The sequence below is a fragment of the Rhodomicrobium vannielii ATCC 17100 genome (assembly GCF_000166055.1).
Classification (GTDB): Bacteria; Pseudomonadota; Alphaproteobacteria; order Rhizobiales; family Rhodomicrobiaceae; genus Rhodomicrobium; species Rhodomicrobium vannielii.
Genome location: NC_014664.1, coordinates 3,242,935 through 3,356,556 on the forward strand (window position 1 = coordinate 3,242,935; position 113,622 = coordinate 3,356,556).

The following is a 113,622-nucleotide window of genomic DNA, read 5'->3' on the forward strand; positions in this document are numbered from 1 at the left end:
TCCGACACGCTGGTCAAATCGCACGCGCTCCGCCGCCTTGTCACATTGCACGCCGTGGTGTCATTTTTCTTCAACACGGCCGTATTAGCCCTGACCGTCAATATATCGGCGAGCCTGGCAGGATAAGGAGTGCAGCGCATGGACGCGATGACGGTTGAGCTTCAGGCAAGGCGGAAGGCGTGCCTTATCCGCTTCGTTGCGGGCCTCGGCGTGGTGGCGGCAATCGTCGTCTTCGGCTTTTTCTTCGTCGACCGGCAAATCGCGGGGCTGCTCCGGCCACAATACTACGGCGATCCGTTCTTCGTGGCGCTGACCTTTATCGCGAAGCCGCTCGCGCCCGCCGCCGCCCTGATTCTCGCCCTTATCGCCACGCGAAATTACCTGCGCGGCGGTTCGCTGACCGCGCGCGAAGATGAGATGCTGCGCCTCTCGCTCGCTATCGTGGTGTCGGCGGCGCTCGCCGTTCAACTGAAGATCCTGTTCGGCCGCGCGTGGCCGGAGACGTGGGTGAACAACAACCCGTCCTGGTTCGCAAATGGCGTCTATGGCTTCTTCCCGTTGACCGACAGCCGGGGTTACGCTTCCTTCCCGTCGGGGCACACCACTGTGGTTGCGGCCCTTGCCGGGGCGGTCTGGCGCCTCTGGCCGAAGCTACGGTTTGTGGGGGTGATCGCGACGGTGCTTGTCGGCATCGGCCTTCTCGGCGCGACATATCACTGGTTTTCGGATATCGTCGCGGGGGCGGTGCTCGGCTTCGTGACGGGACTCGCCGCCGCCAGCATCGGCAAGACTCAGCCGGACGCTTTATAGAGATACGGAATCAGGATGAACCCCGCGAGCGCGACAAGCGAAAGCGCGGTGCCGATCACCACGAGCGCGTGCGGCCTGCCAAATCCGCGCCTCTTGCGGAGCGGTGGCTCGCCGGGGAAATCGCCGCTCTCGAAGCGCGCGGCTTTTTCCTCGTTATGCCGCGTTTCGTGATGCGCGTGATGGTGGGGTCGATGTGTCGTATGAGGCGTCGGGTCGGTCATGGCGGAGCTTCCTTTCCGATGCACACGGAATGCGCTCGCTCGCCCGGTGTTCCAAAAAGGGATTTGCCGAAGCTTGGCTTTTTACGAATGGCATTAACGCGGGTGCGAAATTCGTTCTTCGCGGCAACACGAAACGAAAGATGAGCAAACGGCCGAAAATAAACCAAATTTGAGCTTGACGGCCCAAGCCCACGCCCCTATTTTGCGCACACTCTGGTGGCAGGTCGTAAGCAGTTTTCGCGCGCTGAAGCGTGCTTTCGCTTAAACACTGCCGCGAAGACACCGGACAACCTTATTCCCGAGACCCAAGAGGCAATGCCTCCGAAGTCTTTTCGTCTTCATCGGACTGGAAGGCGGAAATTTCCGTCCCTGGTCCCTACGCCGTTTGATTTGGAAGCGTTGATGCCAACGATACAGCAATTGATCCGCAAGCCGCGCGTCGCGCCGGTCAAGCGAAACAAAGTGCCGGCGATGACGGAGTGCCCGCAGAAGCGTGGCGTCTGCACGCGCGTCTATACGACGACGCCGAAGAAGCCAAACTCCGCTCTGCGTAAAGTGGCGCGTGTCCGTCTGACGAACGGCTTCGAAGTGACGAGCTATATTCCGGGCGAAGGCCATAACCTTCAGGAGCACTCGGTGGTGCTGATCCGCGGCGGTCGCGTCAAGGACTTGCCGGGTGTGCGCTATCACATTATCCGTGGCGTGCTCGACACGCAGGGCGTGGCGAAGCGCAGGCAGCGCCGTTCGAAGTATGGCGCGAAGCGGCCGAAGTAAGACTGAGGATTTTAAGCAATGTCACGTCGGCACAGAGCTGATAAGCGCGAGATCATCCCGGACCCGAAATATGGGGACGTGGTCGTCACGAAATTCATGAACAGCCTCATGTTCGAGGGCAAGAAGTCGGCAGCCGAGACGATTGTCTATGGCGCGCTGGGCCGCATCGAACAAAAGGCGAAGCGCGATGGAATTGAAATGTTCCACGAGGCGCTTAACAACGTGAAGCCGGCCATCGAGGTTCGCTCCCGCCGTGTTGGTGGCGCGACCTATCAGGTGCCGGTGGAAGTGCGAAACGAACGCCGTCAGGCGCTGGCGATCCGCTGGATCATCACCGCTGCACGCGGACGCAATGAAAATACGATGGAAGAGCGGCTTTCCGGCGAATTGCTGGATGCCGCCAACAACCGCGGCACCGCAGTAAAAAAACGCGAAGACACGCACAAGATGGCTGAAGCCAATCGCGCGTTCTCGCATTACCGTTGGTAAAGAATTAGAGACGGCAAAGGCTTGGTCATGGCGCGTCAAACTCCCATCGAAGACTATCGCAATATCGGCATCATGGCTCACATCGATGCCGGTAAGACGACCACGACTGAGCGCATCCTGTATTACACGGGAAAGAGCCACAAAATCGGCGAGGTGCACGATGGCGCCGCGACGATGGACTGGATGGAGCAGGAGCAGGAGCGCGGCATCACGATCACGTCGGCTGCGACGACCGCTTACTGGAAGGGCCATCGTATCAACATCATCGACACGCCCGGCCACGTGGACTTCACTATCGAAGTCGAGCGCAGCCTTCGCGTGCTCGACGGTGCCGTGGCGCTTCTCGACGCCAACCAGGGTGTAGAACCGCAGACGGAAACCGTTTGGCGTCAGGGCGACAAATATAACGTGCCGCGCATGATCTTCGTCAACAAGATGGACAAGATCGGTGCCGACTTTTTCGCCTGCGTCGACTCGGTCATCGACCGCCTCGGTGCGAAGCCGCTCGTGTTGCAGCTTCCGATTGGTTCGGAAAGCGACTTCAAGGGTATCGTCGACATCATTCGCATGAAGGCCGTGATCTGGGACGATGACGTTCTCGGTGCGAGCTTCCGCGATGACGAAGTCCCTGCCGATTTGCTCGACAAGGCGAAGGACTATCGTCACAAGCTCGTCGAGACGGTTGTCGAACTCGACGACGAAGCCATGGAAGCCTACCTCGACGGCGTTGAGCCGGAAGAGGCGAAGCTGAAAGAATTGATCCGCCGCGGCACGATTGCCAGCGCGTTCTATCCGGTTTTCTGCGGCTCGGCGTTCAAGAACAAGGGCGTGCAGCCGCTGCTCGACGGCGTGCTCGACTACCTCCCGTCGCCGGTGGACATCCCGCCGATCAAGGCGATTGATGTGAAGACCGGCGAGGAGACTGTTCGCAGGTCGGCTGACGATGAGCCGCTTTCGATGCTCGCGTTCAAGATCATGAACGACCCGTTTGTCGGCTCGCTCACGTTCTGCCGCATTTATTCTGGCCGCGTCGAGACGGGCATGCAGCTCATCAATACGGTCAAAGAGAAGAAAGAGCGTATCGGCCGCATGCTTCTGATGCATGCGAACAGCCGCGAAGACATCAAGGAAGCCTATGCGGGCGACATCGTCGCGATCGCGTCGCTGAAGGATGTCATCACCGGTGACACGCTTAGCGATCCGCTGAAGCCGGCGATCCTCGAACGCATGGAGTTCCCGGAACCCGTGATCGAGGTCGCGGTGGAGCCGAAGACGAAGGCCGACCAGGAAAAGATGGGCATGGCGTTGAACCGCCTCGCTCAGGAAGATCCGTCTTTCCGTGTCACAAGCGACGTCGAGAGCGGTCAGACGATCATCAAGGGCATGGGCGAACTTCACCTCGAAATCATCGTCGACCGCATGCGTCGCGAGTTCAAGGTCGAAGCGACCGTCGGCGCGCCGCAGGTGGCTTATCGCGAGACGATCACGCGGAAGCAGGAAGTCGACTACACCCATAAGAAGCAGACGGGCGGTACAGGTCAGTTCGCCCGCGTCAAGATTATTTTGGAGCCTCAGGAACAGGGCGCTGGCTTTCTGTTCGAGTCCAAGATTGTCGGCGGTTCGGTTCCGAAAGAATATATTCCAGGCGTCGAAAAGGGCGTTCGCAGCGTGCTCGATAACGGCATTCTCGCCGGCTTCCCGATGCTCGACCTCAAGGTGTCGTTGATCGACGGTGCGTATCACGAAGTGGACTCGAGCGTTCTCGCGTTCGAAATCGCCTCCCGCGCGGCCTTCCGTGAAGGCGCCCAGAAGGCCGGCCCGAAGTTGCTAGAGCCGATCATGAAGGTTGAAGTCGTTTCGCCGGAAGATTACGTCGGCGGCGTCATCGGCGACCTGACAGGCCGTCGCGGCCAGATCCTCGGTCAGGAAATGCGCGGCAACGCCACGGTGATCAATGCCATGGTTCCGCTCGCGAACATGTTCGGTTATGTGAACACTCTTCGCTCGATGAGCCAGGGGCGCGCGCAGTTTACCATGCAGTTTGACCACTATGCGCAGGTTCCGCAAAACGTGGCAGAGGAAGTGCAGGCGAAATTCGCCTGATAGGGCAACAAAGTCAGGAGCTTTAGACCGACCTAGTCTCTAGTTCGGGATGAAAGAGGAAGAACGGAGAGCCACATGGCCAAGGCAAAATTCTCGCGCAGCAAGCCGCATCTGAACATCGGCACCATCGGTCACGTGGACCATGGCAAGACGTCGCTGACGGCCGCGATCACGAAGGTGCTGGCTGAGACCGGCGGCGCGACGTTTACGGCTTACGACCAGATCGACAAGGCGCCTGAAGAGAAGGCACGCGGCATCACGATCTCGACCAGTCACGTCGAATACGAGACCGCCAACCGTCACTATGCGCACGTCGACTGCCCCGGCCACGCCGACTACGTGAAGAACATGATCACCGGCGCTGCCCAGATGGACGGAGCGATTCTCGTCGTGTCCGCCGCCGACGGCCCGATGCCGCAGACCCGCGAGCATATCCTGCTCGCCCGTCAGGTCGGCGTGCCGGCGCTCGTCGTGTTCATGAACAAGGTCGACCTGCTGGACGATCCGGAGCTGCTTGAACTCGTTGAACTCGAAATCCGCGAGTTGCTTTCGAAATACGACTTCCCGGGTGACGACATCCCGATCGTGAAGGGCTCGGCCAAGGCCGCGCTTGATGGCGATGCTGGCGAAATCGGCCGCGAAGCGATCATCAAGCTGATGGAAGAAGTCGACGCTCATATTCCGCTGCCCGAACGTCCGCGCGACCAGCCGTTCCTGATGCCGATCGAAGACGTGTTCTCGATCTCGGGACGCGGCACGGTGGTGACGGGCCGTATCGAACGCGGTGTGATCAAGGTCGGCGAAGAAATCGAGATCGTCGGCATCAAGCCGACCGTCAAGTCGATCGTCACGGGCGTTGAAATGTTCCGCAAGCTGCTCGATCAGGGCGAAGCTGGCGACAACGTGGGCTGTCTGCTCCGTGGTATCGACCGCGAAGCGGTTGAGCGCGGCCAGGTGCTTTGCAAGCCCGGCTCGGTCACGCCGCACACCAAGTTCACGGCGGAAGCCTACATTCTCACGAAGGAAGAAGGCGGTCGTCACACGCCGTTCTTCACGAACTATCGCCCGCAGTTCTACTTCCGTACAACGGACGTGACGGGTGTGGTTCAGCTGCCGGAAGGCACCGAAATGGTGATGCCGGGCGATAACGTCTCGATGGAAGTCGAGCTGATCGTGCCGATCGCCATGGAAGAAAAGCTGCGCTTTGCTATCCGCGAAGGTGGCCGTACTGTCGGCGCCGGCGTGGTTGCCAGCATCATTAAGTAATTATTAAAGGGACGACGGAGCGGGCGCTCCAAGAACGGAGCGCCTCTTCTATTGGGAGTTTGATATGGCAGGCCAAACCATTCGCATCCGGCTGAAGGCGTTCGACCACCGCGTGCTCGACGCCTCCACGAAGGAGATTGTCAATACCGCGAAGCGGACGGGTGCGGATGTGCACGGGCCGATCCCGCTCCCGACACGCATCGAGCGGTACACCGTGAACCGCTCGCCGCACATCGACAAGAAGAGCCGCGAGCAGTTCGAAATGCGCACCCACAAGCGCCTGATCGATATCGTCGATCCGACTCCGCAGACGGTTGATGCGCTCATGAAGCTCGACCTCGCGGCGGGCGTGGATGTTGAGATCAAGCTTTAGCGCCTGTCGCTGAAGGTTTTATGACGCTGCACCCCCGATAGCGGGAAATTGGGCCGAGCCCGCGCAGCACGTTGGATACGCCGACCGCAGGAGCGGATGGCGGGAGTTGAACAAAGGATTCAGCCGCTTTCGATGGCGGCGAAGGAAACTGAGGCAGACCGATGCGATCGGGATTGTTGGCACAGAAGGTTGGCATGACGCGAATCTTCACCGAGGCGGGCGAACATGTGCCCGTTACGGTGTTGAAACTCGATCAATGCCAGGTGATCGCGCACCGGACGCAGGAAGCGAACGGATACACGGCGATTCAGGTCGGCGCGGGGTCGCGGAAGGTCAAGAACGTGACGCGCGCCGAGCGTGGCCATTTTGCGAAGGCTCAGGTTGAGCCGAAGGCGAAAGTGGTCGAGTTCCGCGTGACGCCGGAAAATGTCATCGAGGTCGGCGCGGAGCTGACTGCGGATCATTTTCTGGCCGGTCAGTTCGTCGATGTGATCGGCACGAGCATCGGCAAAGGCTTCGCTGGCGCGATGAAGCGCTGGAATTTCGGCGGCTTGCGCGCTACTCACGGTGTTTCGATCTCGCACCGCTCTCATGGTTCGACCGGTAACCGTCAGGATCCGGGCAAGACCTTCAAGGGCAAGAAGATGGCCGGTCATATGGGCGTCGATCGCGTCACCACGCAGAACCTGCAGGTGGTGAGGACGGACGTCGAACGCGGCCTCCTTCTTATCCGCGGCGCCGTTCCCGGCGCAAAAGGCGGCTGGGTCATGGTCAAGGACGCCGTGAAGAAGCCTCTTCCGAAGGACGTCCCGGTTCCGGGCGCGTTCCGCAAAGTCAACAACGACACCGCGACTGCGGGAGCGGGGGCATAAATGAAGGCGGAAGTCATCACCCTTGACGCTTCCAATGCAGGAAGCGTGGAATTGGACGATGCAGTGTTCGCGCTCGAGCCGCGCACGGACATTCTGCAACGTATGGTCCGTTATCAGCTGTCGAAGCGCCAGGCTGGCACGCATAAGGCCAAGGCACGCAGCGAAGTGAACGGTCCTAACAAGAAGATCTACAAGCAGAAGGGCACCGGCCAGGCTCGCCACGGCAACGACAAGCCGCCGCAGTTTCGCGGTGGTGGTCGCACCGCCGGTCCGGTCCCGCGCAGCCACGCGCATGACTTGCCTAAAAAGGTGCGCGCATTGGCGCTGAAGCATGCGCTTTCGGTTAAGGCTAAGTCGGATGCGCTCGTCGTGCTCGACAAGGCGGAAGTCACCGAGGCCAAGACCGCGCAGCTTCGCGGCAAGTTCGCGGGCCTCGGCCTGTCGAATGCGTTGATCATCGACGGCGCCGTGTTGCAGGATAATTTCGCACTTGCCGCGCGCAACATTCCGAACGTGGATGTGCTGCCGGTGCAGGGCATCAACGTATATGACATTCTGCGCCGGGAGAAGCTCGTGCTGACCCGCGCGGCGCTCGAAGCGCTGGAGGAGCGGTTCAAATGAGGGAAGAAGAACTCTACGACGTGATCCGCTCGCCGATCATCACCGAGAAGTCCACGCTGGTCTCCGAGAACAACCAGGTGGTGTTCAAGGTGGCGATCGACGCAACGAAGCCAGACATCAAGGAGGCCATCGAGCGTCTCTTCAGTGTCAACGTCCTGGCCGTCAACACCCTTATCCGCAAGGGCAAGGTCAAGCGGTTCAAGGGCGTCAAAGGCCAGCAGAGCGATTTCAAGAAAGCGATCGTGACCCTGAAAGAGGGCCAAACGATTGATATAACGACAACGCTGTAAGGCAGACTTCGGTAAGGGCGCATTCGCCATGGCATTAAAGAAATTCAACCCCATAACGCCGGGTCTTCGCCAGCTCGTGCTGGTCGACCGTTCCCAGCTGTGGAAGGGCAAGCCGGTGAAGGCGCTGACCGAGGGGCGCGCCGAAAGCGCCGGTCGGAACGTGCACGGTCGCATCACTTCGCGGCGTCGCGGCGGCGGTCACAAGCGCAACTACCGCCTCGTGGACTTCAAGCGGCGCAAGTTCGATATCGCGGCGACGGTCGAAAGGCTGGAATACGATCCCAACCGGACGGCCTTCATCGCGCTGATCAAGTACGAAGACGGCGAGTTGTCCTACATCCTCGCGCCGCAGCGCCTGAATGTTGGCGACAAGGTCGTCTCTGGCAACAAGGTCGACGTGAAGCCCGGCAACGCGATGCCGCTGGCCAACATGCCGATCGGCACCATCATCCACAATGTCGAGATGAAGCTCGGCAAGGGTGGTCAGATTGCGCGTTCCGCAGGCTGCTACGCGCAGCTCGTCGGTCGCGACCAGGGCATGGCAATTCTTCGCCTTAACTCCGGCGAGATGCGCATGGTTCAGGCGGAATGCATGGCTACCGTTGGCGCTGTGTCAAACCCCGACAATTCGAACCAGAGTTTGGGCAAGGCGGGCCGCAACCGCTGGCTCGGCAAGCGTCCGAGCGTTCGCGGCGTCGCCATGAACCCGATCGACCATCCGCACGGCGGTGGTGAAGGGCGCACTTCGGGTGGCCGTCATCCCGTCACCCCGTGGGGCAAGGGCACTAAGGGTAATCGTACCCGTAAGAACATTCGCACGGATAAGTTTATCGTCCGCGCCCGCCACGTGAAGAAGAAGTAGAGGCCGCGATGACACGCTCAGTCTGGAAAGGGCCGTTTGTCGACGGCTACGTGATCGCCAAGGCGGATTCCGCCCGCGATAAGAAATCCAACGCGCCGATCAAGATCTGGAGCCGGCGTTCGACGATCCTGCCGCAGTTCGTCGGCTTGACCTTCGCCGTTCACAATGGCCAGAAGCATATCCCGGTGCTCGTCTCCGAGGATATGGTGGGCCACAAGTTCGGCGAGTTCTCGCCCACGCGCACTTATTACGGCCACTCCGCCGATAAGAAGGCGAAGAAGAGGTAGCCATGTCGAAACCGAAAACAGAGCGGCGGATCAAGGACAACGAGGCTCAGGCTGTGGCGCGCTCGCTTCGTGTGAGCCCGCAGAAGCTGAACCTCGTCGCCCAGCTCATTCGCGGCAAGAAGGTGGACAAGGCTCTCGCAGACCTCACCTTCTCTCGCAAGCGCATCGCGCAGGACGTGAAGAAGACGCTTCAATCGGCCATCGCGAATGCCGAGAACAACCACAATCTCGACGTCGATCAGCTCATCGTCGCCGAAGCCTATGTGGGCAAGAACCTCGTGCTGAAGCGCTTTCATGCCCGCGCCCGCGGTCGCATGGGTCGCATCGAGAAGCCGTTTTCGCAACTCACCGTGGTTGTGAGAGAAGTTCAGGAGCAGGCCTAATGGGTCAGAAAGTCAACCCGATCGGGCTGCGGCTCGGCATTAACCGCACCTGGGATAGCCGCTGGTACGCGGACAAGGGGGAATACGGGAGGCTTCTGCACGAAGACTTCCGCATCCGCGAGTTCATTATGAAGCAGCGCCGTCAGGCGGGCATCTCAAAGGTTGTCATCGAGCGCCCGCACCGCAAGTGCCGCGTGACGGTGCACACGGCTCGCCCGGGCATTCTGATCGGCAAGAAGGGCGCGGATATCGAGAAGCTTCGTGGCCAGCTTGCGAAGTTCACGACGTCTGAAGTGTACCTGAATATCGTCGAAGTTCGGAAGCCCGAGCTTGACGCGACGCTCGCTGCTGAAGGCATCGCCCAGCAGCTCGAACGCCGCGTTGCGTTCCGCCGCGCCATGAAGCGCGCGACGCAGTCGGCGCTCCGTCTCGGCGCTCAGGGCGTGCGCATCTACGTTGCGGGCCGTCTCGGCGGCGCGGAAATCGCGCGCATGGAATGGTATCTCGATGGCCGCGTGCCGCTTCATACGCTGCGCGCCGACATCGACTACGGAACGGCCGTAGCTGAGACCGCTTATGGCGTGATCGGCGTGAAGGTCTGGATCTTCAAGGGCGAAATCCTTGAGCACGATCCGATGGCTCAGGAGCGTCGGTCTCTGGAAAGCCAGGAGAGCGGCGGTCCGGGCGGTGGTCGTCCGGAAGGACGCGGCCCGCGTCGTGATCGTGGTGATCGAGATCGCGGCGGACGCGATCGCGACCGCTAAACGAAAAGGCTTAAGACCCGCAGCCTTGTTTGGCGCGGCTTTGGATCATGGTGTGAGCGATGCTGCAACCGAAGAAAACAAAGTTCAGGAAGGCCTTCAAAGGCCGGATGAATGGCAATGCCAAAGGCGGCACTTCGCTTAACTTTGGCAGTTACGGCCTGAAGGCTCTGGAACCGGAACGCGTGACGGCGCGGCAGATCGAGGCGGCTCGCCGCGCGATCACCCGCCAGATGAAGCGCGCGGGACGCGTCTGGATCCGCATATTCCCGGACCTGCCGGTTTCAAAGAAGCCGACTGAAGTCCGTATGGGTAAGGGCAAGGGCTCGCCGGAATTCTGGGCGGCGCGCGTCAAGCCGGGCAAGATCATGTTCGAGATCGATGGTGTCGGCGAGGAAACCGCTCGCGAGGCTCTGCGTCTCGGCGCGGCGAAGCTGCCGATCCGCACCCGCGTGGTTGTGCGTCTCGGCGAAATCGCGGCTGTGAAGGAATAAGGCGGCCATGAAACTCGAAGACATTCGCAAATTCACGCTGGATCAGCTTGAGGACGAACTTATCAAGCTGAAGCGCGAGCAGTTCAACCTTCGCTTTCAGAAGGCGTCGTCGCAGTTGAACAACACGGCGCGCGTCAGAGACGTCCGGCGCACCATTGCGCGTATCAAGACGGTCGAGCGCGAGAAGCGCGTCGCCGAAGCGCAAAGTTAAGGAAGAAGAAAATGCCGAAGCGCGTTTTGCAGGGTGTGGTAGTCTCGGACAAGAACGACAAGACCGTTGTCGTGCAGGTCGAACGCCGTCTGACGCACCCGGTTCTGAAAAAGACAGTGCGCCTGACGAAGAAGTATCATGCGCACGATGAGAACAACACCTTCCATGAGGGCGACATGGTTCGCATTCAGGAGAGTGCTCCGATTTCGAAAAACAAGCGGTGGGTCGTCCTCGATCCGGCGACATCCGGACCATCGTCTGAGTGATTGAACGCGGGGCGGGCCAAGAGCTTCCTCGTCTGAAAGGTGAACTGCAATGATACAGATGCAAACTAATCTGGATGTCGCCGACAACAGCGGCGCGCGCCGGGTCATGTGCATCAAGGTGCTCGGCGGCTCGATGCGTCGGACGGCCACGATTGGCGATATCATCGTCGTCAGCGTGAAGGAAGCCATCCCGAAGGGCCGCGTGAAAAAGGGCCAGGTGATGAAGGCGGTGATCGTGCGCACGTCATTTCCGGTGCGCCGTCCCGATGGCAGCGTGATCCGCTTCGATTCGAACGCCGCCGTACTCATCAACAACCAGCGCGAGCCGATCGGTACGCGCATTTTCGGACCGGTGCCGCGCGAACTCCGCGCGAAGCAGCATATGAAAATCATCTCGCTTGCGCCTGAGGTGCTGTAATGACGCAGCCTAAGCTGAAAATCAAAAAAGGCGACAAGGTCGTCGTCCTGACGGGGCGCGACAAGGGCAAGCACGGCGAAGTCGTGAAGGTGTTCCCGACCGAAAATCGCGCAGTGGTGCAGGGCGTTAACGTCGTCCAGCGTCACCAGAAGCAGTCGGCTGCGCAGGAAGGCGGCATCGTCGCCAAGGAAGCGCCGATTCACATTTCGAATATCGCGCTGGAAGATCCGAAGGACGGATCGGCTACGCGCGTCGGTTTTAAAATCCTGGATGACGGGCGCAAGGTGCGGGTTGCCAAGCGCTCGGGCGAGACGATCGATGACTAAGCAAGCGGAAGCCACGAACGGGTACGTGCCCCGGCTCAAGACACGCTACATCGAGGTCGCGCGTCCGGCCCTGATGGAAGAGTTCAAGTACTCGAACCCCATGCGGGTTCCTGAGATCACGAAGGTCGTGCTCAATATGGGCATCGGCGAGGCGACGGCAGACCGCAAGAAGGTCGAGCAGGCGACGCGCGATATGACTCTCATCGCTGGCCAGAAGCCGGTCATGACCAAGTCGCGCAAGTCCATTGCAGGCTTCAAGCTGCGCGAAAACATGGCGATCGGCTGCAAGGTCACGCTTCGCAAGGCGCGCATGTACGAGTTCCTTGACAGGCTCGTTACGATTGCCCTGCCGCGCGTCAAGGACTTTCGCGGTCTGAATGCAAAGAGCTTCGACGGGCGCGGCAACTACGCGCTGGGCGTCAAGGAGCACATCATTTTCCCGGAAATCGACTACGACAAGGTCGAGCAGATCTGGGGCATGGACATCATCGTGTGCACCACGGCCGAGACGGACGACGAGGCTCGCGCACTTCTGAAACAATTCAACTTCCCCTTCCGGCAGTAGGGCGAGGGAGGAGCACCATGGCTAAGACAGGCATGATCGAGCGCAACAACAAGCGTCGGCGCATAGCGGCGCGTGATGCGGAAAAGCGCTCGGAGCTGAAAGCGATCGCGACCGACAAGGATTTGCCGATGGAGGAGCGCTTTGCGGCGCGCCTCAAGCTCGCGCAGCTTCCCCGGAATGGCTCGCCAACGCGCATCCGCAACCGCTGCGAAGTAACGGGACGTCCGCGCGGTTTCTACCGCAAGCTGAGGATGTCGCGTATCGCGCTGCGTGAATTGGGTAATCAGGGACTTATCCCCGGTTTGGTGAAGTCGAGCTGGTAGGGATCACAGAACAATGACGGTTTCCGATCCACTGGGCGATATGCTGACGCGGATTCGCAATGCGCAGATGCGTAGCAGGCCCAAGGTCTCGACCCCTGCGTCGAAGCTGCGCGCGCGCGTCCTCGACGTTCTCCGGGAAGAAGGCTATATCCGCGGCTATGCTGAAATCGAGTATGGCGGTGGCAAGACCGAATTCGAGATCGAGCTGAAATATTATGATGGCGCTCCCGTCATTCGTGATATCAAGCGCGTTTCGACCCCCGGCCGCCGCGTCTATTCGAGCGTGCAAGATCTGCCGACCATCGCGAATGGTCTCGGCGTCGCGATCCTCTCCACGCCGAAGGGCGTGATGTCGGATACGCGGGCCCGGGCCGAGAATGTCGGCGGCGAGATTTTGTGCAGCGTGTTCTAAGCCAAGGCTGGAGCACGACAGCGTAAGTTTCTGAACGGCCGGCGAGACCCTGATAGGTGGTCTTGGCCGGAGCAGCAGGAAGAAGAAGAAGGTTTTGGACGATGTCCCGAATTGGCAAGAAGCCGGTCCCCGTCCCGAAGAACGTGACGGCGACGGTTGAAGGACAGACAGTGACGGTGAAGGGGCCGAAAGGTCAGCTTTCGCTCACGCTCGTCGACGACGTCGAGGTGAAGCTGGAAGACGGTGCTATTTCCGTCAAGCCCAGAACCGACTCCAAGCGCGCCCGCTCGATGTGGGGCATGTCGCGCTCCCTGGTGGAAAACCTCGTGGTCGGCACGACGAATGGTTTCAGCCGCACGCTCGAAATCACCGGCGTCGGTTATCGCGCCGCGATGGACGGCAAAGCGCTGAAGCTCCAGCTTGGCTATAGCCACGACGTGCTGTATGCCATTCCGGAGGGCATCAACGTTGTCGTCCCGAAGCCGACCGAGATTACGATCTCCGGCATCGAGAAGGACAAGGTCGGCCAGGTAGCGGCTGAAATTCGCGGTTTCCGCGGTCCCGAGCCTTACAAGGGCAAGGGCGTTCGCTATCAGGGCGAGTACATTCAGCGCAAAGAAGGCAAGAAGAAGTAGGGACGAACGATGGCCTCTCCGCTCTCCAGTTACGATCGCCGCAAGGCTCGCGTTCGTCGCAGCCTGCGCCGGGCGCAGGGCGACCGTCCTCGCCTGTCCGTGTTCCGTTCGTCGAAGAATATCTACGCTCAGATTATCGACGACACGAAGGGATACACGCTCGCTTCGGCTTCGAGCCTCGACGCCGATTTCAAGAGCAACCTGTCGAAGGGCACCGATGTCGCCGCAGCTGCGGCGGTTGGCAAGCTTCTCGCAGAACGCGCAATCAAGGCCGGCATCAAGGATGTCGTCTTCGATCGCGGTGGCTACATGTATCACGGCCGCGTTAAGGCGCTCGCAGACGCCGCTCGCGAAGCTGGGTTGAACTTCTAATATACGCCTCGGGCTTTGGCCTGAGACAAATGAAAGGGTACGCTCGTGGCTCGTGATCCACGTGATAGAGGCAGAGAACGGGACCGCGATGATCGCGACAGCGAATTCGTGGACAAGCTCGTTCATATCAACCGCGTCGCCAAAGTGGTGAAGGGCGGTCGTCGCTTCGGTTTTGCGGCTCTCGTCGTCGTAGGTGACCAGAAGGGTCGCGTCGGCTTTGGCCACGGCAAGGCGCGTGAAGTGCCGGACGCCATCAAGAAGGCGACCGACTCCGCGAAGCGCAATCTTATCCGCGTTCCGCTGCGTGAAGGCCGTACGTTACATCATGACGTGCATGGCCATCACGGTGCGGGCAAGGTGTTCCTCCGCGCGGCGCCTCCCGGCACCGGTATCATCGCGGGCGGGCCGATGCGCGCCGTCTTCGAGACACTGGGCGTTCAGGATGTCGTGGCGAAGTCGATCGGAACGTCGAACCCCTACAACATGGTTCGCGCAACATTCGACGCGCTGAAGCATGAAGACAGCCCGCGCGGAGTCGCGGCGCGTCGCGGCAAGAAGGTGAGCGAGATCGTCACCCGTCGTCGTGATGGCGCGGAAGGCCAAGTCTCCGCTCAGGCCGAGGCGTAAGGGAGGCGATCATGGCGGAAGCGAAGAAGACGCTCACCATCGAGCAGATCGGCAGCCCGATCCGCAGGCCGTTCGACCAGCGTGAGACGCTGATCGGGCTTGGCCTGAACAAGATGCACCGCCGCAAGGTCGTGGTCGATAATCCGGCCATCCGCGGCATGATCAACAAGGTTTCGCATCTCGTGCGCATCGTTGAAGAAAACGGTGTGCCGGTGGACGCAAAAAAGCGATAAGGGAAGCGCGACGCGCCGCCCGGAGACGGAATAATGAAGCTGAACGAGTTGAGAGATAATCCCGGTGCCACGAAGGACCGCATCCGCGTCGGACGCGGCATCGGCTCCGGCAAGGGCAAGACGGGCGGCCGCGGCGTCAAGGGTCAGAAGGCTCGCTCGGGCGTGGCCATCAAGGGCTTCGAAGGTGGGCAGATGCCCATCCACATGCGTCTGCCGAAGCGGGGCTTCAACAATATATTCCGCTTGGAGTTCGCGCACATCAACCTCGACAGGGTTCAGGAAGCCATCGACGCTGGCAAGCTCGACGCCTCCAAGGTGATCGATGCCGAGGCTCTCGTCGAGAGCGGCGCGGTCCGGCGCGAGCGCGACGGCGTGCGGCTTCTCGCTCGCGGTGAAGTGAAGTCGAAGCTGACCTTCAAGGTCGCGAAGGCGTCCGAGGCTGCGGTCAAGGCGGTCGAAGCTGCTGGCGGATCGGTGGAGATCACCATGCCGCGCGAGGACCGTCTCGCCGGTGATGGCAAGCGCGCTGTGCGTCGCAGGGCGGCGCAGGCGAAGCGCGAAGCCCGCGCTCCCAAGGCAGACTGATTTGGCCGCGCTACGTTCCACGACACCGGATCGTTCGCACGGCTCTGTGAGCTATAACAGTGACGAATTAACGAGCTAAACTCGCGCAGACGCTCCGGGCGCACCCGCGCCCCAAGCGCCGCAACCGGAGTCGCAGTCATGGTTTCCGCAGCGGAACAACTCGCCGCTAACCTAAAATTTTCGACGTTTGCAAAAGCCGGCGAACTCAAGCAGCGGCTCTTGTTTACGCTCGGCGCCTTGCTGATCTATCGGCTCGGCACGTTCATACCGCTGCCCGGGATCGACACCGCGCTGCTTGCGAAGCTGTTCGAAAGCGCTCCGAACACCGTGTTCGGGATGCTGAACGTATTCTCGGGTGGTGCTCTTTCCCGTTCGGCGATCTTCCTTCTGAACATCATGCCGTACATCACGGCGTCGATCATCATTCAGTTGCTGACGTCGGTTATTCCGACGCTTGAAACGCTGAAAAAAGAAGGTGAGTCCGGCCGCAAGCAGATCAACCAGTACACGCGATACCTCACTGTGGTGATCGCGACCGTACAGGCGACGCTGACCGCGCAGGGGTTGAACAGCTCTGCGCTCGAACCGGGCTGGTTCTTCCAGCTCACGACGGTCGTTTCGCTCGTGGGCGGCACGATGTTCCTCGTGTGGCTTGGCGAACAGATCACGGCGCGCGGCATCGGCAACGGCGCATCGCTCATCATCTTCGCGGGTATCGTGGCGGAAATGCCGACCGCGCTCTATCGCATCCTCGAACAAGGCCGTAGCGGCGTGCTTTCTCCCGCCGTCATCCTCGGGCTGTTCGTGATGATGGTCGCAGTGGTGACGGTCGTTGTCTTCTTCGAGCGTGCGCAGCGCAAGCTGACGATCCAGTATCCGAAGCGCCAGGTCGGCAACCGTATGTTCCAGGGCGACAGCTCGCATCTTCCGCTAAAGCTGAACGCCTCGGGCGTTATCCCGCCGATCTTCGCCTCCACGCTTCTCTACCTGCCCGCCACCATCGAGCAGATCGTCGGCAAGTCGTCCGAGACGCTGAATCAGGTACTGACGTTGTTCGGGCCGGGGCAGCCGCTCCATATCCTGTTTTATATCGCTCTGATCGTTTTCTTCTGCTTCTTCTATACGCCTATCGTGATCAGCCCGAAGGACACGGCCGAGAACCTCAAGAAGTATGGCGGGTTCATCCCCGGCATTCGTCCAGGGCAGCGGACGGCGGAATACATCGAATATGTGATGACCCGCATCACGCTCGTGGGCGCGGCTTATGTCTCGGCGGTGTGTATCCTGCCTGAAGTCCTGTCTTACCAGATGCAGGCGCCGTTCTACTTTGGCGGCACTTCGCTTCTGATCGTGGTCAGTGTTACGATGGATACGGTCGCCCAGGTGCAGAGCCATCTTCTGGCACACCAGTATGAGGGCCTCATCAAGAAGGCGAAGCTTAGGGGAGCGAAACGTCGATGAACATTATTCTGCTTGGGCCTCCCGGCTCCGGCAAGGGCACGCAGTCGAAATATCTCGAAGATAATTTCGACCTCAAGCAGCTTTCGTCGGGAGACATGCTGCGAGCGGCTGTTACGAACGGCACCGAGGTCGGCAAGTTGGCGAAATCCTATATGGAAAGCGGCCAGCTTGTCCCGGACGAGGTCGTCATGGGCGTTGTCTTCGAGACGCTGGAAAACTTCCCCGCGGACAAGCCGGGTTTCATTCTCGACGGGTTTCCGCGGACAAATCAGCAGGCTGAGGAACTCGACGTATTTCTCACGAAGCACGGCAAGACGATTGGGGCGGTGATTCTTGTGGATGTGCCGGACGATCTTCTCGTCAAGCGGATCGCAGGTCGTTTTACGTGCGGGAGCTGCGGTGAGGTTTACAACGACTTCTTCCGCCTTCCGAAGGCTGAGAACACCTGTGACCGTTGCGGCGGCACAGCGTTCAAGCGGCGCTCGGACGACAAGCCGGAAACGGTGAAGGAGCGCCTTGAGGTCTACCACACGCAGACGAAGCCGCTGGTCGACTTCTACAAGGCGCAGGGCAAGCTGAAGACGGTTAATGGCGACGCGCCCATTGAAACGGTAACGCGTCAGATGAACGACATCCTGGGCGCGGCGGGCTGAGGCCCGCGCAGCGCAAGATCGTTCGCAGACGTTCTTGCGCATTCGCGGCTGGACTTATTGGCAAAGGGTGACTATATTGGCGCCCTTGGCTCATGATCTGCGGTCGCCTGGAGGTTTTCGCCTCGCAGGAGCCGTTGTCTTATTTATAGTATGAGCGGACACCCGCTCGAACTTAGCAACACGACGAGGACCACGTGGCACGTATCGCGGGTGTGAACATCCCTTCCAATAAGCGCGTTGAAATCGGCCTTCGCTACATCCATGGCATCGGCGCGAAATACGCGAAGGAAATCTGTGACAAGGTAAGCATCCCGGTGGAACGCCGGGTTAATGAGCTGAGCGACGCAGAGATCCTGCAAATCCGCGAAGTCATCGACCGCGACTATGTTGTCGAGGGCGATCTTCGTCGCGAAGTTGCGATGAACATCAAGCGGCTGATGGATTTGGGCTGCTATCGCGGCCTTCGGCATCGCCGTGGGCTGCCTGTGCGCGGCCAGCGGACGCATACAAACGCGCGCACGCGGAAAGGTCCGGCCAAGCCTATCGCCGGTAAAAAGAAGTAAGGGCTGGCTTTTGAAGGTGGCGCGGTCTTCTTCCGGCATCACGTCGGATTTGAAGATCGCGTTGTAGCTTCGATTTTTTGGGACTGGGACGATGGCGAAGGAAAAAGCGCGCGTCAAACGCCGCGAGAAGAAAAATATTGCATCGGGCGTTGCGCACGTGAATGCGAGCTTCAACAACACGATGATCACGATCACCGACGCGCAGGGAAATGCGATTTCCTGGTCGTCTTCTGGCGCTATGGGCTTCAAGGGTTCGCGTAAATCGACGCCCTATGCAGCGCAGGTCGCCGCCGAAGACGCAGGCCGCAAGGCACAGGAGCATGGCATGCGCACGATCGAGATCGAGGTGAGCGGCCCGGGTTCGGGACGTGAGTCGGCTTTGCGTGCGCTTCAGGCTTGCGGTTTTCAGGTGACGTCGATCCGTGACGTGACTCCGATCCCGCACAATGGCTGCCGCCCGCGCAAGCGCCGTCGCGTTTAGGGTTGCGATGTCGGGCCTTCCCGGCGGAGAGACTTTTTGCATTTCCGGCGTGCCGCCGTTTTGACGGGTGGCGCGAGTCGAGGCTAGGGCAAGCTTCGTATGAATTAACGAGCGCGGGGAACCTCGCGTTCGATGCCGCCGTATAAGGAAAGAAACGTGCTTAACAAGAATTGGCAGGATCTCATCAAGCCGGGTAAGATCAATGTGGTCCCCGGGGCGAATCCGAAATACGTGGCTTCAATTGTCGCGGAGCCGCTTGAGCGCGGTTTCGGGCTGACGCTCGGCAACGCGCTGCGCCGCGTGCTGCTTTCGTCTCTTCAAGGCGGCGCTGTCACGACTATTCATATCGACGGCGTGCTGCACGAGTTCTCGTCCATCCCGGGCGTTCGCGAAGACGTCACCGACATCGTGCTGAACGTCAAGGAAGTCGCCCTCCGCATTCACTCCGAGGGTGTGAAGCGCATGGTTCTGCGCAAGGAAGGCCCCGGCGTGGCCCGCGCGCGCGACATCGAGGCCGGTCCGGATGTTGAAATCCTCAATCCCGACCATGTCCTCTGCACGCTCGACGAAGGCGCGACTGTCCGTATGGAGCTGACAGCGGCCATCGGCAAGGGGTATGTGCCCGCCGAGCGCAATCGCCCGGATGACGCGCCAATTGGCCTCATCCCCGTAGATAGCCTTTACAGCCCGGTCAAGAAGGTCTCGTACCGCATCGCGAACACGCGCGAAGGGCAGATCCTTGATTACGACAAGCTGACGCTCGATGTCGAGACGAACGGCGCGGTGTCTCCGGAAGACGCTGTGGCACTCGCGGCTCGCATCATTCAGGATCAGCTGTCGATCTTTGTGAACTTCGAAGAGCCGCGCAAGGAAGTTGCCGAGGAGCGCATCCCGCAACTCGAGTTCAACGCGGCGTTGCTGAAGAAGGTGGACGAACTCGAGCTTTCGGTGCGTTCGGCGAACTGCCTGAAGAACGACAATATCGTCTACATCGGCGATCTGATCCAGAAGACCGAAGCGGAGATGTTGCGCACGCCGAATTTCGGGCGTAAGTCTCTGAACGAAATCAAAGAGGTGCTGGCCGGCATGGGGCTGCATCTCGGCATGGAAGTCCCGAACTGGCCGCCGGAGAACATCGAAGAACTGGCGAAGCGCTTCGAGGACCATTACTAACAGACCAATCAGACCGCGGGGCGCAGTCCGGCGCGGCGAAGTTTTGAGGACGAGACAATGCGTCACCGTAGATCCGGTCGTAAATTCAATCGTACGGCGAGCCACCGTCAGGCCATGTTCGCCAATATGGCGGCTGCTCTTATCAAGCATGAGCAGATCGTGACCACCCTGCCGAAGGCGAAGGATCTGCGCGGCGTCGTCGAGGCGCTGATCACGCTTGCGAAGCGCGGTGATCTTCATGCGCGTCGCGTCGCGGCGTCCCGTCTTCGCGACGAGACCCAGTTAGCAAAGCTGTTCGCCACGCTTGCGCCGCGCTATGCGGACCGTCCGGGCGGCTATACGCGCGTTCTCAAGGCGGGCTTCCGGTATGGCGACAACGCGCCGCTCGCGGTGATCGAGCTTGTCGACCGCGACGCCAGCGCAAAGGGGCTCGACTCCGGTCCCGTTCAGGACGTTGAGGACGACGAGGCTGAAGCCGCGTAAGCGGGCCAGCGTCTCCGCGAAAAGCGCCCGCAGCATTTACCAACCGCGCGGCGGGTGCCTCGACGAAACAGATTTCGGGCTGCGCCGTCAAGCGCGGCCCTTTTCTTTGCCGCCCTACCGATCACGCGAGCCCAGCCGCGAAACGTGCAAGCGCGTCGCGAAGCTGAGTGAGGGCGGAGTCGCTTGTCACGCGTCCTCAGGCTTTTGTTTGTTATTCGCGAGCCGGCGTCCTCTTTCGCGAACCCGCGTGCAGAACTTGAAGAAGAAACCGTATACCGATCGAATGCGACGCAATCTGATAGGAACGGGGTCTGGAGCGCTCGCGGCGGAGTTCAAAGGGCAAGACATGAGAAAGCGCGTTCGAGATCCTCGGCGCGGGAGATGACGAGCGGCCTGTGGAAGCCGTGGAACAATACATTTGGGGACACAGAACCGACGATCTTTCATCACGGATCGGTTATCTTGGCCGCGACCATTGGCGCGGTGAGCGGCTCCATAGCGTTGTGCCGAGGCATGACGCTGTAAAGTTGTCGATCACTTTCCGCGTCAAATCGAGTTCGATTTGCGCAGACTGATCTAGTCGCCAATCATTTTCATTTGAAGCGAACGCGGACCGAAAGTACCCCGCGCAGGAGGGAGAACTCCGAGTGGAGCACATCGAAGCCGATATTCTGATCCTTGGTGCGGGCGGAGCGGGTCTGCGCGCCGCGATCGCGGCCGCCGAAGCCGCACCCGGCTTGTCGATCGCGCTGGTGTCGAAGGTCTACCCGATGCGAAGCCACACGGTTGCGGCGGAGGGCGGCTCAGCCGCCGTGTTGAAGGACACCGACAGCCTTCAGGCGCATTTCGACGACACCGTTTCGGGTGGCGACTGGCTCTGCGAACAGGATGTGGTGGAATTTTTCGTCGAGCATTGCACGCCGGAAATGATCCAGCTCGAACACTGGGGTTGCCCTTGGAGCCGCAAGCCGGATGGCGACATCGCCGTGCGTCGGTTCGGCGGCATGAAAATCGCGCGCACCTGGTTCGCGGCGGATCGCACCGGTTTCCATATTCTGCATACGCTGTTCCAGACAGCCATGAAGTACCCGGCCATCCGGCGGCTGGATGAGTTCTTCTGTACCGACCTCCTTGTGGACGATGGCCGCGCGCAAGGCGCGGTGCTGCTCAGCCTCTCGACCGGCGAATTCACCGCCGTCACCGCACGGGCGGTCATCATCGCGACGGGCGGCGCGGGCCGCGTCTACCCGCAGAATACCAACGGCGGCATAGTCACCGGCGACGGCATGGCGCTAGCCTTCCGTCACGGCGTGCCCCTGCGCGACATGGAATTCATGCAGTATCACCCGACCTGTATGCCGGGGAGCGGCGTGCTCTTCACGGAAGGTGCGCGCGGCGAAGGCGGATTCCTGCGCAACAAGGACGGCTATCGCTATTTGCAGGACTACGGCCTCGGCCCCGCGCTGGCCGAGCCGCGCAACAAATTCATGGAGCTTGGCCCGCGCGACCGGCTCAGCCAGGCATTCTGGCACGAGGAGCGCAAAGGGCGCACTGTCGAGACGCCGCATGGCGCAGCGGTGCTGCTCGACCTCACGCATCTCGGCCGCGACAAGATCCTCGAACGTCTGCCGCAAATCTATGACCTCGCGAAGGATTACATGGGCGTCGATGCGGCGGAGCAGCCGATCCCGGTGCGCCCGGCGGTGCACTACACGATGGGCGGCATTCTCGTGGATGGCCGCACCGCCGCGCCGCTGCCCGGCCTCTATGCTGCGGGCGAATGCTCCAGCGTCGGCATTCACGGCGCGAACCGGCTCGGCTCAAATTCGCTCGCGGAGCTTTCGGTGTTCGGGCGCGTGGCGGGCGAGCAGGCGGCGGCGTTCGCGCAAGGCTCTTCGGATGGCGACACCGGCCGTCTTCTCGATCAGGCGCGCGCGGCGGAAAGCCGGGCGCTGGCGCTTCTGAACCGGCAGGGCAAAGGCGAACGACACACGGCGTTGCGCGACGAAATGACCGCCGCGATGGAACGCGGTTGCGGCATCTACCGACTCGGCGACGAGACACAGCAAACCTGCGATACGCTCGCCGACCTCAAGAAGCGTTATGCGGATGTCACGCTCGACGATCATACCCGCGTGTGGAACACCGACTGGACCACAGCCATCGAACTCGGCTTTCAGCTCGACGTCGCGGAGGCCATCGCGTACTCGGCGCTGGAGCGCAAGGAGTCGCGCGGGGCGCATCAGCGGCTCGACGGCTACGAAAACCGCGACGACGAACGTTACCTGGCGCACAGCCTCGCGCATTATCGCGACGGCGCGGCGCCTGAAATCACCTATGCGCCCGTGACCATCACCAAATCCACGCCCGGCCAGCGCGCTTATGGCGAAGCAGGCGTCAAACTCGAAGAAGCGAAGCACAAGCATGACTGAGCGCGCGGATAAGACCATCGAATTGCGCGTGTTGCGCTACAATCCGGAGACGGACGAGAGGCCGCACCATCAGAGCTTCACCGTGCCGTACACGAGCGACATGTCGGTCTTGCAGGGGCTTCAGTGGATCAAGGACACCGTTGACGGTAGCCTGACCTATCGCTGGTCGTGCCGCATGGCGATCTGCGGAAGCTGCGGCATGATGATAAATGCCGAGCCGAAACTGGCCTGCCATACGCTGCTGCGCGATCTCGCGCCGGGCCCCGTCACGGTCGAGCCGCTGAACCATTTCCCCATCGAGCGCGATCTCGTGGTGACGGTGGACGACTTCGTGAAGAAGATCGAGAGCGTCACGCCCTGGCTCATCCCCAAGCATCCGAAGCCGGTTTCGGAAGGGCCATATAATCAGACGCCCGCGCAGTTGGCCGCCTATGAAAACTTCAGCGCCTGCATCAACTGCATGCTGTGCTACGCCGCCTGCCCGCAATATGGCGAGAACCCGAAGTTCATCGGCCCGGCCGCAATGGCGATCCTCCAGCGCTACGATGGCGATTCGCGCGATGGCGGCAGCGCGCTGCGCATCGACGCGGTGCATGGCGAGGACGGCGTGTGGGGTTGCACGGCGGTCGGCGCATGCAGCGATGTTTGCCCCAAGGCCGTAGACCCGATGCACGCCGTCAACCAGAACAAGATGAACACAGCGCTCGACTATTTCCTGCGCTTCCTGAAGAAGAGGGACGCGAAATGAGCGAACGTCGCCCTTATATGCGCCCCATGCCCCGCGACTGGTGGGCGCACCGGCCCTTCCGGCATTACACGATCCGCGAGCTTTCGGGCGTGACCATCGCGGTATACGCCGCCGTGCTGCTGTCCGGTCTCGTTGCGCTGTTGCGTGGCCTGGAGGCATGGGACGCCTGGCGCGGCTGGCTCGCTTCGCCCGCCTCGCTGGTGCTACATGGCGCGCTGCTGATCGCCATGCTCTGGCACGTCCGCACGTGGTTCCAGATCCTGCCGAAGACGATGCCGAAGCTTATTCTCGGAGGCACGCCGGTGCCTCAACGGACCATCACGCTGGTGGGCACATCAGTCGCGGTGGTCTGCTCGACGGCGCTTGTCGTATTCGTTCTGTGGAGGCCGTTCTGATGCCGCACGCACCCGAAAAGCGCAGCAACGCGCCGATTTTCTGGCTTCTGTTCGGCGCGGGCGGCACGCTGTCGGCGCTGTTCGGCGCCGGGCTGATCCTCGTGACCGGTTTTCTTGCACCGCAAGGCATCGGCATCGCGCCCGACGCGCTGAGTTACGAAAACGCGCTTGCGTTCACGCAAAACTGGCTCGGCAAGGCGGTAATCTGGGCCGTGATCTCGCTGTTCTTCTGGCACGCGGCCGAGCGATTTTACCTCACGCTGAAGGACATGCATGTGTTCAGCGATACTGGGCGGCGGCTTCTGACTTATGGGGTTGCCGCGTTGGTGACGGTTGCGACGGCGGGGCTTCTTCTGGCCATCGGGTTTTAGAAGGTCTTTTGCCGCTTCGGGATGCATGCGGCGACTGGTCCGCTGGCGGTCTGCTCAAGATTCGATCAGAGCTGCTATGCGCCCGATCGCACCCAAACGGGCGCATCGCGCTCCGCCGCTACTCGACTCGCGAACGATCGGGAAGACGGCGGGGCGGCTCCACGTCGCTACCGGGCAGTGCCGAGGGTTCGTTGTTCTCGGGAAGCGCCTTCTGCTCGGCGCCGGATGCGACTTCGGAAGGCAGGCGCCGAAGCGAAAGCGGAAGGCCGCGTCGTTCCTCTGCCCGCGCCGAGACGCTGCCAACAGTCTGGATCAGCAGTTCCGCCCATTTGCCGGGACGGAAGCGGTAAATGCGGAAGGCGTCGGCCTGCGCATACATGCTGCCCTGCCGGTCGAGCTTCCGGCGCACAGCCTCCTCATCGAGCCCGTCCACCTCGTCGCGGCGGAAACGACTGCGCCGCTCGACACCCAACAGGCGCACCAGCTTTTCGCCTTCGAGGATCGCAAAGACGGCCGCGAGATAGCGCGAGCGCTCCAGCGCGCGCGAGGACTCGTAACTTGGGGCGTTGGTTCGCGCGCGTGCCCACAGGTCGTAGTTTTCCTCGCGGAAATCGAGCGGCACGGCCGCGTAATATTGGCCACCGTGATCGAATACGACATCCTGAAGCGGCGCGATTAGCTCGGCGGGCGTCGGCGGAGTCTGCGCGTCGAACTGATCCTGAAACACGCGATAGAACGTGTTGAGGACGCCACGCATCGGCCCGCGCGCCTGCGCCCGCGCCAGATCCTGACCGAGGTTGAAGAACGGGCCGAACGGTCGATTGATCGAAACGAGCAGGATGCACACGTCCACGAAGATCGCGATCAGAAGCGGGATGTAATCGCGGTCGCTGAGGCCAGCCTCGTCCTGAGTTACGGTTGCCGATGGGTTGGCGGCCTGTTCGGCGCGGATGCGCTCGGGCGACGGCGGTGCCTTGCCGTGGAATACGAGCCCCGTTGCGGTGTTCGACAGCCTGCGAAACGCCTCGGTTACGGCTTCGGAGCCCTCCACCGAGCGAAGCTCCGGCTTTTGCAACTGCGGAAGCTCGTCGATAGAGCGCACGACGCCGTTAAGCGCGGTCTGAAGCTGGCCGTCCGGGCAAGGGAAGATGCCGCCGCGCTCGTCCGGGAATGATGTTTGCCTGCCGCGCGCCTGAAGCTCGTCGCGAAGCTGCCGGAATTGCGGATCGGTCTTGAGCGCGTTGAAGCGTTCGGTCACGAGGCCGAGCTTGCGGTCGAGGCCCTCGATAAAAGCAGTGCGCGTGCCGGTTTCGGGATCGATGGTGGCCGGATCTTTCTTCAGGATGCGCTGAAGATCGGTATTGAGATCGGCGACGTCAGTTTTCACGGCGCCGGTGCGCGACGCGATCAGATCGTTGGCGAACTGGAAGCGCTGGGCATCGCTCTCGCGCAAGCGGCGGCGTGGACCGTCACCCGCGCGGCTCGCCGGGCAGGTGCCGCCCGCCGTCCGCTCGATCTGCGCCTTCTGCGAGGATACGGTGGCGAGCGTCGACAGCGCCGTTTGCAGCAGTTCGAGGCGGCTCTGGCCGTTCTGAAGCGATCGCTGCACCTGATAGACGGAAGAACCGGCCGCCTGCGCCGTCTGCGCGCCTGCTTCGAGGAAGCGCCAGTAGAAGCCGAAGGCGAAGGCCACCGATATCAGGAACAGGACGACATAGCCGAGGATGTAGAGCGGGTAGAGCGAAAAGCGGAGTTGGCCGGAGAAAAGCGCGTCGAGGATATAGATTATCATGCCCTGCAACATGAGGACCGCGAACGCGATGGCGATCTTCGCGCCCAGCCCGATGTCGCCCGACCCCGCCTCGATCAGATAGAGCATGCCGGAATAGGTCGATATCCACGCAAGGATCGAAAGCCCCACGAGGAGCAGGATCATCAGGGGTGAATAGGAGCCGTCACGCTGAGCCGGAAGCGCCATCGATTTCCCCGCCAGAACCTGAGCAACGCGCCGATCTTATATGAGGAGTACGTCAAACAATTTAAATCGAACGCGGACTTTGTGTGAGTGAACGTTTGGTGAAGGCGGTTCTGGCGGCTTGCGGCTGCTGGCACCGCCTCCCAAGGAGAGCTTCGCGGCGTTTTCTGCGCGGCGATTCAAGGAAGGCGCTTTCGTGTCGCTGCCGCGCACCCTAGATTAAGAAAAAATCCATCCACAAACAGCCGGCGGTTCCCATGCCCGACACTCCGACAAAAGAAACTGTACTCGCAGCCCTCAAGAGCGTCCGAACGCCTGGAGGCGTGGACCTCGTCTCGGCGGGCATCCTGTCCGAGATCGCCATCGTGAAGGGCAAGGTGTATTTTGCGCTGAGCGTCCCGCCGAGAGACGCGCGCGCCTATGAAGCGGTCAGGCGCGAGGCGGAAGAGACGGTGCGGGCGCTGCCGGGGGTTGCTGGCGCGACCTTGGTTCTGACGGCCGATGCGAAGGAAGGCGAGGCGGCGAAGCAGGCTGACGCTGCCATCGGGCGCGGGATCAGCGGTGTTCGCCACATCATTGCGGTGGCTTCGGGCAAGGGCGGTGTCGGCAAATCGACGACGGCGGTCAACATCGCGCTTGGCCTTCTCGCGAACGGCCTGAAGGTTGGCCTCCTGGACGCGGATGTGTACGGCCCATCGGTGCCGCGCCTTCTCGCGATTTCGGAAAAGCCGGACCTGATCGGCGACAATATCCTCGCCCCCATCGAAAAATTCGGGCTGAAGACGATGTCCATCGGCTTCCTCGTCGAGGAGGAGACGCCGATGATCTGGCGTGGCCCGATGGTCATATCGGCGCTGACCCAGATGCTGAACGATGTGGCGTGGGGCGAACTCGACGTGCTCGTGGTCGACATGCCGCCCGGCACCGGCGACGCGCAGCTCACCATGGCGCAGAAGGCTTCGCTTGCCGGCGCGGTTGTCGTGTCCACGCCGCAGGATCTGGCGCTGATCGATGCGCGCAAGGGCCTTGAGATGTTCAAGCGGGTCAACGTGCCCGTGCTCGGCATCGTCGAGAACATGAGCTATTTCATCTGCCCGAAATGCGGCGAGCAGTCCGACATCTTCGGCCATGGCGGGGCGAAGAACGAGGCCAGGAAGCTCGGCGTGCCGTTCCTCGGCGCGCTTCCGCTGCACATGGCCGTGCGTGAAACATCCGACGCCGGGCGGCCCATCGTCGTCTCGGACCCCGGATCGATGCATGCGAAGCTTTACCGGGAGATCGCCGCTTCGATCTGGAGCGGCCTGTCCGGCGCCGCCACGGTCAAGGGACCAAAGATCGTGATCGAATAACACGCCCCCGCTCGCGTGCCGGGCGCGCGATTTTTCGCGCCAAGCGTGACATACATGCTGCGTATGTCGACATTCTTGCGCCGCCGTCTTTCCAACGGGCTGGAGACGTTCTATATTACTCTTTGCTGGTTCGCCAGCTATGGCGATAAATGGATATCGTAATAAGCCTATCGGACCCGGGGGCGGTACCCGGCGCCTCCACCACAAGCCGTCTAACGGCGATGCCTGCGCCGCAATGGCGACGGCTTTTGATGGGGGCGAAATAGGATCGACGAGGGTGTAAAAGGTGGTCTTTCGCTCGGCATGGTACCGCCGTTTTGGGCCAAAATGATAGTTGCGAATGACAACTATGCTGGTGCTCGTCCCGTCGCGATTGCGGCGTAACTGCACCGAACTAAAGTCCTGATGGCGTAGCTGCTATTAGGCGCGGCTGGCGGGCGCCGGGCAACAGAAGCCCGCCACTTCCTTCACGGCCCATGGCCTATCTTGTAGAAGCAGACATGCCCGAAGACACCATCCCGTACGACGATCTCGTGCTCGAAGCCCTGCGCGGGGTCGTCCGGTCCGTTCTTCTGCGTGTTCTGAAGCGCGGCATTCCGGGCGATCACCACTTCTACATCACGTTCGACACGCGCTCTCCGGGCGTCGGTCTTTCGAAGCGTCTCAAGGATCAATATCCGACCGAGATGACCATCGTCCTCCAGCACCAGTTCTGGGATCTGGCGGTGACGGAGGATCGCTTCGAGGTGCGGCTGTCCTTCAACAATATTCCCGAGCGGCTTGTCATTCCGTTCAGCGCGGTGCGCATCTTCCAGGATCCGAGCGTCCACTTCGCGCTCGGCCTGCGTGCGTCCGAGGGTGAACTGGCCAAGGCCGACGAGGGGCTCTCTCTCGTTCCTTCTCCGCTCGCGGAGCAGGAGGTTCAGGCCATTCCCCATCACGACAATTCTCAACCTGAGATTGCCATCGAGGCGACTGAGGATGAGGACGATGCGGCCGAGAAGCATCGGAAGACCGCTGAAGTTGTCAGTCTGGACAAGTTCCGGAAAAAGTGATCAGCGGCAGTTGAAATATTTGTTTGACTGGCTGCTCATATTAATTGGCCAGTCATCCGTACGTGTCATCTTCGCAACATCGCTCGCGCAAAGCGGCAAGAAGGCGGCGGTTTAGGGGCTGACGTACAGCCTCCCGTTGGTTATGTTCTCACAAACGAAAGTTGTGGCCTTCGAAAAGCCGTTTGCGATGAGGAACCGCGGCTGAGCTACTCCGTTGAGAGAGCAAGCTGAGGCTTCTTCGTTGAAGGTTGAGATTGGTGAGACGCCGGAGGGATTTGAATGTCACGCCTCATTATGAAAATCGCGGTTGCGGGCCTTGCCCTGACAATCGCTACCACGAATGCGAGTGCTGCGTTTCTCGACAGTTTCTTCAATGACCTTTTCGGTCCGATGAGCCCGCAGGGGCGCCAGGTCGTCAGGATCAATGGCAACCATAATGTGGGCGATATCATCGTCAGCTTCGGCGATCGCCGTCTCTACTACGTCGAGTCCAAGACTGTGGCCTATAGCTATCCGATCGCGATCCCGAAGGCGGAAGCCAAGTGGTCCGGCGTGAGCTATGTCAGCCAGAAGCGCGAAAACCCGGCCTGGACGCCAACTGCCGACATGCGCAGGGAAAATCCCAAGCTTCCGGCTTACGTGCCCGGCGGCGATCCGCGCAATCCGCTCGGCACGCGCGCCTTGTATCTCGGCGACTCCCTGTACCGCATCCACGGCACGGACGCGCCTTGGCTGATCGGCCAGCAGGTTTCCCACGGCTGTATCCGTATGTACAACGAGGACGCTGCTGATCTCTATCGCCGTGCGAAAGTTGGCGCGAAGGTCGTGGTGACCTGGGACCGCATGAGGACGATGTAGTTCAAGCTGATCATGGCGAGATGAAAGGCCGGTCCGCCGGCCTTTTTCATTTTCGTTACCCTGCGAGAATTGCATGGCCCGTATTCACCGTCGACTTAGGCAAATTTTCGCCTTTGTTCAGTGAATGAACATTACTCTGGGTGGGTTTGTCCGGCGAGGGGCGTGGAGTTTAGACTTTAAATACGGCGGATCCGGCATAATCACTGCAACAGTTATCAGCGGGTGCGCCTGTTAGGTAACACATCTTGGCGCGGTAGATGCAGATCAAGGTGCTTGTGGTGCTGGAAAATCACAGTATTCAGGGGCGTCCTGACTGAAAGGGGCGTTTGATCTTGATTGCTGGAAAGGCACTCCCCAAAAGTGTCATTCGAACGACTGTTTATTGGGCCAGCTTCGGAACGGTGGGTGCGAGCGGCTTGTTGGCGAGAGGCAATTATAGTGGTTTGCGTGGAAAATGGGCCACGTCATCGATACGAGGTGACCGGGATGCAGAAACTCGCTCGCGCTAATGGCAGCATACAAGTCGTTCTGGTTCAGCCGCGTGGTTTTTGTGCCGGGGTTGTCCGCGCAATATCGATCGTCGAGCGCGCGCTCGAAAAATACGACGCCCCCGTTTTCGTCCGGCATGAGATCGTGCATAACAAGCACGTCGTCGACGACCTTAAGGCCAAGGGCGCCCGCTTCGTGGATGAGATCGATGAGATCCCCGAAGGTGCCGTGACCATTTTCAGCGCGCACGGCGTCGCCAAGGATGTCGAGATTTCGGCCGAGGAGCGCGGCCTTCCCGTCATCGACGCGACTTGCCCGCTCGTTACCAAGGTTCACCTGCAAGGCAAGCGATACCTCGGTCAGGGGCGCACGCTCATTCTTGTCGGCCATGCCGGACATCCGGAGGTCGAGGGCACAATGGGCCAGATTCCCGGCACGGTTTATCTGGTGCAGACGGAAGACGATGTCGCGGCGCTGCCTGTCTCGCGCGATACGCCGGTCGCCTACATCACCCAGACGACGCTCAGCATTGACGACACTCGCGGGATCATTCTTGCGATCAAGGACCGCTTCAAGGACGTCATAGGGCCCGGCACGAACGACATCTGCTACGCCACCCAGAACCGCCAGATGGCCGTGCGCGAGTTGTCCAAGATCGCGGACGTTATTCTCGTCGTCGGCGCGAAGAACAGTTCGAATTCGAACCGTCTGCGCGAGATCGGCGAAGAGGCGGGTGTGCCGAGCTATCTGCTGGCGGATGGCAGCGAATTGAAACCCGATTGGGTGCGCGGTGCGCAAATCGTCGGCCTGACCGCCGGAGCTTCCGCACCCGAGGGGATGGTTCAAGACGTGATCGAAGCCCTGCGAAAGCTTGGCCCGGTCGACGTGACAAATTTACCAGGCGTTGAAGAAAACGTGGAGTTTCGTCTCCCCGTCCAGCTACACGCCCTTTGAGATCGAGTTTATCGGGGCTAAGTCCCTCTCTCGATCATAACGAAATGCCGAGACGCGCATTCGCGCGACATTAGTGGGAGCAGCGTGCAATGGTGTTGCCGTTTTTCAAGGAAAGACGGATTGGGGCTTATCTTCTGAAGCAGACGCTCAAGGGGCGGAAACATTACCCCCTCGTGCTTATGCTGGAGCCTCTTTTTCGCTGCAACCTTGCCTGCGCGGGCTGCGGTAAGATCGATTATCCCGATCAGATCCTGAACCGTCGGCTGTCGGTGCAGGAATGCCTCGACGCGGCGGAAGAATGCGGCGCGCCCATGGTGGCGATCCCCGGCGGCGAGCCGCTCATCCATCGCGAGATCGACCAGATCGTGAAGGGTCTCATCGCGCAGAAGCGTTTCGTTTCGCTCTGCACAAACGCGATGCTGCTTGAGAAGAAGCTGCATCTGTTCGAGCCGTCGCCTTATTTCTTCTTTTCGGTGCACCTCGACGGCCTGCGCGAGCATCATGATGCGTCCGTGTGCCAGAAGGGCGTGTTCGACCGCGCATTCAATGCGATCCGCCTGGCGAAGGCGAAGGGCTTCGAGGTCAACGTCAACTCGACCGTTTTCGACGGTTACGACCCGAAGGAACTCGCGCGGTTCCTGGACTTCTGCAAGGAGCTCGGCGTCGGCGTCTCGATCTCGCCCGGCTATGCCTATGAGCGCGCGCCCGATCAGGAGCACTTCCTGAACCGTCGCAAGACCAAGGAACTGTTCCGCAAGGTCTTCGAGCTCGGCAAGGGCAAGCGCTGGACGTTCACGCACTCGCCGTTGTTCCTCGACTTCCTCGCGGGCAACCAGGAATTCCATTGCTCGCCTTGGGGCATGCCGACGCGCAGCATCTTCGGCTGGCAGAAGCCGTGCTATCTGATCGGCGAGGGTTACGCGCGCACCTACAAGGAACTGATGGAGACCACGAACTGGGACTCCTACGGCACAGGCCGCTACGAGAAGTGCGCGAACTGCATGGCGCATTGCGGCTACGAGCCGACGGCGGCGCATGCCAGCATCGCCAACCCGCTGAGCATGCTCAAGCTCATGTGGACCGGTATCCGCACGGATGGCCCATTCGCGCCGGAAATCTCGATGGCGGATCAGCGTCCCGCGACCTATGTGCATTCGCTTCATGTCGAGCAGGAAATGAAGCGGATCGCGGATGAGGAAGAGAAGCCCCAGCGTCTTTCGGCGGCCGAATAACGTCGGACGCTTCGCGGCTAGCCCGCGAGGCGAAACTGTTTGCCTTCTCCGGGTCTCCAGCGTCGCCCGGTGACGCTGGCTTACTCGGTGTGTAGCGGTACTTCCACCGGCTCCGGCAGACCGAAAAGCGGTCCCAGCGTCTTCCGGCAGTCGGCGAGCGCTTGCTTGGCCTTCTGGCTGTCGCCCGCGAGGCGGATGATGCCGGGAATGTCGCGCGGGTGGCGTAGGAGCGAGCGTAGCACCGCGACGGCGTCTGTGGTGCCGTCTTCACGCACGCCGGCGATGGCGCTTAGCGGCACGGCGCGGTCGGCGGGATCGATCACCACACGAAGAACCGCGAAGGGCAGCGCATAATGAGCGGCGACTGCGGCCGCGACCTGCGATTCCATGTCCACCGCCGCCGCGCCTGTGTTCGATGCGAGCGCTTCCTTCTCGAACGCCGAGATGATGGGCGTTTCCGAGCCGTAAACCGGCATGGCATAGGCGTGCGGCAGAGCGTTCAGGAGCGATTGCGTCCAGCGCGCGTCCGTCTCGAACGCGCCGTCCACCGTCAACACGGCCGTTGCGACGACGATGTCGCCAGGCTTCAGCGCGGGCAGCAGGCCGCCAGCCGTGCCGAAGCTCAGGAGGCCACGCACACCGGCCCGCGCATGCGTGTGCAAACCGTCGAGCAATTTCGGTCGGTTTTGCCCGTAAACGGCGAGCGCGCCGCCGTGCTTCTCGGCGAGACGCGCCTCGAAGTCCATGCCCGTGGCCACGAGGACGGGTTTTTCGGCGAGCATTGTCATTGAGAGCACCTCAGAGCGAAGTCGCCGCGTTACCTTTTGCAAAGCCGCTCAGACTCAGACCGGGCTTTGTTGTTCACCCGCGGTTATTGGCATAACCAGCGTCCCCTTGCCGAACGGACTATCTTCTCAGGGGACACATCATTCACCGCAAGCGCAGAACGCTTTCGGTGCGAGCGAGGCTAGCCGACAGTTTGCGCGAGGGCAAGAAGCCTTGAAGATGAGGTTAAGATCGCGCGCGAATTCGTGCGTTCGCGTTTATCGGATTGGTAGCAACGGCGACGCCGCAAGGCGAGCGCCATGCCCAGCACTCCGCGCAGACTCACCCCATCGCGGGCGACTCCCGCTGTTTGTTTGGGCAGCCAGGGTACAAATTCGGCGCGCCCGCAGATGGACGCGCCCCGCTTGAAGCGAAAGCGAGCGCGGCTGAGCGGCCGCGCCGCTGCTACATACCGTGCATCACGGGCGCGCGGTTGCCGCTCGTGAGGTTGCGATAGCGCGCCAACGCCCACAACGGGAAGTATTTCGAGTAGCCGTGATAGATGAGATAGAACACGCGCGGGAAGCCGGGCGCGTTGTGCCGTTCTTCCTTCCAGGTGCCCGCCTCATTCTGATTCGCGACGAGCCACGCGATACCGCGCTTGACCGCCGGATTATCGACCTCGCCCGCCGCCATCAGGCCGAGCAGTGCCCACGATGTCTGTGATGCGGTGCTGGGCGACTTCTCATAGCCCTTGTAGTCGAGCTTGTAGCTGGATCCGTCCTCGCCCCAGCCGCCATCTTCGTTCTGGATCGAAACGAGCCAAGCCACCGCGCGGCGCATCGCTGCGGACTCATGCGCAACGCCCGCCGCGTTCAGGGCGCACAACGCTGACCACGTGCCGTAGATATAGTTCGAGCCCCAGCGGCCGAACCACGAGCCGTCCTTTTCCTGCTCGGACAGGATATAATCGATGCCGCGCTTCATGGTCGCGTTGGTGTCGGGCTTCTCGCCGAGCTGCGCGAGCATGGACACGCAGCGCGCGCTGACGTCCACCGTTGGCGGGTCGAGCAGCGCGCCGTGATCCGAGAACGGGATGTTGTTCAGGTAATAGCAGGTGTTGTCCGCGTCGAAGGCACCCCAGCCACCGTTCTTGCTTTGAAGGCCGGAAACCCATTCCTTGGCGCGCGCGACGGACTGTTCGGAGTCGGCGTGGCTGCCGGGCAGGTGCGCGGCCCGGTCGAGAGCCAGCGCCACCACGGCGGTGTCATCGACGTCGGGATAATGCGGGTTGGCATACTGGAACGCCCAGCCGCCAGGGCGCACGTCGGGCTTCTGGTCCGCCCAGTCGCCCTTCACATCGAGCACCTGAAGCGGCTTCAGCCATTCGAGCCCGCGCTGCGCAGCTTCGCGTTCGGCCTCGCCGCCCGTCTCAAGCAGGGCATGCGCGGCGAGCCCGGTGTCCCACACCGGCGAGACGCAGGGCTGGCAGTAGACTTCGTTTTCCGTCTCGAACAGCAGCTTCTCGATGGAATAGCGGGCTATGGCGCGGTCCGGGTCGTTCTCCGGCACGCCGAGCGCCTCATACATCATCACGCTGTTCGCCATGGCCGGGAAGATCGCGCCGAGGCCGTCCTCGCCGTTGAGCCGCTCCTTCACGAAGGTGACGGCCTTGCCGATAGCGCTCTTGCGCGACCGCTTCGGCAGCATCGGATCGACCACGCGCAGGCAGGCGTCTACGCCCGCGAAGAATGTGTACCACGCGCGGCTCTGGCCTTCGGCGCGAGGGCGCGGCCCGACCTTCTTCGGGTTCGTATGGAACAGCTCGTCAACGGAGACGCGGCGCGGGTTCTTTGCCACCGGCTTCAGCGCGCCGAGCACGAACAGCGGCACCATAACCGTGCGCGCCCAGTAGGACACCTTCGACATGTGGAAGGGGAACCAGCGCGGCAGGTGCATGATCTCGACCGGCATCACCGGCACCGCGCGCCACGTGACCACGCCGAACAGCGCGAGCAGGATGCGTGTGAACACATTCGCCATCTCCGCGCCGCCGCGCGACAGGATCGCTTCGCGGGCGCGTACCATGTGCGGCGCGTCGATGTCGTCGCCGATCATCTTCAGCGCGAAGTAGGCCTTCACGCTGGCGCTCATGTCGAACTCGCCCTTGTGGAACAGCGGCCAGCCGCCGTGCTCGCCCTGAATGCGGCGCAGATAGGTGGCGATCTTCGCCTCGCGCTCAAGGTTCGGCTCTTCCCCGAGGTAATGCACGAGCAGCGCGTATTCAGCCGGGATCGTGGCGTCCGCCTCGAACTCGAAGCACCAGTGGCCGTCTTCGCGCTGGTGGGAGAGCAGGGCCGACGACGCGGCATTGATGCGTTCTTGGAGGAAGGCGCGATCTGCGAGGCTGCCATGGCTGCGATCGAAATGGGCGTGATCGAAATCGAAGCGCTCGGCGCTGCCTTCGGCGAAATCGGCGCCGTTGCGGCCGGTCATATCCATCATTACTCTAAACCCTCATCGTCAACAGGGCGGCGCGCTCGCCGGAGCGGATCGCCCCCTCAATTGTCGCGGGAAGGCCGGTCTGCGTCCAATCGCCCGCGAGGAAAAGATTACGCCACTGCGTTGTCGCATCCGGGCGCACGGCATCCTGAGCGGGGGTAGCGGCGAACGTAGCACGCTTTTCCTTGACGATTTGCCACGGAGGCAGTTCGGCGGGAAGCCCCGTAATTGTAACAACCTCGCGCCAGAGATCGGCGGCGAGTGTTTCGCGTGGACGGTCGACCAGTCGATCCGCGCCGCTGATCGTAATAGACAATCTGTTTTCGAATGCAAAGAGCCATTCGATCGTGCCGCCCACGACGCCCATCAGCGGCGGGAATCCATCCGGCGGCGCGATGCGGAAATGCGCGTTGAGGATGGAACGGACCTCGGTCGGCGCGGAAAGGCCGGGGACGAGCGTTGGCGCGATCCACTGGGGCACAGCGAGGATGACCGTTTCGCCGTCTGCCACCGGAATTTCGCCGTCGCCGAAGTCGAGGCCGGTCACGCGGCCATCTGCAAAGGCGATGCGCTTCAGTCGCCGCCCGAAGGTGACGCTGTGGCCCCGCGCGCGCAGATAGTCGAGCGCCGGATCGATGAACGCCGCAGACAACCCCTCCGCCACGAGCGGGCGGCAGGCTTCGCCGCCCTTCGCCAGCGTCTCGCGCATGATCGTGCCCGCGAGCTTCGCCGATGCCTCGGCGGGGTCCGTGTTGAGCGCCGCGATCATCAGTGGCAGCCAGAGCCGCTCATAGAGCGTGCCTTTGGGCGCGATAACATCAGTTACAGTTTTGTCTGCGCCGGCCCACATCAGACGCGCCGCGCCGAGATAGTCGAGCGGCTTCGTGCCCGGCACGCGGCGTTTGGCGTCGAACAGCCAGAGCGGCAGGCGACCGTCATTGATGCTGAGCGTCCAGCGCTCGCCGGTGATGAGATCCGCGAACGGAAATTCGGCCTTCGCCGGGGCGTGCATCTTCGCCGCGCCGCCGATCAGCGCGAGATAACGAAAGGCGCAGTCATTGCCGGACAGCAACAGGTGGTTGCCGTTGTCAATCACCTGATCGAGCGTCGCGTCGTAGTAGGAGCGGCAGCGGCCGCCCGCGTGGATGCTCGCTTCGTAGACTGCGACGGGGTGGCCCCGCTCGGCGAGGCGAACGGCGGCGGACAGGCCAGCCAGCCCCGCGCCGATGACATGCGTGAGCGGCGCGCCACTGCTCGCGGCTGCGGGCGCTTCGGGCAAACCTTGCGCGGTCCCGCCTTCGTCGCGGGTCTGTGTCGAGTCGGCCTGATCCATTGTTAGACGATGCAGTGGCGCAGGACGATGTAGACGATGCGCGGCTTCGAAAGCTTGACGCGCGTGCGCGGCGGTTTGAAGCCGCGCTTGATGAGGCCGGAGAGGATGGCCTTGTAGGCTTCCGACATCACGCGCGGCGTACGCACCATGCGACGCGGGTGCGCCTTCATGATCCGGTCGGCTTCGGCGAAGTGCCAGCGCGCGAGCTTGACGATGCGATTGCAAACCTCGCCAAGCGCCGGGTGCGCGAGCACGGTGTCGGGGGCGGTGCTTTCGATGCCCTCGTCGGCCAGGAATTCGCGCGGGAGGTAGAGCCGGTTGATGGCGGCGTCGTCGTCGAGGTCGCGCAGGATGTTGGTGAGTTGCAGCGCACGGCCGAGATGTTCGGAAAGCTCGCGGCCAGCGTGGTCCGGCATGCGGAACACCTTCACCGACAGGCGGCCGACAGCGCTCGCCACGCGATCGCAGTAAAGGTCGAGGTCGTTGAAGGTTGGTGCCTGCACGGGGCCGTGCACGTCGGTTTCCATGCCGTCGATCACGGCGCGGAAGTCCTCGCGCTCTAGTCCGAAGTCGCGCACGGCGACGGCGAGCCCGGTAAGCCCGCGCACAGGTTCGCCACGATATACGGCGTCGATGTCGCGCCGCCACAGATCGAGCTTGCGAAGTCGGCCCTCCGCGTCTCCCTCGATGTCGTCGGCGATGTCGTCCACCGCGCGACAGAAGGAGTAGATCTCGAACATCGCCTCGCGCTGGCCGGGCGGCATGATGCGCATCGCGGCATAGAACGAGCTGCCGAGCGCGCGCTTCGACGCCTCATCCTCTGGATGCCGGAGGTCGTCCAGAACTTCGGTCGCGGTCATTTGCCACCCCGCAATGCAGGCTGAGCGGTAACCGGCGCGAACAGCCGCCGACCGAGTTCGAGGCCCGCCGCCGCAATCAGGTTCGAAGCGGACGCAGTTTTCGATAGATGCACGCGCTCGCTCAACGGGTCGCGCTCCTTCAAGAGATGCACGATCTTTCGCGCGAGCCGCTCGATACCGGCGACTTCAAGGCTGAGCCGTGTATCGCGGATGCCATGCGAAAGCTGCGCCGAGCCGAGGAGGGCTTCCGTTTTCGCGGCAAGATGGTGGATCACTTCGAGCAGCGCGGGCGAGGCTTTCCGCGCGGCGAGCGCTTCCACGGCGATGCCGCGCCCCTCAAGCTGATCGAGCGGGATGTAAACGCGGTCGAGGCGGCGATAATCCGCGCCGCAATCCTGAAGGTGGTTGTTGATCTGAAGCGCGGCACAGAGCGCGTCGTTCGCGGGCCACGTGTCGCGGCTTTCGCCGTGGACGTCGAGCACGAAGCGCCCGACCGGCATGGCGGAATAGCGGCAATAATCCATGATGTCGTCCCAGTCGGTATAGCGCGTCTGGCGCGCGTCACGGCGGAACGCGATCAGCAGGTCTTGCGCGTGCTGCGGCGATAACCCGCGCTCGGCGAGGGCAGCACGCAGCGGCACGGCATGTGCGATGGCGTCGGTCTGGCCCAGCAGCGTCGCCTCGAACGCGTCGAGCGTGAAAACCTTCTCGTCTTCGGAAAGGTTTGGATCGTCGGCGACGTCGTCGGCGGCGCGCGCAAAGCGGTAGAACGCCATGATCGGCGCTCGATGCCGCTTCGACACGAGAAACGACGCGACCGGGAAATTCTCGTCACGATGCGTCTTCTCGCCTGCTTCCCAGACCGGACCCGCCGTCATGATGCCTCCGCGCGCTGCGCCTGAACGCGCCCCTTCCAAAGGCCGCCCTTGCCGCGCCATTGCTGGAGCGCGGAGTCGACCGTGAACGTCATGTAGAGAACCGCGATGGCGGGCAGCGCTGCCGACCACAACGGCGAAAGCTTGTAGAAGCGGACAATCGGCCAGAAAGCCGCCACCATCAAGACAAAGCTTATCGCGCCTACGGCTTGCGCAAGACCGGTGCCGAAAACCGCGAGCCAGAGCGGAATAAGATAGGTTAACGTCATTCCGATGACGGTGCCCGCGAGCAACAGCGGCGAATAGTTGAGCTGATCGTAGGCCGAGCGCGCCACCATCTTGCGGATGTCTTCAAAATGAGGGTAGGGCCGCAGGCTGTGGACGCTGTTCGTGAGCCCGAGCCAGATCGGCCCCTTGCGTTTCATGGCGCGGCCAAGCGCGCAGTCGTCGATCAGCGCCGAGCGGATGGCGCGGATGCCGCCCGCCGCTTCGAGTACGTCGCGCCGCGCGAGCATGCAGCCGCCAGCGGCCGCCGCCATCGGGTGGTCGCGGCGGTTCACCCACGCAAACGGGTAGAGCATCTGGAAGAAGAAGACGAAGGCCGGGATCAGCATACGCTCGGCGAAGCTCTCGCAACGGAGCTTGACCATCAGCGAGTTGAGGACGAGGCCGCGCCCTTCCGAACGGGCTACGAGGCGACGAACCACGCCCTGATCATAGGCGATGTCGGCGTCGGTTAGGAGCATGTAGCGCGAGGGAAGCGGCCGCGATGAAGCTTCCGCGACGCCCTGGTTGACGGCCCAAAGCTTGCCCGTCCAGCCGCGCGGCAGCGGTTGGCCCGAAATGATGGTGAGGCGGTCGCTTGCGCCGAGCGCTTCGGCGGCCTTGCGCGCGACTTTCGATGTGCCATCGTCGCTCTGATCGTCAACGAGAACCACGTCCAGCCGCGCGGGATAATCCTGCGACAGCAGCGACGAAATGCATCGATCGATGACGTCGGCCTCGTTCCGCGCTGGAATGACGGCCGTCACCGAAGGCCACGTCGCGGGCGCGAATGCGCGCTCTTTCTCTTCCTGAACTTTCGCTCGCCAGAATCCCCCGCGAGCGGCCAATAGAAATACCCACGCCGCAAGCGCGACGCTACCCAAAGTCAACTCGACCGTCATGCCCAGACTCTTGTTTTATCATGCCGCTCGCGGTGCCCCACTGCAACCGGCATGCGCCCTAAGTACCCATCGCTTCGAATAGAAGAGAAAGGAGCTTGGAGTCTATTGTTTTTGTTCGTCTTCTCGGCAGGACAAGTCCCCGGTCCACCGGTTGGTCTTCTAGACCCATTTTCATTCTGCGCGCCGGAGATGCTGTAATTCTTTATTCGCGCACGGAAATTATACGGATACCCGCCGCTTGTGCACGGCCGCCGCTAGTTCGCGTCCATCTTCAGCGCGGCGATGAAGGCCTCTTGCGGGATTTCGACGCGACCGAATTGCCGCATCTTCTTCTTGCCCTCCTTCTGCTTGTCGAGCAGCTTGCGCTTGCGGCTGACGTCGCCGCCATAGCATTTCGCGGTGACGTCTTTTCGGAGTGCAGACAGCGTTTCGCGCGCTATGATCTTCCCGCCGATGGCCGCCTGGATCGGGATCTGGAAGAGGTGGCGGGGGATCAACTCCTTCAGCTTCTCGCACATCATGCGCCCGCGCGTCTCGGCGCGCCCGCGATTCACGATGATCGAAAGCGCGTCGACCGGCTCGGCGTTGACAAGGATGGTCATTTTCACGAGGTCGCCCTCGCGGTACTCGATGAGCTGGTAATCGAAGCTGGCATAGCCGCGCGAAACAGACTTCAGCCGGTCGTAGAAGTCGAACACCACCTCGTTCAGCGGCAGTTCGTAGACCACCATGGCGCGATTGCCGGCATAGGACAGATCGATCTGCCGTCCGCGCCGATCCTCGCACAGCTTGAGCACCGCGCCGAGATAGTCGTCGGGAACGAGGATGGTGGCCTTGATCCACGGTTCTTCGATGTGGTCGATCTTCACGATGTCCGGCATGTCGGCAGGGTTGTGCATCTCCTCCATCTGCCCATCGATCATGTAGAGGCGATAGATCACCGAAGGAGCGGTGGTGATGAGATCGATATTGAATTCGCGTTCGAGGCGCTCGCGGACGATTTCGAGGTGGAGCAGGCCGAGAAAGCCGCAGCGGAAGCCGAAGCCGAGCGCCGCGCTCGTCTCCATCTCGTATTGGAAACTTGCGTCGTTAAGGCGCAGCTTACCCATCGCGTCGCGCAAATCCTCGAATTGCGAGGCGTCCACTGGAAACAGGCCGCAGAACACGACCGGCTGCACCGGCTTGAAGCCCGGAAGGGCCTTCGCCGTGGGCCGCTTTTCTTCGGTGATCGTATCGCCGACGCGCGTATCTGCCACTTCCTTGATCGCGCCGGTGAAAAAGCCGACTTCGCCCGGGCGGAGCGCATCAAGCATCTCCTGCTTCGGACGGAAAATGCCGACGCGATCCACCGGGTAGACGCCGCCGGTCTCCATCAGCTTGATGCGCATGCCCTTCTTAAGCACGCCGTCGATCATGCGGACGAGCACCACCACCCCGAGATAGGGGTCGTACCAACTGTCGATCAGCATTGCCTTGAGCGGTGCCTTGACGTCGCCCTCGCGCGGAGGCGGCAGGCGGTGCACGATGGCTTCGAGCACCGCTTGGATGTTGAGGCCGGTCTTGGCCGAAATCTCCACCGCGTTGGATGCGTCGAGGCCGATCACGTCCTCGATCTGCTGCTTCACGCGGTCCGGCTCTGCGGCTGGCAGGTCGATCTTGTTCAGGACGGGGATGATTTCGTGATTGTTGTCGAGCGCCTGATAGACGTTCGCGAGTGTCTGCGCTTCTACGCCTTGGCTCGCATCGACGACGAGGAGCGAGCCTTCGCACGCGGCGAGACTGCGGCTCACCTCATAGGCGAAGTCGACGTGCCCCGGCGTATCCATCAGATTGAGCTGATAAAGCTCGCCGTCCTCGGCCTTGTAGTCGAGCCGCACGGTCTGCGCCTTGATGGTGATGCCGCGCTCCTTCTCGATATCCATGTTATCGAGAACCTGCGCCTGACCCGCCATTTCGCGGTCGGTCATTCCACCGCAATACTGAATGAGCCGGTCGGCGAGCGTGGATTTGCCGTGATCGATGTGCGCCACGATCGAAAAATTGCGGATGCGCGAAAGTGGCGTCACGGTTTTGGGCGCTCCTTTGGCGGCCTCCGCCGTTGGCGCGGCTGTGGCGGCAACGGTATTTGAAGGCTCGGTGTTCATCGGCTCGGGCGATTTCGGCTCGGTCATGGCGCCTTACATAATGGAAAAGACAAAAAGCTGAAAGGGCGGCGGCGAAGGTTCGAGGACTCACCGCAGGTGCTGAATGGTCGCGCGGAATGAGCGTCAGCGCTTTTGACCAATCATAAGCGCTCTAAGTCATGTTGGCGCATGATTCTATCGCAAAAACCGCCATGCCATTGCGGAGCCTGCCCACGCATCAGGCGAAGGTTGCGGAAGACGCCCCGCTAACGTTGCACCGCCTTTACGGTGGGCCTTTAGGTCGCCGACGCTTATTTTTCTTACCAGACCTTCCAATCAAATTCGCATCATAATCTGATCGGTAAACGGTCTCCGCTTTTAAGTTAGACAGATTCACCGATCAAGTTGCTTCATCCGGATTATATTCCGACGCTAACGGCAGGCCCAGCACCGCTCTGTGATTATGCGCGATCAGACAATTACTCGTCAGAGCTGTGGTCCCGGATCGCAAAAGCCGCCCTGCACCCTCCATCTTTCCGCTAGTCGGTCATGCGGCGGCAGTCGCGCTCGCGAGGCATTCAGCGATGGCGTTCAGGGCAGCTTCAGCGTTCGCTCCGTTCGGACCGCCGGCCTGCGCCAGATCCGGCCTGCCACCGCCGCCTTGTCCGCCGACCGCCGCCGCGCCGGCCTTGACGAGATCGACTGCGCTATAGTGTTTCGTAAGATCGCCTGTTACGCCGACCACAATGCCCGCCTTGCCGTCGTCCGTGACACCGACGATGGCGACGATCCCAGACCCGATCTGGCGTTTGCCGTCATCCACCAGGCTGCGCAGATCCTTCGGCTGGATGCCCTGAACCGTGCGCGCGAACATGGTCACGTCGCCAACCTGGCGCACCGGATTTTCAGCTCCGGCCTGATCGCCGCCAGTGCCGAGCGCGATCTTCTTCTTTGCGTCGGCCAATTCGCGCTCGAGCTTCTTGCGCTCATCGATCAGATTCTGCAGACGCGCCGGGACTTCCGATGGCGCAACGCGGAGGAGTTCGGCGGCTTGCCGGAGAGCCGCTTCCTGATGCGAAAGATGCAGGCGTGCAGCATTTGCGGTCAGCGCCTCGATGCGTCGAACACCGGCCGCGACCGCAGTCTCTTGCACGACCTTGACGAGGCCGATTTCACCCGTCGCCCGCACATGCGTGCCGCCGCATAGTTCCACCGAGAAGGCGCGGCTTCCGCGTTCGTCATGGTTGGCCTCACCCATCGACACGACGCGCACTTCTTCCCCGTACTTCTCGCCGAAAAGCGCCATGGCGCCTGCAGCGACGGCATCATCCACCGCCATAAGGCGGGTCACCACAGGACTATCGCGCAGCACGACCGCATTGGCCAATTCTTCAACGGCTGCGAGTTCTTCCTTGGAAAGCGGCTTCGGGTGCGAGAAGTCGAAGCGCAGCTTGTCCGGATCGACGAGCGAGCCTTTTTGAGTGACATGCGTCCCAAGAGTCTCGCGCAGCGCCTCGTGAAGCAGGTGTGTCGCAGAATGGTTCGCGCGGATCGCGGTACGGCGCGCATGATCGACCTGCATTTCGACGGCATCGCCGACCTTGAGCGGCCCCTTTTTGACCGTGCCGACATGGGCGAAGAGCTTCCCGAGCTTCTTCTGCGTCTCGGAAACGTCGAAGTGGGCGCTTTTCGGCGCGATAATAACACCCCTGTCGCCGACCTGGCCGCCAGATTCGCCATAAAAGGGTGTCTGGTTGAGAATAAGGATACCTTCTTCGCCAGTTTTCAATTGTTTGACCGGCTTGCCATCTTTCACGATCGCGACAATCTGGCCTTCTGCGGCTTCGGTTTCATAACCCAGAAACTCAGTCGCTCCGGCCTGATCCAGCACATCGAACCAGACCTTGTCCGTAGCCGCCTCTCCGGAACCCGCCCAAGCCTTGCGCGCTTCGGCCTTTTGTTGCGCCATCGCGGCGTTGAACTGTTTGATATCGACACTGATGCTGCGGGCTTTCAGCGCGTCCTGCGTCAGATCAAGCGGAAAGCCGTAAGTGTCATACAGCTTGAACGCGACGTCGCCGGAAAAGGTGTCGCCCGCGCCCAGCGAACCCGAGGCATCATCGAGAAGGCTCAGGCCGCGAGCAAGCGTCCTCCGGAAGCGGACCTCCTCGATCTTGAGCGTTTCGCCGATCAGCGCCTGCCCGCGCACAAGTTCCGGATAGGCCTGCCCCATCTCCCGAACCAGAACGGGAAGCAGACGGTAGAGCAACGGTTCTTCAGCGCCCAGCAGATGGGAGTGGCGCATTGCGCGTCGCATGATGCGACGGAGAACGTAGCCACGCCCCTCATTTGAGGGTAAGACGCCGTCCGCGATAAGAAACGCCGAAGCGCGGAGATGGTCGGCGATGACGCGATGGCTCGGAAGCGCGGCGCCTTCGGCCGGCACTCCGGTGGCATCGACCGAAGCGCGGATTAGCGCCTGAAAGAGGTCGGTATCGTAATTATTGTGAACGCCTTGCAGCACCGCCGCAACCCGTTCAAGTCCCATCCCGGTATCGATCGAGGGCCGCGGCAGGTCGAGCCGCTCTGTCTTCGAAACCTGCTCGTATTGCATGAAAACGAGGTTCCAGATTTCAATGAAACGGTCGCCGTCCGCGTCCTCGCTTCCGGGAGGGCCTCCTGGAACCTTCGGACCATGGTCGAAGAAAATTTCAGAGCAAGGACCACAGGGGCCTGTTTCCCCCATCGACCAGAAATTATCAGAAGTCGGAATACGGATGATGCGGTCATCGGGCAGCCCGGCGATTTTCTTCCAAAGGGCGTGCGCGTCATCGTCCTCGGAGAAGACCGTTACGAGAAGCCGCTTCTTGTCGAGGCCGTATTCCTTAGTGACGAGCGTCCACGCCAACTCGATGGCGCGCTCCTTGAAATAGTCGCCGAAGGAGAAATTGCCCAGCATCTCGAAAAAGGTATGGTGCCGCGCGGTATAGCCGACATTGTCGAGATCATTGTGCTTGCCGCCGGCGCGCACGCACTTCTGCGCGGTAACTGCGCGCTTGTAAGGCAACGTCTCCATGCCTGTGAAGACGTTCTTGAACTGCACCATGCCCGCGTTCGTGAACATCAGCGTCGGATCGTTCCGAGGCACGAGCGGACTCGAGGGAACGTGCTCGTGCCCATTCTTGCGAAAGAAATCGATGAAGGTTCCGCGGATCTCGTTAAGGGTGCTCATAACCAAATTCGTTTCCAATGGACAAGCGCGGCTTTACCGGTGACCAACCCGCGCCAGAGATAAAGCATATCGGCACTCGACAGCGATACCGCAATTTCCCTTTATAGGGCAAGCCGCCCACAGCAATCCCGCCACATCAGACCGATTTGACACACCAACCCGCAGCCTAACGGCTGGCTCCCTTCCGGCTCGGGGGCGGTGCCTCAGCCTCGCTTGGAATCTCACCGTCGCCGCTATCGTCGTCGCCATCCGTGCCGTCGAGGATTTTTGTCGCGATCAGTCCGGCATTGGCCCGGATTTCCCGTTCTATTGCTTCAGCCACCAGAGGGTTGCCGCGCAAAAAGGCCTTTGCATTTTCTCGACCCTGTCCAATTCGCTGGCTGTCATGCGAATACCAGGAGCCTGACTTCTCCACGATGTTCGCCTTCACCCCGAGGTCGACCAGTTCCCCTGTCTTCGAGATGCCTTCGCCATACATGATGTCGAACTCGACCTGCTTGAATGGAGGGGCCACCTTGTTCTTCACAACCTTGACGCGAGTTTGATTGCCGACAACCTCGTCCCGCTCCTTGATCTGTCCGATGCGCCGGATGTCGAGGCGCACGGATGAGTAGAATTTGAGTGCGTTGCCGCCCGTGGTGGTTTCTGGATTGCCAAACATCACGCCGATCTTCATGCGAATCTGATTGATGAAGATAACAAGGCAATTCGATTTCGAGATCGATCCAGTTAACTTTCGAAGCGCCTGGCTCATGAGGCGAGCTTGCATGCCCGGCAGTACATCGCCCATTTCGCCTTCAATTTCGGCCTTTGGTGTCAATGCGGCAACCGAATCCACCACGATCACGTCGATCGCGCCGGAGCGCACCAGCGTATCGGTGATTTCGAGCGCCTGTTCGCCCGCGTCGGGCTGCGAGATGATCAACTCTTCAAGATTGACGCCCAGCTTTCGCGCATAGCCGGGATCGAGCGCGTGCTCGGCGTCCACAAACCCGCAGGAGCCGCCTTTTTTTTGGGCTTCAGCAATGACGTGCAGCGCGAGCGTCGTTTTGCCAGACGATTCAGGTCCGAAAATCTCGACGACACGGCCACGCGGTAACCCGCCTATCCCGAGCGCGATATCAAGGCCCAGCGATCCAGTGGAAATCGCTTCGACCTCGACGAGCTTGTCGTTCTTGCCCAGCCGCATGACGGATCCCTTACCGAAATTCCGCTCAATCTGACTCAAGGCGGCTTCGAGGGCTTTCTGCTTGTCCATGCTGTCCCAATTCCCTTCGATCACGCGGAACGGCGTCTCGCTCATGAATCGTTATCCTTGTTTATTTCATAGCGGCCATGGACTTGCAAACGACACCGAATGTACTTCATTTGTTCTTGTGTGCAAGTGTTTTAATGCAACCTTCGGTCAATTGTCCAGTCCGTTGCAATTGCGTCACCCCGAAGCCGATAACTGTGGAAAAGGCAAGAGGCGAGCTTGAGTTCATCATTTGTTCCGCGATAAAGTTGAACTCAACCTGAGATAGAAGTCTGGCAATCTCAGTATGAGTTCGTGCATGAACGAGAGCAGCGCACCTTTCGGAATCTGGCGAGGAGTGCAAGCGCGTCGACTAGGCAGCGGCGGCCTTGACGGTTTCGGCGAGCTTCTTGAGCGTGAAGGGCTTCGGAAGAAAAACAAAATTTTCGTCGGCACTCAGGTTCTTGCGAAAAGCTTCCTCCGCATATCCAGACATAAATATAATGCGAATGTCTGGGTTTCTCTGCCGCAGGTGGCGCAAAAGGGTAGGGCCATCCATCTCGGGCATCACGACGTCACTCACCACGAGGTCAACCTGGCCTTCGTGCCGATCCATGATTTCGAGCGCCTCGACGCCGCTCGCGGCTTCGAGCACGGTGTAGCCGCGCGTGGCAAGCGCGCGCGATGCGAAAGAGCGCACGGCGTCTTCGTCCTCAACCAGCAGGACGGTTGCCTTGCCGGTGAGATCGATGGTCTGCTCCGGCGCCTCACCGCGAGTTTCGAGGGCTTTCAGGTCGAGCTCGGTTTCGACATACCGTGGCAGGAAAATTCGAAAGGACGACCCTTTTCCCATCTCGCTGTCGACGAGAATAGTGCCGCCCGTCTGCTTTACGATGCCGTAGACGGTGGACAGCCCAAGTCCCGTTCCCTTGCCGACCTCTTTCGTCGAGAAAAAGGGATCGAAAATCTTCTCCAGATGCTCGGGCTTGATGCCGGTCCCAGAGTCTCGCACCTCCACGGTGACATACTCGCCTCGCTCGACGCCACGCTCCTTGAGAAGAAGGGACTCGCGCTCGCTAACATTAGCTGTGGAGATTGTGATGTCGCCCCCTTCCGGCATCGCATCCCGCGCGTTGACCGCGAGGTTCATGATGACCTGGAAAATCTGGCCTTCATCGGCCTTCACGAACCAAAGATCGCGGCCGTGCTGTACCTTGGCCTTTACCTTCTCCCCAAGCGTTCGACCCATCGTCGCCTGGAATTCCTCGATGACGTCCGTCAGCCGAAGTATGGCCGGGCGCAAAGTCTGCCGACGCGAATAGGCCAGAATCTGTTTGACAAGTTCAGCCGCGCGGGTCGCATTATTCTTGATATTCATCAAGTCTTTGAACGCCGGATCGGACGCGCGGAAGCGGCGCAGAAGCAGGTCGGAGAAGCCGATGATAGCGGTGAGCAGGTTGTTGAAATCGTGCGCGATACCCCCGGCGAGTTCGCCCACGGCCTGAAGTTTTTGCCCTTGCGCCGCTTTCTCATCGGTGAGCGCGCTCGCCACGGGCTCTGCGGCGGTTACGACCAGATGATTTCCATCCGCCGCCGGAAAGATCATAATCCGAATGCGGCGGTTGATTGCGTCCTTTGGAACGGCATGAAGCTCGACCGGAGCGGGGTTCGCATCCGGGGTGGAGAGCAAAGCGGCGATCTTTTCCTTCACCGTCTGGGCGGAGGATTCGGCAAGCAGCGAGGTCAGCGCTTTGCCATGAATGTCAGCCACCTGCGAGCCGTCTACGCCTTCGGCCCCGAAAATCTGACGGAAAACCCCATTGGCGCCGAGGATCACGCCTTTCGTGTTCAGGATTGCCATCGCGTCGGGGGCCGAGGCGACGATGGTCTCGAATGCCTCATCCAGTCGCCCGGCTGCGGCATCCGCAGGCGTCACGAGCCACACCCCGCCGCCGTTGAGCGTATCGGCCAAATGCAGACAGGCCTGCCGGGTGAAACCGTTGGCGCTCACCACCTGAACCTGGATATTGCCTCCAGCTTTCGCGATGACGTCGCGAAGCCTTGCCCGCGTGAGCGGATTGCCACGCCGCGTTCTGAAAAGCGACCAAGCCTCCCTGCCGATGGGCGAACCTCCCGCCAGCTTCTCGAAGGCCTTGTTTGCGCTTTGTACGCTGAGATCCTTATTCACCGTCAGGGCGGCTACGGGGAGCATCTCGAGCAGATCAGGGGTGCGACGCTCGCCCGATACATCCTTTCTGAATTGCTCGATATGCCAGAGAAAAAGCTGCGTCCGGTTTCCCCGCTCGCCCAGGGGAGCTATCCCCAGCACCGCAGTTTCGCCGCCGCCCAAATTCGGCAAAACAATTGTTTCCGTATGCTTTCTGCCTTCGCGCCCGGCAGAGAGAAGCCGGAAAACGGCTGCCGCGGTTTCGCGGTCGCGATCACCAAGCCGCGAGAGGTTTTGATCAACGCCCAAACCACCAACAATCGCGATGAAATTGTCGCTACCGCCCTGAATGATGCCCTTCCTGTTGGTGACAGCGATAGCGCCGGGAAGCGCCCGGACGACATCGAGGCCCGGATCGCCCGTCGTTCCCTCAGGCTGCTTGAACTGGATCTGGCCCGTCGCAAAAAGCACTCCGGCGGCGGCGCCAACAAACGCGAAAATCGCGAGCGCTATCTCGCCTTGGCCCGCAAGCGAGAGCGTCACGGCGGCTGTAACGCCTGCGCCGACAGCTATGCTGCCCCAGTGGGGAGTTTTCTGCGCCAACGCCATCGACCGAGTTCCCATTCCGTTACCTCATCATGGGCCCACTATGGAATGATTCGGCTTGCCTCAAGATTCACACACGGAATGTCAACGTCGCGCGCGAAGTGTTAAGAAAAGCTTACTACGGTCTGAGCACGGCCCATCGTTTTCGAGGGAGCCATCCGGGGATATAAAGTTGCCGCATGCGCCCAAAATAGCCGGTCACTTGCTCAAAAGGTCGCCGCTACCCGACGCCCACCGACAGGAGATCTGGATCGCTCGCCCCTCCCACGATCAACTCGCCTCGCGGAACCGCTCCGCCGCCTGCAAATCCACGCTGACGAGCTGGCTTATGCCCTTTTCCTGCATGGTGACGCCGAAAAGCCGGTTCATGCGCGCCATGGTCATCGGGTGGTGGGTGATGACGAGGAAGCGTGTCTCGGTGGAGCGCGCCATCTCCTCCATCATGGTGCAGAAACGGTCGACGTTGGCGTCGTCGAGCGGCGCATCCACCTCGTCGAGCACGCAAATCGGCGACGGGTTCGTGAGGAACACCGCGAAGATAAGCGCGAGCGCGGTCAGCGCCTTCTCGCCGCCAGAAAGCAGCGTGAGCACCTGCGGCTTCTTGCCGGGCGGGCGGCAGAAGATTTCAAGGCCGCTTTCGAGCGGATCGTCGCTCTCGATCAGTTGAAGCTCGGCTTCGCCACCGCCGAACAGGATCTGAAACAGCCGCACGAAATGCGCTTGCACCGTGTCGAACGCTTCGAGCAGGCGCTTGCGGCCTTCCTTGTTGAGGCTCGCGATGCCTGTGCGCAGCTTGCCGATGGCTTCTTGAAGGTCGGAGCGCTCCTTCTCCATGCCGTCGAACTCGCCGCCGAGCGCAGCCGCCTCTTCCTCAGCGCGCAAGTTCACGCCGCCGAGACGCTCGCGCTCCGCCTTGAGCTTCACGATCTGCTGTTCGATCTCCTGCGGCGACGGAAGCGTCGCGTCATCCTCAAGGCCAACCGCGCTCAAGATCTCCGGCGGCTGACACTCGAACGTGTCGCGGATCGCGTTCGCATATTCGGCGCGGCGCTCACGGGCGGCCTCAAGGCGCGCCTCGATGCGGGCGCGGGTTTCGCGCGCGGTGGAAAGCCCCGATTGCGCGTCGCGAAGCGAGCGGTCGGCTTCGCGAAGGCCGTTCGTTGCGGCGGCGAGCTGATCGGCGGCGGCCTTCCGCGCGGTTTCGGCCTGCCCGATTTCCATGAGAATCTTGTTACGCCGATCCGCAATCTTCGCCGGAAGCTCCTCGGCCTCGGCCAGTTCCGCTCGGATGCCGTCGAGCCGTTCGGCGAGACTGTTGATTTGCGCGTTCGCGCTCTTGGTGCGCTGAAGCCAGCGAAGCCGCTCCTCGCCGATCTGCTTGAGGCGGAAGGCGCGGGCGCGGATGTCGCGGTCGATGTCGTCGAGCGCGGCCTTGGCCTGAGTATAGACATCACGTGCGGCGGCCGCGCGCTCCTTGAGCCGTGCCAACTCGGCTTCGGCCTGATCGACGGGGCGCGCCTCTTCAAGCGCGGCCTGTGCGTCCTCGCGGGCGGCCTCGGCCTCTTCGCGCGCATAGGCCGCGCGCTCGCGGGCTTCCTCAATATTACGAAGCTTGTTCGCCTCTTCCATCGCAGCCCGCTCGGCCTGCGAGAAGGTTGCGCGTTTCTGCGCCAACTGCGCCTGCGACGCACGGACTGCCTCGCGAAGACGCTTCTCCGACGCCTGCGCCTCGGTCGCGGCGTTCTGTGCGGCAAGCCGCTCCGCTTCGGCGCGGTCGGCGGCTTCGCGCACCTCGTCGAGCTGCTCCTCAAGCCCGGCAAGGCGGTTGCGCTCGGCGAGACGGCGCGCGGCGGCGGATGGCGCATTCGCGGCGGATACGAACCCGTCCCACCGCCAGAGGTCGCCTTCGCGTGTCACAAGACGCTGTCCGACGGCCAAACTCGCCTTCAGCCGCTCGCCCTCGTCGCGGCTCGCCACAACGCCAATCTGCGCGAGGCGGCGCGAAAGCTCCAGCGGTCCGCGCACGAAGTTCGACAGCCGCTCCGCGCCGTAGGGCAGTGCCGGATCGCCGCCTGCGTCGCTGACAAGCGTCCACCGCGTTGGCGATGTCTGATCGGCGGTCACGTCGAGGTCGTCGCCGAGCGCCGCGCCAAGCGCCACCTCATAGCCCGCCGAGACGGAAATCTGGTCCACGATGGGCTTGAAGCGACCCGCGTCGGACGGCTTTAACAGCTTGATGAGCGTGGCCACCTCGGTTTCGAGGCTCTTCGCGCGGAGCCTCGCAGCGCCCGCCGCGTCGCGCGTGTCCTTCTCGCGCAGCCGCGCCGCCGCGACGGCTTCCTCCGCCGCGATGATATCGCCTTCGATGGTCTCGATCTGCGCTTCGAGCATGGCGACGTCTTCGCGCAAATCTTCTACCGGCGAAGCAGCTTCGGCCCGCGCGCGAAGATCGGCCAACTGCCGTGAAAGCTCCGCCTCCTGCTGCGCGAAGCGGCCCGCGCGGCCACCATGTTCGGCGATTTGGGCTTCAAGCTGGCGGCGCTCGGCGCGAAGCTCGGCCACCTTCGAGGTCAGGACGTTGAGCGCGTCCTCGGCCTCATTCAGCCCCTCCATCGCGTTTTCGGCCCGCGCTTCGGTTTCGGCGCGCGCCTCCGACCCGTCGCCAAGCGCGCGAAGGGCCTCCTCGTCGCGGTCGAACTTTTCGAGAAGCTCGCGCGCCTCCGCTATGGCGGCATCCTCGCGCTCGGCGTCCGCCTGCACCTGCACGAGGCGCGCGCGAAGCTCGGCCTCGCGCTCCTTCGCGCGGGCTTCCTCGCGGTCGAGCGTGTTGCGTTCCACCTCGATGCGATGGAGCACGGCGGCGCGCGTCGCTTCCTCGTCACGCAAAGGCTGGAGCGCGTCCGCCGCCTCGGCCTGCAAGCGCAACGCCGCCGCTTCGGCCTGCGTGAACTGGCCGACCGCGCGCAGGGCTTCGAGAAGCTGCGCCTCTTCGCTCTGCACGGCCACGTTCGCCGCCGAATAATGCAGGTGATGCTGCATCGCTTCGAGCTTGCGAAGCTCCGTCGTCAACTCGCGATATTTCTGCGCCTGCCGGGCCTGCCGCCGGAGGCTCGAAAGCTGGTTGCCGAGTTGGCCGAGCACGTCCTTCAGGCGTTCAAGATTTGCCTCGGCGGCCTTCAGGCGCAGCTCCGCTTCATGGCGGCGCGTATAAAGGCCCGCGATGCCCGCCGCGTCTTCGAGAATGCGGCGGCGGTCCTGCGGCTTTGCGTTGATGAGCTGGCCGATGGTGCCTTGCTGCACCATCGCCTGACTGCGCGCGCCCGTCGCTGCATCGGCAAACAGGATCTGCACGTCCTTCGCGCGGACTTCCTTGCCGTTGACCTTGTAGACGGAACCCGCCTCGCGCTGGATGCGGCGCGAGATTTCGAGCACGTCGGCATCGTTGAAGGCGGCGGGGGCAGTGCGTTTCGTGTTGTCCACGGCAACCATCACCTCGGCCATATTGCGGGCCGGGCGCTTGTCGGTGCCTGCGAAAATGACGTCGTCCATCGCCGACGCGCGCATGGTCTTGTAGGACGTTTCGCCCATCACCCAGCGCAGCGCTTCGAGCAGGTTCGACTTGCCGCAGCCGTTCGGCCCGACGACGCCCGTCAGGCCGGGACCGATGAGAAGTTCGGTCGGCTCCACGAAGGATTTAAAGCCAAGAAGCCTTAGCCGTGTGATCTGCACAAGTCTCGCCCTTCCGTTTCACCGCCCGTCACGCCGCCCGGCCGCAGACGCGAGCGGATCGCGTCAGGCCGGATTGGCGGAAACGTGCTGCTGGGACTGTGGCTGCTGCGCCGCCGGTGCGGACGCGGCGGGATTCGCCAGCGCAGCCTCGATAATCGGCTGCATTTCCTCGAACGACACGGCACCCGCCAATTTCTTGCCGTTCACGAAGAATGTCGGCGTGCCCGATACGCCAAAGCCCCGGCCCCGCTGTTTTACCAGGACCAACGCATCATTAATGCTTTGATTCGTGAGGCACTCGTCAAACTTGTCCCGCTTTATTCCTGTGAACTTCACAGCATTGTAAATGTCGTCGGGCTTAACCTCCTGCGCAACCCATGTCTGTTGCGTCGAAAGAAGCTTCTCCACGACCTTGAAATAGTCCTTCTGCGGCAGGCAGCGGCTTAGAACGGCAGTGGCGGCGGCAGCCTTCCCGATCGGATATTCGCGCAGGACGAGCTTCACCTTGCCCTTGTCGATATAGGCCTTCTTCAGCTTCGGCAGCGTCTCCGCCTGAAACTTCGCACTGTTCGCGCAGGTGAGCGACAGATATTCGACAACCGTCACGGGCGCGTTCCCCTTGCCGATCACCTGATCGCCGAGCGGGCCGGGTTCTGCGAGGTCCGCCGCCGAGATCACCCTCTCCGACTTCGGCTTGTCAGCGTCAGCCTGCGCGGCTTCGTCGGCGCCAAGCGACAGCGACGGAAGCGAAGGCATTGAAGGCATGGCGGGCAACGAAACGCCGCTGGTGCAACCGGCCAGCAGAGCCGCGAATGATGCCGCGCCAACAAGACGTGCAACGCTTGAAAGTGTCATCGGTCCCACCCGTTCTTGACCCTCGAAGACGAGGTCACGCCTCCCTCGGCGCGCTTCGGCCTCTATAAAAGGAAAGCGCCGCTTTCGCGGCGCTGACTTGCTTATTGCGTGCCGAGATACGGCTTCATCGCCTCGGCGAAAGCCTCAATCGTGGGCGCGCCGTCGAATTTCTTTCCGTTGATGAAGAACGTCGGCGTCCCGCGCACGCCCTGTTTCTCGCCGAGACCGCGAACGGCCAGAATCTTTTTCTGAAGGTCTTCATCTGCGAGGCACTTGTTGAACTCGGCATCGTTCAAACCCGCCTGCTTCGCATAGAGCTTGAGCGGCGTCAGCGCGTCCTGCTTGAAAGCCCAATCGTCCATCTTCTTGAACAGGAGATCGTTGAACGCGAAGAAGCGGCTCGAATCGAGGCAGCGCGCCAGCACGGAGCCCGCGAAGCCCGCATCGTTCAGCGGAAACTCGCGCTGGACATAACGAACCTTGCCGGTATCGATGAACTGCTTCTTGAGTTCCGGCAGCACGTCGCTGTGGAAGTGCGCGCAGTGCGGACAGGAGAGCGACGAATATTCGATGATCGTGACGGGCGCATCGGCCTTGCCGAGTGCCATGTCTGGAAGCGCAGGCTGCGCCGCCGCGTCCTGCGCCACGGCCGGCGAAACAAAGCGACCGTCGATCAGGATAGAAAAGCCCAGAGCAAGGGCCAGGGCGGCCACCGGGGCGAAGACTGATAACTTCAGTTTCGAGGACACAAGCGCTCTCCAAATCAAATTCGATTTGCGATGTTTTGGAGCGCGCGACAATAAATTTCAAGCGCGACTGTTGAAGAGGCTGGGGAGAGCGCGATCAAAGACCGCGCGCTTTTCGACCTTCGGCCATGCGGGCGAGGGCGGCGGCGAGGCGATCCTGTGGCTGCGGAATGGCAGCTTGGGGCTCGGGTGTTGCGAAGGGCGTGCCGCTTGTCGAGGCGGTGGCACCCGCTGGGGCAGCACCTGTCGACGCGATCGCCGCCTGCGAGACCGTCGCGGCAGGCGCGGACCGGGTCGGCGCGCGGCGAACAGGCTTTGCGGGCTTTGCCGAAATCGGCCCCTGCACGATCCGAAGCGCGCTGACCGCACGGAAGCCGAGCGTTCGGTTGATCCGCTCCACGAGTTGCGGCGCGATATATTGCACGTCGAGCGCCTTTGCCGGCTCGACCTTGAGAAGCAGCACCGATGGCGGCGTGCGTCCCTCGAAGCCAGGTTCCGGCGCACCCTTTGTCAGGCGCTCGGGCTTCGTGTGCGATGAAAGCCCGGCGCCCGCGATGGCGGGCCATTCCGCCAGAAGCTCGGCCATGACCGTGCCGCCCCGCGCGAGCGTCTTGCCCGCGACCGGCGCGATGAACCGCCCGACCGAAACCGGACCCTTGTATGGAACCGCCGACGCGTTTGCGCCGCTGCTCTTGCCGTGTTGGTTGAAGATCGCCATAGCTTGGGCGATGGCTGATTCGAGGCATGACATGAAGGCGCGTAACGCCGGGTGCCGCTGTTTGGTGTGCGCCTGATGCAGAAGAGGCACAGCGCGCGGCCCGCATTCGCCGCCGAGAGCTTTCAGCGGGCGCTGCTTCGCTGGTACGACGTCGCGCGGCGGGATCTGCCGTGGCGCGCGAAGCCGGGCGAACTCGCCGATCCTTACCGCGTGTGGCTGTCGGAGATCATGCTTCAGCAGACGACCGTGAAGGCGGTCATCCCCTATTTCGAGGCGTTCACGCGGCGCTGGCCGACCGTTGACGCGCTGGCCGATGCGTCACGCGACGAGGTGCTCGCGGCGTGGGCGGGGCTCGGCTACTACTCCCGGGCGCGGAACCTGCACGCCTGCGCGCAAGCGCTGGCCCAGGGCGGCTTTCCGGCGGATGAGGTGGGCCTTCGCGCTCTGCCGGGCGTCGGTGCATATACGTCGGCGGCGATTGCGGCCATCGCCTTCGATCTGCCCGCCGCAGTTGTTGACGGCAATGTGGAACGCGTGCTCGCGCGGGTTTTCGCGCTCGAGACGCCGCTTCCCGCCGCGAAGGGCGAGCTTCGCAAACTAGCCGCCGAGTTGACGCCCGCGTCGCGTCCCGGCGATTACGCGCAAGCCATGATGGATCTCGGCGCGGGGATTTGCAGCCCGCGCTCGCCTTCGTGTCTGGTGTGTCCGGTGCGGGCGTTCTGTGCCGCCGCTGCGAAGGGCGATGCGGAGCGCTTTCCGCTGCGCGCGGCGAAAGCGGCGAGGCCGACGCGGCGCGGCGAAGCCTTCGTGATCGTGCGGGACGGCTGCATCCTGCTGCGGCGGCGCGCGGACAAGGGGCTGCTCGGCGGCATGATGGAGGTGCCGACATCGGACTGGGTCGCCGATGGCGCGGTTGCTGCGCGCTCGACGCGCGGGCGGCCGAAGGTCGGTGCGGACGCGGCGGCTATTGCATCACCGCGAGCCGACACATCGCCTGCGGGGGCAGCATGGCTACCGGGGCGCACCGTTCAGCACACTTTCACGCATTTCCATTTGGAGCTTCGCGTGTTCGCAGCCGACGCGGACACCGCCCCTTCAGCCGCTGCGGCATTTTCCGGCGAATGGGCCGCGCTCGACAACCTCGCCGCCTTTGCGCTTCCCTCCGTCATGAAGAAGGCTGTCGCGTCCGGCCTCGAAACTCTTGGTTTCGGCCGAGCGCCTTAGCCCCTATGAGCTGTGCTTGTACTTCACCGAGCAGCCATAAGGTCGCGTGACCGGCGTCGCTACCGGCTTGCCCGCCGCGAGGTCGTCGAGCGCCGCGCGCACGTAGTTTTTCGCGGCCTTGACATCCGACGGGACGGCGGTCGGCTTGTCGTCGATGCCGCCCTGATAGACGAGCGTGCCGTCGCCGTTGACGATGAACATGTGCGGCGTGGTTCGCGCGTCGTAGGCGCGGCCGACCTTGCCTTCCGGGTCGAGAAGCACGGCGGCGGGCGCGGCTCCGCGCTTTTCGCTGAGCTTGTTTGCTTCCGCGCCCGACACTGCGCCCTGCTCGCCCGGCGCGGACGAGATGACCGAAAGCCAGACGACGCCCTTCGCCGCCGCGTCCTTCTGGAGCGACTGGATGTTGTTCGTCGAATAGTGCTTCTGCACGTAGGGACAGCCGTCATTCGTCCATTCGAGCACGACCGTCTTGCCGCGATAGTCGGAGAGCTTCACCGTCTTGCCGTTCGAGTCGGTGGCCGAGAAGTCGGGTGCGGGCTTGCCGACTTCAGGCGCGGCGTAAGCAGCGGCGGTCATCGCGACGCTCGCAAGAAGCACGGCCAGCTGTTTCAGGAAAGACATCGTCAGGCTCCCTTGTTGGAGGATGGACCGGCGAGTTTCGCCTTCGTTTTCGTCTCGTCGAGCACAAGACCGACCGTCAGAAGTTGAGGCAGCACGCGCGGCTCCTGCCCGCCACCTGGATAGAACAGGTAGAGCGGCACGCCAGCGCGCCCGAATGTTTGCAACAGGTCGGTGATCTCGGGGTTCCGGCTCGTCCAGTCACCGACGAGATAGGTGATGCCGCGCTTCGCAAAGGCGTCGGCCACGGCATCGGACTTCAGCGCCACGCGCTCATTCACCTTGCAGGTGATGCACCATGCGGCGGTCAGGTTCACGAACACGGGCTTGCCCTCGGCGATAAGCCCTTCGAGCCGCGCCTTGGTGAACGTCTCGCCCGAGAGCGCCGTCTTCTCCGCGCTCGTCGCCATGTTGACGCTGCCCGCCGTTTCCGCGAGCGAGAGCGAAACCGCGAACGCCGCGACGCCGAGCATTGGCGCGATGAGCTTCAGTCGAAGTGGCGCGTAGGTCGTCTTGCCCGCGAGCCACGCCGCGAAGCCGACGCCGACGAATGCCAGCGCCGCCGCCATCACGCCATCGCTGCCGGTCTGGATCGACAGCACCCAGACGAGCCACGCGGCGGTTGCGTAAAGCGGGAAAGCGAGCACCTGCTTCAGCGTTTCCATCCACGCGCCGGGCTTCGGCAGGATGCGCTGCAAGCCGGGGCTGAGGCTCAGAAGCATGACGGGGGCCGCGAAGCCGAGGCCGAGGCCGAGCATGACGGCGGCAAGGACTGCGGTCGGCTGCGTCAGCGCGTAACCGATGGCCGCGCCCATGAATGGAGCTGTGCAGGGCGTCGCCGCAACGGCTGCGAGCACGCCGGTGAAGAAATAGCCCGCATTGCCGGGTTTTCGCGCGAGGCTGTCGCCCGCATTCATCAAACCGCCGCCGAAAGATACGACGCCCGAGAGACTGAGCCCCATCACGAAGAACAGGATCGCGAGCGCCAGCACGAAGGCGGGGGACTGGAACTGGAAGCCCCAGCCGAAGGCGGCGCTTCCCTCGCGCAGCACGGCGAGGAGCGCGGCGAGCGCGGCGAAGCACACGAGCACGCCGCCAAGATAGGCGAAGCCCTGCTGCACATGCCCGCCTTCGGACTTCTTCGCGAAGCCGAGTGCCTTGATCGCGAGTACCGGGAAAACGCAAGGCATGAGGTTCAGGATTGCGCCGCCGAGGAACGCGAAGAGTATGGCGAGGCCGACGCTCGTTACCGCGCCTTCGTCCGAAGCGGGACCGTTGCCGACGACCGCGCCACTGGCGGAGGGGGCGGCTTTATGGGCGGCCTCGGTGATGCCGCCGCCACCCGACGCGCCGCCTTCAGCAAGCTTCGCGGGCGCGCCGAGCGCTGCGCTGTCCGGTCCGCGCGTCGCCGTAATCACATAGCCCTTGCGTTCGCCGCCCTTGGTGAGCGCCAACACGCCTTCGAGCCTGTCGGGCGTCTCTTTCGTCTCGCCCTGCTGCATGTCGAGCGTGAGCTTGCCGCCCTCGATCGCCATGGTCTGCGGTGCCGAGTTGGAAACCGCGCCCCAGCCGAGGGGGAAGAAGCGCGCATCCGTCGCACCGTTGAGAATGGAAGCGTCGGCGCTGACGGTCAGCCGAAGCTCGCCCTTGGCGGCGTTGACCGAATAGGCCGCCGAACCCGGAAGCGGCACCGGCACCGTCGAGCGCGCCTTCTCGATGGCCGCCGCATGGTCCGATGGCGTGCCTCCGCCCGCCGCCGCGACGGGCAACGTCAGCCGCGCCTCGCTTTCTTCCGGGACGCAGATGTCCTTGCAGACGAGATAATTGACCTTCGCGGCCAGCGTTACGCTGTCGCCCGCGATGTCCTTCGGCACGGCGATGTCGGTGAGAAGCAGGAGGTCGCCGCTATAACCATAATCCACGAGCGGCGGGATAGGGATGATATCGGGCAGCGGCCACTGGATCGGACCGGCCTCGAAGCCCTGCGGCAGCGACCACGCGATGGAGGTCGGCTCGCCGGAATCGCCCGGATTAAGCCAGTAGGTGTGCCACTCCGGCTCGATCCGCTCGCGCACGGCGATAGTAATCGTCTCGCCCGGAACCACAGCGGTCTTCTCGGCCAGAAGATCGACCTCGACGTGCTTTATCGGCGCGGCTTCTGCCGACGCGATACCTGCAAGAAGGATGCAGGCCAGAAGAAGCCCGAGCACGGATTTCGATTTCCAGTGTATCATTCGCACCCGCTTGCGGTTGGGGGCTCACAGCATGAGAGGCCGCGACGCCTATCGGTCAGATAGTCTTCCATAACACGCAAGATCAAGGGGCGCGACGCCGGAAGGCTTGGGCGGAGCGGCTGAAACAGCGCGCTTTCACGCTTTTCTGAAGCTTGCGGACGCTGCCCGTCGCTTCCTGCCGGAAACCCCGGAAAGCGCCTCAAATTCGCCCCAAAAAACCCCAAACCGTCTCTTGCTTAGGCGGGGTAGAAATATTTGTATCCGGTCTTGAACGGACACCTTGTCGTGGCGCCGTCTGGTCGCATCTGACCTGATCGAGAGATCCTTTCGCGCTGCAACGGCAGATTACTTTCGGGAGTTGGGGAATGGACCGTCGCACGTGGCTCAAGCTTGCCGCATCCACAGCCGCCGCGGCTGCGTTCCCGCTGCCGTCTTTTGCGCAAATCAATCTCTCGCCCGACAGCCCGGATTCCTATCCCTTTTCGGAAGAGTTGCTCGATGCCTTCGCGCGCCGCCGCGCCGACGAGCCGTTCAAGGCCCCGGAAAAGAAGGTGGACGAGGCGCTCGCCAACCTGACCTACGAGCAGCACAACCGCGCCATCGTCTACAAGGACGATCAGGCGATCTGGCGCAACGATAACGTGCCTTTCCGTCTCGAACCTTACCACACAGCCGGCGCGATCTTCGCGTTCCCGGTCGAGCTGTTTCAGGTCGATGCGGGCCGCGCGACGAAGATTCAGTATGCTGCGGATGCCTTCGAGTTCAATGCGCCCGCGAAGGCACCCGCTACGCCCGCGCAATCCGACTTCGCCGGTTTCCATGCGCAGGCACAGATCGATCGCCTCGGCGTTTTCCGCGACTTCCTGAGGTTCCTCGGCGCGACAAATTTCCGCGCCATCGCGAGCGGACAGGTCTTCGGCGTGTCGGCGCGCGCGCTTGCGATCAACACCGGGCAGACAGGCGGCGAAGACTTCCCGCTGTTCCGCTCGTTCTGGATCGAGCGGCCGCGCCCGGTCGATCAGTCGCTCGTCGTGCATGGGCTGTTCGACAGCGTGAGCGCGGTCGGGCGCTACAAATTCACCGTGACGCCGGGCTTCGACACGATCATCGACACCGAGGCCACGATCTACCCGCGTCGCCGCATCGCCTATGCAGGCATCGCGCCCATCGCGAGTCGCTTCTTCTTCGGCCCGTCCGCCGCGCCGAAGCGGCGCGACTTCCGCCCGCGCGTGCATGACTCCGAGGCGCTGGCGATCCTCAACGGCCAGGGCGAGCAGATCTGGCGGCCGCTCCTCAATCCCGAGCGGCTGCAGTTTTCGGTCTTCGTCGACAAGGGGCCGAGGGGTTTCGGCCTCATCCAGAAAGAGCGCTCGTTCGCCGCCTATCAGGACACCGATGCGCAGTTCGAGAAGCGCCCGTCGCTCTGGATCGAACCGGTTGGCGACTGGGGCGAGGGCTCCATCGATCTGATCGAGCTTCCCGCGCCGGAAGAGGTCAACGAGAACATCGTCTGCTTCTGGCGGCCGAAGGACGGGCTTGGCCCCGGCATCGGCCACCGCTACCGTTACCGCATGCACTGGTGCTGGACGCCGCCCATCGAGAATCGGCGCGCGAGCGTGGCGCAGACGCGCATCGGCGAGACGAAGTCGGGCGACATCGCTTTCATCGTGGACTTCGCGAACACGGAGCGTTGCGACGGTTGCAATCCTTCGGCAGTCGCCACTCAGGTCACGGCGTCGGCTGGTGAGGTGCGCAATGTGCGCGTCGCTGCGGGGCCGGAAACTGGCATGCAGCGACTGCGCTTCGAATATGCCCCGTCTGGCAGCGATCCGGCGGATCTGCGCGCGCAACTGCTCGTCGACGGAAAGGCGGTTTCGGAAACCTGGATCTTCCGTTGGGCGCGTTGACGCGCTCCCCAAATCTCATCGGGCATTTTTGATTACTCCGGCGTTTGCGAGGGCGGTGCACCATGGACAGACGGGATGTCCTAAAGCTTGGCGCTGGCTTTGCGGCCGCGCTCTATTTTACGCGGCATGCGGATGTCATCGGAGAGGCGCGCGCCGACGACGGCGAGCCGTTCTCCTTCGCGACACTCGTCGAGCGTGCCCGCCAGCTCTCGCTGTCGCCTTATGCGCCACCCGCCGACACCATTCCGGCAAACTATAAAGACCTGAACTACGACCAGTATCGCGACATCCGCTTCAAGCGGGAGGAAGCGCTCTGGGCGAATGACAATCTCGGCTTCACGGCGGAGTTTTTCAGCGCGGGCTATCTGTACACGACGCCCGTGCAGATCTTCACGGTGGCGAACGGCCGGGCGAGCGAATTGAAATATCGCGCGGACCTGTTCACCTACGGGCAGAATGTGACGCCGCCGCCGGAGGGCACCGCACCCGGCTTCTCGGGTTTCCGCATCCATACGCCTATCGACAAGGCGTATCAGATGGACGAGTTCGCCGTCTTCCAGGGCGCGAGCTATTTCCGTGCGAAGGCGACCGGGCAGGGCTACGGCCTTTCGGCGCGCGGGCTCGCCATCGACACGGCGCAACCGCCGCGTGATGAATTTCCGGTTTTCCGCTCGTTCTGGATCGTGCGCCCCGAGTCTGGCGCCTCCTCGGTCACGGTTTTTGCACTGCTTGACAGTACAAGTGTGTCGGGCGCCTACAAGTTTGTTATCTCGGCTCGGGCCAACACAGTGATGGACGTGGATTGCACGCTCTTTCCTCGCAAGACCATGGCTCATGTCGGAATAGCGCCGCTGACGAGCATGTTCTATTTCGCGCCCAGCACATCGTACCGCGCCGACGAAGTCCGCAATCGCGTCCACGACTCGGATGGCCTCGCGATATGGAACGGCAAGGGCGAGCATATCTGGCGGCCGCTCATCAATTCACCGCGCGTTCAGTTTTCCTCATTCGTCGACGACGCCGTTCGCGGCTTCGGCCTTGTGCAGCGCGAGCGGCGCGGCGACCGCTATGAGGATTTCGAGGCGCATTATGAGCAGCGCCCGAGCCTCTGGGTCGAGCCTCGCGAAAGCTTCGGCCAAGGCTCTGTCGATCTCGTGGAACTGCCGACGACGACCGAATATTTCGATAACATCGTCGCGTACTGGCATCCGAAGGAGCCGCTGGCGGCGGGCGTGAGTTACGCGTACAAGTATCGCCTGACATGGTGCGACGCTCCGCCGCTACGCATCAATTACGCTACCGTGGCACAGACGCTCGTGGGCGCATCGTTGCAGAATGCTGGCCGGCGGCTGTTCAACATTGACTTTGCCGGAACCGAAGAGTTCAACCTCTGCGATGATTCCGACGAATTTTGCGGCGATAAGAGCCGCGTCATGGAACTAACCGCGAGTGCAGGAACTATCGTGAACGCTACTATCCGGCGAAACCGGGTTTCCGGGGGCCATCGTGTCGCTTTCGAATATGAGCCCGCGGCGGGTTCGGACGAGGCCGATCTTCGATGCGCGCTTCTTTCGGATGGTAAACCGATCTCCGAAGTTTGGATCTACCGGTGGACGGCCTGAGGTCAAGCATGCACGATACGCTTTCTCCCGCCGAGACCCCAGCCGTACCGGCCTCGCGCGTTCAGTCGGTGTTCGCGCCGCAGAGCCTCGAAAGCTTCGACCGCGCCACGCGCCGCAAGCCGCCGATGGACGTGCAGGCGCCGCTGCGCCGTTTTCTGATTTTCGGCGGCGCGTTCGCGATCACGGTTTATCTGATTGTTCAGCTATATCTCGTGCTGAGCGTGGGCAGCTTCGGCGGCCTGGGCGTCGCGCTGATGGTGCTGTTCTCGATCAACATCTTCTGGCTGTCGCTGTCGTTCATGACGGCGCTGGCGGGGTTTTTCGTCATCGCGACCGGCATGCGGCGCTCGCTCGTCAACCACGAGGACTACGACGCGAAGGCGCCGCTGACCGGACGGACGGCGATCCTCGTCTGCACCTATAATGAAGCACCCGCCCGAATTTTCGGCATGGCCGTCGCGACGCTCAACTCCGTGGCGAAGCTCGGACAGGGCAAGAGCTTCGACCTGTTCATCCTGAGTGACACCACTGACCCCGACATCTGGGTTCAGGAAGAAGCGGCGTTCCAGTCCGTGCGTGAGCGCGAGGCGTGTGGCCATCGTATTTTCTATCGCCGCCGCTCCCAGAATACCGGCAAGAAGGCGGGCAACGTCGCCGACTGGTGCCGCCGCTGGGGCGCGAACTACGAATACATGCTGGTGCTCGACGCCGACAGCCTGATGACGGGCGAGTCGGTGGCGAAGCTTGCGGCGATCATCGAGAAGAACCCCGATTTCGGCCTCGTGCAGACGGTGCCGCTTTCCATCGGCCGCAACACGCTGTTCGCGCGCCTGCAACAGTTCGCCGGGCGACTCTACGGGCCGATGCTGGCGACCGGGCTCGCGTTCTGGCATCGTGGCACGTCGAACTTCTGGGGGCACAACGCGATCATCCGCACGCGCGCCTTCATCGAGAGCGCCGGACTGCCGATGCTGCCGGGCAAGCCGCCCTTCGGCGGGCAGATCCTCAGCCACGATTTTGTCGAGGCGGCGCTTCTGAACCGCGCAGGTTGGCGGGTCGTCATGGTGCCGGACCTCGCGGGCTCCTATGAAGAGATCCCGCCCGCGCTGATCGATTTCGCCATGCGCGACCGACGCTGGGCGCAGGGCAATCTCCAGCATTCGCGCGTGATGTTCGCTGACGGCCTGCACTGGGTCAGCCGCGTGCATATGGCCATGGGCATCATGGCCTATGTGTCGGCGCTGGTGTGGTTCCTGTTCATCATCATCGCGCTCGCGCTGACGCTGCAATCGATCTACACGCTGCCGCAATATTTCACGGACGACTTCTCGCTCTTCCCGAAATGGCCGATACAGGACAGCGAGCGCTCGTTGCAGCTTCTGATCCTGACGCTCGGTGTGCTGCTGCTGCCGAAGCTCTTCGCCTATGTGCTGGCCCTGATGGATAGCCGCCAGCGGAAGGGATTCGGCGGGCCGTTCATTCTCTTCATCGGCGTGCTGATCGAGACGGTCCTCTCGTCGCTGTTCGCGCACATCATGATGCTGCTCCAGTCGGGGGCCGTGGTGGACGTGTTCCGAGGCCGCGACAGCGGATGGAAGCCACAGCGCCGCGACGACGGCTCGCTCCCCTTCGGCGAGATCATGCAGTTCCATCGCCTGCACATGATGATCGGCGTCGCGCTGGCGATCGGCACCTGGTATTCGTCGAAAATCCTGTTCCTCTGGATGCTGCCCGCGTCGCTCGGGCTCGTCTTTGCGGGGCCGCTTTCGTGGTGGTCGGCGCAGCGCTCAGCCGGCGAAGGGTTCCGTCGCTTCGGACTGCTTCAGATCGAGGAAGAGAAGTCGCCGCCACCGATTGCGGGCGAAGCTCATTGCGCGCAGGCCGAAGTGGAGAAGGCCGCTGCCGAGCATGAGGCCATCACGCAGCTCGTCAAAAGCCCGAAGCTTCGTCGCCTTCATCGCGAGTTGATTCAAATGCAGCCGATCACGCTGGAGTCGCGAATTTCGCCGAATCTGGCCATCGGGCGGGCAAAACTCGACGTCTCCGCAAATCTGGCCGAGCTGCTCGACTTGCTGAAGCCGGGCGAAAAAGCGGCTTTACTATCCGACCCCGAAAGTCTCGCGCGCCTCGAAGCCTTTATTCCTGCCGAAATTCCGCCAGAAACACCGCTTCAATCATCTCCTCAGCCACTGGAGCAAACAACCTAGCGTGGCGGATTTGACGGTGCGGGCGTTCGGAACTCTCCAGACAGCAACCCCAGATCCCCAGCTGCGCGCTGGAAATTGAGTCGCCTTCGCTCGCGCGAGCCTGGGCGAACTCGGTATTACATGCGCCGGGACGTCGAGCTTCGGCGCGCTGGCTCCACGAAAGGGAACCGACATGTCATCGAAAAAGGTCATGCCGCTTCTCCTGACGAGTATAACGTCGTGCGTTATCGCGTTCGGAGATTTGGGCACCGCCGAAGCGCAAGTGCAACTCGCGCAGTTCCAGCCGCAGGGACAGCAGGGCGACGAGCAGAGAAAAAAGCCGCGCGATGAGCGGGGCGGCGAACAGCCGCAGCGGGGCGGTCAGCAGGATCAGCAGCGCGGCGGTCGGCCAGAACGAGGCGCCCCGGATCAGCGCGCTCAGCAACCGCAGGAGCCGCGTGGCGGTCAGCAGCAGCGCGGCGGCGAGCAGTTCCAGCGCGCGCAGCCGGAGCAACGCCAGCAGCCGCGTTTCGGCCAGGACCAGGGAATCGGCCAACAGCGCGGAGGTCAGCAGCCGGAGCAGCGCGGGCAGGCGCAGGAACGCGGCCGACAGGAGTTTGAGCCGCGCAAGGTGCAGGAACAGGAACGAGTGAAGCCGCAGCCTGAACAGAGGAAGGTTCAGGAGCAGGAACGGGTGCAATCGGGTCAGCCTCAGGGCGAGCGTTTCGGTCAGGGCGCTCCGGCAGGCAAGCCGAAGGAGCAGGGCACGACCGGCTTCGGCACGTCGGGTGGTCAGGGCTCTCAGCAACCCGGCGGCGCGGGTCAGCCTCAGGGCGGACGCTTCGGCCAGGGCGCTCCGGCAGGCAAGCCGAAGGAGCAGGGCGCGACCGGCTTCGGCTCGGCGGGCGGTCAGGGCTCTCAGCAACCCGGCGGCGCGGGTCAGCCTCAGGGCGGACGCTTCGGCCAGGGCGCTCCGGCAGGCAAGCCGAAGGAGCAGGGTTCGACTGGCTTCGGCACGTCGGGCAGTCAGGGCACTCAGCAACCCGGCGGCGCGGGTCAGCCTCAGGGCGGCGAGCGTTTCGGTCAGGGCGCTCCGGCAAGCAAGCCGAAGGAGCAGGGCACACCCGGCTTCGGCTCGGCGGGCGGTCAGGGCACTCAGCAACCCGGCGGCGCGGGCGGTATCCGTCCCGGCTTCCCCGGCGGAACGCAGCAAGGTGAAGCGCCATCCGGCCAGCCGCAAGGTGGGCGCTTCGGACAAGGTACGCCTCAGGGCATGCCCGGCGACGCGCAGCCCCAGGGCGGGCGCTTCGGGCAAGGTACGCCTCAGGGCGCGCCCGGTGGCGTTTCGGGTCAGGGTCCGGCGGGCAAAGGCCCCGCAGGTTTCGGCACAGGCGCCCCACAGTTGGGAGGCGGACAGCCTCCCGCGGGTGGGCCTCAGTTCGGTGGACGCCCGCAGTTCGGGCAACCGGCCTCGCCTCAGGAGCAGCGCGAACGCGCAGAGCGTGACACGCGCCGCATCGAAATGGGACGCAAGATCGAGGAAGACCAGCGTCGGCAGGCCGATCGCGAGCGCAGCCGCGAGGGCCTCGATGAGCGCATGCGCCTCCAGAACGACCGCTTCCGCGATATCCACGCGCAGCGGCACGAGCGCTTCGACCCGAACGGCGTTCGCTTCATCGAAGAGCCGGGCAACCGCAAGATCTTCCGGCTGAACAACCAGACGTTCATCCGCCACGACGAAACGGCGAACTTCGGCCATTTCGGCGGGCGTTCGGATCGTCGACCGATCCCCGGAGGCGGCGAGTTCGCGACGTTCCATCGTCCGGACGGTTCGCGCGTGGAAGTGGAGGTCGATCGGTTCGGCCGCCCGATCCGCCGCGTGCGCATTCTGCCGGACGGACGGCGCTTCACGCTGTTCGAGAACCGTGCGCTTGCGGCGGGCCTCGGCCTTGCGGCCATCGGCGCGGCTATCGTCTTGCTGCCGCCGCCAGCCCACGCGATGCCGCCCGAGGAATACGTCGTGGATGCGGGCGTGGCTTCGGAAGAAACCATATATGACACGCTTTACGCTGCACCGGTCGAGCCGCTGCCGCGCGCCTACTCGCTCGACGAGGTGCTCGCGAGCCCGAACCTCCGCGACCGCATGCGCAGTGTGAGGCTGAACACGATCCACTTCGAATTCGGCTCGTGGGAAGTGCGGCCCGATCAGGCGCCGCTGCTTCAGGGGATCGCGGACTCGGTCAACCGCATCGTGCAGAACAATCCGGGCGAAGTGTTCCTCATCGAGGGCCACACCGACGCGGTCGGCACGGACGAGGATAATTTGTCTCTGTCGGATCGGCGCGCGCAGGCCGTGGCCGACGTGTTGACGCAGTATTATCAGGTTCCGCGCGAAAACCTTGTCACGCAAGGCTACGGCGAGCAGTTCCTCCTCGTGCCGACGCAGGGACCGGAAATCAGGAACCGCCGCGTCGTTATTAGGCGGCTCACGCCCCTTTTGCAAAGCGACCAAGGCCGCTACAGCAATAGCGGGCAAGGGCCGCAGAATGATTACCGGCCCTGATCGCGAAAGGGCGTGACGAAAGCGGGCGCAGGAGTCCGCTTTCCGGCAGGGGGAAGCGATGGACATCCTTTCGTACATCTGGACGGTCCTGAGTTTCTTCCTGAGCGTCGTCTGGACGGTTGTGTGGTTCGTGCTGCGCGACCTCATCTCGACGGTGCTGTGGATTCTCATCGTGGCGTGGATGCTGCTCAGCGTCCGCTACCGCAGCTTCACCGGCGGCACGCTCGCGCTGTTGCGCTATGGCCGTTGGGCCGTGAACCTGTTCTGGCGGTGGCTTCGCGGCACGCCGAACCCGGCGCTTCCGCCGCCGCCCCCGCCAAAGGTCATCACCAAGGAAGTCATCAAGGTGGTGGGCAAGCGCCGCAAGCGCTTCGGCACCATGAACGTGTCCGAGCAGTTGAATGTGCTGCTTCTCGGCGCGATCTGGCTTCTGTTCGTGATTTAGGCCGGGGCGAGCGCCGGCTGGACTCGCTTTGCTGCGTTTACCCAAAATGCGATTCGCGTTAGGGATGTAGCGGCGCTGCGGGACCGCCTGTCCGCACGCGCGCCAATAATGCGCGTTTGAGGACAGCGCATAACGGGGAAGCGAGCGAACATCGATGTCGTCGAGACTTTTTATCTTCGCTCTCGCGGCGATGACAGCGAGCGGCATGGCAGCGGCGTACGCGCAGGATTACCCGCTCGACAGGGCCGCCGTGAGCCGCGCCGTGATCGCCGAAACCAACGCATGGCGAGCAGCGAAGCGCCTGCCGCCAGTTTCCAGTCATCCGCAGCTTGAGGCGGCCGCAACCGCTTACGCTCGCTATCTCGCGCAGACGGAAGGTGTCGGCCACACCGCCGACGGCAGGTCGCCCGCCATCCGCGTTCGCGCGACGGGCTATAATTATTGCTTCGTTGCGGAGAACATGTGGGGCGGCTGGAGAAGGCCCAACCCGATGACCGAAGCCGAGGCTTCAAAAAAGGCGATGGACGACTGGAAAAAATCGCCCGGCCACAACGCGAACCTGCTCAGCAAGGGCAAAAACATCGGCGTGGGTGTCGCGGCATGGCGGCAGGGCGACCGCGTGGTTTTCCGTATGGTGCAGATGTTCGGCACTGCGGATTGCGCGCCGAGGCCCAAGGCGAAGCCTTTCGTAACGAAGGTGACGCAGAAGGTCGCGCCGAAGAAAGCGCCGGCGGCGAAACCCCAGCAGAAGCCGACCCCGCAGTAGCGGAGCGGGTCAGTTCGGTCGCGACGGGCGCACTTGGAAGTCGCGGTCGGTTTCCTTCCGTCCGACGCTCCAGGCGCGGGGTCCAACAACCGATCGGCGCATAAATTCCCTCGGTCCGAGGCCGAGTTCACGCACGTCGTATTCGGCACCCTCTCGACACCCCTTACGATTCTTCGCTCCACGCTCCCGCCCGCGTTAACGATCTTGCCGGGAAAGCGTCGGCGATACTGCGGCGAGGGCGAGCGATCACATTTCGAACATTGAAATCTGCAACCACAGGCCAGAGCAATCCTCGCGTGGCAGACTGAGCACGATGCGCCTTCTTCGGATGTGTAACGGCGAGGTCCAAAGGCTCGTGGCGAGCAGAAATTCGCGCCGCAAGCCCAGGTGGCGATGGGCGGCGGGATTAGACCACAAGTTTCGGCTGGCCATACCGTTTCACATACGCCCCTTCAGATTTCGTTCGGCGGAGATCGAAAGCGATTGACGCCTGAGACGAGCAGACGAACAAAAATCCTGAGTCTTTCCTTCGACGGGAAAGGCCACTCGCATTAAATGCCGTGGGATGACGTTGACAGTGAGGTTTTCGGCGGTCGGAAGGCGGAGAGGCGGCGGGGGGCTTTATGCCCTCGTCCTCGCTATCGTTTCGCTCGCGCTTTGCACGGGGGCGGCCGAGGCGCAACTTCTCATATCGCGCTACACAGTTCATATGGAGGGCGTTCGCGTCGGCCACGCGATCGTGCGCACGACCCTTGGCCCGGCCAACTACAAGGTCACGGTTTCGGCCGATGTCGGTCCGGTTCTTTCAAACACCAGGATCAACGGCGAGGCGACGGGTTTGCGTAACGGCTCGCATGTGACGCCGATGCGATTCCAGTTCGTTTCGTCGGGCGGCGAGGCGAGTTCCGTGAATTTCGCCGGACCCGACGGCACGCCCGCCAGCGTCAATCCACGACTGCGCGGCGTTTTCGACCCACTGTCGGCGCTGGTCTTCGCCGCGCTCAACCCCGCTCCCCCCTCGGCCGAGCCGTGCAAGAGCCTGATCCCGATCATTCTCGGGCGCGCGCGCTTCGATATCGTGATGAGCCCGAAGCCCGGCGGCACCGATCCGCGCTCGGAAATTATCGATTGCGACGCCTATTCGACCGTCAGCACGCCGGATGCGAGTGGCGGCATCGGTGCGCAGAATGCCCGCTGGCAGATCGGCTTCAGCAAGGTGGCGCAGCCCGCGCTTTGGCTCGTGGAATATCTCGTGGTTCCGACCTCGAACGGCACGATGACCATCAGCCGCGAGGAGACGAATATCTCCGCTTCCTAATGTGGCGCATACGTTTGCCGCGGTCGTCGCGCGCGCCGCAAACGCATGCGCCAGAAGCGTACTACGCCGCCGCGCCGAGTTCCGCGAGAAACGCATCGTGCGTCAGCGGCCGCGAGAACAACGCGAAGTCCTTCGTGGTCGCGACGCGCTGCTCTTCCTCGCTCAGCGCCGCCGTGCAGTCGGTGAGCGTAACGACGCGGAAGCCGCGCTCATAGGCCGAGCGCATGGTGCTCTCCACGCAGCAATTCGTGAGGAAGCCCGCGAGCACCACGTCCGTCACGCCGCGCTGCCGCAACACGAAATCGAGGTTGGTGCTGGCGAAGCAGTCGAGCCCGCGCTTGCCCTCGATAACGATATCGCCCGGCTGTGGCGTCAGCTCCTCGATGATCTCCGCGCCCCACGTGCCCTTGCGGAAGGCTTGCCCCGCGACAATCCCCGCGAGGATGCCGTAGGGGTTCGCCGGAATTTCGGGATACCCTTCCGCAAAGCTGATCGCGGCGTGCATGATGGTTGCTCCGCGTGCCCGCGCCTCGTCAACGGTCGCAAGCGTATTGGCGAGCATGTTCGTGCTCTCCATCACGCCCTTGACGCCCTCATGGTTTGCGCCGCCCGGTTTCACGAAATCGTTCTGGTATTCGATGAGCACGAGCGCTGTGGTTTTCGGGTCCATGCTGATCCTCCCTTGTTATTCACGGATGCTGTCCATCGACAATGACCGGGAGATGACAGTCGGACAAGTCGCGCACCGCTCAAAAGTGCACGCTCTATTGTGGTGCATAAGCATCGCGCCGCTTAAGTGCTTACGGGATCAAATAATCCGCGCTCGACTGATCTCAACGTGGAGGCGATCCAGGCGCGATCACATTTCCGGATCGGCAACGCGCTCGCCTGCCGGAGCCTCTCCCCAACGCGAGAATGGCCGCTTGCAGAGGCTTGCGTTCGAATAGCGCGGGTCGCCGCTGATCTCCGCTCCGATCCAGGATGGCAGCGGGAAGCCGTGATCCTCGTGCGGCAGTTCGATTTCGGCCACCACGAGACCGTCATTCTCGCCCTGAAACACGTCGATCTCCCATGTCAGGCCGTACCACGGCAGCAGATGGCGACGCTTTTCAATGATCGAGCCCTCGCGCAGCTCCATGAGCGCGGTCGCGTGATCGAGCGGGATGTCGTATTCGAATTCCAAGCGGCTGATACCCATGCCAGCTGACTTCATCGTCAGCGTCGCCCGGGAATCTCGGGTACGGATGCGAAGCGACATCTTCCCGGTGTTGGCGAGATAGGCTTGACGGATGATCGACCCGCTGTCGGCATCCACGCGCCAGCCATCGCCCGCCACGAGAAATTTCCGCTCGATTTCGAAGGGCATCGAAGTTCTTCCGGCAAGGGCGACGTATCGGGGCAGCGTCCCCGTTCAAGGTACTCTATACCCGCCCTGCCTGAACAACTCGCTAAACGAACGGGTGAACCGGCTCCGCCGTGTGCTTGGTGGAGATGTCGCCCTTGTCGTTCTCTTCCGTCAGGTGCACTTCGTACCCCCAAAGGTTGGCGAGATGCTGAAGCACGCGCTCGGCGTCCTCCTCCTCCAGCATGACGCCATCAACCACGCTATGGCGCAGAACGAGGCGGCGGTCGCCTTCGAGGTCCACGTCCACGATCTGGATGTCGGGATCGTGGCGCGAGACGTCGTAATGCCGCGCAAGTGCCCGGCGAACGCGCATGTAGCCGCGCTCGTCGTGGATGGCATCGACCGACAGATCCTTCTCGCTGGCATCGTCCGTGACAAGGAACAGGCCCATCTTGCGGATCACGGCGGGGCTGAGGAATTGCGAGACGAAGCTCTCGTCGCGGTAGTTCGCCCAGATGTCCTTTAGCGTCTCCACCGGGTCGGCGTTGCCGGCGATGTCCGGGAACCAGGCGCGGTCTTCCGCCGTCGGGGCCACGCACATGCGCTCGATGTCCTTCATCATGGTGAAGCCGAGCGCGTACGGGTTCAGGCCGTAATAGCGGCGGTCGTCGAAATCCGGCTGAGCCACCACATTCGTGTGCGAGTGCAGGAATTCGAGATACGAGCCTTCCGTGATGCGGCCTCTATCGTACAACCGCTGCATGATTTCGTAGTGGGTGTAAGTCGCGCAGCCCTCGTTCATCATTTTCGTCTGGCGCTGCGGATAGAAATACTGCGCGATGAGGCGGACGATGCGCATGATCTCGCGCTGCCACGGCCGAAGCCGCGGCGAAGTCTTTTCGAGGAAATAGAGGATGTTTTCCTCGGGCAACCCGAGGAGCGCGCGGCGCCGATCTCGTTCCGTGGTGCGCTTCTTGGCCTTCTTGCCCTGCCCTTCCGGCACGGTGCGCCACAAATCGTTGAACAGCCGTTCGCCGTGCTCGCGCCGCTCGCGCTCGCGTTTCTGCTCGGAGCGCAGATCCATCTGCCGCTTGCCAGGGTAGCGGTGAATGCCCTGATTTTGCAGCGCGTGGGCGGCGTCGAGCACGCGCTCCACCTCGGCCTGACCGTATTTTTCTTCGCAATCGGCGATGAAGTTCTTCGCGAACGCCAGATAATCGAGGATGCCGTCCGCGTCGGTCCACTGCTTGAACACATAGTTGTTCTTGAAGAAGTGGTTATGCCCGAAGGCCGCGTGCGCCAGGACCAGCGTCTGCATGGTCGCGGTGTTCTCTTCGAGGAGATACACGACGCACGGATTCGAGTTGATGACGATTTCGTAGGCGAGGCCCTGCCAGCCCTTGCGGTAAAGCGTTTCGTTGCGCACGAACTGCTTTCCGAAGGACCAGTGCCGGTAAAAGAGCGGCATGCCGGTGGAGGCATAGGCGTCGAGCATCTGCTCGGTGGTGATGACCTCGATACGCGGCCGATAGATGTCGAGCTTCAGCTCATCGCCGATCTCCGCCACCCCGTCATAAATGCGCGACAGGGTATCGAAATCCCAGTCGCCATCCTTGAACAGAAGCGGATCATCCCTGCCTGCCGTTACCGTCGTCATCAGGCCCCCGTGCTTGCGTTGCTCTTCCGTTCAAACAACTCCCGGAAGACAGGATAGATGTCACGACGGTCGCGAACTTTTCGCATCGCCATGGGCAGTTTCGGCGAGAGGATCATGTCGTAGGCGCGCCAGAGCGTGGTTGGCGGTTCGGCCGACCGGCGGCGCTCCTCCGGCTCGCGGCCAACCTCGATGTAGGCGTAGTATTGGCACACCGGCAGGATCGACGTTTTGAGGAGCGAGACCGTCTTTTCGTTGTCGATCGGCAGGTTATCGCCGTCCGAGGCTTGCGCGGCATAGATGTTCCAGACGCCGGGCGGGAAACGGTCGTGCACCACCTTTATCATTTCTTCGAGCGCGGTCGACACGACGGTGCCGCCTGTCTCGCGGCTGTGAAAGAACGTGTCCTCATCCACTTCCTTCGCCTCGTGCGTATGGCGGATGAACACCACCTCGACATAGCGATAACGGCGGCTGAGGAACAGGTAGAGAAGGCTGTAGAAGCGTTTCGCGAGATCCTTCAGATGTTCGTCCATGGAGCCGGACACGTCCATCAGGCAGAACATCACCGCCTGCGCCACGGGTTTCGGCTCCATCTCGAAGCGACGATAGCGCACGTCGACCGGATCGATGAACGGGATCGCGATCGACCGCTTCGCCTGCTTCTTCAAAGCCTCGCGGATTTTGAGGATTTCGTCCTCGCGCCCGCCCTCATCTTCCAGCGCCTTGAGCTGCGCCTCAAGTTCGGCGATCTCGTCAACCTTCGGACGCTTCAGCGCTATGCGCCGGGCGAGGCTCTTGCGCATGGTCTGCTGGATCGATAGCGACGACGGCGGCCCGGATGAGCGGTATCCCGCGCGGCGCGGCTGATCCTTGCCTTCGCCCATGACCTGGCGCTTGGCGAGGTCGGGCAATTCGAGGTCTTCGAGGAAGAGGTCGATGAACTCCTCGTCCGATAGAGCAAAGCGAAACTCGTCCTCGCCGCCCCCGTCCCCGCTCGCGCTGCCCTTGCCGCCACCGGAGGGCGGCCGCTCGATGCTGTCGCCCTCGATGTAGGTCTTGTTGCCGGGCAAAAGGTATTCGCGACTCCCGCCCTTGCTGCTTCGGCGCAGCGACGGCTCGTGAACACCGTCCACGGGCACGACGATTTCGCCGCCTTTGCCCGTGTCCGTGATCTTGCGGTCTTTCGAGGCTTCCCGCACCGCGTGTCGGACAAGCGCCCGAGCGCGGCGGATGAACCGCTGCCTGTTGCCTAGACCCTTGCCGCTCGCATCGCGACGCCGATCAATGATGTACACGTTTCGTAGCCTAGCCCGCCTGTCTAACGCGCATGTACCATTCAACAAGTCTGCGAACCTGACGCTCGGTGTAGCCTCGCGTCACCATCCGCTCGACAAACTCACTATGCTTCTTCTCGGTTTCGCCATCCTTCTTCGAACCGAAGCTGATCACAGGCAGAAGGTCTTCCACCTGGCTGAACATGCGCCGCTCGATGACTTCCCGAATCTTTTCGTAGCTCGTCCAACTCGGGTTCTTGCCGCCGCGCTGCGCTCTCGCCCTCAGTGTAAACTTGACGACCTCGTTGCGAAAGTCTTTCGGGTTCGCGATACCAGCAGGTTTCTCGATCTTCGACAGCTCCTGATTGAGAAGCTCGCGGTTCAGGAGTTGCCCCGTGTCGGCATCCTTGAAGTCCTGATCCTCGATCCACGCATCGGCATAGGCGACGTACCTGTCGAACAGGTTCTGGCCATAGTCGTGATAGGATTCGAGGTAGGCTTTCTGGATCTCGTTCCCGATGAACTCAGCATAGCGCGGGCCAAGTTCCGTCTTTATGAACTCGATATACGCGCTTTCGATATCGTCGGGGTATTGCTCGCGGCGGATGGCCTGTTCCAGCACATACATGAGATGCACCGGATCGGCGCCCACTTCCTGCGTGTCGTGGTTGTAGGTTGCCGACAGCGTCTTGAACGCGAAGCGCGTCGAGATGCCGTCCATGCCTTCATCCACGCCCGCGTGATCGCGGTATTCCTGCATGGTGCGCGCCTTGGGATCGACCTCTTTGAGGCTTTCACCGTCATAGACGCGCATCTTCGCGTAAAGGCTCGAATTCTCGTGCGGCTTGAGGCGCGAAAGCACCGAGAAGCGCGCCAGCATTCCGAGGGTGCCTGGAGCACACGGAGCGTTCGCCAGTTCCGATGTGCGGATTAGCTTGTCGTAAATCTGCTCTTCCTCTTGAACGCGCAAGCAGTACGGAACCTTGATCACATAGATACGGTCGATGAAGGCTTCGTTCGTCTTGTTGTTCTTGAAGCTGCGCCACTCGGCTTCGTTCGAGTGGGCCATGATGATGCCGTTGTACGGGATCGAGCCGATGTTTTCCGAGCCGACATAGTTGCCGTCCTGCGTCGCCGTCAGGAGCGGATGCAGCATCTTGATCGGCGCCTTGAACATTTCGACGAATTCGAGCACGCCCTGGTTCGCGCGGTTCAGGCCGCCGGAGTAGGAGTAGGCGTCCGGGTCGTTCTGCGCGAGCAATTCGAGACGGCGGATGTCCACCTTGCCGACGAGCGAGGAGACGTCCTGATTGTTCTCGTCGCCGGGCTCGGTCTTCGCGATGGCGATCTGGCGCAGCCGCGAGGGCAGGATCTTCGCGACCTTGAACTTTGTGATGTCGCCGCCGAACTCGTCGAGCCGCTTCAGGCACCACGGACTCATGAGGCCGGTGAGGCGGCGCTTCGGAATGCCGTATTCCTCTTCGATGCGGTCGCCCATCGTCTCGCGGTCGAAAAGGCAGAGCGGACTCTCGAAGATCGGGGACAATTCGTCGCCGGCCTTCAGAACATAGATCGGCTTGTGCTCCATGAGCGCCTTGATGCGCTCGGCGAGCGAAGACTTGCCGCCGCCGACGGGACCGAGCAGATAGAGGATCTGCTTGCGCTCCTCAAGGCCTTGTGCGCCCTGACGGAAGAAGGCGACGATGCGTTCGATCGTCTCCTCCATGCCGTAGAACTCGGCGAAGGCCGGATACATCCGGATAGTCCGGTTCATGAATATGCGGCCGAGACGGGAGTCTTTGGAAGTATCCACCATCTGAGGCTCGCCAATAGCGGCGAGCAATCGCTCATGTGGAGAGGCGTACATGAGCGGATCTGTTTTGCACCCCTTCAGATACTCCGCCAAACTCATAACGGTTTCGCGTTTTGCCTCGAAACCGCGCGCATAGGTGTCAAACAAGTCAGTCGACATCGCGACCCCGCTGATCGTCGTTGGAGATAAGTCCTGGAGTGAGCGTGAGGAGCCCCATGCACCTTCTCTCTGCCCCAAGAGGGCCAGGGTAAATCGACCCGGCAAGGCTGCTCGGCGGACACTTCATCGCCACGAGGTCGGTCGAGAGTGCCCTAATTTTATGTCGGACGTGAGATGGCCAATGGAAGGGGGTCCAGCCGCATGGAGAAAAATTAAACGTCTGATTTGGAGATCGATCCAATGCTGAACCCGTTGCCAATCCGGAACTGATGATGTCCCCTATGCAAACAGGATGCCGAAAACCCGCGCATCCCCGCCCTACGCTTAAATAATAAGCATCGGCAAGGCGCTTGAAAAGCACTACCTTTGGGAGAGATGGAATAAGGCACGCACGCCCGGTCAAAACCGACACTGTGGTTAAGGCATGCTCGCGCTGTGAAGCCTAAGCGCGGCGGAAATAGAATAAAAAAAGAGCGCGGTTTCCCGCGCTCTAAAAAATACTGGTCTTTAAGCGACCTGCAGATTTCCCGCCGAGGTCTTGTCTGTGCGGCGGTCGGTCTGGATCTCGAAGGAAACCTTCTGGCCTTCAACGAGGCCGCGGAGACCGGCACGCTCAAGAGCGCTGACGTGGACGAACACGTCCTTGCCGCCGTCATCGGGCTGAATGAAGCCATAGCCTTTTTGGCTGTTGTACCATTTCACGACGCCCATATTCATGGGGAAGTCCTTTCGCTAGATAGAAATTTGTCACGCAGCCGAAGCGACGCGACGGTAGTCGATGGGTGGAGAGGTAGGAACACGTGGCCTAGCGCGAAAGGCGAGGCGAAACGGCCCAAATCGTCCAGCCAAATCGATGGCGCGAATATAGGAAAATGCGCGCTTGGAAGCAACCGCTATCGCGCGCTTTTTCGGGCATGTCCTCAAATAATTACAATTGACGTTGATAAATATCGAACTGCAACCGCGAAATGAACAGTCACGAAATTGTAATAATTCTCGATACAGGTTGTAGACCCCCAAACTTACCTTGGCGAAAATTTTCTTGCGGGCGCATCTCCGGTAGGTGCCGCTTCCAAAAATGGCGGCTTCCATAAGTGCGGAGTGCCTCAAAATGAGGCGTTTTGGATAGGCGGAAGCTCTTTCGGCCGTCACCCGCCGCGCTTGCCGGAAGCCACTCCGACGACAAGATCGGCTCCAGCCTCCGCCAGAAATCCGCCCGAACTTCTTCATCAAATTTTCGTGGTTTTGCCATCTTTCAAGACGCCTTTGAACCCCTATCTGACAGCAGACAAGAAATCGCCTCCCCGACCAAGGGAGGCGGCGCGAGGCGACAGGGCACCGATTCCGCAGGGGGATCGATCCGCAGGCGTTTCGCACCAAACCGGAGGCACTCTCGATGACACCCGAAGAACAGCGTCTTCTTGGCGATCTCGCCCAGCGCGTGCGCAGCGTACCCCCGCAGCAGAAAGACCCCGAGGCGGAAGAGTTTCTGCGCCGTCTCGTTCAGGAGCGCCCGGAGACCGTCTATATCCTCGCGCAGACCGTCATCATGCAGGAATTCGCGCTGAAGAATGCTGAAGCGCAGATGCAGGATTTGCAGCGCCAGGTGAGCGAGGCGTCCGCCCCGCGCCAGTCCGGCGGTTTCCTCGGCGGCCTTTTCGGCGGTGGCGCGCAGCCTCAGCCGCAGCCCTCGCGCAATCCGTGGGGTGCGCCGCAGCAGCAGGGCTACGGCCAGCAGCCGCCGTATCAGGGTGGCCCGGCGATGCAGCCCCAGCAGCAGGGCGGCTTCCTCCGCAACGCCGCCACGACGGCGGTCGGCGTAGCGGGCGGCGCGTTGCTCTTCTCGGGCATCAGCTCGATGTTCGGACACGACAGCGCCGTGACGCAGGCAGCGGCCGCAGCCAATCCAGAAGCGGCGGCTGGCGCTGGCGAGAGCTTCCCGCAGTCCGACTATGCCGATAACAGCGGCGGCGGCGATGACAGCTGGGGCTTCGGCGACGACGGCGGCGACTTCGCCTGACCGGTCTTTAACACCGCGCGTTCGAATCGAATCATTCAAACGCGGATGATGATTCGCGAGCTTCAGTGCTTCAGCGTAGCAATCGAAGGTCGGGCCAACGCCCGGCCTTTCTTTTTGCCGCCAGTCTTTTTGCCGCCAGCGTTGCCCTTACTCGCCCAGGATGCGGTTGCCGTCCTTCCAGCCCACGAGCGCCTCGATCTTCGCCGCCAACTCGAAATCCTTGTCGGTGATTCCGCCCGCGTCGTGCGACATCAGCCGCAATTCCACCGATGAGAACGAAACGAGCAGATCGGGATGATGCCAGGCCGTCTCGGCTAGATAGCCGATGGCGTTGACGAGCATCATCGTCGCTTTCCAGTTCTTCGTCTTGTAGGTGCGGCGCAGATAGCCGTGGGCGTGCGTCCAGTTCGGCAGGTCCGCCTTGAGCCGCGCCGCGATTTTCTTGTCGTCGTACGTCATGCGATCACCTCAAAAATTCGTCGGCGACACTCTTCGCCGCACCCGGCTTGCTGGCGTCTTCGTCGGGTGGTAGCTTAACAACTGTCCGGTACATCCGGAATAAACCACCTGTTAGAGACAGGCGGGCCTGCCCAAAGGCAATAGCCACGGGCACTTAGAAGCTCTACGAGAGCACGGCCTCCCACGCGGAGGCCGTTTCGTTTGAACGATATCTCATCCCGGTCGCGCTTTGTATCCCGAGGCTCTTTTGCGCGCCGCGTTTCTGTGTTTTGCCCGCCTTGATCGCAACGATTTGAAGCGGCCCTGCCTCCGCATATTGTCCCCCGCCGCAAGTTGGGTCTATAAGCGCGCATTGCACAATACCCCTACCAAGGAGAAAACAGGTGGTTCGCGGAGAGGCTCCAAGCCCCCGGTCCGGCGTGCTCGCCATCGATCCGTATGTTCCGGGTCGCTCGAAGCTCGCGGGCGAAGGTCCGGTCATCAAGCTGTCGTCGAATGAAACGCCGCTCGGCCCGTCGCCGCACGCGGTCGAAGCCTATCGCGCGGCTGCGAGCCATCTCGACCGCTACCCCGACGGCGCTTGCACGGCGCTTCGCGAGGCGATCGGCGCGGCCTACGGGCTGAATCCGGCGCACATTATCTGCGGCAACGGCTCCGACGAACTGTTCCACATTCTCGCGCAGGCCTATCTCGGCCCCGGCGACGAGGCGATCTACACCGAGCACGGGTTTCTCGTATACCGAATCGCGATTCTCGCGGCGGGCGCGGAACCGGTCGTCGCACCGGAAAAGAACCTGACCGCGAGCGTCGACTCGATCCTCGAATGTGTGACGCCTCGCACGAAGGCCGTGTTCATCGCGAACCCGAACAACCCGACCGGCACCTATCTGCCGCATCAGGAGGTGCGCCGCCTTCGCGCCGCGCTGCCGGACAACGTGCTGCTCGTACTCGACGGGGCGTATGCCGAATATGTGAACCGCAACGATTACGAAGCGGGCATCGAGATGGTGGCGACCACGCCGAACACCATCATGACGCGGACGTTCTCGAAGATTTTCGGCCTCGCAGCCGCCCGCGTCGGCTGGGCCTATGCGCCCGCCGCCATCGCCGACGCGTTGAACCGCATCCGCAGCCCGTTCAACCTCGCGCAGCCTTCGATGGATGCAGCCATCGCCGCGCTCGCCGACAAGGCCCACATTGAAGCCGCGAAGGCGCATAACAACACGTGGCGCGACATCGTCACGCTTGAGTTTCGCAAGATGGGTTTCGACGTGCGCTCCAGCGCGGGCAATTTCGTGCTCATCCCGTTCGGCTCCGAACAGGGCCGCACCGCGCAGGACGCCGATGCGTTCCTGAATGAGCGGCGCATCATCCTGCGGCAGGTCAGCGCGTACGGGCTACCGCACGCGCTGCGCATGACCATCGGGCTCGAAGAGGAAAACCGCGCTGTGCTCGCCGCGCTGAATGAGTTCACGGAACGATGACGGAAGCGCCCATGTTCGAGAAGGTTGCGCTGATCGGCGTGGGTCTCATCGGTTCGTCGCTGAGCCACGCGATGCGCCGCGCCAATCTTGCGCGCACCATCGCGGCGTCGGCGCGTACCGAAGCGACGCGCGCGGCGGTGAGGCGTCTCGGCCTCGCGGACGAAGTTTACGAGCACGCTGCCGACGCGGTGAAGGGCGCGGACCTCGTGATCCTCTGCACGCCGGTCGGCACTTTCGATGCGCTGGCGCAGGAAATCGCCCCGCATCTGAAGGACGGCGCGATCCTCTCCGACGCGGGCTCGGTCAAGCAAGCGGTGGTGGATGCGGTCGCCCCGCATTTGCCGCCGCATGTGCACTTCATCCCCGGCCACCCCATCGCGGGCACCGAGTTTTCCGGCCCCGAATCCGGCTTCGCGGAACTGTTCGACGGGCGCTGGACTATCCTTACGCCGCTGCCGGACGCCGACGAAGCCGCCGTTGCAAAGCTCAAGGCGTTCTGGGAAGCGTGCGGCGCGCATGTCGAGATCATGGAGCCGAAGCACCACGACCTCGTGCTCGCCATCACATCGCACCTGCCTCACCTCATCGCTTACAATATCGTGGGCACCGTGGCCGACCTCGAAGAAGAGAAAAAGAGCGAGGTCATCAAGTTTTCAGCGTCCGGCTTCCGCGACTTTACCCGCATCGCCGCGTCCGATCCCACGATGTGGCGCGACATCTTCATCAACAACAAGGAAGCGGTGCTCGAAATTCTCGGCCGGTTCACGGAAGATCTCGCGGCCATGCAGCGCCATATCCGCTGGGGCGAGGGCGACAAGCTGTTCGACAAGTTCACGCGGACGCGCGCCGTCCGCCGGAGCATCATCGACGCAGGTCAGGAAAGCCCCGAGCCGAACTTCGGCCGCACGCCCGCGCCGAAGAAAGACTAAGCTTCGCACGCCGCAATTCTGCGGACCCTAACGCCGAGCGGAAGTCTTTGCGTCGCGCGGCGCGGCAGTGTAAGAGGCGCGGCGCGGGCATCCCGCCCGACGGATCGAGACTGTGGACCTCTGGATTTTCGGTTATGGCTCGCTGATGTGGCGGCCTGGCTTCGTTTTTGAGGAATCCTCGCGCGCACTCCTCGAAGGCGCGCATCGCGAACTCTGCTGCTATTCCTTTATTCACCGGGGCACGAAATCGGTGCCGGGGCTGGTGCTCGGCCTAGACAAGGGCGGTCAATGCGAGGGCATGGCTTTCCGCGTCCCGCGCCGCCTCGATCTCGACACGCGCCACTACCTGAAGCGCCGCGAGAACATGAACAACGTTTACACGGCGGTGAAGCGCCCCGTGAAGCTGCTCGATGGAAGCGGCCGCACGGTTCTCGCGTTGAGCTTTCTGATGGGGCGTCATCACCGGCAATATACCGGACTGCTGCCCCTCGAAACTCAGGCGTCGATCGTGAGGCGCAGTGTAGGCCGCGCGGGACCGAACATCGATTACGTCGTGAACACGGTTCAGCATCTGCGACGGCTCGGCGTCCACGATGCGCGGCTCGAACCGTTGATGGCGATGCTCGGCCACAGCGTGACGAAAGATTGCATGCTAGGCGGAGAATGCGCCCCCGCGCGGAAAGGTCCGGCTTTCGATGTCGCGCGTCCGCTTGGCTGAACGCGTCGCAGGGCGGCATTGAACTCGCACCGGAGGCACGCGATATCTGATTTCGTGATTGAGGAGGCGGACAATGCTTGACGGATATACCCATCGCGACCGCATCATCAAAGCGGCGCTGAAGCTTGCCGAGACGAGCGGCTGGCGCGATCTGAGCCTTGGCGAGATCGCGGCGGAAGCGCAGATCCCGCTGATCGAATTTCGCAAGGAATTTCAAGGTAAATCCCAAATACTTGCCGCCTTCGTGCGCGCGGTCGATCTGGCGGTACTCGAAAAATTCCCGGCGCCCGGCCCGGATGTGGCGCGCGACCGACTCTTCGACGTGCTCCTCACGCGGTTCGAGGTGATGCAGCCTTACAAGCCCGCGATTCGGCGTATCAGCGAGGACGCCACGCCCGGCGAAGCGCTTCAGCAATTGCGCCCGGCGTTGAAGTCGCAATACTGGATGCTTGCGGCGGCTGGCCTGTCCGGCGAGGGTGGAACGGGGCTTGTGCGCGTGCAAGGCCTGCTCGGGATTTACGGGCGCGTGTTCCAGGTCTGGGTTGATGACGACGATCCCGGCCTCGCCAAGACCATGGCGGCGCTCGACAAGCGCTTGCGGCGCGGCGAGTCCATCATGCACGGGTTCGAGCGCTTCCGCGACGGCGCGGAGAGCCTGCTGCGCGGCTTCGGCCGCCGACGCAAGGGAACGGCGGAGCCTCAACCGGAGCCGGCACCGACGCCGGACGCTGGCATTTCGCCCGCCGCGCCACCGCAAACGGCTTAGAACCACGTGGCCCCTCGCGATAAGCTCTATAGCTTCTCGCTATCCGTTGAGAAGCGGAGGACTTCAGCCGGTTGATTTGACGCGTTTTTCTTCAGCAAACAGTTCCGTAGACGCCGGATCGCCGCCGGATCGCACGAGACTGACTTGAAAATTCGACAAATCTAATGCACATTACGGAGTTGGAATGCCCTGTATCTGACCGGAGCATTTGTAGAAGGGTTTTGAAGCTGACGCCAAACGCGCAGAAACAGGAGTTCACAGAACTCCGCCCGCGCCACGCCAATAGCGCCGTCGCGGTTCCCGCATCCCTCGCTCATCTTGTCGTGGACGCGCTTGAGGACGCCAAGGCTGTCGACATCATCACAATCGATGTCGAGGGCAAGACTTCTATCGCCGATTATATGATCGTGGCTTCGGGACGTTCACAACGTCATGTGGGCGCCATCGCCGACCAGCTCATGGATAAGTTGAAGGAAGCGGGCGTCCGCGATACACGTGTCGAAGGGATGCCTCTCTGCGACTGGGTTCTTATCGATGCGGGCGACGTTATCGTTCACGTGTTCCGTCCGGAAGCGCGCGATTTCTATAACATCGAGAAGATGTGGACATCGGATCGGCCGAAACGCGACGCTGCGGACTAAAGCCTCCGGGCACGGTGCATATCGGCGGGCGGCCGGATGAAAATTTCCCTTCTGGCTGTCGGCCGGCTTAAGAGCGGCGCCGAGCAGACGCAGTTCAACCGCTATTTCGATCTGTTCAACGCGTCCGCGCGCAACCTCGCCATGGGGCCGATGGCGGTGTTGGAGATACCCGAGGGGCGACACGAAAGCGCGGCGGAACGCAAGGAAGCCGAGGCGCACGAACTTCTTAAACGCCTCGGACCGGCTCGTCTCGTCGCGCTCGACGAGAACGGCCAGTCTGTCACGTCATATGAGTTCACGGCGATGGTGTCGCGCCTGCGGGATGAGGCGCTCGACGTGGCGTTCGCCATCGGCGGCCCGGACGGACACGGCGAGGCGCTGAAAAACGCCGCGCATTTCAAGCTGTCCCTCGGCAAGATGACGCTGCCCCACGGCCTCGTGCGCATTGTGCTCGCCGAGCAGCTTTACCGCGCGATGACGATCCTTCAAGGGCACCCGTACCACCGCGCGTGAGTGCGTTTCAAGAACAGCGACTCGGTGATCGGGCCGCTGTTGACGCGTTCGTCACACACGAACCTGCATACCCACATCGTGCCCGTTCGGTCGGCGCGGATGACCGATCTCGTGGCGCGTATGCCCGATAAGCGACTGATACATCTTGATGTAATTCTTCGCCATGCGCTCGGCGGTGAAACGGTCCTCGAACGCGCCGCGCACGCCCGAGCGATCAAGGTCGGAGAGGCGCGAAACCGCTTTCACCGCTTCGTCGATGCTGTCGACCACATAACCGCTCACGCCGTCGTCGATGACTTCGGGCACTGAACCGGAACGGAATGCGATCACCGGCGTCCCGCAAGCCATGGCCTCGATCATGACAAGGCCGAAAGGCTCTGGCCAATCGATCGGGAAAAGCAAAGCTGCGGCATCGCCAAGAAACGCGGCCTTCCGCTGCTCGTTGATCTCGCCGATATACTCGACGCCGGGCGTGGCCTTCACCATCGGCTCGATCTTTTCCTTCCAGTACCCGTGATCGACCTTGTCGATCTTCGCTGCGATCTTCAGCGGCATGCCTGTGCGCGCGGCGATTTCGATTGCGCGGTCGGGCCTCTTTTCCGGCGATATGCGGCCGAGGAACGCGAGGTATCCGCCCTTCGGCTCAGGTGAAAAGGGGAGGAGATCGCGCGGCAACCCATGATAGACGTTACCGGCCCAGCGCACGCCAGATGGAACGGGAAGACGCTGATGATAGGAAATCGAGGAAAGCGGCACATTTCGGAATGCCGTGTAGAACGGCAGCAAGTCCGGCAGATCAAGACGGCCGTGAAGAGTTGTCACGGTCTTGTCCGCGAATGACGAAATCATCGGGAATTGCAGCAGATCGATGTGGAAGTGTAGCACATCGAACTCGTCCACCCGTTGCCGGACGTATTCGAGCATCGCCATCTGATGCGGCAGGGGATCTTGTACATTTGCGTCGAGACGAAGTCCCATCTTGGAGCATGCGACGAGTTCTGCATCCGTTTCCGAGTCTCCGCTAGCAAAAAGCGTTACTTCATGCCCCTGCCGGACAAGTTCTTCAGTCATATAGGACACAATTCGTTCAGTCCCGCCGTAAAGCCTGGGGGGGCAGCTTTCGGCGAGAGGCGCAATTTGTGCGATTTTCATTACGTAAGACTTTCCTGAATTGCGGGAGGCTGCCAGTTCACGGCTTTAACATTCAAAACACGCGGAATTAAAAATGGGTCCGGCTGCGTTTGTGCTGCCCGCACACAAAAGTGCCAGCGTCGCAGAGGTGGCGCGCAAATAGGCAAAATCAAACATATTAAAGTAAACTCTTATGCGAGCTCGCGTTTTGCGTTCTGAAGTTCGGACTGCGCCCGCGCGAGACGCCGCAGGGTGCCAGCGCGGCGTTGCTTCTTTTACGTTATAACATTACATATTGTGCCATGAGCACGTCTTTCACCGCCTTTCCGCCGAAGGATCACGATCACTGCGCCTGCCTCAACACCGCGCTCGGCCGCGCCAAGGCACGTTGCAACGAACAGGGCATCAAATGGACGGCCTTGCGCGAGCAGGTTTTCCTTGAGGTGGCGACGAGCCACAAGCCCGTGAGCGCCTACGATCTCATTGATGTGCTGGCCAAGAACGGCAAGCGCGTGGCTCCCGTTTCGATCTACCGCATCCTTGATGTGCTTCAGTCGGCGGGCCTCGTGCATCGTCTCGAAAGCCGCAATGCGTTTTTTGCCTGCATGGCAGATCACGGAAGCGCGGCGCATACGATCACGCTCGTTTGCGAGGATTGCGACCGCGTCATCGAGGCCGCCGCGCCAGAGGCGCTCCAGGCCATCGCCGCCGCGGCCAAGGCGGCCAACTTCATGATGCGTCACACCGTCGTCGAAGTGAGCGGCCTCTGCGCCGACTGCGCGGCCAGGGAAGCCCCCTCATGCTGACGCGCGCCAGCAATGTTGCTCAGGACGACGCGCTGGGCGCTGCCGGTTCGGCGCTGCTGGCGGCGGATGATGTCTCGATCTCCTTCCGCGGGAAGCCGGTGCTTGAGACGGTGAGCATCGCCGTGCACGAGGGCGAAATCGTCACGCTGATCGGGCCGAACGGTGCGGGTAAGACAACGCTCGCGCGGGTGCTGCTGGGCCTCGCCGCGCCCACGTCGGGCCGCGTGTTGCGCCGCTCCGGCCTCACGGTCGGCTATGTGCCGCAGCGTTTCCCGGTCGAGCGGATCATGCCGCTGTCGGTGCAACGCTTCATGCATCTGAACACGGGCGTATCGAAAGAGCGCGCGCTCGAATGCCTCGCCGAGACGGGTGCGGCCGCGCTCGCCGACGTGCAGATGACCGACCTCTCCGGCGGGGAGTTCCAACGCGTGCTGCTCGCCCGCGCGCTCGCCCGCGACCCCGACCTCCTTGTGCTCGACGAACCGGCTCGCGCCGTCGATTTCGCGGGCGCCGCGCAACTCTACGCCCTCATCGCGGCGATCCGCGCCCGCCGTCGCTGCGGGGTGCTTCTCATCTCGCACGACCTCCACGTGGTGCTCGGCGCAAGCGACCGCGTCGTGTGCCTCAACCGTCATATCTGCTGCGAGGGCGTGCCGCAGCACGTAGCGGCGCATCCCGAATATATGCGGCTGTTCGGCCCGGAAGCCGCCGCGAGCCTTGGCATCTACGGCCACCGACACGATCACACGCACTCGCTTTCGGGCGACGTCTGCGGCGAGGGCACCTGACATGCTCGACGATTTCGTAACGCGCGCCGTGCTCGCCGGGCTCGGTGCTGCGGCGTTGGCCGCCCCGCTCGGCTGCTTTGTCGTGTGGCGGCGCATGGCCTATTTCGGCGAAACCGTCGCCTATTCCGGCCTGCTCGGCGTGGCGCTCGGCTTCCTGCTGGGCGTGGACCTGACGCTCGGCGTGATCGTGACCGCCATCGCCATGGCGCTGCTGCTGTCGGGCCTGCAAGCGCAACGCGCGATCCCCTATGACACGCTGCTCGGCATCCTCGCACATGTCGCGCTGGCATCCGGCCTCATCGCGGCGAATTTCGTGAGCGGCGCGCGGCTCGACCTGATGGGCTATCTTTTCGGCGACATCCTCGCGGTGTCGCGGGCTGACGTTTTCTGGATCTGGGGCGGCGCGGCGGCGGTGCTCGCGGCGCTGACGCTGCTATGGCGGCCCTTGCTCGCGCTGACCGTGCATGAGGAACTCGCCGCAGCCGAGGGCGTGCGCGTGCGGCGCACCGAAACCGCGTTCATCCTGCTCATCGCCGTGACCGTGGCGCTCGCCATGAAGGTGATCGGCATCCTGCTCATCACGTCGCTGATGATCTTCCCGGCGGCGGTGGCGCGGCCCTTCGCGAAGACGCCCGAGCAGATGGCGGTGCTGGCGGCTCTGGCGGCGGCGCTGGCTGTGGCGGGCGGGTTGTTCCTGTCGCTGAAGCTCGACACAGCGGCGGGGCCGTCCATCGTGCTCGCGCTCGCGGCGCTGTTCTTCGTCGCGGCGGTGCCCGCGCTGGCGCTGCGGGGGCGCTGAGAAAAGAGACATTGACAAACCGCGCCAATTCGAACGCTGGCCTTCGCGCGGTTTTTCTCCTATGACCTAGGCAAAAGAAAACCGGCGATCCGGAGAAGGACCAATGAGCGACACGCGTGAACCGAGGCACATGACAACCGCAGTAAAGGTTGGGGGCGTGACCGTGGGCGGAGGCGCGCCGGTCGTCGTGCAGTCCATGACGAACACCGCCACGTCCGATGTCGATGGCACGGTCGCGCAGGTCGCGGCGCTCGTGCGGGCAGGCTCCGAACTTGTGCGCGTCACCGTCGACCGCGACGAAGCCGCCGCCGCCGTGCCGCACATCCGCGACCGCCTGCTCGCGCAGGGTATCGACGTGCCGCTCGTGGGCGACTTCCACTATATCGGTCACCGCTTGCTCGCCGATCACCCGGCCTGCGCGGAGGCGCTTTCGAAATATCGCATCAACCCCGGTAATGTCGGAGGCCGCGACAGCCGCGACGACCGCTTTTCCAAGATCATCGAGATTGCGCTCAAGCACGACAAGCCCGTGCGCATCGGTGTGAACTGGGGCAGCCTCGATCAGGATCTGCTGACCGCGATGATGGATGAGAATTCCCGCGCAACGAAACCCAAAGATACGCGCGACGTGATGCACGAGGCCATCGTGACCTCTGCGCTGAAGAGCGCGGCGCTTGCTGAAAGCCTCGGCATGGGCAAGGACAAGATCATCCTCTCGGCGAAAACCAGCTCCATTCAAGATCTCATCAGTTGCTACACGCTGCTTGCCGCGCGCTGCGACAATGCGTTGCATCTCGGGCTGACCGAAGCGGGCATGGGTTCGAAGGGCATTGTCGCGTCGGCGGCGGCGCTCGGCATCCTGCTTCAGAAGGGCATCGGCGACACGATCCGCGTTTCGCTGACGCCGGAGCCGGGCGGCGCCCGCACGAAGGAAGTCGAGGTCGCGCAGCAGATCCTGCAGACGATGGGCTTCCGCACCTTCGTGCCGATCGTGGCGGCGTGCCCCGGTTGCGGGCGCACCACGTCGACGCTGTTCCAGGAACTCGGGCAGAACATCCAGACGCATCTGCTTGAAAACATGGCGGAGTGGCGCAAGACCTATCCGGGTGTCGAGACGCTGAACGTGGCCGTCATGGGCTGCGTGGTGAACGGGCCCGGCGAGTCGAAACACGCAGACATCGGCATATCGCTGCCGGGCACGGGCGAGACGCCCGCCGCGCCGGTGTTCGTCGATGGCGAACGCGTCGCGACACTGCGCGGCCCGACGATGGCCGACGATTTCATGGTGATGGTGCAGGAGTATATCGAGAAGCGCTTCGGACAAGGCGCGCCGAAGGGCCAGCGGATGCCGCTCAAGGCCGCGGAGTAGTTACGACGACGTGATGCGCCCCGCCTGCTGGATCAGGCGGGGATAGTCGCGCAGGCGATAGCCCCGTCCGTTCACGTTTTGGTCGGCCAAAAGACACCTTCTCAGCCACACCTTCGATTGCGGAAGTTGTTCTTCGTCCCAATCTGTATCCACCGACTTTTCAAGCCCGGCCACCAGTTGATTTATTAGATATTTGACGTCCGCTTTCTCTTCCGCGCGCCTTCGATGCATATCCCTCGGAAATATAATTGGCCAGTTCGTTTGAAATTCCCATTTTAGGTCTTCGCCCCAGTTTTTTACGCCCGTCAAAGCATCGAACAATTCGGTTTTTGTCTGGTGCGCGATGATCAGAGGGATAGCGTAGAGAAGCTGTATCGGATTATGAGAGGGCCAAACTGAAGATAGCGTCTTAAGTAATTCCATACACCTCTCGATATCGCGGGGAGCAACGTGAAAATGTTCAAAAGCTGATATGATAAATGCTTCCTCCTGCGAAGCCGGCGCTTCCATCTTATTATAATTTATACATTCGCGAACCGCTATCTCCTGCACGAGCTTGTCGAGCTTGGGTAAGGAAAAAGTATATGTAGAATCGAAGAAGCGGTGCAGGTAACCGCTTCCGTCGAAGCTACTGCCGTAAACGGCGTTCACAGAATGAGACAATTGGTGAGTGTTCGTCGCTAAAACGAAAGCCACATTCGGCATGTCGAAAAGATGTTTCACACGTTCGAGAAGTTGCACCGCGTAGGTGGGACGGCACCTATCCAACTCATCCACCAGAATGATCAAAGGTAGCTTTTCCGGAACGCCATTTTCAAAAAGAGTTCCCAGCTTCTCCTTGAAGCTTTCTATTGCATCCTTGCTATTTCGAAATTCAGCAATACTATTTGAAAATGTATCAATAAGTTTATCGCCTTCGGCCTTCAGGGCCTCCTTAAACCCTTCCGCCACGTTTTCTTGAACAACAATGTTTAAACCGGCTTTGAGTGACGCTCTTCCGATTGCCCCCACAATTTTCAAGCCTTGCGATTTAGCGTCAGCCCATGCCTTCCGCTTCTTGCCAGTCAATCGAGACAAGACCTCATCAAGCGCTGCTAGTGCACTGACGCAAACATAGGATTCACAAAGCAGACGAAGCAAGGCATGCTTCAGGCATGGCTCAAACCGTCTGCATCCTTCTCTCGTCCGAAGACCGCTCACGTTTGGCGGCGGTCATCGGGGACCGCAACAGCCCGCAGAAGCACGCGCAGCGGGCAAAGATCGTGCTTCATTCTGCTGAGCGCCGTTCCGTTTTCGACGTCGCCCGCTTAAGCGGCGTCAGCCGGCCAGCCGTATGGCGTTGGCAGCGGCGCTACGCCGAAAAAGGGGTGGACGGGCTGTTGCGCGACCAGACCCGCAAGCCAGGCAAGCCGCCTTTGTCAGCGAAGAGCGTCGCGAAAGTGCTGGCGCTGCCGTGTTCCGAGCCCCCCGGAAACGCCACGCATTGGACCGGACGCGCTGTCGCCAAGGCGGCGGGCGTCAGCTTGCGCACGGTGCAGCGCATCTGGGGAGCCCACCGCCTTCAGCCGCACCGCTTGCGCACGTTCAAGAAGTCGAACGATCCCGCCTTCGCCGAAAAGGTCGAGGATGTGGTGGGCCTCTACATGAGCCCGCCCTGCCATGCCGTGGTCCTGTCCATCGACGAGAAGAGCCAGATCCAGGCGCTCGACCGCACTCAACCGGGCCTGCCGTTGAAGCCCGGCAAATGCGCGACCATGACCCACGATTACAAGCGCAACGGAACCACCACGCTGTTCGCCGCACTCAACGTGCTGGATGGAACCGTGCTCGGCCGCTGCATGAAGCGCCACCGCCATCAGGAGTTCATCAAATTCCTCAACGCCGTGGAGCGCAAGGTCCCAGCCGGCAAGATCATCCACGTCATTCTGGACAACTACGGAACCCACAAGCATCCCAAGGTGGACGCCTGGCTGGCGGATCATCCGAGGTGGGTTTTTCACTTCACGCCGACCTCGGCGTCCTGGCTGAACGCGGTCGAAAACTTCTTCTCCGCCATTACCCGGCGGCGCATCCGTCGTGGCGTCTTCAAATCCGTCGCCGACCTCGAAGACGCCATCAAGCGCTACATCGCCGATCACAACCGGAACGCAAAACCCTTCGTCTGGACCAAAACCGCCGATGAAATCTTCGACAAGCTCAACCGCCTCAATCTGCACCTTCTGAATGAGTCAGTGCACTAGGTGTTTGATCCCGGCATTTGATGGTGCATTATTCTCCCTCGGCTGGAAGGATGCGCTATGGGACAAATTCTTCATGGGAGCGCCACAACGACTGAGGCGGTCCGTCGAGCGATACAGCATAGTCAAGAGAGCTTGAGGGCCCTGGCCAAGCGCTACGGCATCAACCCGAAGACGGTCTCGAAATGGAAGAAGCGCTCATCCGTCGCCGATGTGCCGACTGGACCGAAAGAGCCGAAATCCACGGTTCTGTCGGTCGAGGAAGAGGCGATAATCGTCGCCTTCCGCAAGCATACGCTCTTGCCGCTCGACGATTGCCTCTATGCGCTACAGGCGACGATACCGCATCTGACTCGCTCGTCGCTGCATCGCTGTCTTCAACGCCACGGTATTTCTCGGCTGCCGGACGTCGAAGGCGACAAGCCCGCCAGGAAGAAGTTCAAGTCCTATCCGATCGGCTATTTTCATGTCGACATAGCCGAAGTGCAGACGGCCGAAGGCAAGCTCTATCTCTACGTCGCCATTGACCGCACGAGCAAATTCGCCTTCGTGCAACTCGTCAAAAAGACCGGCAGGACGTCCGCTTCAGCCTTCCTCGTCGCCCTGATAGAGGCAGTTCCCTACAAGATTCACACGGTGCTCACCGACAACGGCATCCAGTTCACGTTTCCGCCGCGTTATGCCGATGGACCAACGGCCAGATACATGACGCACATGTTCGACATGCGATGCAGCGAGAACGGCATTGAGCACCGCCTCACCAAGGTCAAGCATCCCTGGACAAACGGCCAGGTCGAGCGAATGAACCGGACGATCAAGGAGGCGACGGTCAAACGCTATCACTACGACCGTCACGAGCAGCTCGAAACCCACCTATCGGACTTCATCAACGCCTATAACTTTGCTCGCCGACTAAAGACCCTCAAAGGCCTCACGCCTTATGAGTTCATCTGTAAATGCTGGACGAATGAGCCGGAAAGATTCAAGATCGATCCAATCCATCAAATGCCGGGACTGAACAACTAGGATAGCGACGAGCGGGTCTGCGGCGTGATCGTCCGCCCATGCGTCTATTACGACTGCGGTGTAACCGTCTTGTTCGAGGGCCTTCGCAAAACGCGTGAGGAAAAAGGATTTTCCTTGTCCCCACGGCGCATCGATGTTGAGAACGAAGGATTGCTTCCGTTCCGCGCGTTCAGCCGTGCGACCGAGCAGAAATTTCTTTAAAAAATCCGCTTCTTCGCGGCGTCGAAGGTGGTCGTCGTTCCACGGGTCAAATGCGGCAGAACCATTTTCTTCGGAAGCCATCTCGCACCTCAGCAGATAAATATCTATCAATCTGTAGAGAGATGTTTCCGAGTCGGCAATTCCATGTCGCCGCACTCTTGCCGCAAGCCTGAACGCATTCTGAACGCGCGGTTCCGGGGCCGTTCAGGCGGTATCGCTTAAGGTTCTTCCATAAGGTCAAGCAGACCTGGTGGAGGCCAACATGAAGACCCGCATCGCGCTTTTTGCTCTTTCGCTCATCGCCCTGCCGCTCACCGCGGCGCAGACCGCATCCGCCGAGCCGTACGGCGCGCAGGTCGCTCGCGACAGGGCGCACATCGTGCACCATCGCCGCCAGATCCAGAAGGACAAGCAGGAGGCCGCCTATTACGCCGGTCGGCAGGCGCAGGCCGCTCGCGATGGCAATTACGGCGCGGCGCGTTACTTCGGCCATAAGAAGCGGCAGGAGCAGGCGCAGGTTCACGAGCAGCGGCGGAAGCTGTGGCGCGACCGCGCAGAACTTCGTCGCGACCGCTATTGGCGCAATCATTACTAGTCGCGCCGTGACCGCAGCGCATCGCGCGCAAGGTCCGAGGTGGCCGGGAGAAATCCCGGCCACCTCGTTGTGTGTGTTGCTGACAGTACCGCCGGATATGCCCCGCGTTCCTGGGGCGAAACGCTCAGGGTGCGCCTTTGATGAACTCAAAAGCGCGCTCTGATCTCATGATCCTATCGCAAAAGCGGCGTTTTGCAGATCTAGCTGACGCTGCGCTGCCACCAACCCTTTTTCGGCGGACCAGTACGCACCGGCTTGGGCTTGGGTTCCGGCGCGGGAGGCGGAAGGATTGCGATCTCGGCTTCAACCTTGACCTGCTCTTCCGCCGGTTCGTCCGGTTTCGCCTCAACGGCTTCCGCCACATCTGCGTTTGGCGACTGCGGTGCGTCTGCTTCGGCTGCTAGCGCCTCCGGCTTGGCCTCCGCCTCGGCTGCGGGTTCGCTCGCAACCTCTGCCGCAAGTTCGGCGACCGCTTCGGACTGGACCGGATCGCTGGAAGCGACGTCGGCCGTCGCATCCTCGCCGACGGCCTGAACGGGCTTCGGCTCGGCTTCGACCGCCACCGAGGCTTCGACGGGCGCGACTTCTACGGATTGCTCCAGCTGCGGCGCCGTATCGGCGTGCGCTTCCGCCGTCACGGCCTCAGCCGCTGGCGACTGCACGACCGGAAGCCCATGCTCGAAGTCGATCTCAGGCTGCTCTCCAAGCCCGGGGATCTCACCGGGCTGGCCCGCAAAATCGTCGCGATGACGCCTGCCACCGCGACGGCCTCTGCGCCTGTTACGACGGAACTGGCCGTCCTGACGTTCCTCGGCGCTCTCCCGGCGATCCTCGCCATTGACGGCTGCTACGGCTTGCGCCCCGGCCTCCGTCACGCCCTCGTCGGCACCGTCCGTATCATCATCGTCGTCATCGTCGTCGTCGGAGCCTTCCGCCATCGAGACCGTATGACCGTTCGGAAGCGGCGCATCGGCGGCGGCGTCGCCCCGACCGCGCCGACGGCGGCGCTTGCGGCGGGATGTCCGCTTCTCGCCTTCGCCTTCAGCAGTAGCAGCTGCGGCGGGGGAGGACGCCGGTTCGGCTTCCTCTTCCTCGTCCGCCTGCGCCAGCGACGCGGTTTCCATGTGAACCACGCGCGAGTCGCCCACGACCGGCGGCACCGCTTCGGCGCCGCGTTCGAGCACGAAATGCGCGCCGTGCGCCTTGTCGTCCGGTTGAAGAACGATCGTCACGCCGTAGCGGAGTTCGATATCGCGGAGATAGGAGCGCTTGTTGTTGAGGATGTACAGCGCGGCTTCCGTCGACGCGGTCAAGGTGATGTTGGCCGCTCCTTGCGTCCGCAGATGGTCCTCAATCGAACGCAGGATCATAAGCGCCACGGACTCGATCGACCGGATGTGCCCGACGCCCTGGCAGACCGGGCACGGCACAGTCGACACCTCGACAACGCCCTGACGCAGCCGTTGGCGCGACATCTCCATGAGGCCGAAATGGCTGATATGGCCAACCTGGATGCGGGCGCGGTCGTGGCGCAGGCTTTCCTTAAGCTTGCGTTCCACCGAACGGTTGTTGCGCCGCTCGTCCATGTCGATGAAGTCGATGACGATGAGGCCCGCGAGGTCGCGCAGGCGTACCTGCCGCGCAACTTCCTCGGCTGCTTCCATGTTCGTCTTCAGCGCGGTGTCTTCGATGGAGTATTCGCGCGTCGACCGCCCGGAGTTCACGTCGATGGCGACGAGCGCTTCGGTCTGGTTCAGCACGATATAGCCGCCGGACTTCAGCGTGACCACCGGGCTGAACATCTGGTTCAACTGACGCTCGACCTCATACTTGGTGAAGATCGGCTCAGGTTCCTTGTAGAGCAGCACGTTCTTCGCATGGCTCGGCATGAGCATGCGCATGAATTCTCTCGCCTCGTGGTGCGCTTCGTCGCCCGCGACAAGAATTTCGTCGATGTCCTTGTTGTAGAGGTCGCGGATCGAGCGCTTGATGAGGTCGCCTTCCTCGTAGACGAGGCAGGGCGCGGTGCTCTTCAGCGTGAGATCGCGGACATTTTCCCACAGGCGCAGCAGATATTCGAAGTCGCGCTTGATTTCGGCCTTGGTGCGCGATGCACCCGCCGTGCGGATGATGAGGCCCATGCCTTCCGGCACATCGAGTTCCTGCGCGATTTCCTTCAGGCGCTTGCGGTCTGCCGGAACGGTGATCTTGCGCGAGATGCCGCCGCCGCTGGCCGTGTTCGGCATCAGCACGGTGTAGCGGCCCGCGAGCGAGAGGTAAGTCGTCAGCGCCGCGCCCTTCGAGCCGCGCTCTTCCTTCACAACCTGGATCAGAACGATCTGGTTGCGCTTGATAACTTCCTGAATCTTGTAGTGACGCCACCGGCGCTTGTGACGCTGCGGCAGTTCTTCGAGCGCGTCCTCGGAACCGACGACCTCGACCGGCGCGGGCGTGGCGCTTTCCGGCACGGAAATGATGCCGCCGTCGTCCGAAGCCGACCCGCTGTCATCATCGCCTGCGTCGTCATCGCGAGAGCGATGCTTCGCCCTCGGCTGCTTGTCGGCCGCGTCCTCGACTTCGTCGTCATCGTCCTCTTCGTCGGCGTCGTCGTCCGAATCTTCGTCCTCAAGCTCGTCGTCGTCCTCGTCAGCCTCGTCATCTTCTGAATCGGGGCCGCCTTCCACGTCGTCGGGATGGCTCGGAATTTCGTCGCGAGCTTCCTCGCCGCGCGAGATGGCGGCCGTGAACTCTTCATAAAGCGTGGGCGGAAGCACGGCGTCGAGCGCGATCGCCCCGCCATTGCCGGGTTCGCCTGCGGTTTTTTCTTCGGGCGCGGTTTCGCCGGCGTCGGCCTGATCCGTAGGCGCGGCGTCGACCGCAGCGGCGAATTCAGCCCGAACGTCCTCGCTCGGAGCTTCGCCAGCGGCTGCTGCGACATCAGGCTGGCTCTCGCCGTTGCCAGACTCGTTGGATGTTTGCGTGCCGCCTTCGGCTTCCGGCGCTTTGTCGGAGGATCTGCGATTCGGACGGCTTTCGCCCGCGTCGCGGTAACGACCCTGTCGGTCCGCCGCCTCTTCTTTCATCAGCTGTTCGCGAACGGCAACCGGGATCTGGTAATAATCCGGGTGGATTTCGGCGAAGGCAAGAAAGCCGTGGCGATTGCCGCCGTAGTTCACGAACGCCGCTTGAAGCGAGGGCTCGATGCGAGCAACCTTGGCCAGATAGATGTTGCCTCGAAGCTGCTTCCGCGACGCGGACTCGTAGTCAAATTCCTCGACGCGATTGCCACGCGTCACCACCACCCGTGTCTCTTCCGGGTGGGTGGCATCGATTAACATCTTGTTTGCCATTGCAAATGCTTCCTGGCGCGCCCGCGCCAAAGCGTGGCCTCGCGATCATGGCGACATGATCGAGCGGACCGGCCGGACGGACGCACTGTTTGTTGATCGCGCTCTCGCCGCTTCGAACCAGCGCAAGGCTGGGAGCGCCGTCTTTTCCATTTCGGAGAAAGAGGGTCGACAGGCTTTGGATGCCGGACACGGCACCTTTCATATCAAGCAAGTCGGAGCGCGAGGTTGACATTGTGGTTGAGTCTCGGCTCGCCGACGGGCCCGTTTCTTCTTCGAAACGATGCGGCGAGACCACGATTCCGTGGCGATTTATTGTTCAGGGATTCAACATCCCGGCTGCTTTGCCTTCGACACTCGCGGTGCTGCCCAATCCAGATGGATCGATGCCCGTGGGCGATTGCCAAATTCACCACCTGATCCTGCTAGGCGGATTAGCAAAGCAGAAGCCAGCCTAATCGATCAGGATTGACATACCTCTAATACGTTGTGTTTGGCTTCGCTGCAAGCAAGACCTAAGCGACGTCCAACGAATTGGTGAAATCGCGGGATGCCTCGGCCAATCCGGCGGCGCCGAGGTGGACGCAGACAAACCCATGCTGTAGGACGTGGCGGAAGGGGCATCGAACCATGGAAACCGGCCTGAGACCTTCATCGGCTTTCGCGGCGTTCAGCGCTTTCCTCGTACTCGTCCTGATCATGAGCGCCGCGCGCGCCGAAGACATCGTGGTGAGCGCGCAGATCGGCGGTGACAGCCAGCGCACGCGCTTCGTCGCCTTCGTCTCCAAAGCGGTCGAATTTCGTATTTTCTCCATGGCCGATCCTTACCGGATCGTGATCGACATGCCTGAGACCGACATTCAGGTGCCGGGCGGCAAGGGACGCGGGCTGATCCTCTCGTCGCGCTCGGGTCTCCTCGCGCCGGGGAAGTCGCGCATCGTGATCGACCTCGCCGCACCCGCGCGTATCGAGAAAGCCGAGTTGTTGCCGCCCGAAAACGATCTTCCGGCCCGGCTCGTGATCGACCTTGCTCGCACGACCCACAAGACATTCCTCGCCTCCGTCAAGGCTCCGCCACCGGCGCCGAAGCCGGATGAGTCGCAAAGCGCCGCCGCGAATCTGGACACCGGGGATAGGCGTCCGCTCATCGTGATCGATCCCGGGCATGGCGGCATCGACGCGGGCGCGATTGGCCGAGCTACGAATACGCCTGAAAAGGAAGTCACCTTCGATTTCTGCAAGAAGCTCGCCTCCAAGCTCGAAGCGACGGCGCGCTATCGCATCGTCATGACGCGAACGTCGGACGTCTTCGTTTCCCTCGACGATCGCGCGGTCATGGCGGTCAAGGCGAAGGCAGACCTTCTCATCTCGATCCATGCCGATGCCCTCGACCCGAAACGCCTTGGCATAAAGGCGCTGAAGGAGGTTCGCGGCGGCACGATCTACACCCTGTCGGAAGAAGCATCCGACGAGCAGGCGAACGTCATCGCGCAGAACGAGAACAAGGTGGACGTGCAGGCGGGCGTTGCGAGCGAGCAGACTGCGCCGGTCGTTTCAGAAGAAATCGCGTCGATACTCAACGATCTCGAAAACCGGATCAAAAAGAACCGATCGACCGCCATCGCGCACTATCTCATCGATCACATGAAGGGCAAGATGAAGTTCAACATCCGGCCGCAGCGCTCGGCGAACTTCCGCGTGCTGAAAGCGCATGGCGTGCCTGCGATTCTGATCGAACTCGGCTATCTCAGCAATGAAGACGACGAAAAGCTCCTCATCTCGGAAGAGTGGCGTACAACGATTTCTTCGGTCCTGGGGGAGGCGGTCAACGCGTTCATGTCGGAACGGCAGGCGCACATTCCCTTGTGAGCGGGGGCCGATGCGCGCGCCCGCAAGCGTAGCCGCGGCCGTCTTCCCGTTAACCCGCGGTTGTACAGGATATGATGTTGTGGTTTAGCCGGGTAGAATAAGGAATATATGCTGTCACAATTTGGGCATGCCGTTATGCTCGTGATGGCGTCGCCGAACCCCCTCCGGTCGCTTTGTTTGGTCTGATCGTGGAACCGGCCGAATAATCAAGCGTGGAACTGATGCAAAGCAAGCCGCCTGTACTGCCGCCCCCCGTGAAAAAAAAGCGCCACAGGAGTCTCTTCCTGAGCTTTCTCGGGTTTGCGTTCACGGCAGGCGTTTTCATATTCATCGCGGCGTCTGCCGGAGCGGCCTATTTTCTCTGGACGATTTCGCAAGATCTTCCGGACTATGACAAGCTTGCCAATTACAAGCCGCCGATCATTACGCGCGTGCACGCCGGCGACGGTCGCCTCATCGCGGAATTCGCGAAGGAGCGGCGGATCTACGTTCCCGTTCAGGTCATGCCCAAGCCGCTTATCAACGCGTTCCTCGCGGCCGAGGACCAGAGCTTCTGGGAGCATGGCGGCCTCGATTTTCGTGGCATCCTGCGCGCCGTCTACAACAACCTGACGAAGAACAAGAAGGAAGGCGCTTCCACCATCACCCAACAGGTGGCGAAGAACTTCCTTTTGACGAGCGAGCGGTCCTATCTCCGCAAGGCGAAGGAAGCGATCCTCGCCGTCCGCATCGAGCGCGCCTACACGAAGGAGCGCATCCTTGATCTTTACCTGAACCAGATCTATCTCGGGGGCGGCTCCTATGGCGTCGCCGCAGCGGCGCTGCGGTACTTCGGCAAGGAGCTGAACGACCTCCAATTGCATGAGGTTGCCTATCTCGCCGCGCTGCCTAAAGAGCCGACGAAGCTGCAACTCACGACCGCGCGGCCCGGCAGCAAAGCCTTCCAGGACGCGTTCCTGCGGCGCAACGACATCCTCAACAACATGGCGCGCTTCGGCTTCATCAAGCAGGAAGACGCGGATCAGGCGAAGAAGCAGCCGCTCGAAATGGTGTCGCGCTCGGTCGGCCCGTCAACCTTCGCCGCTGAGTACTTCGCCGAGGAAGTTCGCCGCACGCTCGCCGACATGTACGGCCTCGAAGACACGGACGACAATTCAAGCGTCTATGCGGGCGGCTACTCCGTGCGCTCCACGCTCGATCCCGGTCTCCAGATGATGGCGCGCTCAGCCCTGCGCGCCGGGCTCGTCAACTTCGACCGCAAGCATGGCTGGCGCGGGCCGATCACGAAAATCGATCTCGCCATCGCCAACGATTGGGGCACGAAGCTCGCCGAAGTGCCCGCGCTGTCGGACGTCGATCCGTGGCGGCTCGGCGTCGTGTTGCAAACCGCTAAAGACAAGGCCGTTATCGGCTTGCAGCCGGGACGCTCCTCGAACAATACGCTGGATACCGAGCGCAAGACCATCGAGCTCGGCGCGGATGGCGCGAAGTGGGCTTTCGAGAGGATCAGGACCAAAACGAAGGGTCCCATCGGCATCAGCGACATCCTCACTGTCGGCGATGTCGTCTATGTTTCCCCGCCGAACGAAATCGACCTGCTGAAGGAGCGCGAGCGCAATCCGAAGCTCGCGGAAGGCAAGACCTCGCTGCCTGCATGGTCGCTGATGCAGGTGCCGCAGATCGGCGGCGCGACCGTCGTCATGGACCCGCATACCGGCCGCGTGCTCGCGCTTGTCGGCGGCTTCAGCTTCGCGGAAAGCCAGTTCAACCGCGCGCTGCAAGCGCGTCGGCAGCCGGGCTCGTCATTCAAGCCGATCGTCTACGCCGCCGCCCTCGATAACGGCTACACGCCCGCATCCGTGGTGAACGACGCCGTCTTCTCGGTGGACCAGGGCAACGGACAGGGCGAATGGAAACCATCGAACTACGACAAGCAGGTGCACGGCCTACAGCCGCTCCGTATCGGCATTGAGAAATCGCGAAACCTCATGACGGTGCGGCTCGCGCAGGATCTCGGCATGCCCATCGTCAGCGAATATGCGCGCCGTTTCGGGGTGTATGAGGATCTCCCGCCGCTGCTCTCCATGGCGCTCGGCGCGGGCGAGACGACGCTCATCCGGTTGACCACCGCCTATTGCATGTTCGTGAACGGCGGCAAGAAGATCAACTACACCTTCATCGACCGCATCCAGAACCGCATGGGCCAGACGATCTGGCGGCACGATAACCGCGCCTGCGATACCTGCAATGCGGAGTCGTGGGGGGGTCAGGAAGAGCCGCAACTCACGGACGAACGCGCGCAGATCATCGACCCGATGACGGCCTATCAGGTCACTTCGATGCTTGAAGGCGTCGTCGTGCGCGGCACGGGCTCCATCGTCTGGAAGCGCGTGCAGAAGCCGCTCGGCGGCAAGACCGGCACGACGAACGACGAAAAGGACGCCTGGTTCATCGGCTTCTCGCCCGACATCGCGATGGGCATCTTCATCGGCTACGATAATCCGCAACCGATGGGCCATGGTGAAACCGGTGGCGAGTTGGCCGCGCCGATCTTCGCCGACTTCTTCAAGATGGCGCTGAAGGACAAGCCCGCCGTTCCGTTCCGCACACCGGCCGACATCCGGCAGGTGCGCGTCAACAAACGCACGGGCCAACGCACCGATCCGGCCGATCCAGACGCCATTACCGAATATTTCAAGCCGGGCACCGAGCCGCCGGAAGGCTACGCGACCGCCTCTGCGTCCTACCCTGCGGGCGACCAGCAACCGGGCTATGGTGGCGGCCAGCCGGGAGGTTACGGTCAGCAGGGCGGGTATCCGGGCGAAAGCGGCGGAGGCTGGAGGCAGCCGCCTCAGCCGTCGTCCGGTGGATGGGGCCAGCCGCAGCCGACGCCTCCAAGCCAGCCTGGCACCGCAGGCGGCTATCCGCCGCCCTACGGACGGACCGCGCCCAGCCCCGGAGGCTTGTACTAGCCTGTTGCAATCCTATCTGCGTCCGGAGCACTTTTCTGGATGCAGACAGGATCGGCATTTTGGGCTGGAACTCAGCGCTGCCCGGTGCGATTGTCGAAATCAGCCCCAACGCCCGGCGAGCGCGCGCAGAGTACACTGGCGCTATGTTGGCTCAATCTTTACAGTTTTGTAATAACGGACCCGGCTGCCATCTTGCGCTCCGGCTCCTGCTTCACAGACGGAACTTTTCTCCATGCGCCCTGAAACACAAGCCATCGTCGACGAAATCAAGCAATCCCTCTCGCTCCTGCGGAGGTATCTTTGACTGGGATAAAGCAAAGATCCGCCTCGCGAACCTGAACGAGATCGTCGAAGACCCGACGCTGTGGGACAATCCGCAGCGCGCGCAGAAGCTGCTCCGCGAGCGGCAGCACCTCGACACCGCGCTCACCGCCTATTCGCAACTCGCCGCGCGCCTCGACGACGCCGTCGGCCTCATCGAACTCGGCGAGGAAGAGAGCGACGAGGAGGTTGTGAAAGAGGCTGAGGCTTCACTCGCCGTGCTGCAAACCGAAGTGCAGAAGCGCGAAGTCGAAGCGCTGCTTTCGGGCGAAGCCGATGGCAACGACACCTTCCTCGAAGTCCATGCGGGCGCGGGCGGCACCGAGAGCCAGGATTGGACCGAAATGCTGCTGCGCATGTACATGCGCTGGGCGGAGGAGCAGGGCTACAAGGTCGAACTGATTGAAAGCGCGGCGGGCGAAGAAGCCGGGCTGAAATCGGCGACGATCCAGGTGAAAGGCTCGAACGCCTTCGGCTGGCTCAAGACCGAGTCCGGCGTGCATCGCCTCGTGCGCATCTCACCCTATGACTCCAACGCGCGCCGCCATACAAGCTTCGCGTCGGTCTGGGTTTATCCGGTCGTGGATGACACCATCGACATCGCGGTGAACGAAAGCGACTGCCGCATCGATACCTACCGCGCGAGCGGCGCTGGCGGCCAGCACGTGAACACCACCGACAGCGCGGTGCGCATCACACACGTGCCGACCGGCATCGTGGTGCAATGCCAGATGGAACGCTCGCAGCACAAGAACCGCGCAACCGCTTGGAACATGCTGAAGGCGCGGCTCTACGAACAGGAATTGAAGAAGCGCGAAGACGCCGCGCACGCCGCCGCCGCGTCGAAAACCGACATCGGCTGGGGCCACCAGATCCGCTCCTACGTCCTCCAGCCCTATCAGATGGTGAAGGATCTCCGCACCGGCATCGTGAACACGAACCCGCCGGCTGTGCTCGATGGCGACCTTACCGCGTTCATTGAGGCGGCGCTGGCTCAGCGTGTGCATGGCGGCGGCCCGGCCAAGGTCGAGGATCTGGATTAGTGGCGGAGCAAACCCCGCCGCGGCTCATCATCTTCGACTTCGACGGCGTCATCGCCGACAGCGAGGTTTTGGCCTGCGAGGCGCTTGCCGCCTATGCGGGCGACCTCGGAGCGCCGATGACATGGCAGGAGGCGGCGAAGCTGTTCGTCGGCAAGCGCGCGTCCGACGAGGTCGCCACCATGGAAGCGCTGGCGGGCCGTCCGCTCCCGGACTTCCTGCCCGAGCTTGAACGCCGCACGTTCGCGTTGTTCGAGCGCTCTTTGCGCCCCATTCCCGGCGTGGGCGACTTCATCGCACGCCACGCGCACATCCAGCGCTGCATCGCGTCGTCGAGTTCGCCGCGCCGCATCGCTCTATGCCTGCGCGTGATGGGCCTCACCGACCGCTTTCCGCGCGGCATCTACAGCGCCGAGACCGTGGCGCGCGGCAAGCCGTTTCCCGATATTTTCCTGAAGGCCGCGCGTGAAGAAGGCGTGGAGCCGCGCGATGCCATCGTGATCGAGGACAGCGCGGGCGGCGTCCGCGCGGCGGTTGCTGCTGGCATGCGCGTGATCGGGCTTCTCGCCGCGTCGCATCTGCCGCCGGACCACGAAGCAGCGCTGGTCGCGGCGGGCGCGACGTTCATCGCCCACGACTATGACGAAGTCGCCCGCATCATTGATGCGCTATAAGGCACCCGCGATTTCCGCGACGATGGCGCGGGCGGCGGCGTTCGGATCGGCAGCGCGCGTGATTGGACGGCCGACGACGATGTAATCCGCGCCCGCGGCGATGGCCTCCGCCGGTGTGGCCGTGCGCGCCTGATCGTCGCCCACAACGCTGGCGCTTGCCGGACGAATGCCAGGCGTCACGACCGCAAGCCGCGAGCCGAAGGCGCTTTTCAGCGCGCGCGCCTCAAGCGCCGACGAAACGATGCCGTGAAAACCCGCCTCAGCCGCAAAGCCTGCGCGCGTGAGCACCAGGTCGCTGGCGGATAACGTGATGCCTTGTCCCGCGAGACTTTCCGGCCGGGCGTTCGTAAGCAGGCTGATGCCGAGCAGCTTCAGCGGCGAACCCGCCGCGCCACGCACCGCCGCCGCGACCGTCGCGTCATCCTGCGCGTGAACGGTGAGGAACGCCGCGCCGAGTGCCGCCACACGAGCCGTCGCCCGCTCGACGGTGGCGGCGATGTCGTAGAGCTTCGCGTCGACGAATACGCTCGCGCCGCCTTCCGCCAGCCGCTTCACGAGCGCCACGCCGTCCGCCGTCATCAAGAGTTCGAGGCCGATTTTCGCCACCGCATGCGGCAGCGCAAGCCGGTGCCAGAAGGCCGCCGCTTCGTCCGCGTAGGGGAAATCCAGCGCTACGATCAGTTTCTTCTCGGCTTCGGTCTCGAACGGCATCGGCATCCTCGCTGCGTTTTTCGCCAGTGCTCTGGCGCATATTTTTGGTCCACGTTGCGGCACGCTCTCCAGCAAAAATATGCGTTTCAAGAGCACCAGCAACCAATTGATTCTAGTGCAGTTTCGAATTTTACATTTGATGACGGCGCCAGCAGCGGGCGTGAATCAAATGTAAAATTCACTGCACTAGCCTGCCGGAAAGGCGCGCCCGAACCAACCGATTTCAGGTCCATCATGGCAGGGATGAGCGAAAAACGGGACGCAAACGACGCTGCCCTCGCTCGCCTCAAGAGCAATTCCCTTTTGTCAACGGTCGTGTCATCCTGAGCAAAAGGGCGCTCGCCGCCCGGAGAAAAACGAAGGGGGGAAACCGCGATGCTTCTGACGCCGCAGCATGAGCAGTTGCGCGACCAGGTGGAGCGCTTCGTAAAGAACGAGATCAACCCGTTCGTGGATGAATGGGAGCGCGCAGAGGAATTTCCCTCGCACGAACTCTTCAAGAAGCTCGGCGGACTCGGCGTGCTTGGCACGAAATACGACGAAGCCTATGGCGGCCTCGGGCTCGACTTTTCCTATTCGGCGACGGTCGCGGAAGCGCTCGGCACCTGCGATTGCGGCGGCGTGCCGATGGCGATCGGCGTGCAGTCGGACATGGCGACGCCCGCGCTGCACCGTTTCGGCAGCGAGGAGTTGAAGCGCGCGTGGCTCGCGCCAACCATCGCGGGTGACATGGTGGCCTGCCTCGGCGTGTCGGAGCCGGGCGCGGGATCGGACGTCGCCTCGCTCAAGACGACGGCGAAGAAGGACGGCGGCGACTACGTCATCAACGGCTCGAAGATGTGGATTACCAACGGCATGAAGGCCGACTGGTGCTGTCTGCTCGCCAACACGTCCGACGACAAGCCGCATCGCAACAAGTCTCTCATCGTCGTGCCGATGGACGCCAAGGGCATCACGCGGCAGAAGATCCGCAAGCTGGGCATGTTCTCGTCGGACACGGCGCAGCTTTTCTTCGACGACGTGCGCGTGCCGCAAACTAACCTCATCGGCGCGGAAGGCATGGGCTTCACCTTCCAGATGCTGCAATTTCAGGAGGAGCGGCTCTGGGGCGCGGCGAACTCGCTCACGATGCTCGACCGGCTCATCGACGCCACCATCGACTACACGCGCCAGCGCAAGGCTTTCGGCAAGTCCATCCTCGACAATCAGGTGGTGCATTTCCGGCTCGCGGAACTGCGCACGGAGGTGGAGGCGCTGCGCTCGCTGACGTGGCGCGCGGTTGAGGAATACATCTCCGGGCGCGACGTGACGAAGCTCGCTTCCATGGCGAAGCTGAAATGCGGGCGGCTCATCCGCGAGGTGACGGATTCGTGCCTGCAATATTGGGGCGGCATGGGCTTTACCTGGGATAATCCGCTGAGCCGCGCCATGCGCGACGGTCGGCTCGTGTCCATCGGCGGCGGCGCGGACGAGGTGATGCTGGGCATCATCTGCAAGTTTGAAGGCACGCTGCCCCGCGAGAAGAAGGACTGACGATGGCGGACCCGACCACATTGGCGCTGGTGCGCAACGGCGGTGCGCTGACGATCCGGCTCAACCGGCCGGAGGTTCGCAATGCCATGTCGCAGACGATGCTGGCGGAACTGCTGGCCGCGCTCGCGGACGCGGAGGGCACGGGCGTGCGCGTTGTGGTGCTGCGCGGTGCGGGCGGCCATTTCTGCGCGGGCGCTGATCTGCGCGACATGGCGGCGGCACGCATGGCTCCCGTCGGCGAAACGGACCCGGTTGCGACCTCGAACGCGGCGTTCGGCCATGTCTGCGCGGCCTATGCCCGCTCGCCGCTGGCTGTCGTGGCGGTGCTCGAAGGCAGCGTCATGGGCGGCGGCTTCGGCCTTGCCTGCACAGCGGATGTGGCGCTCGCCACGCGCACCGTGGATTTCCGCCTGCCTGAGACATCCCTCGGCGTGATCCCCGCGCAGATCGCGCCGTTTCTCGTGGAGCGGCTCGGCTATTCGGAGGCGAAGCGGTTGGCGGTGACGGGTGCGCGCTTCGGCGCGGAGGAAGCCTGTCGCATCGGGCTCGTGCATCGCATTTGCGAGACGTACGCGGACCTCGACGCGGCGTTAGCCGAAACGCTCCGCCATATCCTCGCCTGTGCGCCGGGCGCGGTGGCCGAAACCAAGGCGCTCTTGCGGCGCGCGCGCTTTGAGGATGCGGGCGCGCTCGTGGAGCACGCCGCCGCCGTCTTCGCAAAAGCCGCGCGCGGGCCGGAAGGTGCGGAAGGGCTCGCCGCCTTCATCGAAAAGCGCAAGCCGAACTGGGCGGAGTAGCGCGCGCTAAATCTCCGCCGTCGCCGCGTCGAGCCACGCGCGATCCGCGTCATCGAGATGGGGCGCAAGCGCTTCGCGGACGCGCGCGTGATACGCGTTCAGCCAATCGCGCTCGGCGGGCGAGAGCAACGCTGCATCGATCAGCCGCCGGTCGAACGGCGCGAGCGTCAGCGTCTCGAAGCCGAGCATCTCCGTCTCGCCGCCGTCGATGCCCTGCGCGGGCGTCACGGCAACGAGGTTTTCGAGCCGGATGCCGTACTGCCCCTCGCGGTAATAGCCCGGCTCGTTCGACAGGATCATGCCCGGCTCCAGCGCCACCGTGCCGCGCGGCGAGATGTTCGCCGGACCTTCATGCACCGAAAGGAAGCTGCCGACGCCGTGGCCCGTGCCGTGGCCATAGTCCAGCCCCGCATCCCACAGCGCACGCCGCGCAAAGCTGTCCAACGCCGCGCCGGTGGTCTTCGCCGGGAAACGCGCCGTCGCAATGCCGATATGCCCCTTCAGCACGAGCGTGTAATGGCGGCGCATGTCCGCGTTTGGGTCGCCAATGGCGACGGTGCGCGTGATGTCGGTCGTACCGTCGCGATACTGGCCGCCGGAGTCGATCAGATAAAGTGTGCCCGGCAGAAGCGGCTTGTTCGTCTCGGGCGTGGCGCGATAATGCACGATGGCGCCGTTCGATCCCGCGCCGGAAATCGTGTCGAAGCTGAGATCGACGAGCTTGCCCGTCTCGCGGCGGAACGCTTCGAGCCTGTCCGACGCCGCCAGCTCATCGACCGTGCCGGACGGAGCGCTAGATTGGAGCCACGCAACGAACCGCGCCACCGCCACGCCGTCGCGCAGATGCGCCGCGCGCGCGCCTTCGAGTTCGGTTGCGTTCTTGGCGGCCTTGAAACGGATGCTCGGATCGTCGCCCTCGATGACTTTCGCGCCCGCGACTTTCAGGATGTCGGCCACGCGAAGCGTTGTGTATGCCGGGTCGGCGATGACCTTCGCCGCCGCACCCACGAGGCGCGGAAGCACCTTCCACAGGTCGCCCAGCGGATGCAGCGCGGCCAGCACTTCCAGCCCCTCGCGGTTCTCATCGGTCAAATGGCCCGGCGAAACGAACAGCGTCGGCTTGCCCTTCAACGGCACATAGGCGCGGGCGAGCGCCACCGGCGTATGCGCGACATCGCCGCCGCGGACGTTGAATAGCCACGCCACCGCGTCCGGTGCGCTCACGATGAGCCCCGTCGCCTTCCGCGCGGCGATCTCCTTCTGCACGCGCTCAAGCTTCGACGCCGCGCTCTCGCCCGCTAACGCCTCGTCGTGGAAAACGATGGGCGCGAAGGACGGCGCGGGGCGATCCTCCCACAGCGCATCGAGGGGGTTCGCCTTGACGGGATGAAGCTCGAAACCGGCCTTTTCGGCCTCCGCCTTCAGCGGCTTGAAACTCGCCTGCGTGAAAAGCGATGGGTCATAGCCGATCGCCGCGCCCTCGCCCGCGTGCTCGCCGAGCCATTTCGCAAGCGTCACCTTCGGAAACAGCTCGACCGTGTAAAGCGCCGCATCCACCTGCGCCTTGGCCTGAAGAGTATAGCGGCTGTCGACAATGAGCGCGGCCTTGTCGGCGAGCACAACCGCCGTTCCGGCCGAGCCGGTGAAGCCCGTCAGCCACGCGAGACGATCCCAGCATGCGGGCACTGCCTCGTTCTGGAACTCGTCGGCTTTCGGGACGATGAAGCCCGCGAGCTTCTCATCGGCGAGAGCGTCGCGTAGCGCGGCGAGTCGGCTTTCGTGGGTATGCGGCATGGGAGACCTCGGCTGAACGGTCGTGCGTTATTCGGCATATGGCGCGGGCGCGAATTATGCGAAAGTTGCAGACGGGCAACAATGGCGCAGTTTGGAACGCCGACCGCGCTAGCCAACTCGCCGCAGCGTAAGCGTCGCCCAGCCTTCGAGGTCGCGGCGGTGCACGAGCACGAAGCCCGTGGCGCGGTAGCGGGCCACGATCTCGCGCGCTTGCCCGGAAAGCAGCCCGGACAAAATCACCGTGCCACCGATGCGGGTGAGTTCGCGGATGCGCGGCGCGAGCTTCAACAGCGGCTTCGCGAGGATGTTCGCGACGATCACGTCGAACGGCGCCAGGGCATAGGCGTCGCGCGGCTTGTAGCCATCGCCGGTGAACAGCGCGATGTCCGCGCCCGCGCCATTCATGCGGACGTTCTCGCGCGCGACCTCCACGGCGATGGGATCGACGTCCACGGCCACGATGTGCGGGCCGTGCCCCAGCGCCTTCGCCGCGCCGATGGCGAGCACGCCCGAGCCGGTGCCGAGGTCGAGCACGCGATCCACACCGACGGGGGAAAGCCGCTCCAGCGCGAGCAGGCAGCCCTTCGTCGTTCCGTGGTGCGCGGTCCCGAAGGCGCGGCCCGCGTCGATCTCAATGGCCCATTGTGAGGCGACGCGCGCGCGATCATGGCTGCCGTGCACGATGAAGCGGCCCGCGTGGACCGGCGGCAGTGCGCGCTGCGTCTCGCTCACCCAGTCCGCATCGGGGATGGCTTCGACCGCCGTCGCAGCCGGTGCGATGCCCGCGTCCGCCAGCGCCGCCGTTGCGACATCGCAGAGCGCGCCGTCGTCATAGATTTCGACCGACCAGCGCTTCCCGTCCGCATTTTCGAGCGCGACGACCGGCGTTTCCTCGAAGGCCGGCAGTTCGCCAAGGATCTCGCTTGCGGCAACTGCCTCGTTTTCGGACGCAAAGTTCAACACTGTCTTGTGGGTCAATCGCATGGGAAACCTGTTTCGGGTGATGGGCGGCCGCCTTTCAGGAACGGGGAGCACCATTCGCCGAAGCTTTCAAGCGTCTTCGTCGGCGCTTTTCGGCATGAGAGGCGGCGATGAGATAACCGGATCAAGGCCGGCAAAAACCATGGCTGGCCGCATCAAACTGCCGGCATCATTACTCGGCTGCACCGCTTGGAAAAGGCATGCATGGCTTGACCGCGACAGCTTCATCTGGCTTCTCACGGACCATGTGGACGGCGAGGTTCCGCGGGTCACCCGCGCGAGCAAGTGATAGCGAGCGTTTGCGCCGCGCCAGCCACGGCATCGAAGCCGCCGCCAGCTTACTCGGCGGTTACGGCTTCGAGCGCCGGTTCGCCGGGAAGAGCGAGTAACACCGGGCGCGACGCATCATGTGCGCTCGCTGCATAGGTCTGGAAGTCGCCGTTCGTTGCCAGACCGCGCGCCTTTTCACCGTTGGCGGCGCTTCCCCGAGCCGTATGGGCCAGCCTTTGGCCTAAGGGTGCGCTTGCTTCGACCTCCGCATGCTGTCTGGCCAGAGCCGTCGTCAAACCGATGCCGTCGATACTTCCTGCATGTAGAGCGAAAAGGAAGAGACCGCCTGAAATGCCGATACCGGCGAGGAAAAGACTGACGATCGGCCAGACATTGAAACGGATCATGATTTAGTGCCGTTGGCGGGGTTGAGGAGTGAGCCTTTCTTTCCGGCTTTCTTCCAGTCATACCCTTCCCCTTCTAAAGGAAACTTACCGGCCTTCCGCGAATTGACCGAAGTCAATAATTGTGATCGCAATCTGTCGACGCGCCCGTTCGGATGGAGCGGAATGCGACACTTGCGCGTTCCCCCCAAATCAGGCGAACTAGCTGTCTGAAAAGCTGGGGATAACGGATGGTTTCCTATGGCAGGTAGAGACGGCAAGGGAAAAGATGGCGGGATTGAAAACGGTCGCGTGCCGATTTTGCCGCTGCCGCTCCCTTCCAATGTGACGCGGCTGCCTTCGGCTGACCGGCGCGAGAAGTTGCGCATCGTGGAAGCGCTGCTGTTTGCCGCCGCCGAACCGCTCGACGAAGCTTCGCTGGCGAAGCATCTCGGCGCGAAAGACGACGTGCGCCAGCTTCTGGAAGAGCTTCAGCAGCTTTACGCCGGGCGTGGCGTCAACCTCGTCCACGTGGCGGGCAAGTGGGCGTTCCGTACTGCGGAAGACCTCTCGTTCCTGCTTGAACATTATTCCATCGAGCAGCGCAAACTATCCAAGGCCGCACTCGAAACGCTCGCCATCATCGCCTATCACCAGCCGGTGACGCGCGCCGAGATCGAGGAAATTCGCGGCGTCTCGACATCCAAGGGTTCGCTCGACGTGCTGCTCGAAATCGGCTGGGTGCGCCTTCGCGGACGCCGTCGCGCGCCGGGCCGCCCCACCACCTACGGCACCACGGAAGCGTTCCTCGATCATTTTGGCTTCGATTCCATCCGCGACCTGCCCGGCCTCGCCGAACTCAAGGGAGCGGGCCTCCTCGACAGCAACCTGCCGCCCGGCTTCTCCGTGCCGGAGCCGAACGACAGCATGGCCCTTCGCGACGACGAAGATCCGCTGGAGGACGAGCCATCGGGCAGGCACACGGATGCCGAAGACGACGCTCCCGTCGAGGTGGAGCCGGAAGCCCACAAGCCGCATCCCGTGCTCGTGGCGTCGGCGGGCTGACCGAGCGAGGATGCGGAGGCGCGGAAGGTGAAGACAGCGCGGAAACACCGGCGCACCTTCGCTTTTCTGCTACGCATTGATAGGATGAGCGCGCTTGACATGGCGCGCTCATGCGGCCACGTTCAGGGGAAATTTCCCAACATCGCGCGTGCCGCCGGAAGACGGCGACGAAGGAGTAAATCCAGATGCCCCAGGATCTCATGTTCGGAGCGACGTGGAGTCTGCCGCAGCTCCTTATTGTTCTGTTGCTCGTCGTGCTTCTGTTTGGCAGAGGCAAGATTTCTGAGCTGATGGGCGACGTCGCAAAGGGAATAAAGAGCTTCAAGAAGGGCATGTCGGAAGAAGAAGAGGCAACCCCGCCTCCAGCCGCCACGCAGAGCACCGCCGCACCCGCTGCTCCCGCCGCCCCGAAGCCGATCGAGCACGAGGCCCCGCGCGCTGAAGTGAAGTCTCCCGTCGGCTCCGAAACGAAGGCTTGAGCAAGCGGTCACTAGCGCTTTGAGGGCAAAGGGGCAGAATGTTCGATATCGCGTGGTCTGAGCTTCTCGTGATTGCAGTCGTCGCGCTGATCTTTATCGGCCCGAAGGAACTGCCAAGCATGCTTCATACGCTCGGCCGCTTCGTGCGGAAGATCCGCAACCACGCGGACGACTTCCGGCGTCAGTTCGACGACTCGATGCGCGATGGCGGCTATCAGGATCTTCAGAAGAACCTTCAGGACTTCCGCGCCCTCAACCCGGCGGGCCAGTTGAAGGACAGCATCAAGCGCGCCATCGATCACGACTATTCGAAGCCCGCCCCCGTGCCGGAAACACCGCAGGCTAACGCGCCGCAGGGCGCCGATGCCGCGAAGACCGCGAGCGCAGGCACCCCCGCAGCCGCAGAGGTTTCCGCTCTATCGCAGGCCGAGGGACCGGGCGCGCTCGCTCCGGCCACCCCGGCGATCCCGACCGCGCCGCAAGTCGACATCGCTGCGCCTCTGACCGTTCCCGTTCCCGAGACTGCGCCTGCGAAAGCGGCAATCGAGGCGGAGAAAACAAGCGCCGAACCGGCCGTGTCGTCATACGCGCCCGCAAGTCAAGCCGTCCCCGCAAAGCCTTTGGAGCCGCAAGCCGCCGCGAGCGATCCCGCCAAAGACCGCATAGCTCCAGCCGCGTGAGCGCTTACATATGGCCGTGGCCCAACCTGAACAGGACGATCTCGACCAGTCGAAAGCGCCACTCCTCGATCATCTGATCGAGCTGCGGCGTCGGCTGATCTATTGCGTCATCGCGGTCGTCGTCCTCTTCTTCTTCTGCTACGCGTTCGCGCAGTATATCTATAATTTTCTACTGATCCCGTACCGCCTTGCAGTTGGCGGCGATGCGCAGATCGACATGATCTACACCGCACCGCAGGAGTTCTTCTTCACGCAGGTGCGCGTGGCCTTCTTCGGCGCGATCGTGCTGGCCTTCCCGATAATCGCCTCGCAGCTTTACATGTTCGTTGCGCCTGGCCTTTACAAAAACGAACGGCGCGCCTTCCTGCCCTATCTCATCGCGACGCCCGTTCTCTTCATCCTCGGCGGCGCGCTCGTCTTCTTCATCGTGATGCCGCTCGCGATGACGTTCTTCCTGTCGATGCAGCAGACGGGAGCCGACCAGCAGGTCCACATCCAGCTCACCGCTCGCGTGAGCGAATATCTGCACCTGATAACGTCGCTCATTCTCGCCTTCGGCCTGTGCTTCCAGCTTCCGGTCGTGCTGACGCTGCTCGCGCGCGCTGGGCTTGTAACGTCAGCGTGGCTGCGCAAGCAGTGGCGTTACGCCATCGTGGCGATCTTCGCCGTCGCTGCGGTGCTGACGCCGCCGGATGTGATGAGCCAGGTGGGCCTCGCCATTCCGACGCTGCTTCTCTATGAGCTTTCCATCATCTCGGTGCGTTTCGTTGAACGCCAGCGCGCAGCCGAGGAGAAGAAGCGCATGGAAGAGGAAATCGGCGAGTAGAGGGTGGCGCGCGGTCCCGTCTCTCGTGAGCGAGCCCTGACGCATCGCCCTTCTTCACGGCAGGCCTCGGCTGCGCGGTCCACCTGGACACTTGACCCGCGTCGCGCTTCGCGGGAAAAGCGAGGCGAACCCGACAGCGGAGGAATCTGGCATGAGCGCGCCCGCCTACGACCCGAACAACGTCTTCGCAAAAATCCTTCGCGGCGAACTGCCCTGCCATTTCGTCCATGAAGACGCCGACAGCTTCGCGTTCATGGACATCATGCCGCGCGTCGACGGGCACACGCTCATCATCCCGAAAGCACCGGTGCGCAACATCCTCGATGCGTCGCCCGCCGTACTCGCGCCCGTCATCGCGACGGCGCAGCGCATAGCGGTCGCGGCGAAGAAGGCGTTCGGCGCAGATGGCGTGTCGCTCTGGCAATTTTCGGAACCGGCGGGCGGACAGGTGGTGTTCCACCTGCACTTCCATATCCTGCCGCGCACGGTCGGCGACGAGCTTCGCCCCCTTGGCATCATGGCGGACAACGACCTGCTCGCGAAGCATGCGGAGAAGCTGAAAGCCGCCCTCGCTTAAAGATCCGCGCATCGGTCCTTCCTTGATCGATGCGTCGAATTTAAAAGTCTCCGTTCGCTGTTCGTTGGCGCTGCCGCGCGATTTGCGGAATCGCGCGTACCGCTCATGCTACCTTCGCGTCCAAACAAGCTTTCGCGAGGTCGCGTTATGAACATCTTCGAAGCCATCACTGCCGCTCTGAATCAGGCTGGCCAGCAGGGTCAGCAGCAGCCGCCCGTGCAGCGTCAGTCCGCGCCGCAAACGCAGGCAAATCAGGCGGGTTCGGGTGGCCCGGCCATTCCGACATCCTTGCAGGATCTTCTCAATCAGGCCGGCTTTGGCAACCTGACCGTGATCGTCGACAAGCTCAGCAAGGGCGGCCTCGAAGAGCATGTGAAGTCGTGGCTCGGTCAGGGCGAAAACCTGCCCGTTGAAAAGGAAGACCTGCGCTCCGCGCTCGGCGATCAGGACTTGCAGCGCTTCGCCCAGAAGATCGGCATCCCGCCGGAAAAAATTCTCGACATCTTGCAGAAGAATCTCCCGGAGACC

General features: G+C 62.4%; 110 protein-coding genes, 1 other RNA gene and 1 pseudogene (2 of these 112 cut by a window edge). 78 read left to right on the top strand and 34 right to left on the bottom strand.

The window, feature by feature from the left end; translation table 11 throughout:
- Both RVAN_RS14930 and RVAN_RS19225 read left to right on the top strand, forming a co-directional pair.
- Positions 1-126, top strand: the final stretch of a protein-coding gene (locus RVAN_RS14930) for a DUF1345 domain-containing protein (RefSeq protein ID WP_013420545.1). 699 nt of this gene lie to the left of the window's left edge; 126 of the gene's 825 nt are visible here — the last part of the coding sequence; its start codon lies off the left edge, out of view; its stop codon occupies positions 124-126.
- Positions 127-138: 12 nt separating this feature from the next.
- On the top strand, positions 139-810 hold the full coding sequence (locus RVAN_RS19225; protein ID WP_013420546.1) for a phosphatase PAP2 family protein: 672 nt from the start codon (positions 139-141) through the stop codon (positions 808-810).
- On the opposite strand, the gene RVAN_RS14940 is transcribed toward RVAN_RS19225, so the two are convergent.
- Entirely contained in the window at positions 792-1,031 is a 240-nt protein-coding gene (locus RVAN_RS14940) for a hypothetical protein (RefSeq protein WP_013420547.1), read from the bottom strand. The two genes, RVAN_RS19225 and RVAN_RS14940, sit on opposite strands and share 19 nt — an antisense overlap.
- Before the next feature lie 402 nt (positions 1,032-1,433).
- On the opposite strand from RVAN_RS14940, the gene rpsL reads away from it, so the two are divergent.
- The 35 genes from rpsL (at position 1,434) to frdD (ending at position 24,339) form a co-directional block, all read left to right on the top strand.
- Positions 1,434-1,805 (top strand): 30S ribosomal protein S12, encoded by a 372-nt coding sequence (gene rpsL, locus RVAN_RS14945; protein WP_013420548.1) that lies wholly within the window; start codon positions 1,434-1,436, stop codon positions 1,803-1,805.
- An 18-nt stretch (positions 1,806-1,823) separates the two neighbouring features.
- On the top strand, positions 1,824-2,294 hold the full coding sequence (gene rpsG / locus RVAN_RS14950; protein ID WP_013420549.1) for a 30S ribosomal protein S7: 471 nt from the start codon (positions 1,824-1,826) through the stop codon (positions 2,292-2,294).
- A gap of 27 nt (positions 2,295-2,321) precedes the next feature.
- Positions 2,322-4,397: an elongation factor G gene (gene fusA / locus RVAN_RS14955; protein WP_013420550.1), complete on the top strand. Its 2,076-nt coding sequence runs from the start codon at positions 2,322-2,324 to the stop codon at positions 4,395-4,397.
- 75 nt (positions 4,398-4,472) lie between these two features.
- A complete protein-coding gene (gene tuf, locus RVAN_RS14960) occupies positions 4,473-5,663 on the top strand; it encodes an elongation factor Tu (RefSeq protein WP_013420551.1) in 1,191 nt (396 codons plus the stop codon).
- Between the two features lie 64 nt (positions 5,664-5,727).
- Positions 5,728-6,036, top strand: a complete 309-nt coding sequence (gene rpsJ, locus RVAN_RS14965) for a 30S ribosomal protein S10 (RefSeq protein ID WP_013420552.1) — start codon at positions 5,728-5,730, stop codon at positions 6,034-6,036.
- Positions 6,037-6,197: 161 nt separating this feature from the next.
- Entirely contained in the window at positions 6,198-6,908 is a 711-nt protein-coding gene (gene rplC / locus RVAN_RS14970; protein WP_013420553.1) for a 50S ribosomal protein L3, read from the top strand.
- On the top strand, positions 6,909-7,529 hold the full coding sequence (rplD, locus tag RVAN_RS14975; protein WP_013420554.1) for a 50S ribosomal protein L4: 621 nt from the start codon (positions 6,909-6,911) through the stop codon (positions 7,527-7,529). It begins immediately after the preceding gene.
- Complete coding sequence (locus tag RVAN_RS14980) at positions 7,526-7,819, top strand: 50S ribosomal protein L23 (protein ID WP_013420555.1); 294 nt, start codon at positions 7,526-7,528, stop codon at positions 7,817-7,819. The genes rplD and RVAN_RS14980 overlap by 4 nt, the downstream gene beginning before the upstream one ends.
- 28 nt (positions 7,820-7,847) lie before the next feature.
- Positions 7,848-8,681, top strand: coding sequence for a 50S ribosomal protein L2 (gene rplB / locus RVAN_RS14985; protein ID WP_013420556.1), 834 nt, complete (start codon positions 7,848-7,850; stop codon positions 8,679-8,681).
- Between the two features lie 8 nt (positions 8,682-8,689).
- A complete protein-coding gene (gene rpsS, locus RVAN_RS14990; protein ID WP_013420557.1) occupies positions 8,690-8,968 on the top strand; it encodes a 30S ribosomal protein S19 in 279 nt (92 codons plus the stop codon).
- A gap of 2 nt (positions 8,969-8,970) precedes the next feature.
- The gene (rplV, locus tag RVAN_RS14995; protein ID WP_013420558.1) at positions 8,971-9,351 is read left to right on the top strand and encodes a 50S ribosomal protein L22; all 381 of its coding nucleotides are present in this window, start codon (positions 8,971-8,973) and stop codon (positions 9,349-9,351) included.
- Positions 9,351-10,115, top strand: a complete 765-nt coding sequence (gene rpsC, locus RVAN_RS15000) for a 30S ribosomal protein S3 (RefSeq protein ID WP_013420559.1) — start codon at positions 9,351-9,353, stop codon at positions 10,113-10,115. The genes rplV and rpsC overlap by 1 nt, the downstream gene beginning before the upstream one ends.
- A gap of 59 nt (positions 10,116-10,174) precedes the next feature.
- Positions 10,175-10,606 (top strand): 50S ribosomal protein L16, encoded by a 432-nt coding sequence (gene rplP, locus RVAN_RS15005; protein ID WP_013420560.1) that lies wholly within the window; start codon positions 10,175-10,177, stop codon positions 10,604-10,606.
- Between the two features lie 7 nt (positions 10,607-10,613).
- Positions 10,614-10,817, top strand: a complete 204-nt coding sequence (gene rpmC, locus RVAN_RS15010; protein ID WP_013420561.1) for a 50S ribosomal protein L29 — start codon at positions 10,614-10,616, stop codon at positions 10,815-10,817.
- 11 nt (positions 10,818-10,828) lie between these two features.
- The gene (gene rpsQ, locus RVAN_RS15015) at positions 10,829-11,083 is read left to right on the top strand and encodes a 30S ribosomal protein S17 (RefSeq protein ID WP_013420562.1); all 255 of its coding nucleotides are present in this window, start codon (positions 10,829-10,831) and stop codon (positions 11,081-11,083) included.
- Between the two features lie 49 nt (positions 11,084-11,132).
- On the top strand, positions 11,133-11,501 hold the full coding sequence (gene rplN / locus RVAN_RS15020; RefSeq protein ID WP_013420563.1) for a 50S ribosomal protein L14: 369 nt from the start codon (positions 11,133-11,135) through the stop codon (positions 11,499-11,501).
- Complete coding sequence (gene rplX, locus RVAN_RS15025) at positions 11,501-11,827, top strand: 50S ribosomal protein L24 (RefSeq protein WP_013420564.1); 327 nt, start codon at positions 11,501-11,503, stop codon at positions 11,825-11,827. Before rplN ends, rplX begins: the two co-directional genes overlap by 1 nt.
- On the top strand, positions 11,820-12,392 hold the full coding sequence (gene rplE / locus RVAN_RS15030) for a 50S ribosomal protein L5 (protein ID WP_013420565.1): 573 nt from the start codon (positions 11,820-11,822) through the stop codon (positions 12,390-12,392). Before rplX ends, rplE begins: the two co-directional genes overlap by 8 nt.
- A 17-nt stretch (positions 12,393-12,409) precedes the next feature.
- The gene (gene rpsN, locus RVAN_RS15035) at positions 12,410-12,715 is read left to right on the top strand and encodes a 30S ribosomal protein S14 (RefSeq protein ID WP_013420566.1); all 306 of its coding nucleotides are present in this window, start codon (positions 12,410-12,412) and stop codon (positions 12,713-12,715) included.
- A gap of 13 nt (positions 12,716-12,728) precedes the next feature.
- On the top strand, positions 12,729-13,127 hold the full coding sequence (rpsH, locus tag RVAN_RS15040) for a 30S ribosomal protein S8 (RefSeq protein WP_013420567.1): 399 nt from the start codon (positions 12,729-12,731) through the stop codon (positions 13,125-13,127).
- Positions 13,128-13,228: 101 nt separating this feature from the next.
- Positions 13,229-13,762: a 50S ribosomal protein L6 gene (gene rplF / locus RVAN_RS15045; protein ID WP_013420568.1), complete on the top strand. Its 534-nt coding sequence runs from the start codon at positions 13,229-13,231 to the stop codon at positions 13,760-13,762.
- 9 nt (positions 13,763-13,771) lie between these two features.
- On the top strand, positions 13,772-14,134 hold the full coding sequence (rplR, locus tag RVAN_RS15050) for a 50S ribosomal protein L18 (RefSeq protein ID WP_013420569.1): 363 nt from the start codon (positions 13,772-13,774) through the stop codon (positions 14,132-14,134).
- Between the two features lie 45 nt (positions 14,135-14,179).
- A complete protein-coding gene (rpsE, locus tag RVAN_RS15055) occupies positions 14,180-14,761 on the top strand; it encodes a 30S ribosomal protein S5 (protein ID WP_013420570.1) in 582 nt (193 codons plus the stop codon).
- An 11-nt stretch (positions 14,762-14,772) separates the two neighbouring features.
- Complete coding sequence (gene rpmD / locus RVAN_RS15060; RefSeq protein ID WP_013420571.1) at positions 14,773-14,994, top strand: 50S ribosomal protein L30; 222 nt, start codon at positions 14,773-14,775, stop codon at positions 14,992-14,994.
- A 33-nt stretch (positions 14,995-15,027) separates the two neighbouring features.
- Positions 15,028-15,579, top strand: coding sequence for a 50S ribosomal protein L15 (gene rplO, locus RVAN_RS15065; protein WP_013420572.1), 552 nt, complete (start codon positions 15,028-15,030; stop codon positions 15,577-15,579).
- Between the two features lie 138 nt (positions 15,580-15,717).
- The gene (secY, locus tag RVAN_RS15070; RefSeq protein ID WP_013420573.1) at positions 15,718-17,040 is read left to right on the top strand and encodes a preprotein translocase subunit SecY; all 1,323 of its coding nucleotides are present in this window, start codon (positions 15,718-15,720) and stop codon (positions 17,038-17,040) included.
- Positions 17,037-17,693 carry an adenylate kinase gene (locus tag RVAN_RS15075; RefSeq protein ID WP_013420574.1) on the top strand — a complete coding sequence of 219 codons (657 nt, stop codon included), beginning with the start codon at positions 17,037-17,039 and terminating at the stop codon, positions 17,691-17,693. The genes secY and RVAN_RS15075 overlap by 4 nt, the downstream gene beginning before the upstream one ends.
- 194 nt (positions 17,694-17,887) lie before the next feature.
- Positions 17,888-18,256, top strand: coding sequence for a 30S ribosomal protein S13 (rpsM, locus tag RVAN_RS15080; RefSeq protein WP_013420575.1), 369 nt, complete (start codon positions 17,888-17,890; stop codon positions 18,254-18,256).
- 91 nt (positions 18,257-18,347) lie between these two features.
- Positions 18,348-18,737 (top strand): 30S ribosomal protein S11, encoded by a 390-nt coding sequence (gene rpsK / locus RVAN_RS15085; protein ID WP_013420576.1) that lies wholly within the window; start codon positions 18,348-18,350, stop codon positions 18,735-18,737.
- Between the two features lie 132 nt (positions 18,738-18,869).
- A complete protein-coding gene (locus RVAN_RS15090) occupies positions 18,870-19,910 on the top strand; it encodes a DNA-directed RNA polymerase subunit alpha (RefSeq protein ID WP_013420577.1) in 1,041 nt (346 codons plus the stop codon).
- A 57-nt stretch (positions 19,911-19,967) separates the two neighbouring features.
- Positions 19,968-20,393 (top strand): 50S ribosomal protein L17, encoded by a 426-nt coding sequence (gene rplQ, locus RVAN_RS15095; protein WP_013420578.1) that lies wholly within the window; start codon positions 19,968-19,970, stop codon positions 20,391-20,393.
- A gap of 647 nt (positions 20,394-21,040) precedes the next feature.
- Positions 21,041-22,825, top strand: coding sequence for a fumarate reductase (quinol) flavoprotein subunit (frdA, locus tag RVAN_RS15100; protein WP_013420579.1), 1,785 nt, complete (start codon positions 21,041-21,043; stop codon positions 22,823-22,825).
- Positions 22,818-23,573, top strand: coding sequence for a succinate dehydrogenase/fumarate reductase iron-sulfur subunit (locus RVAN_RS15105; protein ID WP_013420580.1), 756 nt, complete (start codon positions 22,818-22,820; stop codon positions 23,571-23,573). The genes frdA and RVAN_RS15105 overlap by 8 nt, the downstream gene beginning before the upstream one ends.
- Positions 23,570-23,968, top strand: a complete 399-nt coding sequence (locus RVAN_RS15110) for a hypothetical protein (protein WP_013420581.1) — start codon at positions 23,570-23,572, stop codon at positions 23,966-23,968. Before RVAN_RS15105 ends, RVAN_RS15110 begins: the two co-directional genes overlap by 4 nt.
- On the top strand, positions 23,968-24,339 hold the full coding sequence (frdD, locus tag RVAN_RS15115) for a fumarate reductase subunit FrdD (protein ID WP_013420582.1): 372 nt from the start codon (positions 23,968-23,970) through the stop codon (positions 24,337-24,339). The genes RVAN_RS15110 and frdD overlap by 1 nt, the downstream gene beginning before the upstream one ends.
- A 118-nt stretch (positions 24,340-24,457) precedes the next feature.
- Here frdD and RVAN_RS15120 read toward each other — a convergent pair whose 3' ends face one another.
- Positions 24,458-26,317 (bottom strand): hypothetical protein, encoded by a 1,860-nt coding sequence (locus tag RVAN_RS15120; protein ID WP_013420583.1) that lies wholly within the window; start codon positions 26,315-26,317, stop codon positions 24,458-24,460.
- Between the two features lie 254 nt (positions 26,318-26,571).
- Between RVAN_RS15120 and apbC the strand changes: the two genes are divergently transcribed.
- From apbC to hpnH, 6 genes are all read left to right on the top strand, one after another.
- Positions 26,572-27,663 (top strand): iron-sulfur cluster carrier protein ApbC, encoded by a 1,092-nt coding sequence (apbC, locus tag RVAN_RS15125; protein WP_013420584.1) that lies wholly within the window; start codon positions 26,572-26,574, stop codon positions 27,661-27,663.
- Between the two features lie 84 nt (positions 27,664-27,747).
- Positions 27,748-28,126: a transfer-messenger RNA gene (ssrA, locus tag RVAN_RS19760) on the top strand.
- 37 nt (positions 28,127-28,163) lie between these two features.
- Positions 28,164-28,718 (top strand): SspB family protein, encoded by a 555-nt coding sequence (locus RVAN_RS15130; RefSeq protein ID WP_013420585.1) that lies wholly within the window; start codon positions 28,164-28,166, stop codon positions 28,716-28,718.
- A gap of 279 nt (positions 28,719-28,997) precedes the next feature.
- Positions 28,998-29,576 (top strand): L,D-transpeptidase, encoded by a 579-nt coding sequence (locus RVAN_RS15135; RefSeq protein ID WP_013420586.1) that lies wholly within the window; start codon positions 28,998-29,000, stop codon positions 29,574-29,576.
- A gap of 486 nt (positions 29,577-30,062) precedes the next feature.
- The gene (ispH, locus tag RVAN_RS15140) at positions 30,063-31,019 is read left to right on the top strand and encodes a 4-hydroxy-3-methylbut-2-enyl diphosphate reductase (RefSeq protein ID WP_013420587.1); all 957 of its coding nucleotides are present in this window, start codon (positions 30,063-30,065) and stop codon (positions 31,017-31,019) included.
- An 89-nt stretch (positions 31,020-31,108) separates the two neighbouring features.
- Positions 31,109-32,251, top strand: coding sequence for an adenosyl-hopene transferase HpnH (gene hpnH / locus RVAN_RS15145; RefSeq protein ID WP_013420588.1), 1,143 nt, complete (start codon positions 31,109-31,111; stop codon positions 32,249-32,251).
- A gap of 80 nt (positions 32,252-32,331) precedes the next feature.
- On the opposite strand, the gene RVAN_RS15150 is transcribed toward hpnH, so the two are convergent.
- The 14 genes from RVAN_RS15150 to RVAN_RS19230 all read right to left on the bottom strand — a co-directional run bounded on the left by RVAN_RS15150 (position 32,332) and on the right by RVAN_RS19230 (position 55,195).
- Positions 32,332-33,039, bottom strand: a complete 708-nt coding sequence (locus RVAN_RS15150; RefSeq protein ID WP_013420589.1) for a phosphorylase — start codon at positions 33,037-33,039, stop codon at positions 32,332-32,334.
- Positions 33,040-33,481: 442 nt separating this feature from the next.
- Entirely contained in the window at positions 33,482-35,521 is a 2,040-nt protein-coding gene (gene shc, locus RVAN_RS15155; protein WP_013420590.1) for a squalene--hopene cyclase, read from the bottom strand.
- Positions 35,522-35,525: 4 nt separating this feature from the next.
- Positions 35,526-36,851, bottom strand: a complete 1,326-nt coding sequence (hpnE, locus tag RVAN_RS15160) for a hydroxysqualene dehydroxylase HpnE (RefSeq protein WP_013420591.1) — start codon at positions 36,849-36,851, stop codon at positions 35,526-35,528.
- A gap of 2 nt (positions 36,852-36,853) precedes the next feature.
- Entirely contained in the window at positions 36,854-37,711 is an 858-nt protein-coding gene (hpnD, locus tag RVAN_RS15165) for a presqualene diphosphate synthase HpnD (RefSeq protein ID WP_013420592.1), read from the bottom strand.
- Complete coding sequence (gene hpnC / locus RVAN_RS15170; RefSeq protein ID WP_013420593.1) at positions 37,708-38,589, bottom strand: squalene synthase HpnC; 882 nt, start codon at positions 38,587-38,589, stop codon at positions 37,708-37,710. Before hpnC ends, hpnD begins: the two co-directional genes overlap by 4 nt.
- The gene (locus RVAN_RS15175) at positions 38,586-39,752 is read right to left on the bottom strand and encodes a glycosyltransferase (protein ID WP_013420594.1); all 1,167 of its coding nucleotides are present in this window, start codon (positions 39,750-39,752) and stop codon (positions 38,586-38,588) included. Before RVAN_RS15175 ends, hpnC begins: the two co-directional genes overlap by 4 nt.
- Positions 39,753-40,006: 254 nt before the next feature.
- Positions 40,007-41,818 carry a translation elongation factor 4 gene (gene lepA / locus RVAN_RS15180; RefSeq protein ID WP_041789354.1) on the bottom strand — a complete coding sequence of 604 codons (1,812 nt, stop codon included), beginning with the start codon at positions 41,816-41,818 and terminating at the stop codon, positions 40,007-40,009.
- A gap of 604 nt (positions 41,819-42,422) precedes the next feature.
- The gene (gene alaS / locus RVAN_RS15185) at positions 42,423-45,107 is read right to left on the bottom strand and encodes an alanine--tRNA ligase (protein WP_013420596.1); all 2,685 of its coding nucleotides are present in this window, start codon (positions 45,105-45,107) and stop codon (positions 42,423-42,425) included.
- A 166-nt stretch (positions 45,108-45,273) separates the two neighbouring features.
- Complete coding sequence (gene recA, locus RVAN_RS15190) at positions 45,274-46,410, bottom strand: recombinase RecA (RefSeq protein ID WP_013420597.1); 1,137 nt, start codon at positions 46,408-46,410, stop codon at positions 45,274-45,276.
- A gap of 304 nt (positions 46,411-46,714) precedes the next feature.
- The gene (locus RVAN_RS15195) at positions 46,715-49,132 is read right to left on the bottom strand and encodes a response regulator (RefSeq protein ID WP_013420598.1); all 2,418 of its coding nucleotides are present in this window, start codon (positions 49,130-49,132) and stop codon (positions 46,715-46,717) included.
- A gap of 252 nt (positions 49,133-49,384) precedes the next feature.
- The gene (locus RVAN_RS15200; protein ID WP_013420599.1) at positions 49,385-52,843 is read right to left on the bottom strand and encodes a chromosome segregation SMC family protein; all 3,459 of its coding nucleotides are present in this window, start codon (positions 52,841-52,843) and stop codon (positions 49,385-49,387) included.
- Positions 52,844-52,906: 63 nt separating this feature from the next.
- Positions 52,907-53,599, bottom strand: coding sequence for a DsbA family protein (locus RVAN_RS15205; protein WP_049779464.1), 693 nt, complete (start codon positions 53,597-53,599; stop codon positions 52,907-52,909).
- A 200-nt stretch (positions 53,600-53,799) separates the two neighbouring features.
- Positions 53,800-54,447, bottom strand: coding sequence for a DsbA family protein (locus RVAN_RS15210; protein WP_013420601.1), 648 nt, complete (start codon positions 54,445-54,447; stop codon positions 53,800-53,802).
- A gap of 94 nt (positions 54,448-54,541) precedes the next feature.
- Complete coding sequence (locus RVAN_RS19230) at positions 54,542-55,195, bottom strand: DUF721 domain-containing protein (protein WP_081449490.1); 654 nt, start codon at positions 55,193-55,195, stop codon at positions 54,542-54,544.
- A gap of 42 nt (positions 55,196-55,237) precedes the next feature.
- Here RVAN_RS19230 and mutY point away from each other — a divergent pair, with 42 nt between their 5' ends.
- Positions 55,238-56,386 carry an A/G-specific adenine glycosylase gene (gene mutY, locus RVAN_RS15220; RefSeq protein WP_049779656.1) on the top strand — a complete coding sequence of 383 codons (1,149 nt, stop codon included), beginning with the start codon at positions 55,238-55,240 and terminating at the stop codon, positions 56,384-56,386.
- Between the two features lie 3 nt (positions 56,387-56,389).
- Here mutY and RVAN_RS15225 read toward each other — a convergent pair whose 3' ends face one another.
- Both RVAN_RS15225 and RVAN_RS15230 read right to left on the bottom strand, forming a co-directional pair.
- Complete coding sequence (locus RVAN_RS15225; protein ID WP_013420604.1) at positions 56,390-57,007, bottom strand: thioredoxin family protein; 618 nt, start codon at positions 57,005-57,007, stop codon at positions 56,390-56,392.
- Between the two features lie 2 nt (positions 57,008-57,009).
- On the bottom strand, positions 57,010-59,238 hold the full coding sequence (locus RVAN_RS15230) for a protein-disulfide reductase DsbD family protein (RefSeq protein ID WP_013420605.1): 2,229 nt from the start codon (positions 59,236-59,238) through the stop codon (positions 57,010-57,012).
- 365 nt (positions 59,239-59,603) lie between these two features.
- Here RVAN_RS15230 and RVAN_RS15235 point away from each other — a divergent pair, with 365 nt between their 5' ends.
- From RVAN_RS15235 to mdoH, 3 genes are all read left to right on the top strand, one after another.
- Entirely contained in the window at positions 59,604-61,145 is a 1,542-nt protein-coding gene (locus RVAN_RS15235; RefSeq protein ID WP_013420606.1) for a glucan biosynthesis protein, read from the top strand.
- A 62-nt stretch (positions 61,146-61,207) separates the two neighbouring features.
- A complete protein-coding gene (locus RVAN_RS15240) occupies positions 61,208-62,767 on the top strand; it encodes a glucan biosynthesis protein (protein WP_013420607.1) in 1,560 nt (519 codons plus the stop codon).
- A gap of 8 nt (positions 62,768-62,775) precedes the next feature.
- Positions 62,776-64,974, top strand: a complete 2,199-nt coding sequence (gene mdoH, locus RVAN_RS15245) for a glucans biosynthesis glucosyltransferase MdoH (protein WP_013420608.1) — start codon at positions 62,776-62,778, stop codon at positions 64,972-64,974.
- Positions 64,975-65,149: 175 nt separating this feature from the next.
- On the opposite strand, the gene RVAN_RS20540 is transcribed toward mdoH, so the two are convergent.
- Entirely contained in the window at positions 65,150-65,653 is a 504-nt protein-coding gene (locus RVAN_RS20540; RefSeq protein ID WP_041787730.1) for a hypothetical protein, read from the bottom strand.
- On the opposite strand from RVAN_RS20540, the gene RVAN_RS21045 reads away from it, so the two are divergent.
- The 4 genes from RVAN_RS21045 to RVAN_RS15270 all read left to right on the top strand — a co-directional run bounded on the left by RVAN_RS21045 (position 65,648) and on the right by RVAN_RS15270 (position 70,045).
- Positions 65,648-67,516: an OmpA family protein gene (locus RVAN_RS21045; protein ID WP_169309564.1), complete on the top strand. Its 1,869-nt coding sequence runs from the start codon at positions 65,648-65,650 to the stop codon at positions 67,514-67,516. The two genes, RVAN_RS20540 and RVAN_RS21045, sit on opposite strands and share 6 nt — an antisense overlap.
- Before the next feature lie 58 nt (positions 67,517-67,574).
- The gene (locus tag RVAN_RS15260; RefSeq protein WP_013420610.1) at positions 67,575-67,961 is read left to right on the top strand and encodes a hypothetical protein; all 387 of its coding nucleotides are present in this window, start codon (positions 67,575-67,577) and stop codon (positions 67,959-67,961) included.
- Between the two features lie 154 nt (positions 67,962-68,115).
- Positions 68,116-68,727 (top strand): CAP domain-containing protein, encoded by a 612-nt coding sequence (locus tag RVAN_RS15265; RefSeq protein WP_013420611.1) that lies wholly within the window; start codon positions 68,116-68,118, stop codon positions 68,725-68,727.
- A gap of 571 nt (positions 68,728-69,298) precedes the next feature.
- On the top strand, positions 69,299-70,045 hold the full coding sequence (locus RVAN_RS15270; RefSeq protein ID WP_169309565.1) for a DUF3108 domain-containing protein: 747 nt from the start codon (positions 69,299-69,301) through the stop codon (positions 70,043-70,045).
- Between the two features lie 61 nt (positions 70,046-70,106).
- On the opposite strand, the gene RVAN_RS15275 is transcribed toward RVAN_RS15270, so the two are convergent.
- From RVAN_RS15275 to RVAN_RS15300, 6 genes are all read right to left on the bottom strand, one after another.
- Positions 70,107-70,715, bottom strand: coding sequence for a cysteine hydrolase family protein (locus tag RVAN_RS15275; protein WP_013420613.1), 609 nt, complete (start codon positions 70,713-70,715; stop codon positions 70,107-70,109).
- A 189-nt stretch (positions 70,716-70,904) separates the two neighbouring features.
- Positions 70,905-71,411 (bottom strand): CYTH domain-containing protein, encoded by a 507-nt coding sequence (locus RVAN_RS15280; RefSeq protein ID WP_013420614.1) that lies wholly within the window; start codon positions 71,409-71,411, stop codon positions 70,905-70,907.
- Between the two features lie 82 nt (positions 71,412-71,493).
- The gene (locus RVAN_RS15285) at positions 71,494-73,047 is read right to left on the bottom strand and encodes a SpoVR family protein (RefSeq protein WP_013420615.1); all 1,554 of its coding nucleotides are present in this window, start codon (positions 73,045-73,047) and stop codon (positions 71,494-71,496) included.
- Complete coding sequence (locus RVAN_RS15290) at positions 73,047-74,342, bottom strand: YeaH/YhbH family protein (protein WP_013420616.1); 1,296 nt, start codon at positions 74,340-74,342, stop codon at positions 73,047-73,049. Before RVAN_RS15290 ends, RVAN_RS15285 begins: the two co-directional genes overlap by 1 nt.
- A 10-nt stretch (positions 74,343-74,352) precedes the next feature.
- Positions 74,353-76,293, bottom strand: a complete 1,941-nt coding sequence (locus RVAN_RS15295) for a PrkA family serine protein kinase (protein ID WP_013420617.1) — start codon at positions 76,291-76,293, stop codon at positions 74,353-74,355.
- Between the two features lie 507 nt (positions 76,294-76,800).
- Complete coding sequence (locus RVAN_RS15300; protein WP_013420618.1) at positions 76,801-77,010, bottom strand: cold-shock protein; 210 nt, start codon at positions 77,008-77,010, stop codon at positions 76,801-76,803.
- 679 nt (positions 77,011-77,689) lie between these two features.
- Between RVAN_RS15300 and RVAN_RS15305 the strand changes: the two genes are divergently transcribed.
- The gene (locus RVAN_RS15305) at positions 77,690-78,313 is read left to right on the top strand and encodes a DUF2076 domain-containing protein (RefSeq protein ID WP_013420619.1); all 624 of its coding nucleotides are present in this window, start codon (positions 77,690-77,692) and stop codon (positions 78,311-78,313) included.
- 147 nt (positions 78,314-78,460) lie between these two features.
- Here the strand turns inward: RVAN_RS15305 and RVAN_RS15310 are convergent, their stop codons facing one another.
- Positions 78,461-78,772, bottom strand: a complete 312-nt coding sequence (locus RVAN_RS15310) for a 4a-hydroxytetrahydrobiopterin dehydratase (protein ID WP_013420620.1) — start codon at positions 78,770-78,772, stop codon at positions 78,461-78,463.
- 383 nt (positions 78,773-79,155) lie between these two features.
- Between RVAN_RS15310 and hisC the strand changes: the two genes are divergently transcribed.
- The 6 genes from hisC (at position 79,156) to rlmH (ending at position 83,823) form a co-directional block, all read left to right on the top strand.
- Positions 79,156-80,256 carry a histidinol-phosphate transaminase gene (gene hisC, locus RVAN_RS15315; RefSeq protein WP_013420621.1) on the top strand — a complete coding sequence of 367 codons (1,101 nt, stop codon included), beginning with the start codon at positions 79,156-79,158 and terminating at the stop codon, positions 80,254-80,256.
- Positions 80,257-80,267: 11 nt separating this feature from the next.
- Positions 80,268-81,185 carry a prephenate/arogenate dehydrogenase family protein gene (locus RVAN_RS15320; protein WP_013420622.1) on the top strand — a complete coding sequence of 306 codons (918 nt, stop codon included), beginning with the start codon at positions 80,268-80,270 and terminating at the stop codon, positions 81,183-81,185.
- A gap of 112 nt (positions 81,186-81,297) precedes the next feature.
- On the top strand, positions 81,298-81,903 hold the full coding sequence (locus tag RVAN_RS15325; protein WP_013420623.1) for a gamma-glutamylcyclotransferase: 606 nt from the start codon (positions 81,298-81,300) through the stop codon (positions 81,901-81,903).
- 73 nt (positions 81,904-81,976) lie between these two features.
- On the top strand, positions 81,977-82,669 hold the full coding sequence (locus tag RVAN_RS15330) for a regulatory protein TetR (RefSeq protein WP_013420624.1): 693 nt from the start codon (positions 81,977-81,979) through the stop codon (positions 82,667-82,669).
- Positions 82,670-82,833: 164 nt separating this feature from the next.
- Positions 82,834-83,310: a ribosome silencing factor gene (gene rsfS, locus RVAN_RS15335; protein ID WP_013420625.1), complete on the top strand. Its 477-nt coding sequence runs from the start codon at positions 82,834-82,836 to the stop codon at positions 83,308-83,310.
- 36 nt (positions 83,311-83,346) lie between these two features.
- A complete protein-coding gene (rlmH, locus tag RVAN_RS15340; RefSeq protein WP_013420626.1) occupies positions 83,347-83,823 on the top strand; it encodes a 23S rRNA (pseudouridine(1915)-N(3))-methyltransferase RlmH in 477 nt (158 codons plus the stop codon).
- Positions 83,824-83,874: 51 nt separating this feature from the next.
- Here rlmH and RVAN_RS15345 read toward each other — a convergent pair whose 3' ends face one another.
- The gene (locus RVAN_RS15345) at positions 83,875-84,975 is read right to left on the bottom strand and encodes a glycosyltransferase family 4 protein (protein ID WP_013420627.1); all 1,101 of its coding nucleotides are present in this window, start codon (positions 84,973-84,975) and stop codon (positions 83,875-83,877) included.
- 281 nt (positions 84,976-85,256) lie between these two features.
- Between RVAN_RS15345 and RVAN_RS15350 the strand changes: the two genes are divergently transcribed.
- The 4 genes from RVAN_RS15350 to ispG all read left to right on the top strand — a co-directional run bounded on the left by RVAN_RS15350 (position 85,257) and on the right by ispG (position 88,716).
- Positions 85,257-85,760, top strand: a complete 504-nt coding sequence (locus RVAN_RS15350) for a Fur family transcriptional regulator (RefSeq protein ID WP_013420628.1) — start codon at positions 85,257-85,259, stop codon at positions 85,758-85,760.
- Positions 85,754-86,548 (top strand): metal ABC transporter ATP-binding protein, encoded by a 795-nt coding sequence (locus RVAN_RS15355; protein WP_013420629.1) that lies wholly within the window; start codon positions 85,754-85,756, stop codon positions 86,546-86,548. The genes RVAN_RS15350 and RVAN_RS15355 overlap by 7 nt, the downstream gene beginning before the upstream one ends.
- 1 nt (position 86,549) lies before the next feature.
- Positions 86,550-87,347, top strand: a complete 798-nt coding sequence (locus tag RVAN_RS15360; protein WP_013420630.1) for a metal ABC transporter permease — start codon at positions 86,550-86,552, stop codon at positions 87,345-87,347.
- 103 nt (positions 87,348-87,450) lie between these two features.
- The gene (gene ispG, locus RVAN_RS15365) at positions 87,451-88,716 is read left to right on the top strand and encodes a flavodoxin-dependent (E)-4-hydroxy-3-methylbut-2-enyl-diphosphate synthase (RefSeq protein ID WP_013420631.1); all 1,266 of its coding nucleotides are present in this window, start codon (positions 87,451-87,453) and stop codon (positions 88,714-88,716) included.
- Here ispG and RVAN_RS19240 read toward each other — a convergent pair whose 3' ends face one another.
- A complete protein-coding gene (locus RVAN_RS19240; RefSeq protein ID WP_210160437.1) occupies positions 88,717-89,856 on the bottom strand; it encodes a KAP family P-loop NTPase fold protein in 1,140 nt (379 codons plus the stop codon).
- A gap of 14 nt (positions 89,857-89,870) precedes the next feature.
- Here RVAN_RS19240 and RVAN_RS15375 point away from each other — a divergent pair.
- Positions 89,871-90,943: pseudogene (locus RVAN_RS15375) on the top strand (IS630 family transposase).
- Positions 90,944-91,013: 70 nt separating this feature from the next.
- Positions 91,014-91,979: an IS481 family transposase gene (locus RVAN_RS15380; RefSeq protein ID WP_013420349.1), complete on the top strand. Its 966-nt coding sequence runs from the start codon at positions 91,014-91,016 to the stop codon at positions 91,977-91,979.
- On the opposite strand, the gene RVAN_RS21200 is transcribed toward RVAN_RS15380, so the two are convergent.
- Positions 91,866-92,261, bottom strand: a complete 396-nt coding sequence (locus tag RVAN_RS21200; protein WP_155942480.1) for a P-loop NTPase fold protein — start codon at positions 92,259-92,261, stop codon at positions 91,866-91,868. The two genes, RVAN_RS15380 and RVAN_RS21200, sit on opposite strands and share 114 nt — an antisense overlap.
- 181 nt (positions 92,262-92,442) lie before the next feature.
- Between RVAN_RS21200 and RVAN_RS15385 the strand changes: the two genes are divergently transcribed.
- On the top strand, positions 92,443-92,775 hold the full coding sequence (locus RVAN_RS15385; protein WP_013420632.1) for a hypothetical protein: 333 nt from the start codon (positions 92,443-92,445) through the stop codon (positions 92,773-92,775).
- Between the two features lie 200 nt (positions 92,776-92,975).
- On the opposite strand, the gene RVAN_RS15390 is transcribed toward RVAN_RS15385, so the two are convergent.
- Positions 92,976-96,125: an Rne/Rng family ribonuclease gene (locus tag RVAN_RS15390; protein ID WP_013420633.1), complete on the bottom strand. Its 3,150-nt coding sequence runs from the start codon at positions 96,123-96,125 to the stop codon at positions 92,976-92,978.
- A gap of 627 nt (positions 96,126-96,752) precedes the next feature.
- Between RVAN_RS15390 and RVAN_RS15395 the strand changes: the two genes are divergently transcribed.
- The 4 genes from RVAN_RS15395 (at position 96,753) to RVAN_RS15410 (ending at position 102,998) form a co-directional block, all read left to right on the top strand.
- Positions 96,753-97,991, top strand: coding sequence for an N-acetylmuramoyl-L-alanine amidase (locus RVAN_RS15395; protein WP_013420635.1), 1,239 nt, complete (start codon positions 96,753-96,755; stop codon positions 97,989-97,991).
- A gap of 221 nt (positions 97,992-98,212) precedes the next feature.
- Positions 98,213-100,963 carry a penicillin-binding protein 1A gene (locus RVAN_RS15400; RefSeq protein WP_013420636.1) on the top strand — a complete coding sequence of 917 codons (2,751 nt, stop codon included), beginning with the start codon at positions 98,213-98,215 and terminating at the stop codon, positions 100,961-100,963.
- Between the two features lie 232 nt (positions 100,964-101,195).
- Positions 101,196-102,327 (top strand): peptide chain release factor 2 gene (prfB, locus tag RVAN_RS15405; protein ID WP_013420637.1). Its coding sequence is split into 2 segments (ribosomal slippage): positions 101,196-101,264 and positions 101,266-102,327, totalling 1,131 coding nucleotides; the frame shifts between segments, so codons are not numbered across the junction.
- A complete protein-coding gene (locus tag RVAN_RS15410) occupies positions 102,327-102,998 on the top strand; it encodes an HAD family hydrolase (RefSeq protein WP_013420638.1) in 672 nt (223 codons plus the stop codon). Before prfB ends, RVAN_RS15410 begins: the two co-directional genes overlap by 1 nt.
- On the opposite strand, the gene pyrF is transcribed toward RVAN_RS15410, so the two are convergent.
- Positions 102,993-103,709: an orotidine-5'-phosphate decarboxylase gene (pyrF, locus tag RVAN_RS15415; RefSeq protein ID WP_013420639.1), complete on the bottom strand. Its 717-nt coding sequence runs from the start codon at positions 103,707-103,709 to the stop codon at positions 102,993-102,995. The two genes, RVAN_RS15410 and pyrF, sit on opposite strands and share 6 nt — an antisense overlap.
- A 375-nt stretch (positions 103,710-104,084) precedes the next feature.
- On the opposite strand from pyrF, the gene RVAN_RS15420 reads away from it, so the two are divergent.
- Both RVAN_RS15420 and RVAN_RS15425 read left to right on the top strand, forming a co-directional pair.
- Positions 104,085-105,242 (top strand): acyl-CoA dehydrogenase family protein, encoded by a 1,158-nt coding sequence (locus RVAN_RS15420; protein ID WP_013420640.1) that lies wholly within the window; start codon positions 104,085-104,087, stop codon positions 105,240-105,242.
- A 2-nt stretch (positions 105,243-105,244) separates the two neighbouring features.
- Entirely contained in the window at positions 105,245-106,039 is a 795-nt protein-coding gene (locus RVAN_RS15425) for an enoyl-CoA hydratase-related protein (RefSeq protein ID WP_013420641.1), read from the top strand.
- Between the two features lie 6 nt (positions 106,040-106,045).
- On the opposite strand, the gene RVAN_RS15430 is transcribed toward RVAN_RS15425, so the two are convergent.
- Both RVAN_RS15430 and RVAN_RS15435 read right to left on the bottom strand, forming a co-directional pair.
- Positions 106,046-107,833 (bottom strand): aminopeptidase P family protein, encoded by a 1,788-nt coding sequence (locus RVAN_RS15430; protein ID WP_013420642.1) that lies wholly within the window; start codon positions 107,831-107,833, stop codon positions 106,046-106,048.
- Between the two features lie 108 nt (positions 107,834-107,941).
- Positions 107,942-108,817, bottom strand: a complete 876-nt coding sequence (locus tag RVAN_RS15435) for a 50S ribosomal protein L11 methyltransferase (RefSeq protein WP_013420643.1) — start codon at positions 108,815-108,817, stop codon at positions 107,942-107,944.
- Here RVAN_RS15435 and RVAN_RS20545 point away from each other — a divergent pair.
- Entirely contained in the window at positions 108,816-109,103 is a 288-nt protein-coding gene (locus tag RVAN_RS20545; RefSeq protein ID WP_169309567.1) for a hypothetical protein, read from the top strand. The two genes, RVAN_RS15435 and RVAN_RS20545, sit on opposite strands and share 2 nt — an antisense overlap.
- Positions 109,104-109,152: 49 nt before the next feature.
- Here the strand turns inward: RVAN_RS20545 and RVAN_RS15445 are convergent, their stop codons facing one another.
- A complete protein-coding gene (locus tag RVAN_RS15445) occupies positions 109,153-109,491 on the bottom strand; it encodes a hypothetical protein (RefSeq protein WP_013420645.1) in 339 nt (112 codons plus the stop codon).
- Positions 109,492-109,728: 237 nt separating this feature from the next.
- Here RVAN_RS15445 and scpB point away from each other — a divergent pair, with 237 nt between their 5' ends.
- The 6 genes from scpB to RVAN_RS19255 form a co-directional block, all read left to right on the top strand.
- Positions 109,729-110,532, top strand: a complete 804-nt coding sequence (gene scpB / locus RVAN_RS15450; RefSeq protein ID WP_013420646.1) for an SMC-Scp complex subunit ScpB — start codon at positions 109,729-109,731, stop codon at positions 110,530-110,532.
- A 200-nt stretch (positions 110,533-110,732) separates the two neighbouring features.
- Complete coding sequence (locus RVAN_RS15455) at positions 110,733-111,011, top strand: twin-arginine translocase TatA/TatE family subunit (protein ID WP_041789375.1); 279 nt, start codon at positions 110,733-110,735, stop codon at positions 111,009-111,011.
- A 38-nt stretch (positions 111,012-111,049) separates the two neighbouring features.
- Positions 111,050-111,691 (top strand): Sec-independent protein translocase protein TatB, encoded by a 642-nt coding sequence (gene tatB, locus RVAN_RS19250; RefSeq protein ID WP_013420648.1) that lies wholly within the window; start codon positions 111,050-111,052, stop codon positions 111,689-111,691.
- Between the two features lie 10 nt (positions 111,692-111,701).
- Entirely contained in the window at positions 111,702-112,517 is an 816-nt protein-coding gene (tatC, locus tag RVAN_RS15465; RefSeq protein ID WP_013420649.1) for a twin-arginine translocase subunit TatC, read from the top strand.
- Positions 112,518-112,668: 151 nt separating this feature from the next.
- Complete coding sequence (locus RVAN_RS15470) at positions 112,669-113,094, top strand: HIT family protein (protein WP_013420650.1); 426 nt, start codon at positions 112,669-112,671, stop codon at positions 113,092-113,094.
- Positions 113,095-113,241: 147 nt separating this feature from the next.
- A protein-coding gene (locus RVAN_RS19255; RefSeq protein WP_013420651.1) for a YidB family protein crosses the window boundary here: on the top strand, positions 113,242-113,622 show its 5' portion. 57 nt of this gene lie beyond the right edge of the window; the window shows 381 of its 438 coding nt (coding positions 1-381); the start codon lies at positions 113,242-113,244; the stop codon falls past the right edge of the window.

Bases quoted from the DNA above. Each gene is read 5' to 3' on its own strand.
- rplP (WP_013420560.1), top strand. From the start codon at position 10,175: ATGCTGCAACCGAAGAAAACAAAGTTCAGGAAGGCCTTCAAAGGCCGG.
- apbC (WP_013420584.1), top strand. From the start codon at position 26,572: ATGCCCGACACTCCGACAAAAGAAACTGTACTCGCAGCCCTCAAGAGC.
- shc (WP_013420590.1), bottom strand. From the start codon at position 35,521: ATGATGGATATGACCGGCCGCAACGGCGCCGATTTCGCCGAAGGCAGC.
- RVAN_RS15420 (WP_013420640.1), top strand. From the start codon at position 104,085: ATGCTTCTGACGCCGCAGCATGAGCAGTTGCGCGACCAGGTGGAGCGC.
- RVAN_RS15205 (WP_049779464.1), bottom strand. From the start codon at position 53,599: ATGCCTTCGCTTCCGTCGCTGTCGCTTGGCGCCGACGAAGCCGCGCAG.
- rpsH (WP_013420567.1), top strand. From the start codon at position 12,729: ATGACGGTTTCCGATCCACTGGGCGATATGCTGACGCGGATTCGCAAT.
- RVAN_RS15265 (WP_013420611.1), top strand. From the start codon at position 68,116: ATGTCGTCGAGACTTTTTATCTTCGCTCTCGCGGCGATGACAGCGAGC.
- rpsJ (WP_013420552.1), top strand. From the start codon at position 5,728: ATGGCAGGCCAAACCATTCGCATCCGGCTGAAGGCGTTCGACCACCGC.
- rpmD (WP_013420571.1), top strand. From the start codon at position 14,773: ATGGCGGAAGCGAAGAAGACGCTCACCATCGAGCAGATCGGCAGCCCG.
- recA (WP_013420597.1), bottom strand. From the start codon at position 46,410: ATGAGCGAGACGCCGTTCCGCGTGATCGAAGGGAATTGGGACAGCATG.
- rlmH (WP_013420626.1), top strand. From the start codon at position 83,347: ATGAAAATTTCCCTTCTGGCTGTCGGCCGGCTTAAGAGCGGCGCCGAG.
- RVAN_RS15280 (WP_013420614.1), bottom strand. From the start codon at position 71,411: ATGCCCTTCGAAATCGAGCGGAAATTTCTCGTGGCGGGCGATGGCTGG.
- RVAN_RS15275 (WP_013420613.1), bottom strand. From the start codon at position 70,715: ATGGACCCGAAAACCACAGCGCTCGTGCTCATCGAATACCAGAACGAT.
- scpB (WP_013420646.1), top strand. From the start codon at position 109,729: ATGGCAGGTAGAGACGGCAAGGGAAAAGATGGCGGGATTGAAAACGGT.
- RVAN_RS14980 (WP_013420555.1), top strand. From the start codon at position 7,526: ATGAGGGAAGAAGAACTCTACGACGTGATCCGCTCGCCGATCATCACC.
- pyrF (WP_013420639.1), bottom strand. From the start codon at position 103,709: ATGCCGTTCGAGACCGAAGCCGAGAAGAAACTGATCGTAGCGCTGGAT.
- rsfS (WP_013420625.1), top strand. From the start codon at position 82,834: ATGCACATTACGGAGTTGGAATGCCCTGTATCTGACCGGAGCATTTGT.
- hpnC (WP_013420593.1), bottom strand. From the start codon at position 38,589: ATGACGGCGGGTCCGGTCTGGGAAGCAGGCGAGAAGACGCATCGTGAC.
- mutY (WP_049779656.1), top strand. From the start codon at position 55,238: ATGCAGAAGAGGCACAGCGCGCGGCCCGCATTCGCCGCCGAGAGCTTT.
- RVAN_RS15305 (WP_013420619.1), top strand. From the start codon at position 77,690: ATGACACCCGAAGAACAGCGTCTTCTTGGCGATCTCGCCCAGCGCGTG.
- ispG (WP_013420631.1), top strand. From the start codon at position 87,451: ATGAGCGACACGCGTGAACCGAGGCACATGACAACCGCAGTAAAGGTT.
- rpsN (WP_013420566.1), top strand. From the start codon at position 12,410: ATGGCTAAGACAGGCATGATCGAGCGCAACAACAAGCGTCGGCGCATA.
- RVAN_RS15320 (WP_013420622.1), top strand. From the start codon at position 80,268: ATGTTCGAGAAGGTTGCGCTGATCGGCGTGGGTCTCATCGGTTCGTCG.
- RVAN_RS15385 (WP_013420632.1), top strand. From the start codon at position 92,443: ATGAAGACCCGCATCGCGCTTTTTGCTCTTTCGCTCATCGCCCTGCCG.
- rplD (WP_013420554.1), top strand. From the start codon at position 6,909: ATGAAGGCGGAAGTCATCACCCTTGACGCTTCCAATGCAGGAAGCGTG.
- rplB (WP_013420556.1), top strand. From the start codon at position 7,848: ATGGCATTAAAGAAATTCAACCCCATAACGCCGGGTCTTCGCCAGCTC.
- ispH (WP_013420587.1), top strand. From the start codon at position 30,063: ATGCAGAAACTCGCTCGCGCTAATGGCAGCATACAAGTCGTTCTGGTT.
- RVAN_RS15400 (WP_013420636.1), top strand. From the start codon at position 98,213: ATGCAAAGCAAGCCGCCTGTACTGCCGCCCCCCGTGAAAAAAAAGCGC.
- RVAN_RS15430 (WP_013420642.1), bottom strand. From the start codon at position 107,833: ATGCCGCATACCCACGAAAGCCGACTCGCCGCGCTACGCGACGCTCTC.
- RVAN_RS14940 (WP_013420547.1), bottom strand. From the start codon at position 1,031: ATGACCGACCCGACGCCTCATACGACACATCGACCCCACCATCACGCG.
- tuf (WP_013420551.1), top strand. From the start codon at position 4,473: ATGGCCAAGGCAAAATTCTCGCGCAGCAAGCCGCATCTGAACATCGGC.
- RVAN_RS15120 (WP_013420583.1), bottom strand. From the start codon at position 26,317: ATGGCGCTTCCGGCTCAGCGTGACGGCTCCTATTCACCCCTGATGATC.
- RVAN_RS15230 (WP_013420605.1), bottom strand. From the start codon at position 59,238: ATGATACACTGGAAATCGAAATCCGTGCTCGGGCTTCTTCTGGCCTGC.
- RVAN_RS15310 (WP_013420620.1), bottom strand. From the start codon at position 78,772: ATGACGTACGACGACAAGAAAATCGCGGCGCGGCTCAAGGCGGACCTG.
- rpsC (WP_013420559.1), top strand. From the start codon at position 9,351: ATGGGTCAGAAAGTCAACCCGATCGGGCTGCGGCTCGGCATTAACCGC.
- rpsG (WP_013420549.1), top strand. From the start codon at position 1,824: ATGTCACGTCGGCACAGAGCTGATAAGCGCGAGATCATCCCGGACCCG.
- alaS (WP_013420596.1), bottom strand. From the start codon at position 45,107: ATGAGCACCCTTAACGAGATCCGCGGAACCTTCATCGATTTCTTTCGC.
- secY (WP_013420573.1), top strand. From the start codon at position 15,718: ATGGTTTCCGCAGCGGAACAACTCGCCGCTAACCTAAAATTTTCGACG.
- RVAN_RS15235 (WP_013420606.1), top strand. From the start codon at position 59,604: ATGGACCGTCGCACGTGGCTCAAGCTTGCCGCATCCACAGCCGCCGCG.
- RVAN_RS15470 (WP_013420650.1), top strand. From the start codon at position 112,669: ATGAGCGCGCCCGCCTACGACCCGAACAACGTCTTCGCAAAAATCCTT.
- rplV (WP_013420558.1), top strand. From the start codon at position 8,971: ATGTCGAAACCGAAAACAGAGCGGCGGATCAAGGACAACGAGGCTCAG.
- RVAN_RS15330 (WP_013420624.1), top strand. From the start codon at position 81,977: ATGCTTGACGGATATACCCATCGCGACCGCATCATCAAAGCGGCGCTG.
- RVAN_RS15110 (WP_013420581.1), top strand. From the start codon at position 23,570: ATGAGCGAACGTCGCCCTTATATGCGCCCCATGCCCCGCGACTGGTGG.
- RVAN_RS15445 (WP_013420645.1), bottom strand. From the start codon at position 109,491: ATGATCCGTTTCAATGTCTGGCCGATCGTCAGTCTTTTCCTCGCCGGT.
- rplF (WP_013420568.1), top strand. From the start codon at position 13,229: ATGTCCCGAATTGGCAAGAAGCCGGTCCCCGTCCCGAAGAACGTGACG.
- RVAN_RS15175 (WP_013420594.1), bottom strand. From the start codon at position 39,752: ATGACGGTCGAGTTGACTTTGGGTAGCGTCGCGCTTGCGGCGTGGGTA.
- RVAN_RS15260 (WP_013420610.1), top strand. From the start codon at position 67,575: ATGGACATCCTTTCGTACATCTGGACGGTCCTGAGTTTCTTCCTGAGC.
- rplO (WP_013420572.1), top strand. From the start codon at position 15,028: ATGAAGCTGAACGAGTTGAGAGATAATCCCGGTGCCACGAAGGACCGC.
- RVAN_RS15195 (WP_013420598.1), bottom strand. From the start codon at position 49,132: ATGGGAACTCGGTCGATGGCGTTGGCGCAGAAAACTCCCCACTGGGGC.
- RVAN_RS21200 (WP_155942480.1), bottom strand. From the start codon at position 92,261: ATGGCTTCCGAAGAAAATGGTTCTGCCGCATTTGACCCGTGGAACGAC.
- RVAN_RS15130 (WP_013420585.1), top strand. From the start codon at position 28,164: ATGCCCGAAGACACCATCCCGTACGACGATCTCGTGCTCGAAGCCCTG.
- RVAN_RS15425 (WP_013420641.1), top strand. From the start codon at position 105,245: ATGGCGGACCCGACCACATTGGCGCTGGTGCGCAACGGCGGTGCGCTG.
- rpsQ (WP_013420562.1), top strand. From the start codon at position 10,829: ATGCCGAAGCGCGTTTTGCAGGGTGTGGTAGTCTCGGACAAGAACGAC.
- hpnE (WP_013420591.1), bottom strand. From the start codon at position 36,851: ATGGATCAGGCCGACTCGACACAGACCCGCGACGAAGGCGGGACCGCG.
- RVAN_RS15395 (WP_013420635.1), top strand. From the start codon at position 96,753: ATGGAAACCGGCCTGAGACCTTCATCGGCTTTCGCGGCGTTCAGCGCT.
- RVAN_RS15105 (WP_013420580.1), top strand. From the start codon at position 22,818: ATGACTGAGCGCGCGGATAAGACCATCGAATTGCGCGTGTTGCGCTAC.
- RVAN_RS15240 (WP_013420607.1), top strand. From the start codon at position 61,208: ATGGACAGACGGGATGTCCTAAAGCTTGGCGCTGGCTTTGCGGCCGCG.
- frdD (WP_013420582.1), top strand. From the start codon at position 23,968: ATGCCGCACGCACCCGAAAAGCGCAGCAACGCGCCGATTTTCTGGCTT.
- rpmC (WP_013420561.1), top strand. From the start codon at position 10,614: ATGAAACTCGAAGACATTCGCAAATTCACGCTGGATCAGCTTGAGGAC.
- tatC (WP_013420649.1), top strand. From the start codon at position 111,702: ATGGCCGTGGCCCAACCTGAACAGGACGATCTCGACCAGTCGAAAGCG.
- mdoH (WP_013420608.1), top strand. From the start codon at position 62,776: ATGCACGATACGCTTTCTCCCGCCGAGACCCCAGCCGTACCGGCCTCG.
- rplN (WP_013420563.1), top strand. From the start codon at position 11,133: ATGATACAGATGCAAACTAATCTGGATGTCGCCGACAACAGCGGCGCG.
- RVAN_RS15350 (WP_013420628.1), top strand. From the start codon at position 85,257: ATGAGCACGTCTTTCACCGCCTTTCCGCCGAAGGATCACGATCACTGC.
- RVAN_RS15455 (WP_041789375.1), top strand. From the start codon at position 110,733: ATGTTCGGAGCGACGTGGAGTCTGCCGCAGCTCCTTATTGTTCTGTTG.
- rpsS (WP_013420557.1), top strand. From the start codon at position 8,690: ATGACACGCTCAGTCTGGAAAGGGCCGTTTGTCGACGGCTACGTGATC.
- RVAN_RS15380 (WP_013420349.1), top strand. From the start codon at position 91,014: ATGGGACAAATTCTTCATGGGAGCGCCACAACGACTGAGGCGGTCCGT.
- RVAN_RS15225 (WP_013420604.1), bottom strand. From the start codon at position 57,007: ATGTCTTTCCTGAAACAGCTGGCCGTGCTTCTTGCGAGCGTCGCGATG.
- RVAN_RS15435 (WP_013420643.1), bottom strand. From the start codon at position 108,817: ATGCGATTGACCCACAAGACAGTGTTGAACTTTGCGTCCGAAAACGAG.
- RVAN_RS15090 (WP_013420577.1), top strand. From the start codon at position 18,870: ATGCCGCCGTATAAGGAAAGAAACGTGCTTAACAAGAATTGGCAGGAT.
- RVAN_RS15150 (WP_013420589.1), bottom strand. From the start codon at position 33,039: ATGACAATGCTCGCCGAAAAACCCGTCCTCGTGGCCACGGGCATGGAC.
- rpsL (WP_013420548.1), top strand. From the start codon at position 1,434: ATGCCAACGATACAGCAATTGATCCGCAAGCCGCGCGTCGCGCCGGTC.
- RVAN_RS20545 (WP_169309567.1), top strand. From the start codon at position 108,816: ATGGGAAACCTGTTTCGGGTGATGGGCGGCCGCCTTTCAGGAACGGGG.
- RVAN_RS15300 (WP_013420618.1), bottom strand. From the start codon at position 77,010: ATGAATATGGGCGTCGTGAAATGGTACAACAGCCAAAAAGGCTATGGC.
- RVAN_RS19230 (WP_081449490.1), bottom strand. From the start codon at position 55,195: ATGTCATGCCTCGAATCAGCCATCGCCCAAGCTATGGCGATCTTCAAC.
- hpnH (WP_013420588.1), top strand. From the start codon at position 31,109: ATGGTGTTGCCGTTTTTCAAGGAAAGACGGATTGGGGCTTATCTTCTG.
- rplQ (WP_013420578.1), top strand. From the start codon at position 19,968: ATGCGTCACCGTAGATCCGGTCGTAAATTCAATCGTACGGCGAGCCAC.
- hpnD (WP_013420592.1), bottom strand. From the start codon at position 37,711: ATGACCGCGACCGAAGTTCTGGACGACCTCCGGCATCCAGAGGATGAG.
- RVAN_RS15135 (WP_013420586.1), top strand. From the start codon at position 28,998: ATGTCACGCCTCATTATGAAAATCGCGGTTGCGGGCCTTGCCCTGACA.
- RVAN_RS15285 (WP_013420615.1), bottom strand. From the start codon at position 73,047: ATGACGACGGTAACGGCAGGCAGGGATGATCCGCTTCTGTTCAAGGAT.
- RVAN_RS19225 (WP_013420546.1), top strand. From the start codon at position 139: ATGGACGCGATGACGGTTGAGCTTCAGGCAAGGCGGAAGGCGTGCCTT.
- RVAN_RS15360 (WP_013420630.1), top strand. From the start codon at position 86,550: ATGCTCGACGATTTCGTAACGCGCGCCGTGCTCGCCGGGCTCGGTGCT.
- RVAN_RS15075 (WP_013420574.1), top strand. From the start codon at position 17,037: ATGAACATTATTCTGCTTGGGCCTCCCGGCTCCGGCAAGGGCACGCAG.
- RVAN_RS15295 (WP_013420617.1), bottom strand. From the start codon at position 76,293: ATGTCGACTGACTTGTTTGACACCTATGCGCGCGGTTTCGAGGCAAAA.
- rplX (WP_013420564.1), top strand. From the start codon at position 11,501: ATGACGCAGCCTAAGCTGAAAATCAAAAAAGGCGACAAGGTCGTCGTC.
- rplC (WP_013420553.1), top strand. From the start codon at position 6,198: ATGCGATCGGGATTGTTGGCACAGAAGGTTGGCATGACGCGAATCTTC.
- RVAN_RS15355 (WP_013420629.1), top strand. From the start codon at position 85,754: ATGCTGACGCGCGCCAGCAATGTTGCTCAGGACGACGCGCTGGGCGCT.
- fusA (WP_013420550.1), top strand. From the start codon at position 2,322: ATGGCGCGTCAAACTCCCATCGAAGACTATCGCAATATCGGCATCATG.
- rplE (WP_013420565.1), top strand. From the start codon at position 11,820: ATGACTAAGCAAGCGGAAGCCACGAACGGGTACGTGCCCCGGCTCAAG.
- RVAN_RS15390 (WP_013420633.1), bottom strand. From the start codon at position 96,125: ATGGCAAACAAGATGTTAATCGATGCCACCCACCCGGAAGAGACACGG.
- rplR (WP_013420569.1), top strand. From the start codon at position 13,772: ATGGCCTCTCCGCTCTCCAGTTACGATCGCCGCAAGGCTCGCGTTCGT.
- RVAN_RS15345 (WP_013420627.1), bottom strand. From the start codon at position 84,975: ATGAAAATCGCACAAATTGCGCCTCTCGCCGAAAGCTGCCCCCCCAGG.
- rpsK (WP_013420576.1), top strand. From the start codon at position 18,348: ATGGCGAAGGAAAAAGCGCGCGTCAAACGCCGCGAGAAGAAAAATATT.
- tatB (WP_013420648.1), top strand. From the start codon at position 111,050: ATGTTCGATATCGCGTGGTCTGAGCTTCTCGTGATTGCAGTCGTCGCG.